The organism is Microcoleus sp. FACHB-672 (assembly GCF_014695725.1).
In the GTDB taxonomy this organism is placed as follows: Bacteria; Cyanobacteriota; Cyanobacteriia; order Cyanobacteriales; family Oscillatoriaceae; genus FACHB-68.
The window spans coordinates 115,343-230,685 of record NZ_JACJOU010000015.1 but is presented as its reverse complement, the minus strand read 5'-3'; the positions used below and the strand labels follow the sequence as shown (position 1 = coordinate 230,685).

Sequence of the window (115,343 nt, the reverse complement as noted above, 5' to 3'; positions counted from 1 at the left end):
CTAATGGGGCCGGGTTAAATTCCATTTTCCCCGCTTCTGTTCCCCCAATGATCAACAAATCATCTATTAACTCGTTCATGTATCTTGCAGTTCTTTCAAGATTCGCCAGATACATTAATATTTTATCTTCCGTTAATTGCGTTCTATATTTCCCCAGCAATTGACTATAACAGATAATTACTGTTAGCGGATTTCGGAACTCGTGACTGACCATCGAAGTAAATCGAGATTTTAACTCATTCAGTTCTTTTTCTTTATCCAGTGCTTTCTTTAGTTCTTTTTCGACGCGATGACGCTCTAAAATTTCCTTTTGCAATTGCTGATTTGCTTGCTTTAATTTTACGGTACGATCTTCTACTGACTGGTGCAAAACTTCGATCACGCTATACATTTCTATCGGATCAAAGACTCGTAACAAAGTTGTTTGAGTGACTAGTCCGACAAGATACCCTTGCTGACTTGTCACAACCAGTCGCCGTACTGATCTTTGCTGCATTGCCTGATGAGCAACCCACAAAGAATCGTCTGGATTTAAGTTAAACAGGGGTCTACTCATTACAGTAACAGCCTGAGTTTTTGTTAAATCCAAATCAAGCGCTTGAAATTGCACAATATCGCGTTCTGTAACAATCCCAATAGGAATTTTATGAGGTTCACTTCTTAACGAATCGCAAATAACAACACAACTCACCTTATGGTTGGACATAATTTCAGCAAGCTGGAGTAAAGATGCGCTAGGCAGCGCAGTGAAGACTTCGTGGCTCATCACTTCCTGAATTGATCGCATCTTTAAAAGATTAAAAGGGTGCAGCACTTTGCGAATACTTGCCGATGTTATCACTCCTAAGACTGCGCCGTTATCCTCCACCACTGGCAAATGACGAATTTGATGCTCTCGCATCAAAGAAAGCGCGGAAAAAATATCTTGAAACTTGGATTTTTCTAAGGTTATAACTTCTGACGTCATAACTTCGGCAATGGTTGTATTGTTTAAATTGCCGCCCCCAGCACTCAAGCGCACAACATCTCGCTCGGTAAACATTCCCAATAATTGCGATTCTTTCATGACTAAAACGCAATTATCTTGAGCTTTATTAATAAAATTAAAATCAATTAAAGTAGGCTTATCTACCGGACAGCTCTCTCGAATTTTACCCATTAATGTAATAACATCAACTAAGGAAGTATCCGGAGTCACAATGAGCGGAGAGCGGTCGATAACATCGTTAAAGTTGGGAGAATAAATCGAAAAGTTGCTAAATTGCATCATTGTTAATTGATATTAAATTTTTACGCTTAAGTTTATTATTTATAATATAACTAATTAATTATATGAATTTTTATAATTTGCAAATTCCCATAAAACTCTTTAATTTAATGTATCACAAGTTACATAATAATAATTACTAATAAACTTAAAATTTAAGAGAGAGTAACTCTAATCGGCCTCAATAAAAGTGAGTTTAAAAAGGGGCGAATCAAAGCAAAAGCGAAGAATGCCGGCTGGCCCAGACCTTCCCTTTCATCTCCATCAAATTAATTTAAACCGCAAGGTTTACCAACTTGGATCACTATAAAGATTAATGGTTAACTTTTCTCGACCCGGTGGAACGCCGGTGATACAAGAACAAATCGTTGGCCCATCCTCAATTTCCACTTCGCAGGCGTGACAGGAACCCATCAGGCAGCCGGTGGGAATAGAAACACCGGCACGCTCAGCAACATCCAAAATCGGTTCTCCAACCTCGGCTTCTACTGTCACATTATCCGGTAAAAATCGAATTGAAACGCTCATAATTTAACGATTAGCTATTCTCTCTGGAATAAAGAAAAGTTTAATCAAGGGGGAAAAGAAAATTTTCCCCTAACTTTTTATGCTTACTGAGACAATATTGGTGTTAAATCTAAATGCTCTCCCACAACATCTGCCAGAGAGTCCAATAAAGCTTCCCGTTGTTCACGGTAGTTGGGGATGCCGGTGGCCAAGGATTTTAAACCCCTTTGTTGCCGCAAGCCATTTAACCAAGCCCGACGCCAAGGACCATTGTCAAATAAACCGTGGAGATAAGTGCCCCAAACCGAATGATCAGCATCAACAACCCCTAAATTCACATCATCAAACAGCGGGGTGATAATTTTATCATCGATAATTTGAGTGCGACCTTGATGAATTTCATACCCAATTACGGGTAGCCCAACTTGAGGCAAATTAGAAGTTACCTGCCGCTGACGAGCAATTTTTTGTGAAGTAATCATAGTTTTTAAGGGTAACAATCCCAGACCTTCATACCGGCCCTCCTGACCTTCTATTCCCTCTGGATCAGCTAACATTTGTCCAAGCATTTGATAGCCTCCGCAAATGCCCAGGACTGTGCCGCCGGCTGCCACATAATTTTTAATTTCTTGGGCGATTCCCGTTTGTTGCAGGACCAGCAAATCAGCAATAGTTGTTTTAGAACCTGGAATAATTACGGCATCTGGATGGCCCAAAGATTGTTTAGGGCCAATATATTTCACGGTGACACTCGATTCGGCTTCCAGTGGGTCAAAATCCGTAAAATTAGAAATGCGAGGCAAGCGAATCACTGCAATTGTCAGTTCGCTATTGAGTTTACGAGGTTGACGTTCTAATAAAGATAGAGAATCTTCGGCTGGGAAGAATTGGTCAATCCAGGGAATAACACCCAAAACCGGAATGCCGGTGCGCTTTTCTAACCAGGTAATACCCGGATCGAGGATTGATCGCTGTCCCCGAAACTTATTGATCACCACTCCGCGAATTAAGGCGCGTTCCTCTGGTTCAAGTAACTCTAACGTGCCAACAACATGGGCGAAAGCACCGCCTCTATCAATATCAACAACAAGCAGCGTTGGGGCATTTAAATATCGAGCCACACGCATATTTGTTAAGTCGCGGTGCTTGAGATTAATCTCAGCCGGACTACCGGCTCCCTCACAGATAATTAGATCAAATTCGCCGGCTAACTGTTGTAAAGATTCCTCAATTGCCTGCCAACCTCTATCAAAATACTGCTCGTAATAATCAGTCGCACTAACTTTACCGACTGATTTCCCTTTAATAATTACCTGGGAAGTCATGTCGCCTTGAGGCTTCAACAAAATTGGGTTCATTTCCACCCAAGGCGTGACGCCGGCAGCCCAAGCTTGCACTGCTTGAGCGTAACCAATCTCGCCACCGCTCGTCGTCACATAAGCATTTAAAGCCATGTTTTGACCTTTAAACGGCGTTACCCGCCAACCCCGCCGCGACAGAATGCGACACAGGGCTGTTGTTATCGTAGATTTTCCAGCGTGGGATGTCGTGCCCACTACCATAATGGCTTTCATATAAACGTGAGGAGTGAAGAGTGAGGAGTGAGCAATGCAGAGGTTCCGAAGGAAAGAAGCAGGGAGAATTTTACTGTCGATCTTTCATGCTTTATTCTTTAAAAAAATCGGAACCATCGACTCATCGCATTATAAAGGCGATCACTGAATGTAGGAGCCGGCAGCTTGCCTCCAAAACCCTGCCATTTTTCTACTAACTGCCGTCCCAAGGGCGTTAAGCGAAAACCGTCGGTAATTCCTTGCCCATCCACTTCCCGCCGCAATAAACCCACTTGTATCAACCACAGCAGGGCATTTTCAGCAGCTAACTCGGACAGGGGTGAGTGCGTATACTCTCGCTTTATACCAGACTCACCGGCGATGGTATTGAGAACAACGCTTTGTGAACGCATCGCTGCAAATAACTGTAGTTGGAAAGGTGAGCAACGCAGTGCTCGTTCTGCCCGTTCGATTGTACGGCGGGGATATTGAATTGATTCGGTGTTTTTGGTTTCGACTGCAGTCATTGTGTATTTTTAGGATTTCTGTGAGTTGGAGAGATTAATCAGCGAATGAGCATTTAACTTGCCCTGATAGGCCGGCACCGACAGCGTTTTACAGAAAGCCTCGCTGCACGTTAAAGAAGTATCAGCTTAATAATATCTCTCAGTTTTAACATTTATTTTAAAAAAGCTTGGTTATTCAGGCAATTAATTCTTGCTGAGAAGGTCTTTTGATAGTTTATGTTTTTTACGTGATGACAAGAATTAAATGGCTGCTGCAAGTGCGGTTTAAATCAGAAGGGCTTAAATGTTTGCATTACCCTTAATTGAGCAGATCGCTACAAAAGTGCCGACACTGTCGAGTGAGTCTGACTCTCGCTCGCTGGTGTCGGCATGAAAACGACTCACCCAGTCAGGGTACGCTTGATCAACGGTTTAAAGGATGTCTTGCTCCTTAGATGGCTGAATCGTCACTTCCTCAGCTGGCTCAATGGCTGTCGGTTCCGACGGGTTGTGCCGGCGAGTTTGCACTTGGGCTTGCACCTCTTGTGCTCTTTCTTGGAGTTCCTCCGCCAGTTGTTGCGCGCCCCGCTTCACGCCTTCCGTGCCGGCTTGCGTCCGGCGCTTTAAATTTTCCCAGTGATCCACAGTTTTTTCATAATCTTCTTGCAAATACTCTGCTGCTTGACCTACTTTTTCGGTCAGTCCCGCCGCGTACTGATGGGGGTTCACCACAGCATCGTCTTTGACAATCACTCGTTTGCTGCCGGCGCTGGATACTGCTTCCGGGGGCAGTAGGTAAATTCCCTCCATCACCCCACGCCAGCCACTAGAACTAAACAGGTAATAGACGACAGTGCCGGTTTGGGGAACGAGCAAGTAATCGACGAGCTTGCCTACTTTATTACCACTTTCTGTCCAAACTTCATGACCGATCAAAGAAACGATTGCATCAGACTTTTCTGGATCGATGGCGTCAGCACTGGTGTTAACCATAATGCTATCAGCCCCAATGCTCTCAATTTGCGCCCAACTAAAGGCGCGTTTGTTTTTGCCCAAAAAGCCTGATTTGCAACTAAGCCCCATCACTAAATGGGATTGAGGGACGAGCCACAATTGCTCGACACGCCCGACTTCGTCTGCTGTCCGGCGATCAATCACCAGCCGGTTGAGCAGCTCGGTTTGCTTCGTCAACTTTTGTTCTGCACTCATGGATAAATTCCTCAGTGATTGTTCGTTGGTAGCGCTCAGCCGGTGGTTCACCCATACAGGGGTTAGTAAAATTTTGAAAGCGCGTTTGGAAAAAAAGCCCAAATGCAAGCTGGAACACTCCTGCTGCTTTCGCTTTAATTCAAAACTCTCCACCCTTTTTAACTGGGTTTGATACAAAACTTAAAATTCAGCGGACAAGTTGTCGGTACAGGTAAACTGCTGAACCTACCCTGGGTTGAAATTTTTGTCTCTACTTACTTATTGTGCCGAAAACTCGGAGCAACCTTCACTGCCACTACAGCAAGGATAAAAATAGAAAGGCTTTTGCCATTCCTACCCTCAAGGGAAAAGAACGCCGATTGAGAGAGGGCTGTTAACACCCCATTCTCAAGATCACGCTTCCTTAAGCCTAGCTGCAATACATTTAAGTTGCTTAAGGAAATTCGTCATCCCTGTTTATTTTGAGGGATTATTTATAACTAATTGGCTTTAATTTATCTTTTTTTAAGAATAAAACAAAGCGCCCTTTTAGAAAAGGGTTATATCAAGGTTGCTCAAATCAGCGCTCGTTTACTATCGCGCTAATTCAAGTGTGAAAATGTTTCAGTTTTAGGGGGCATCTCTTTTTGCTGCTGATGTGCTGGAACCAACGTTATTTCCTCAGGCACAGCTTCAGCCGGCACTGACGCATCCTTAACTTGCTGGGCCATCGTTTCTTCTGCGGAGATCGCTTTGAGTTCCTCAAGCGCCTTTTTACCGAGGCGAATTTGAATTTTAGGCCCAGAACGAGCGAGATGAATAATCACCCCATCCACAACAGGAACTTGGGTAATCGGTTTACCCTCCAGATAGGTGCCATTAGTGCCTAAATTCACAATTTCCCAGGTTGTACCCTGCCGGCGCAATTCGACATGGTAACGAGAGACAACCGCGCTATAGAGCACCACATGATTATCAGTTGAGCGCCCGATCCGAACAACTGATTCATTTTCAAAAGACCAGCTTTGAGCAGGGACATACTGAAATCGATGCAGCAAAATTAGTGTAATCACGAGAGAAACTCGGTTGATGTAAATACACCAGATATTAAGGCAGGCAGTGAGCCTGCCACAGATCCAGGGTTGTTCAGGGTGCCTTTCCCACTCTAAGGGGGCGTATTTCTACGCCTTTAAAAGGCACTCTGAAATCACCTGAAAAACACGACCTTTAAGCAGTGCCGGCTAAGAAATCTGGAACAGAAATGTCACCATATCTCCTTTACCAAGCGAGATCCGATCACCGGGGCGCAAGCGGTGCCGGTTGCCAGCCGGCAGCGGGAAGTTATTAACGTAGGTGCCATTTGCACTTCCGACATCTTCCAAGTAGAAACCATCTCCCTCAACCCGGATATCCGCATGAACGCGAGAAACCACTTCAGAATTGGGAAATCCTGAAACATCAATATCCGGCGGTATCCGCTCATTGGGTTTACCCAAATGAATTACCGATAACTGCTGGGGGAGTTCTAACTCAGTGTTGGTTTGGATGTGCAGCAGTTTAGCTGTCTGCTGCTGGAGTTGAGTTTTAGAACCGCCGCCAGCGGGTGTGGGTGCGGGGGCAGTCGGTATCGGGCTTGGTGCCGGTGGGGCGACAGGTTGGCTGCTAACGCTAGAAGCCGCCTCAGCAGAACTGGCACCCGAACTTGCTGTACTTGGAACGCTAGCACTGCTTCCCACAGGTTCAGGTTGAACCAATGGTTCAGGCGGATCAAGAGCCGGCATCGCTACGGTAGCGGGAATGTCCGGAAAGGATACCGCCGTGGGAGGAAGAGCCTGCTCGGATGCAGTTGCTTGCTCCTCTCCTGAAGCTGAAGCGCTTGAGCGCAGATCACAGCCACACTGTCCGCAGAAAGTCGCATCCGTTTGAACGGATGACCCACAGTTCGGGCAACTACTCATCGCAGGTAAGGGTGTGTAGCACGCCTCACACTGGTTCGCGCCATCGGGGTTTTGGTGGTTGCAATTTGGGCAGACAATCATCGCATTTTTTCCTCCCATCGAGATTATGCTAGAGGAGTTTTAAGCCTCAGCACCACATTCGTGGGCTGATTTTAATATTCCTGTTTTAATTCTCGCCCAGCCGGCTCATCAAGCAGCCACCAAAGCTCACCAGCCGGCTGAATCAGTCGAGCTGGATAGGTCATATCATCGGCTGTGGGAGCAAAAATTTGAGCCAGGGCCGGTTGTTTGCTGGCACCCGTGATTAGAAACATGATGCACCGGGCGTGGTTAATCAGGGGCACAGTGAAAGTAATTCGAGGTTGACCATCTTTGTTTCCTACTGTAACCATGCGGTCGCGTACTTGCAAAGCGTCTGTGTGCGGAAATAAAGATGCTGTGTGGGCATCATCCCCAATTCCCAGCAAAATCAAATCGAAGCTGGCAAATTCACCCGCCGGCAGCTCAAAGAACTCTTGCAACTCGGCGTCATGCTTTTGAGCGTCAGCAGCGGGATCAGCCGCAACCGTGGGCATCGCGTGGATATTGCCGGCAGGAATGGGCACTTTATCCAGCCAAGCTAATCTAGCCATTCGCTGATTGCTATCCGCGTCATCGGGCGGGACATAGCGCTCATCACCCCAAAAAACATGAATTTTTTCCCAAGGCAGGGGTTGAGCGGCAATCGCCTCATACAGCGGCTTAGGTGTGCCACCACCGGCAAGAGCAATGGTAAACCGATCCCGCTCTGAGATGGCAGCTTGCATCTTATCTAAAACGACCTCTAGCGCCCGCTGTATTAGTGCGCCCCAATCTGGTAAGACTTCAACTTTTTTCTGCATGGTTATGGGCAAGCCAAGGAGGATAAATTTTCTTGCTTCTAGGCTAGTATCAAGCCGGTGCTGTGTACAAACTCATCTTGCTAAAAGTTAACAGTCACAATTGATGCAACGAAAGCGCCACTCACTGAGCCTGGGCAATTGCTGACAGCAGTGCCGGTGGGAAATTAGGCTGTATAGTTCCCAGGAGCCGAAAAAAACCCCCCACCGGGTGGCGGGGGATTCATCAGCAACAAGCTAAAAGGTTAAGTTGAAAATCAACCGAACTTACCGGCAGTCGAAGCAATCAAGAACGCCGCATAAGTCAGGACATAACCCACCGTAAAGTGAGCCAAGCCGACCAGACGACCTTGAATGATACTCATAGCCACCGGCTTATCCTTCCAGCGAACCAAGTTCGCCAACGGTGTGCGTTCATGTGCCCACACCAAGGTTTCAATCAACTCTTGCCAATAACCGCGCCAGCTAATCAAGAACATAAAGCCGGTCGCCCACACTAAGTGGCCGAACAGGAACATCCAAGACCAGACCGACAGATTATTCATCCCATAAGGGGTGTAGCCGTTGATCGTCTGAGCTGAATACAGCCACAGATAGTCACGCAGCCAACCCATCAGGTACGTTGAGGACTCGTTAAACTGAGCCACATTTCCTTGCCAGATTCCTAGATGCTTCCAGTGGAAGTAAAAAGTTACCCAGCCAATGGTATTGAGCATCCAGAACGTTGCCAGGAAGAAAGCGTCCCAGGCTGAGGTGTCGCAGGTGCCGCCGCGTCCGGGTCCGTCGCAAGGGAAGGCGTAGCCGAAGTCTTTTTTGTCCGGCATCAGCTTGGTGCCTCGTGCATCCAATGCGCCCTTGACGAGAATCAAGGTCGTGGTGTGCAAACCGAGGGCGAAGGCGTGGTGGACGAGGAAGTCTCCAGGGCCAATCGTGAGGAACAGGGAGTTGGTGCCACTGTTAATCGCATCCAGCCAGCCGGGTAACCACACGTTGCCGTAGTTGGGCCAAGCGGTGGTGGCGAGGCTGTCTGGGTTGGAGAGCAGCACGTCGAAGCCGTAGAGGGCTTTGCCTTGGGCTGCTTGTACCCATTGGGCGAACACCGGCTCTATCAGGATTTGCTTTTCTGGGGTGCCGAAGGCAACAACAACGTCGTTATGGACGTATAAGCCTAGGGTATGGAAGCCCAGGAATAGCGAGACCCAGGATAGGTGGGAGATGATCGCTTCTTTGTGCCGCAGGACGCGGTCGAGGACGTTGTTTTTGTTGGCTGCTGGGTCGTAGTCCCGCACCCAGAAGATTCCGCCGTGGGCGAAGGCTCCTAGCATCAGGAAGCCGGCGATGTACTGGTGGTGGGTGTACAGGGCGGCTTGGGTGGTGAAGTCTTGGCCCATGAATGCGTAGGGCGGCAGACTGTACATGTGCTGCGCAACTAAGGAGGTGACGACGCCTAAGGCTCCGAGGTGGATGCCTAACTGGAAGTGCAACGATTCGTTGTAGGTGTCGTACAGCCCTTTGTGCCCGTCTCCTAACCGTCCACCGAAGGGGGTGCCTTCTGGGGGCCGGTGGGTGTTGAGGATGTCACGGATGCTGTGGCCAATCCCAAAGTTGGTGCGGTACATATGACCGGCAATGATGAATATCACTGCGATCGCCAGGTGGTGATGGGCGATGTCGGTCAGCCACAGGGATTGTGTTTGCGGGTGGAATCCGCCCAGGAATGTCAGGATGGCGCTGCCGGCTCCTTGGGAGGTTCCGAATAGGTGTCCTGCTGTGTCTGGGTTTTGGGCGTATACGCCCCAGTTGCCGCTAAAGAATGGCCCGAGTCCTGCTGGGTGGGGCAGGGTGGTCAGGAAGTTGTCCCAGCCTACGTGCTGTCCCCGAGCTTCGGGGATGGCGACGTGGACGAGGTGTCCTGTCCAGGCTAGGGATGAGACGCCAAACAATCCGGCTAGGTGGTGGTTCAGTCGCGATTCTGCGTTTTTGAACCAGGCTAGGGATGGTCTGTATTTGGGTTGCAGGTGCAGCCAGCCTGCGAACAGGAATACGGCTGACAGCAGCAGTAGGAATACTGCCCCTTGATACAGGTCGTTGTTGGTGCGCATCCCGATTGTGTACCACCAGTGGTATACGCCGCTATAGGCGATGTTCACTGGGTTTGATGCCCCGGCTTGGGTGAATGCTTCGACTGCCGGTGCTCCGAATTGTGGGTCCCAGATTGCGTGGGCGATTGGCCGCACGTTTAGGGGGTCTTTTATCCACTGGGGAAAGTTGCCTTGCCATGCTACGTGGAATAGCAGACTTGAAGTCCACAGGAAGATGATTGCCAGGTGACCGAAGTGTGAGGCGAATATCTTTTGGTAAAGATTCTCCTCTGTCATGCCGTCGTGGCTTTCAAAGTCGTGGGCTGTGGCGATTCCGTACCATAGCCTGCGTGTTGTTGGGTCTTGCGCCAGGTCTTGGCTAAATTTTGGAAATTTTGTTGCCATAAGTCCTTCTAACTCTCGCGGGGACTTGAGATTTTGGATTTTAGATTAGGGTTCAAGCGAACCCTAATCTAAAATCCGTACATCTACAATCGCTCTCATCCAACAGAAATGATTCGAGCTAGGAAGAATGCCCATGTTGTGACAATTCCTCCCAAGAGGTAGTGAGCTACCCCTACAGCGCGACCGTGAATGATGCTCAGAGCGCGGGGTTGAATTGTTGGGGCGACTTTGAGCTTGTTGTGTGCCCAAACGATCGACTCAATCAGTTCTTGCCAGTAGCCGCGACCGCTGAACAGGAACATTAGACTGAATGCCCAGACAAAGTGAGCGCCTAGGAACAACAAGCCGTATGCAGAGAGTGCCGTTCCGTAAGACTGAATCACTTGAGAAGCTTGCGCCCAAAGGAAGTCACGCAACCACCCATTAATGGTGATCGAACTCTGTGCAAAGTTGCCGCCTGTGATATGCGAGATGCTGCCATCTGGATCAACAGTGCCCCACACATCTGATTGCATCTTCCAGCTGAAGTGGAAAATCACGATAGAGATGGAGTTGTACATCCAGAACAGACCTAGGAAGACATGATCCCAACCAGAAACTTGGCAGGTACCACCCCGTCCGGGTCCATCACAAGGGAAGCGGAAGCCCAAATTCGCCTTGTCAGGAATCAGGCGGGAACTACGGGCAAACAGCACACCCTTCAGCAGAATCAGAACCGTAACGTGAATGGTGAACGCATGGATATGGTGCACCATGAAATCAGCGGTTCCCAGAGCAATGGGCATCATTGCAACCTTACCAGCAACTGCCATCACGCCCCCACCGAAAGCATAGCTAGCGGGTTCCAGTGCGTTCGGAGCGGTATTGCCAGGAGCCAAGGTGTGGATGTTTTGCACCCACTGGGCAAACACCGGCTGCAGTTGAATCGCGGTATCGGAGAACATATCTTGAGGACGACCGAAAGCCCGCATGGTGTCGTTATGAACGTACAACCCGAAGCTGTGGAAGCCTAAGAACATGCACACCCAGTTGAGGTGAGAGATGATTGCATCCCGGTGACGGATCACCCGATCAATCAAATTATTGACATTTTTGGCTGGGTCATAGTCACGCACCATAAAGATGGCACCGTGAGCTGCGCCCCCAACAATACAGAACCCACCAATCCACATATGATGTGTGAATATGGACAGCTGGGTCGCATAGTCAGTTGCTATGTAGGGGTAGGGCGGCATCGAATACATGTGATGCGCCACGATGATGCTTAGAGAACCCAACATTGCCAAGTTAATGGCTAGCTGAGCGTGCCAAGAGCTGGTCAGGACTTCATAGAGACCCTTGTGGCCTTCTCCAGTGAAGGGGCCTTTGTGGTTTTCCAGGATTTCCTTAATGCTGTGACCAATGCCCCAGTTAGTCCGGTACTGATGGCCAGCAATAATGAACAGCACTGCCAGCGCCAGGTGATGGTGCGCCGAATCCGACAGCCACAAACCGCCAGTGACCGGGTTTAAACCGCCCTTGAAGGTTAGGAAGTCTGTATATGCGCCCCAGTTTAGGGTAAAGAAGGGAATCACACCCTTGAAGATACCCCAATCCACGCTGGGATAAAGCTCTGTCATCAAGCTAGGGTTCAAGATGAACTCTTGAGGTAGGGGAATCTGTTTCGGATCGACCCCAGCATCAAGCAGCTTGTTGATTGGCAGAGCGACGTGAATCTGGTGGCCGGCCCAAGACAGGCAGCCCAGACCCAGCAAGCCGGCTAAGTGGTGATTCAACATCGACTCCACATTCTGGAACCATTCCAGTTTGGGAGCGCGTTTGTGATAGTGGAACCAACCGGCGAACAGCATCAGTGCAGCCATGACCAAACCGCCAATAGCGGTGCAGTACAGCTGGAATTCGTTCGTGATGCCAGAAGCGCGCCAAATTTGGAACAAGCCGGATGTAATTTGAATGCCGTGGAAGCCTCCTCCCACGTCAGCGTTCAAAATTTCTTGACCGACGATTGGCCAAACCACTTGGGCGCTGGGCCTAATGCCGGTCGGGTTAGTCAGCCAAGCTTCATAGTTGGAGAAACGAGCGCCGTGAAAATAAGCACCGCTTAACCAAATAAAGATGATAGCCAAGTGACCGAAGTGGGCACTAAATATCTTGCGGGATACGTCTTCTAAGTCACTGGTATGACTGTCGAAATCGTGGGCGAGGGCGTGTAGATTCCAAATCCAGGTTGTGGTTTTGGGTCCTCTAGCCAAGGTGCGATCAAAGTGACCGGGTTTTCCCCACCGCTCAAAGGATGTAGGAACTGGGTCTTTATCAACAACAACCTTGACTTTTTTTGCCTCTCGCTCCGGAGGACTGATTGTCATGGAGACTCTCCTCTCTGTAGACAGGGAACGAGCAATACACCACCAGAAGCGTTACCTACCGGCAACGGTTTCCCTCTCTGTTGAGCTGTCGGTGGCAGACATTTGGAAGACGATGCTCTTATGAAACTCATGTTGAGCTTCTGAACTTTTTATAGTTTAGTGCAACCTTCAAACGTCAGAGAGGGAACCCCCTTAGTAAACCAGCTTTTGGCTGGCTGCGTTTTTGAAACCGCATTGGTGGGGTACTGTTGGTGAATTATAGGTCTTGTAGCCGACTGTGTTTCAGAGTGCTTAACAATAATTCAAAAAGGCAAAGTGTTTGTGTACCTTGAGTTGCAACTCCTAAGTCCTTGAAAAAAGTCAAGGGGGTTTACAGCAAGTTCACAAAACTAAACATTTTGTTCAGTTAACCCCCTCAAACTAAATAAGTTCTTGTACTTAAGTATCTGCGCTTTCTACAGAGGTAGCACATTTTATAAAAAGCCAAAACCCCTGTCAGTTAAGCTTTTTGAGCTATCACCTCCGCAACATCAAAAGTCCTATTACCCCAGCTAACCCAGCTAGGAAGAACAAGCCTGCTCCCTAGGTGTGTACTTTGATAGATCTTTCCGCTATAATTGTCGGCCCGTAGCTTAATGGTCGGCTGTGGCTAACTTAACAAAACAAAATTGTCGAGTGAAAGTATCTGTCCCACAAGATGATCAGGTAACCCGGCAACCATTACAAAACTCTATGGAGAGACTCGATAGAGGCATATAGACTGGATAGAGACTGGAAGTTTATGATTTGAACTTCCTGGCAGATGGGCCGGCATTCCAACTGATGAGCGCTCGAACTTTCTAAACCTCTTCGCGGGAAAGATCATGCACTCACCGGCAACGCGATGAAAAGAAGTTTGCCTGGAACACAAACCAAGTGACGGATGCCGATGATATAAATCATGCTGCTAGCATCTAGACAAGAACCAGCCACAGTCCAGAATTCATGTAGAGTGCTCTGGAGAACTTTGACGTAGCCTTCAAGAGTGAAAATCTCTGGAGAATTTACCGCTATCCCGTAAGGGAACGGCGGAGAGCGTCAGTAAAATCTTCTATGGTAGTCATTAAATAACTGAATTGATCGCTTAGGAGTTAGCTTGCGTGTTAGGCATGAACTGGCGAGGAACTGCTGCAAAAGTGCTATTAACGTCACTAATGGCAGCCGCTTTGGTATTAAATTTAATGAGCTGTAGCGCTCGGATCGAGCAGCCAAAAGAATTGGGCGCTAAAACTGCGCCCATCCAACTGGCGCAGAATATCTCAGAAGTTTCCCCACCGGCAGTCATTCAAGAACTGCGTGACAGCTTAAAAATCTACCGACCTCAAGTGGCGATTTTAAGCCCCCAGCCAGATGAAGTGTTGCAAGACACAACTGTTAACGTGCGCTTCCAGGTGCAGGATCTGCCCATCTTCAAAAACCCAGACTTAGGGCTAGGGCCGCATTTGCACGTCATTTTAGACAATCAAGCCTATATCGCAGTTTATGACCTGAATGAGCCGCTAACATTCCAGGATTTAGCCCCCGGAACCCATACCCTGCGAGTCTTTGCCTCCCGCCCTTGGCACGAAAGCTTTAAAAATGAAGGTGCTTATACCCAAACCACCTTTCACCTGTTCACCAAAACTCAAGACAACAACCCCGATCCAGCCCTGCCACTGTTAACCTATAGCCGGCCTACCGGCACCTACGGGGCAGAACCCATCATGCTGGACTTCTACCTCACCAATGCCCCACTTCACCTTGTTGCCCAACAAAATTCAGAAGACGAGATTGCAGACTGGCGAATTCGCGTCACCATCGACGGCGAAAGCTTTGTCATTGATCGCTGGGAGCCAATTTATCTCAAAGGCTTCAAACCGGGCAAGAACTGGGTGCAGCTAGAATTTCTTGATGAACTGGGTAACCCGGTTAAAAACGCCTTCAATAATACAGTGCGCCTGATTACTTACGAACCCAAAGGAAAAGATACCCTTTCCAAGCTGATTCGCGGTGAACTGTCTGCTACCGTCGCTCATGGTATTGTCGAGCAAAACTACAGCGCCCAGAAGCCTGTAGCTTCACCCGAACCGGCAACAACCCCAGAAGTGCTACCCCCGGCATCTGAAGTTCTTCCAGAACCGGCAGCAACCCCAGAAGTGCTACCGCCGGCATCTGAAGTTCTTCCAGAACCGGCAGCGACTCCAGAAGTGCTACCACCGACATCTAAAGTTCCTTCAGAACTAGCAGCACCCTCAGACCCAGTCTCGCCCGTAGAACTGCTGTCGGCACCCTTAGACGAAACACTTGCACCGCAGCTTAACCAGGAAGACGCAGCCACCTTAGACCCAGAACGGGCCTAAAGGCTGGCATCAGTGGGAACCCCTCCAAATATTACCCCGTCAGCTTAAGTAGGCCGGATAAAGCGTTCTCGCATCGGCGAACTGTAGTTTAAGGGATGACTGCTCAAATGGAGGGGGGCCTGCGATGTTAGAAAAATTACGACAAGCTGCTATCCTCACACTTTTGCTCAATCTGCTGATGGCCTTATCTTCTCGTGACGCCACCCATACAGTTCCAGTGTCCAAATGGCACGATAATACAGTGCCTATCCTGAGTCAGCCAGCTTCAATTTCTCAGGGACAGGATTCTTAAAATTAAATCACTGCATTTGGAATCTTAGATTTTAGCTACAATGCAAAATCTTAAATCTAAAATTCTGAGCGTGTGTTACCGATATTTGCTGTTTTACAAACCCTACGGTGTTTTATGCCAGTTCACAGACGCCGAACCCTGTGATACTGACCGGCTGACACTTAAAAATTACGTGCCGGTGCCTTCGGTTTACCCTGCCGGTCGTCTGGATCTTGACAGCGAAGGATTGCTGTTGCTAACTAACGACGGGCAATTGCAACACCGGCTGCTTGAGCCTCAGTTTGGCCACCCACGCACCTACTGGGTGCAAGTAGAGCGTATTCCGGACGCTACAGCACTCACACAGCTGAGCCTAGGGGTGAAAATTCAGGATTACCGCACCCGACCGGCATCAGTCAAGTTATTGCCGGTTGAACCTTCTCTACCGCCTCGTGAGCCGCCGATTCGGTTCCGCAAAAATGTCCCGACGGCATGGTTAGAAATAACCCTTACAGAAGGTCGCAACCGTCAAGTAAGGCGGATGACAGCAGCCGTCGGGTTTCCGACATTGCGGCTAGTGCGGGCTGCCATTGGCCCTCTGCGCTTACAGGACTTAGAACCGGGCCAGTGGCGAGATTTAACTTCTGATGAACTGCTAGCATTACATCAGCTCAACAAAACTTCAAGCCGGCACTCTCTCAACTCAAACATTAAAAATCATAAGATAAGGCGTTAGGAAAAAACGAGAAATGAGTCTACCTCAGCAAATTCATTAACTGGAAACTGCTGAGAATCCACCCATTAAAGGTTGCAAATTTATATACAGCAGTTTTCCACTCCTGGCAATGTGCAAACTCCTATTAAAGAAACTGCCCGTATTATGAAAGCTACCGTGATTCTTTTGTAGAGAAAATACGAGTAAGCGATTTTAATATAGTTAAAGTAGTAAAATCTACTAAGAGACGATAACTCCTAAAATTCAGGGAATTATAAATAACTTTAGGTGCTCATTTTCAATCTTACATTTTGATCAACAGTCTACTTACATAAATTTATTAATTATAATCAAATTAATTAATTAAAGCTTTCAACAAAACCAAATTCAAGTATAAGGTGAAAATCCAAAAAACATTATTGTTTTAATTAATATATTTTTTATGTTTTTTTGATTTAATATATTTTTATGAAAAATATTTACATAGAACTAAACTAATTAAGTAACTACACAGCTCAGAGTAATAAGCATTAAATTAATATAAAAGGCTTTTACCTAAAAATTGAAAAATAATGCAATTTCAGTTATTTTGGAAATGTTAAAACTCTAAAAACACAATAAATAATATGCTTAAAATTAAACTTTTTGTTTAAATTTATATAAAAATATGATTTATTGGTTACATCAATTGTTAACAATGCGCGAACATATTGACTGCTAGGGGCACCGGATTGATCGATAATTCTTTCGCTGTAAACAAGATAAATAAAATAATTTATAATGATTGTTTAGTTAGTTTTAAGTCGTAAATTTATCAGGTTATTATCTACTTTTTTTACACTCTGACTCATCACTTTCAAGCACAAGCCATGATTCGCTCTACCCAGGGGCAACCGAGTCAACGTTCCCCTTAGTTAATCCTGAAAGTGATATCCTTTCAGGCTTACCAGCTAGGGGATGAAACCGCTCTCAGCAGTGTATTAAGCATTTATCTCAATGAATTTTTACTGAATTAGTTACATTTTGTGTGAAAATCGTAAATTTATTATTGAATTATGGAATCCTGAAATCTAGAAGCAATCGCTTGGGGCGTCTAGGCCGGCCAAGATAATCGCAGAGCCAAAGATGGGTGCACTCTTTGATGAATAACCCTAGAAACTAGCAAGCAATTGAATTCCTTACTTAACCACATACAAACTCATTGGAGGGTAGCAGTTGACCTATGACCCCCAACTTCCCATTTATTAAAGACTGCCACGCTCAAGATGAAGCGCCAGACGTAGCCTTTGAGCCGGCAAAAGAGAATGCAACTATTCGGCAAATGGAAGAAGCACTACGGAGCGCAAACATACAACTAGAGTGGTATCGCAGCCTGTACGAAAATAGTCCTGTCATCTACTTCACCTTAAACTCAGCCGATGCCAAGGTGCTGGCAGCCAATCATAATGGTGCCAGCCTTCTGGGTTATAGCGTTGAGGAATTAAAGTGTAACTCGCTTTTTGAGCTGGTTCACGCCCAAGACTTAGCAGGGCTGCAATCAGCCTTTGCCACTTGGGTGCAATTGCCTGTTGCTGAGGGTAAATGGGAATTTCGGCTAATGCGGCAAGATGGCAGCATCTTATGGGTTAGAACCTCAATTCAGCTAAATATTAACGATCAATTTCATGAAAACTACCATTGCTTAGAGCAGCTATGTGCTGACTGTAAGCTTGGGTTGCATCTGTCAAAACATCAACATCACAATGCTTTTGCTACAAACATCGGCTCATTGCGACAAGTAGAAAGTGACCCTCTCAGTTCGATCTCGAATTCGCAAATCAACCTCCCCACAGCCATCGTGTTAGTTTGTGAAGACATAACAGCAAGCAAGCAAGTAGAAGCAGGACTTGCAAAAGATCGCCAAGTCGAAGTTGCCGGCATCCCCATCACATACGAAAACCAACCGGCAACCCAAGTAGTGCTGCACGACATGACCGGACGCAAGTGTTCAGAAGCCAAAAAACGCACTTAATTGCCTCTTTACAAGAACACGCCCGCCAGCAAGCCGCTGTTGCTCAATTAGGTCAGTTCGCCTTACCCGGCATTCCTTTAGACAAGCTGCTAGACGAAGCGGTTGCCCTAGTGACCCAAATATTAGAAGTAGAGTCTTGCAAAATTTTAGAATTGCAACCCGATGGTAAAGCGCTGCTACTGAAAGCCGGTGCGGGTGGACAGGAAGAACCTGGAGAGTTGAGCGGCAGCCAGCTGTCAAGTGAGCCAATGATGGAAACCTTGTGTTTAGTGCACCCCCCCTGCTTCACCGCCATAGCACAGTCAGCGGTATTCGTGTAATTGCCGGCAGCAATCAGAATCAGGGGAAACAAATCAAGCTAGGTCAAGAAGATAAGAATTCTCACTTAATACCGGAACTCTCATAAAATTTACCAGGAGTTTTGGAAGCACAGACTATCCAACGGCGCACCTTCACTCAAGATGACACCTTGCAGGGAAGCAATCGAGATCACGCAGGTCTCGAACTCTTGCGGCGAGCGATGGCAGAACAACGAGAGTGCCACGCCATTCTGCAAAATTACTGTAAAGATGGCACATTATTTTGGAATGAATTATACGTTTCGCCTGTAAGGGATATTGCCGGTCAAGTAGTTAACTTTGTCGGCATCCAGAAGGACATAACCGAGCGCAAACGAGCCGAAGAAGAGCATGATCGCTTCTTCACCCTTTCCCTTGATATGCTGTGCGTCACCGGCTTCGATGGCTACTTCAAACGATTGAATCCCGCCTGGGAAAAAGTTTTATGGAGAGAAGAAGAATTGCAAGCCAAACCCTTTATAGAATTTGTCCATCCAGATGATCGCGCCGCAACCTTAGCAGAAATGTCAAAATTAGCCGGCGGAATAGATACCTTCGCCTTTGAGAATCGCTATCGCTGCGCGGATGGCTCCTATAAGTGGCTTTGGTGGAATTCCACCGCCTGTTTGGAGGAAAACATTATTTATGCAGTCGCTCACGATGTAACCGAGCGAAAACAAGCTGAACAAGAATTGCGACGCTCTCACCGGCAAACAATTAATATCCTTGAAAGCATCACCGACGCCTTTTTTGCGGTGGATCACCAGTTCCGCTTCACCTACCTCAATCAGGAGGCCGAAAAGTTGCTGCGTCAACAGCGCGAATCACTGATCGGTGAGCGGTTGTGGGATAAGTTTCCCGAAACAGCCGGCTCAACCTTTTATGTCGAATACCATAAAGCATTGAGCGAACAAGTCCCCGTAAAATTTGAAGAATTTTATCCACCTCTAGATGCCTGGTTTGCAGTTCACGCTTATCCCACTGCCGATGGACTTGCGGTTTACTTTACTGGAATTACAGAACGCAAGCGAACAGAAAATTTACTACGACATCGTTTAGGACTCCAAGAGGCGCTGGCACAGGTATCGAGATTGTTTGTCTCCACCGGCGACACCGATCTCAATCTAATTTTGCAAGTGTTAGGAAAAGCGGTGGCAGCCAATCGCGCCTATATTTTCCAATTTCAAGAAAACAGCACCAAAGTCGATAATAGCTGTGAGTGGTGTGACGAGGGGACACAACCGCAGATCGACAACCTTCAAAATCAGGATACCGCCTTGTTTCCCTGGCTGATGAGCCAGCTAGTGAGCAAGCAAACCATCCAGATATCCGATGTGGAGACTTTACCGACTCTCGCCGGCGTAGAAAAAGCAATTCTGCAAGCCCAAAGCATTCGCTCGCTGCTCATCGTTCCTATAAAATTCGATAACGGCGAACTGTTTGGATTTATTGGCTTTGACGATACAGAAAAATGCCGTCAGTGGTCTGCTGAGGACGCTCGCGTGCTGCGCGTCATTGCAGAAATGATTTCCAGCCACTTCGCCCGCCGGCAAGCCGAAAAAGCACTGCGGGAAAGTGAAGCGCGATATCGCCGGATCGTAGAAACCACCACCGAAGGCGTTTGGGTACTGGATGCCCAAGACAATACTAATTTTGTCAATCCTCAGATGGCTCAAATGCTGGGCTACACAGTTGGAGAAATGTTAGGGCAGCCATTCCTCTCATTTGTAGACGAGTCGAGTCGCGCCAGCGCCCAGCATTATTTAGAGAAGCGCCGGCAAGGAATCGAAGAACGGCATGATCTTAAACTGTGCCGCAAAGATCACTCCGAATTGTGGGCGCTGATCTCCGCCAACCCCATTTTCGATGCAGCAGGGCAATATGCCGGTGCCTTGAAGATGATTACGGATATTACAGAGCGTAAAGTCGCTGAAGTCGCGTTGCAATATCAAAGTGAGCGAGAGCGGCTGATGGGGCAGGTGCAAACGCGCATCCGCCAATCGCTGAACCTGAATGCAATTCTCAACACCACCGTTGCAGAAGTGCGGCAATTTTTGGCAACGGAACGAGTGCTAATTTACCGCTTTGAACCAAACTGGAGTGGGGTGGTTGAGGTAGAGTCCGTTGATGAGCGCTACACACAGCTACTGGGAACTGTTATTTCCGACCCCTGCTTAGCCACAACTTACGTGGAGCAATATAAACAAGGTCGCGTCCGCACGGTTGAGGATTTAGCCACTTCTAATTTGCAACAGTGTCACATCGATTTACTCAGTCAGTTTCAAGTAAAAGCCAACTTAGTTGTGCCAATTTTGCAGGGTGAAAACTTGTGGGGATTACTAATCGCCCACCACTGTTGTGCGCCACGCCGGTGGCAGCCGTTGGAAATCGATCTGCTCAAGTCTCTAGCCATACAGGTGGGAATTGCCATCCAGCAATCAGAACCGTACCAGCAGGTGCAGTTGCTTAACACTCAGCTTGAAGGTCAAATCGAGGAACGCACCAGCGAACTGCAAGAATCGCTAAACTTTGCCCAAGTGCTGAAGCGAATTACTGAACGAGTGCGTGAAAGTTTGGATGAGGGGCAGATTTTGCAAACCGCTGTCCAAGAAGTTGCAAGTGTGTTCAAAGTGGATTACTGTTTCGCGGCTTTGTACAACAGTGAGCGTACTACTGCCAGCATTAGTTATGAGTACACCCAAGCGTCTTTAGGTTCAGCTTTGGGACAGATCACCCCAATGGCAGATGCGCCGGCAGTCTATGAAAAGCTGTTAGCCGGACAGCACTTTGCCGTCTGTGAATCTGGACGTTATCAGTTGTTTTAAGGCATTGAGTTAGGCGATCTCGCTTGTCCCGTTCTGGCTCAGCCCCCATCAGCGAAACTGCTGTGTCCGATCTTTGATGATTGTGGCGTAATCGGTCACTTGGCTGTTTTAAACACAGCCAGCCGGGTTTTTAGCAACACAGAAATTATCTTGGTGCAGCAGGTGGCAAATCAATGTGCGATTGCACTGCGTCAAGCCCGACTTTATCAAGCAGCGCAAGCCCAAGTGGAGGAACTGCAAAAACTTAGCCAGCTCAAAGATGAGTTTCTCAGCACGGTTTCCCATGAATTGCGAACGCCCATGTCTAACATGAAAATGGCGATTCAGATGCTGGAGATTGCTGGAGGCTGCAAACTTTCAGCCTTCAAAACCGGCAACCCAGTCGTAAGCCCCTCACCTACAAATTTTTGCAATGAGAAAACCGCTCGTTACCTCCAAATCTTGCATGACGAGTGCGAACGAGAAATTAGTTTAATTAATGATTTGCTGGATTTGCAGCGACTTGATGCCGGTGTGCAGGCGCTGGCATTAGAAACGATTGATATTCAGGAGTGGATTCCTCAAATCGTGCGACCTTTTCTAGATCGAACTCGCAATCGGCACCAAGGGTTGGAGGTTCATGTAGAAGCCAACTTACCCCCCTTTATGTCTGATGCTTCCAGTCTGGAGCGCATTCTGGCAGAATTGTTAAACAATGCCTGCAAATATACTCCGCCCCACGAACAAATCACACTCAGTGCCGACGTGGAAAGCGGAAAAATGCGCTTAAGAGTTACCAATTCCGGGACAGAAATTCCTGCATCTGAACTGCCCCATATTTTTGAGAAGTTTTATCGAGTTCCGAGTGCAGATCCTTGGAAACAAGGCGGCACCGGCTTGGGCTTAGCGCTGGTGCGAAAACTGATCGATCATTTGGAGGGCAAGATTCACGTAGAAAGTGCTGCCGGTCAAACTTGCTTTACGGTAGAACTTCCCCTAACCTAAAATCCCTAGAAAATAGGCAAAGAAGGCTAGCGGGATCTTCATCCTTTGCTTTGGGCTTTCATGGAATCAGGGTTTATCTAGAAAATTGGGAGACTTTATTGTTTTTGACAGATATTTTCTCCTAAACCTTTAACTAACTTGCTGGATCAAAAGCAGTTTGGGCTTTCATTCAACCGGCCTGTATCTGGAACATCAGGAGACTATATCACTAGGGGGATTTTTTCTTGGGCCTCTCTCACCCACCCAAAACTTCTGTCTTCAATGTGTTTTTGGCTATTTTTTGAAAAATTTTGATAAATTTGAGCGTTAAAACTTGCAACTCATCCGTGCCTGAATTTTGAATTACACTCATAACTCAAAACTGATTACAGGCGGGTTTCACTAAAATGTCGGTGGAACCCTTGATACTGAACAGTAAATCCGCCCCTATCAACTCATAACTCACCATGCTTGTCTGTCCCCAATGTCAGTTTGAAAACCCCAATACGAACAAGTTTTGTCAAAAATGCGGCACTTCCCTGAGTCACAAGAATTGTTCTCAGTGCCAAAGTCAGGTTGCTTTAAATGCCCAAAACTGCCCGAATTGCGGTGCTGAGGCAGGAACGGTGTGGTTGGCTATTATCTCAACAGAGGGGGGTAAACCGGCAACGGCGACTTCTGCACCCATTGCAAGTCCCACCCCCAGTGGTGCCGAAACAAGTCCTCTAGCGGCAAGCCAAGCGCCCGGAAGTTTTGTCATCGGCAGCGATCCACAACCAATATTGGCAACTGATGCCGGTATTGATGAATGGGAAAGTGAAATACCGATAAACGACATCGAGGAAAATGAAATCTTTCCTCCTTCATCGTTTCCAGATCCAGCAACCGAGTCAACCTCCACACCCACCGTCCCAGAAGCAGTGCCTGAGCCGGTGAATTCAATCAATCCTACGCCCGAAACCGCCAGCGCTGAAACAGCAGAAGTGCCGCCACTTAACCCCCTGCAACAAGCCGCTGATCCAATGCCAGAAGATGACTCAGAGGCAAGCACGCTCGTTCTCTCCTCGGAATATTTAGATCCTCAACAACGCTACAAACTCCTAAAATCTCTCCCGCAAATTCAGGCCGGCACCGCTGAAACGGTGGTAAAAGTCCTAGACTGTCAGCCTTTCCAGATGTCGCCTTTGGCTGCCCTGGTTCGATCAGGTGATGCAGTTCAAACTAGCCTGCCGGCGGCCCCACCAGCGCCCACTAGCGACACTCTCCCGATTACCCCAACCCTGGCTGACTTAGCCGTTCCTGTGCCAGCTCAGCCTTATTTGGCCTTACAGACGCAGTTTGACCTTAACTTGCCAGCCATTCACGATGCTTGGCAGCAAAATGGCCAGACAGTGGTGCTACTGGAAGATCGTTCGGATTTACCTTTGCTGCTAGCGGAGTGGGGCAATGATGACATTCTTCCCCTCCAGTTATTGCATTGGCTATACGAAATGACGGAACTGTGGGCGGCATTGGAACCTTGGCACTGCCAGCGAAGCCTGCTAGAGGTGACAAATCTCCGGGTGAATGAGGATCGCAATCTCTGTTTGCAACGGTTGTATTGTGAAAAATCTGAGGTTTCCTTGCCGCTGTCAGATTTAGGGGACTTGTGGCAGATGTTATTTTCTCAATCCCAGCGCACTCAATTGGGATCGATCACCCAGTTGCTGGTAGATTGCAAGGAAGGTGTGATCCAGACGGTTGAAGAGTTGCGCGGTCGTTTAGTTGCGATTGCTGAGGAAATGGAAATATCATCTGCACCTGTGCCGGTGGATGCCGATGACGATGATGAAGATATGCCTACGGTGGTTTTACCTATGCAATTGGTCAATCTCCAAAGTGCCGGTGCTACAGATGTAGGCCGGCAACGCGCTCACAATGAAGACTGCTACGGGATTGTAACGAACATCTCTACGATAGAAAGCCCTTTAGGCCGCGCAGTTCGCGCCCGATGCCTTTATATTCTCTGTGATGGCATGGGGGGACACGCTGGCGGTGAGGTTGCTAGCGCCCAAGCGGTTGAAACTTTGCGGCAATATTTTCAAACTCACTGGCAAGACCAACTCCCCAACGAAGCAACTATCCGTGAGGCGGTATTGCTGGCAAACCAGGCTATTTTTGATGTCAATCAAAAAGAAGTCCGTTCTGGCAGTGGCCGGATGGGGACTACTTTAGTATTGGTGTTAGTACAAGATAACCAAGTTGCGGTCGCCCATGTGGGAGATAGCCGGCTTTACCGTCTCAGCCGCCGGCAGGGACTCAGGCAAGTTACCGTCGATCACGAAGTCGGTCAGCGGGAAATTAAACGGGGTATCGATCCTGAAACTGCTTACTCTCGCCCTGACGCTTATCAACTCACCCAAGCCCTAGGGCCACGAGATGAGGATTTTGTTCATCCTGATGTGCAGTTTTTGGAACTCAACGAAGACACGTTGCTGATCCTAGCATCAGACGGACTTACGGATAATGACTTGCTGGAAACCCACGGCTCCACTCATCTACAACCCTTGCTTAGTCATGAGGCTAGTTTGGAACAAGGAGTTAGTGAACTGATCAATCTTGCTAATCAGTACAATGGTCACGACAATATCACTGCTATCCTGATTCGGGCGCTGGTGCAGCCAAGCAAGCGGGAATTGTAAGTCACTCACAATAAGGGTGAAGGGTAAACTGAACACACTTCACTCTTCCCCTGTGTCAAACCCAGCCCAATGTTTCAGGTTTGCCGTTCTCCCTCAGGTTAAAGGAGATTTGCTATCTTTCAAATGGAAATTAGATGAATTGAGTCACAAATCAGGCCATACCGGCAAGTGTGACAGCGCTTACTTTTCTTATAGTTCAAGCAGTGAACGCCCCATCCAAAATTAAAAATTGAAAATCTAAAATGGTACAGGGCATCTATGAGAAGCCACTCATTCTCCTATGGGTCAAAAGAATTGACATCTGATAACCGGCTTCATCTAGGGGATGCAGTTATTCAGATATGAAAAAGATTGAGAAAGTTTATTGAGTCTAGGACTATAGCGTTGTTAACTCTCACCCTTTTACATCCCGAAAAACAGACTCCACTGCAACAGTGGCAGTTTGAAAACGAGACGGTTATCCGTATTGGTCGGTCTCCTGACAATCAGGTAATTCTGCACGATCTGCTGGTTTCCAGACTGCATTTGGAACTTCGTCTAGGTGCCGGTGGTAAGTGGGTACTGGTCAACAAGGGCACGAATGGCACCTTTGTTGATGGCACTTTAATGTCGCAAGGGCTGGTTTCAGATGGATCGCTGATCCAGCTGGCTACGGGCGGCCCTCGGCTGAAGTTGGAAGTTCAAAACGAAACGGTAGTGCAGGAGGGAACGCCCTCACCGGCAGCAGGTACGTCTGCAAAAAATTGTACTCATGCCGGTAATCCAGCCGCTAACTTGTTTTGTATCCACTGCGGTCAACCGATTAAAGTTGAACGGACGATCCACGAGTATCAGGTCTTGCGTACCCTCGGAAAAGGGGGGATGGGCACAACTTATTTAGCGTGCCAGGAAACGGTTAACTCCGCCCGCCCCCCTCAGCTTTTGGTACTCAAAGAAATGAATGCGGATATGGCAAAAGTTGCGAAAGCCCGCGAACTCTTTGAACGGGAAGCGCGTATTCTTCAAGGACTTAACCATCCAGGAATTCCGCAATTTTTTGATTTTTTTGTTGAAAGCAATAAAAAATACCTGGCAATGGAATTGGTCCACGGTCAGGATTTAGAGAAGCGCGTTTACCAGCGCGGCCCTGTGACGCCGGCACAAGCAGTTGATTGGATGATTCAAACCTGTGACATATTAGACTACATTCACAGCCAAAGTCCTCCCATTATTCACCGGGATATTAAACCAGCAAATTTGATGGTTCGCCATGTAGACAACCGCGTTGTGGTTTTAGACTTTGGTGCTGTTAAAGAAATCGGTACGCCTTTGGGTACTCGCATCGGTGCCCCAGATTACAGTGCCCCAGAACAAAACCGGGGTCAACCGCTAACCCAGTCAGACCTCTATGCAATTGGCCCGACTCTGATCTTTCTGCTAACGGGCGAAAGCCCTCACAGGTTTTTTAGCCGGCAAGGCAATGACTATCGATTTAATGTGGAAACTGTGCCCACCATCACGCCAAAATTACGGACGGTGATCGAGCGGGTAACAGAACCTAAACCGAGTCATCGCTACCAGAACGCTGAAGAACTTACTCAAGCGTTGGCCAGTTGTCTGTAAGAGCCGCCCGTTTACCCATAGAGCCAAAAATCGCTTTAGGCTTCTTCTTCCCAAGTTTCTACGGCTAGGAACTCGCTGACGGGATCTTGCATGGAAAACTCAAATTCCTGCAATTCCTTTTTCAAGTAAGGCCATTCGTCGCCATAAAGCAGGGAAATCTTCCAGAGGCTATCTGTTGGCTTGATAATCTTTGAGTCCACAAGAGAACGCACCTGACGCTGAAACTTCTCCATCGGGTGAATAACCTGCTGGTTCATACAACCTTTTACCATGATTGAATTTTGCAAATACTTGTTTAATGATGCTTGTCAGTACAGATTTATTCCCTGTGCGTAGATTTCAAGGGGGTCTGCAATGTACCTTCTAATCTTTTATCGTACCACATCTGGTTTTGGCAAGTCGTTTTTGGGTGGGTAACCCGTACTCGCATAAAAAATCGCACAATGCACCGATTGCTGAGCGATCGATAACCTTACCTTGCCTAGCCGATGATTACAGCTATCCTAACGCACAGAGAAGATTTTTGGGCAAAGCAGTATTCATCTGAATTTCGACCGACTGAGTGAACTCCTCAACAGTCTGCACCTGAGGCTGCTATGTTATTAGCGTACCAAAGCTGAGCAGTTGATCGTTGAATTTAGAGTTCAATTTCTAAAGATACCTTATGCTGGCAGTTAGTGTGTTCTACCCTTAGTATCATTCTGAACTGAGGTTCTCGGTTCGGTATGATCAGGAGGGTCTTAATATTGCGCCTCCGGAGTTGCCTATGGCTCGCTACACTGGTTTATTTATTGTTGCAGTTCCGATTGATCGTCTCCGGCAATTACTGATTGACGTTCTAGAATCCTGCAGTTGTGAAATTATCTACGACACTGGGGATTATATAATGGCCCGCGAAGTGCCGGGTCAAGTCTCCTATCCCAAATTAGTGAAAGTGGAAGTGCTCATTGATCGCCCGAATGACGAGAATGACGAAATTCGGATGAACTTTGTGATTAAAAATGAAGAACTGCCCCTCCACGCTGACAACCATTGCCGGCAAACGTTCAATCAGATCCAGCAAGCCATTGAACAAAACCGTCAGTGGCACGTTGTCGAAAGTACCATCAGCTAATGCTCTTGAGTTAACTAGAGCTATCCCCGGTCAAAAACTCTTTTTATAAGTTGGCTTTTCAAAGAGATCATTCACTCAAAATCAGCAGCTTATGAGGGTTGTCACAGAAATACTGAAAGGTAATAAAGAAGACGACTCTCCCGGATTTTGTTAAATTTCTTCATTCAGTCTCTTCGGCGGGTGCGCTTAGAAAAGAGAGAGAAATGCAAACCGAAAGCAGCTAGCTGGTTGCCCCCTGCATCTGTCAGGGGGCTGGAATTATCAGCAAAATAGAACGATGGGTGTGACGGCTGAATGTGGGCACCGGCAGCCGCATCAGCCATCCAACCGGGAGAAAGTATGCCGCAAAAGTAGAGAATTTCCGACCACGCTAACCGAACTAAACGCCATCAGCGCACCGGCAGCCGCAGGACTAAGCACAATGCCAAAGCCAGGTAGCAGGGCACCGGCTGCAACTGGAATACCGAGGGTGTTGTAAGCAAACGCCCAGAACAAATTCTGACGGATTTTGAGAAGGGTGCGCCGGCTTAGCTCAATTGATTTGACTGTATCCATCAAATGATTGTGCATCAGCACAATGCCAGCAGTTTCCACAGCCACATCCGTGCCTGAGTGCAAAGCAATCCCAACGTCTGCTTGCGCCAGGGCGGGTGCGTCATTAATCCCGTCTCCTACCATTGCCACCCGATGCCCCTGAGCCTGTAGGTGTTCGATGGCAGTGGCTTTGCCATCCGGACGAACGCCGGCGATCACATCTGCTGCTGTCAGCCCTAGTTGTTGGGCAATGGCGTCAGCCGCTTCTTGGCGATCACCAGTGAGCAGCATTACTCGCAGCCCCATCTGCCGCAAACGATCTAAGGTTGCTTTCGCATCAGATCGTAACGAGTCACGGCAGGCAATTAGCCCCACTAAAACCCCGGCAGCCGCCACGTAAACTACTGTTTTGCCGGCAGAGGCCAACTTCAAAACACGAGTTCGCTCGGCCTTAGGAATGGAAATTCCCTGCTGCATCAGCCACTCATCCGTGCCTAAAACCACCATCAAGCCATTGACTGAGGCGCGAACCCCCAGACCCGGTTCGGTGTAAAAATCCTGTGCACTCACCAACGGCAATTCAAGCCGGTGGGCTTCCTCGACAATGGCTACTGCGAGGGGATGGCTGGCCCCACTTTCCACCGTGGCGGCTAGCTGTAGAAGAAAATTTTCCGGTTGATGATTTGAATTTTTAATGAAATCTGAATTCAACATTAAAAATTTGGAATCATTGAAGATTGGTAGGCAATCAGTCACCGCAGGATGACCCGTTGTTAAAGTGCCGGTTTTATCAAATACGACGGTATCTAACTGGTGGACTTTTTCTAAAACGTCGCCGCCACGAATTAAAAGTCCACGTTCCGCGCCAATGCCGGTGCCGACGAGGATAGCAGTTGGGGTGGCGAGTCCCAAGGCGCAGGGACAGGCAATCACTAACACCGCGATAGTTAACTTCAAACTCAGCAGGAGGGCTGAAGGCTGAGTGCTGAGTGCCGGGTTAGGGGAAATGACCGGCATTTCATGATGTAGAGAGGCAATATGTTGCGCTTGTGGCAGCGTTTCTAAAGGCCACAGGTGCGTGCCGGCAAAATACCAGAAGATAAAGGTGAGCGCGGCAATTGTCATCACCCCATAAGTGAAGTAACCAGCAACCGTATCGGCTAGCTTTTGCACGGGTGCCTTGCGGGTTTGGGCATCTTCAACTAAGGTGACAATCTGAGCCAAGGTTGTGTCTTTGCCGGTGCGTGTTGCCCGCACAACGATTACGCCTGACTGATTCAGGGTGCCAGCAGCAACGAGTGAAGCGGATTGTTTAATTACCGGCACCGCTTCGCCTGTCAGCATTGATTCATCGACCGTTGTGGTGCCGGCTACCACTTCCCCATCGACGGGAATTTTCTCACCCGGAAGCACTTGTAACCATTCCCCAACTCGGACTTGAGCAACTGGGATTTCTACCCCTGTAGTGGTGCTGCTATTCTTCGCTGGATCAGCAACTAAACGAGCGGTGGCCGGCTGTAAGCTAATCAAAGCTTCGAGCGCATTGGCAGCGCGGCGTCTGGCTAGCTGTTCCAGCGTCCGCCCTAGTAGGATAAAGCCTAACAACATCACCGGCTCATCGAAGAAACACTCCCATCCCAGTTGAGGGAATAGGAGAGCCACGCAGCTAGCCAGGTAGGCGCTCATGGCTCCTAATCCGACAAGGGTGTTCATATTGGGGGCATTGCGCCGCAACCCGCGCCAGCCATCTATAAAAATCGATCTTCCCGGCCCTAGCAGGGCGACTGTCGCTAATCCCCAGTGGAACCAAATCGTGCTGAGGAAAGGAAGGTCTGCCCAACCCATTTGTCCTAAATGGCCAATTCCGGAGAGCAGAATCAGAATGCCGGCGAGGGCAACCCGCCACAATTGCTGCTGAAAGGACTGCTGGCGTCGTTCAGTGGTAGAGAGCGAGCCGGTTGTTTCCAGGTTGGTTGCCGTTTCACTGCTGCTGTTGCGCGGCTGAGTGGGAAAGCCGGCTAAAGTCAACTGATTTGCTAAGGCATCTGGGTCTACAGTGCCGGTTTCACAGGCCACACTTGCCACCTCAGTGGCTAAATTCACACAAGCTGAAATTACGCCCGGATGCTGGATCAGCTGCCGCTCCACAACCGTCACGCAGCCAGCACATTTCATCCCCCCTACATCCAAGGTAATCATTTCTTGGGCGGCGGCCATTTTCCCCGCCTTGCCTTCGTGATTGGCGTGCGCTGTGTCTGGAGAAACTTGCATAGAAAATCTCGGAATTGACGAGAACACCTCAACGCCTGAGAAACGCCAGCTTTTGCGTTTCTCCAGAGCGTCTCTACTTTGAGGGTAGGCGAAATTCCGAGATCCGGCTCAAGATTTACTAAGTTTTTTTAAGTTTTATTTTTTCATTACCATCAAATAATTTAAAGTGTGGAGTTTTTGGTGCTCAGTTAAAAACTTCTCTCAGAACTTAGAACTCCACACTTAGCACTGGGCACAAATCACTAATTTAGAGTGTGGAGTTTTTGGTGCTCAGTCAAAAATTTCACTCAGAACTCAGAACTCCACACTCAGTTTTCAGCGCCCAGCACTAGGCACTAAACTTTTGCAGCCATCTTGGTTTCGCCGGCTGTTAAGCGCTCGTAGGTTGCCCGCATTTTCAGGCCGGTTAGCACTTGGAACAAGCCGGTGCCATTGTTGGAACCGGGATATTCTTTGTGTTGAAGCAGTAGATGAGTCAGCTCACCGTAGTATTTAGTAGCGGTATTGCTGAGGTGGCCTTCAATATAGATCACCTCTTCGAGATTGTCGAATTGACCGTCTACTTCTAGTACGGAGACTTCGTGGCCGTAGTAGGTATCTGGGCCATAGAACATTCTGATGCCGGGATAAGAGCAGGTGAGCTTTCGGCCACAGGGAGTCCAATTAATCGTGGAGCCTTCATCAAACAGGTAGGCCGGCTCAAAGCCTTCTACGCCAAAGCGCTGGAGTAAGCGGACTCGCAGCACCTTGCGTTCTTTGTCCTCTTTGATTAATTCTGTCGGCAACACCTGGATCACGACATCCGCAAATTCTTTTTGCGGTTCGATGTAGGCGCTAAAGTCTGGCCGGCGAGCGTTGATGGCGGCAATGACATCTTCGTAGCGATGACCACGCTCTGCCATATCTCGCTGAATTTTCCAAGCAATTTTGACATCATCGCTGATGTCGAGGTAAACGCTGAAGTCCAGCAGTGAGCGCACCCGTTCGTCATATAGGGGGTGAAGCCCTTCTACCACAATGATGTGATTGGGATCAACCCTTTCGGGTGGGTCAATCATGCCGGTTTCGTGATTGTAGATAGGCTTATCGATGGCTTGACCGCTTTTGAGCGCTTTGATTTGCTCATACATCAGGTCAAAGTTGTTAGCCTTAGGGTTAAGCGCCGTAATTCCAGTTTCTTTACGCTGTTTGCGATCTAAGCTGTGGTAGTCGTCTAGACAGATTACGGTGACAAAATCTTCCCCGAACAAATCTGTCAAGCGGCGCAAAAATGTGGACTTACCGCATCCGGAGTCTCCGGCGACGCCAATTAAAACCACGCGATCCGGCTTACTGGTCATAGATTCCCTCTATCGATAAAGATTGTTTCCTAACTGAGTCCTAAGCAAATTCACTCCGCAGCCCAGAGGAGACCCCGGTGTTCTGGAGTTTAGCGATCTCTAACAGATGCTACGCGATTCGGCTGACGCATAAGCTATCGCTTTTCTCAATCGACTGCAAAGACAGAGTCAACACGTTTCACACAGCATTCTAATGTCTGCCGGTTCGCGAAGGCTCTAGCTTCCCTAAGCTGAGTATTTAATACTAAGTGTTGAGGTCGATCTTACCAGAACAGGCTTACCCCTACAAGGCTGAGGGTCAGTTGAATAATTGAGTTCAGTACCTATGCTAAGGTTAATTGCGTCTTAAAAAAAATTAAAATTGACTCAATAGTTACATTCTTTGAGTTAGTTACCCGGTAAGGTGAGGGAAGATTAAGCAATGTACAATCCAAGCGCAGCGGGGAGTCCTGCTAACACGGTGTCTGGTAACCGCCTCTTTGTTTATGAAGTGGTTGGTCTGAGTCAGAACGAAGTAACCGACCAAATGACTCCCCCCATTCGTCGCAGTGGCAGTGTGTTTATCACGGTGCCCTACAACCGCATGAATCAGGAAATGCGACGGATCACTCGCATGGGTGGCCAGATTGTCAGCATCCGGCCCCTGAGTGCTGACGGCGAAGCGAATGGCCAAAGCACGCAAGGCAATGGCTCGCAGGCTCCAAAGTCAGAAGAAAAAAGCAAGCCTATCGATGGCTCGCAGGCTCCAAAGTCAGAAGAAAAAAGCAAGCCTATGACTCAAGCCAAGCATAAAACTGACATTCCGGTTAATATTTACCGGCCCAACAATCCTTATGTTGGACAATGTCTGTCTAATGAAGAGTTAGTGCGCGAAGGTGGAGAAGGCACTGTCCGTCACCTGAAATTTGACATTTCTGGCGGGGATTTGCGCTACTTGGAAGGTCAGAGTATCGGGATGATTCCAGCCGGCACTGATAAAAACGGCAAACCTCACAAGCTGAGACTGTATTCAATTGCTTCGACTCGCCACGGGGACGATGTTGATGACAAAACTATCTCGCTGTGTGTCCGGCAATTGGTGTACAAGCATCCAGAAACCGGGGAAAAAGTTGAAGGTGTTTGCTCGACCTACCTGTGCAATCTTAATGTCGGGGATGAGGTGAAAATCACCGGCCCTGTCGGTAAGGAAATGCTGTTGCCAGAAGACCCGAATGCCACTGTAATTATGATGGCAACCGGCACCGGCATCGCACCGTTCCGCGCTTACCTGTGGCGGATGTTTAAGGAACAGCACGAAGACTACAAGTTCAACGGTTTGGCTTGGTTGTTCTTTGGTGTTGCTTACACTCCAAATATTCTCTATAAAGAAGAGTTGGAGGAGTTGCAACAAAAGTACCCAGATAATTTCCGCTTGACTTGTGCAATTAGCCGCGAACAGAAGAATGCTCAAGGCGGCAAAATGTACATCCAAAACCGGATTCAAGAAAACGCAGATGAACTGTGGGAGTTGGTTCAAAAGCCAAATACCCATGTGTATATTTGCGGCTTGAAGGGTATGGAAGGCGGCATTGATGAGGGAATGTCTGCTGCTGCCGGCAAGCATGGTGTGAATTGGGCGGAATACCAGAAGAAGATGAAGAAGGAAGAACGCTGGCACGTAGAAACCTACTAAGCTCAGTTAATCTGCATCTAATTTGCATGATGTGGGGTGGAAAAAATGCCCATCCCACAGGAAATGAGAAATCAAATATTGCAAATTAGATTATTTTTCATGGTTCTGGTAACTTTTTAATATCAAATGTGAGGGCGAGGTATCAATAGATGCCTCGCCTTTGCTGTTGGGGAGAATTCGGGATGCCGGTGTGATAATAATTTTAGAGATTAAAAGGAGCCGGTCAGATGGCAGATAAACAAGTCGCAGACTTAACCTTAGAAGAACTCAAAGGCTTGATCGCTCAGGTAGTCGATCAGCGGTTACGACACGAGCAGCAACTGCAACCTCCATCAAAAAAACGGTCTTTACAGGAGATTATGGACTCGGTTGACTGCCACAGGTGGACACCCCCAGCCGATTCACCCTCGGTTGTGGAAATGATCCGAGAGGATCGAGACAGATAATGGCAAGCTATGTAGTTGATACAAGTGTGATGATTCAGTATTTCATCACCCAAATTCACGCGCCAGTGGCGAGGGTTTTGGTGAGTCAGATAAATCAGGGCGATCTGTTATATGTCCCAGAGTTTTGCCTGTTAGAGTGCGTTAATGTTATGTGGAAGCAGGTACGCTTCCGAGGACTGCCACAAACAGACGCAGAGCAATTCATTGTTGATCTGTTAGATTTACCGTTGCAAGTTGTGCGAGTTAACACTTTGCTGCCTCGTGCGTTGCTGCAAATTGGTTTAACGCATCAATTAGCTGTTTACGACTCGCTTTATATTGCATTATCATTAAATCTAAATTGCCCTTTAATTACAGTAGATGATCGGCAATTAAATGCAGCAAGTGATGCGGGTGTCGTTATTAAGCCAATTACTGATTTTATGCCGGCATCTTGAAACGCAGATAGTCAGTTCCAAGAACCTATCTCTTCTAAAAATAGCCTCAAACACGACATGAGACCGAATATTATTTATTGCCATTGCTAATAAAAACCCCTGTCACCTTGATGCCGGCAAAATACTATCTTGACATCCGACATTTTTTTAAGCGTGTTCTGCCCTTCTACCGGATACCACAATCAGTCACCGGCAACAAAAACATCAGCCTCATCAGCAAAAAATAATTTCAATGCCAGCTTGATGTAAACAATCCAATTAAACTGTTTTGTGTTACTGGCCATTTGCTGACCGGCACTGTCTAGGTAGATAATGGGTTGCTCGGAAGTTTTTGGGGAGGTTACCATTGAGCGCCTCCACCCAATAGGTCGAATTGTTCTAAGCTTAACCTTTAGGCGCGGGTAACTGTCACAATAGTTTTGGCAAGAATTTAGTCAATACGGATTGAAATCGTGGCTTTCAAAGTAGGTTTGTTGGGATTAGGCACAGTTGGCACCGGCACGGCGGAGATTTTACTCTCCCCAGAGGGGCGTCACCCGCTGTTGCAAGAATTGGAAATCTATAAAATTGGAGTGCGTTCCCTTGATAAAGGTCGCACTTTACAAATAGACAAAAATGTGTTTACAACAGACCTCGAATCAATCGTCACTGATCCGGCTGTTGACATCGTAGTAGAAGTGATTGGGGGACTCGAACCGGCACGTACCCTAATTCTCAAAGCCATTGCCGGCGGCAAACACGTCGTCACCGCTAACAAAGCAGTCATCGCTCGCTACGGCGACGAAATCTTCACCGCAGCCAATGAAAAAGGCGTCTACGTCCTTCTAGAAGCCGCTGTTGGCGGTGGTATCCCCGTCATTCAACCTCTCAAACAATCCTTAGGTGCGAACCGCATTCAAAGCGTCACCGGCATCGTTAACGGCACCACCAACTACATCCTCACCCGGATGGCAACAGAAGGAGCAGATTTTGCCGATGTGCTCGCCGATGCTCAAAAACTCGGTTATGCAGAAGCCGATCCCACCGCAGATGTTGATGGTTTTGACGCTGCCGATAAAATTGCAATTCTGGCAAGTTTAGCTTTTAACGGACGCATCAAACTCGAACAAATTTACCGTGAAGGCATTCGGCAGATCAGTGCAGCGGATATCGCCTATGCCGAAAGATTAGATTTTGTAATTAAATTGCTGGCAATTGCTAAGCGTGAAGTGACAACCTCTGCAAATTCGCAACCTTCAACTCAAGACAACTTGCAACTGAGAGTGCATCCAACTTTAGTACCCAAAACGCATCCACTCGCTAATATTAACGGCGTTTACAATGCAATTTTAATAGAAGGAGAACCCTTGGGACAGGTGATGTTTTATGGACGGGGTGCCGGTGCCGGCCCGACTGCGAGTGCGGTTGTCGCAGATATTATGAATATTGCGGCGGTTCTAAAAACCGAAACTGAAACCCTACCTCATCCATTAATTAGTTGCTCTCACCAGCATTACTGCACCATCGCTCCAATGGAAGAAGTGGTGAGTCGGTTTTACGCCCGTTTCCTCACACGAGATCAACCCGGTGTGATTGGCAAATTAGGCACCAGTTTTGGCAACCACGGGGTTAGCTTAGAATCTATCGTACAAACAGGAATGCGCGATCATTTAGCAGAAATTGTTGTCGTTACGCACGATGTTCGTGAAGGGAATTTCCGACAGGCTTTAGAAGAAATTCGCACGCTAGATGCTGTTGATAGCATTCCCAGTATTCTGCGTGTGCTTTAACCGGCAATACTAGATTTTCAAGATGGGAGCATCCTATTTTTGTAAACTTGTCGTGCGGGCATCTTGCCCGCTTCTCGTCATCTGTGGAATTAAGATACTCCTACTTTAATATTTTGGCCAATCTGAGATGCACCCTTTAAGATAGACTGCCGGCAAAAACCTAAAAAGCCCACCATTAAGCGCTATCTACTCGTTAACCTTATTGGTGTTTATTTGCGGTTTTTCGCCCAAAAACTAAATATTTCTAAAGTCAGAATGGGAGAGAAACAACCCTCACATTTCCGAGTTTTGTTCCTCTCCCACTTTGGTAATTCCTAGCCGGTTATTTTTGCCGGCAATCGTTAACTTTCGCCAAGAATTTTCGGGACTTTGAAAAATTCACCCTCTTGATCGGGGGCACAGTTAAGGATTTCTTCGCGATAAGGATAGGGCTGAAGATCATCCGGTCGCGTTATATTGCTAACATCAATAACTCGCGTTGTTGGAGGCACATTCTCGGTATTGAGTTCGCTCAGTTGCTCAAAATAATCCAGAATGCTACCGAGTTGAGTTGTAAATTGCTCCTCTTCCTCGGCTGTGAGTTCTAATCTCGCCAGATGAGCGACTTTGCGGACTTGATCGCGATCAATCATGTGAATCTTAAAGGTTGAATTTTGACTTTTAATCAGCTAGATTGCACAGGAATGGGTCATGGGTAATAATCGGAACAATTTCCAATTCCCTAGAAATACACGTCCATCGTCGATCGCCCAGTCGTCTTCAGCCAGTTTTGAGCTTCGATGTAGTTATTGGGTGCAATGCGAATTGCCCGCTTCCAATACTCAGCAGCTTTCTGGTACATTTCCTCTGCTTCCTCATCTTGGCCTCCTTCCTTCGCTCTATCGCCGCGATAGTGATAAATCACAGCAATATTGTTCAGCGCTTGGGGCAAGCGGGGGTTGAGTTCAAGGGCTTCAAGATAGTATTCCATTGCTTTATCCTGTTCACCGTTGCTGGTATGGATCAGCCCGATGTTGTAGAGGATATAGCTGCGATCATTGGGATCTTCTTCTAGCTTCAGCGCTTCCAAGTAGTTTTCTAAAGCTTCTGCATATTCCCCATCCGCCTGGGCAGACATCCCATCACGGTAGTAGGCGAAAGCTTCTTTCGCTTTTTGGTTGGTAGGCAGGATCTTCAGGATGATATCTGCCATCACCGTGAAGCTTTTGTCGATGAAGTTGTCGTTCCGTTGAGTTCTGGGCATAGGTTTGGGGCTACTGGCTCACATTTGCCTGTTAGGTTGTGCCGGCAATCACGCCTTTTAATGTAGCTTAGCGCCGATCTGCGGTTCTGGAGCGTTTTTGTTACATTCCCAGACGGTTGCCGGCAGCCTCTCCCAGATGGCCATCGTGATCGGCATCACCCCGATGGCCGCTTGCTGTCACATAGTCTTTATCTTGAAATCACTTTTAGTTAAAAAAAGTATCACATTTTTTAAAGCCTTAAATCACTTAATCTAATAAGTCAATCGGTGATACTGATAGTTACGAGAAGGTACAAGACAAAATTGAGGAAACCCACCATGTTTTACACCCACACCCCAGAAAAAACCTCTTTCTTGAAAATTGTCTACTCTAAAGTCAAAGTCAACGGAAGAGAAGAATTAGTGCCAATGGAGTTATATACGGATGGTTCTGTCAGACGCTGCGAATCCTAGGACTGAATATCTAGAATATGCAACAAACACAAAGATTCGCCTCTTTGCATTGGAACAGAAAGATTAATCGCCCTTTAACTCTAAAATATATAAAAGAATCATCCTCCGATATAACTATCGGGGGATAATTTTTATGGTAAATAAAACTAATATACGACAGGCGTTATTTTAAAATAAACTAGACAGATGGTCTCTATAAGCTGGGAGTTAGCGGGATGCGAGGGAATCCTGTTTATGGAAAATTGCCTAGGTTCAAGCGCTTCTATCGGCACATGACAGCCACAGTTGCCGGCTGCGTTATCCTCACAGCACTTGTTTGGGTTTTTAGTACATATCAGGCATCGCTTTCTATGACAACTCATTCTCAACTGTTAACCGATCCTTTTTTACAAATGCCGGCTGAAAATTCGGTAAGAGTCGTTTGGTTTACTGAGTTTGCCGGTTCCCGTCATACGGTTATTTACGGCAAAGATTTGGATCATGAAGTGATCGCGACAACCACCCAGTTAAGCCGCACTCGTGAAGATAGCCGATCACAAGTTAAAGGTCAAACTAAAGATAATCCGATTTTTACGCAGCCAACAAGGCGAAATATCTGGCGTCATGAGGCAAAAATTGAGAATTTAATTCCAGGTGAAAAGCTGCCTTATTCTGTCGCAAGTGTGCGAGAAGATGGTGAAAAAATTGAGAGTGGTGTGTTTACCCTCGCACCGGCACCTTCTGGGAAGCAAGCTTTAAAAATCTTGTTGACTTCCGATCATCAATTGATGCCAATGACGGCGGCTAATCTTGAGAAAGTTATCGAAACCGTTGGTAAGGTAGACGCCGTTTTTCACGCAGGAGATTTAGTAAATATTCCTGATCGGGCTTCCGAGTGGTTTGATGATGATCGAGGTGGCGCGTTTTTTCCCTGTCTTCAAGGTCGCGCTCGCTACGAATTAGAAAAAAATAACGTTAAAACTTTTTATAAAGGCGGCGAATTAATTCAACACGCCCCACTATTTACGACGATTGGAAATCATGAAGTTATGGGACGCTTTTCGATGGAAAGCAGTCTCAATGAGCAGTTGTATGATGCTTATCCCCGTACAGCCGCTCAACAACTCGGCCAAAATGCAGATGAAACATTGCTGAAAAATAATTCTTTTAATACGGATACTTACGAAGAGATTTTTACATTACCTGAAAGTGCTGAAGGTGGAAAAAAATATTACGCTGTCACGTTTGGGGACGTGCGGTTAGTAGTTCCTTTCATTACAAATGTCTGGCGAGTTGAAAGTCTGAATGCTGATGCAAAGGGAAGATATCGTGAACGAGAGCAAGATTTCAATAATCCCGCTGCTTGGGGATACGGGCAGCATATTTTTGAGCCAATTATTAAGGGAAGTGTTCAATATAATTGGCTGGAAAAAGAGCTAAATAGTCCGGAGTTTAAACAGGCAAAATATAAAGTTGTGATGTTTCACCATCCACCGCATACGCTTGGGGGAAATATCGTGCCGGCATATACAGATCCAGTGCAGATGATTGAGCATAATTCGGAGGGCAATATTCAGGCAATTCGCTATGAATACCCGAAAGATGCTGATTATATTATTCGGGATATTGTACCTTTACTAGAGGCTGCCGGTGTGCAATTAGTATTCTATGGACATTCCCATTTATGGAATCGCTTTGTTGATTCTCAGGGAATCCACTTTTTAGAAACTTCAAATGTCGGGAATTCTTACGGCGCGGCTGTTGAAGAAAACCCGCGAAAAGTACCCGTCGGCTATCAGGAAGACTATGCAGCAACCGGCAATCCCAATGGGTTAGAGCCGGTGATGCCAACAATTGCGCCTATTTTAGATGAAAATGGGCAGCCGGTGCCTTATATTGCCAGTAACGATCTGACGGTTTTTAGCATTTTAGATACGGGTGCCAGCGTAGTGAGCAGTTATTACTTTGATACGCGCTTGCCGCAATCAAACGTAGTGAAATTTGATGAATTTAAACTTGGAGTGCCGGCTATAAATCAACAATAGGGAAAATAAAGGAATGAGGCGAAGCTTTTATAATGGCTTCGGGTTATCTGATAAAATATAAGTCTGAAAGCAGTGCCGGTTAAAATTGAAGAAATTCCAAGCTTATAATTCCACTGGGCAAATTTTACGAATTAATAAATTCTCCTTCAGAAAGCAAGTCTTCTAGATTGCTTAAATCTTCTTTTTCCCAAGTAGAATTTAATGTGGTATTAAAATATTCCCCCCCGTGATTTTGCTCGACTCGCGGGGCTGCTTTAGAATAAGTCTTAGCATCAGAAGTGCCTCGCTGAGCTTGGTAATAGGTATAAGCTTCAGCATTAATACACATGACGTGATAAAAATCTTTATTCGCCCCCGGTTCATCTCCCAATTTATAACGGGCTAACCCTCGATTCATATAAGCTTTCGCATAGGTTGGATCAATCACCACCGCCTGATTGTAATCTTCAATTGCTCCACCGTAATCTCCTAATTTAGCTCGAACACACCCTCGATTGTAGTAAGCATAAACGTTTTTTGGATCAATCATCAACGCTTGATTGTAATCGTCAATCGCTTTTTGATAATCTTTTAAATGATAATAAGAAAGACCGCGATTAATATAAGCTTTGGTATATTTTGCATTTAAGTGCAAAGTTCGCTCGAAATCTAAAATTGCAGCTTTTTTATCTCCCAAAAGATAGTAAGCTCGCCCACGATTGTAATAAAACTTGTAGTTATTGGGATTGATGGCTATTGATCGCTCGTAATCTTGAATAGCCGATTCGTATTCCCCTAAATGAGCAAAAGCTAGCCCTCGGTTGTTATAACCGGCCTCCAAATTATAATTGTTAGCAATGGCGCGATTAAAATCTTCAATAGCTTGTTGATGCTCTCCCAATTTCCGCCAAGCATTTCCCCGATAAAAATAAGTTTTAGACAGTTTTGCATTGAGATACAAGGCTTTATTAAAATCTTCAATCGCCTTTTCATAGTCTTGTAAATAATAATAAGCAAGACCGCGCTGATGGTACGCTCTAACTGCTCCCGGCTGCAGATCCAGCGTCTGGTTAAAGTCGTCAATGGCTCCCCAGTAGTTGCCCTGACGGGCTTTGTGCAAGCCTTGTTCATACAATTGTTTTGCTGGCATACGGATCTCCTGTAAGAAGTTTTATCGGTAATGAGATAAATTTTTTATGTTAAACTCTATAAACAATTTTAGCAAAATTTTTTATAGTTCGGAATGAAGCCTTCCTCAAGAAAATTTTAAAACCTTGAAAAACAAAGCGTTGAATGAAAAAGATTGAGAGCGAGGTTTTCCCGAAAAGAAACTGATGACTGACATTAAGCGAGTGTTCGGATTTACTAAAAGATGGCTTGGAAATTACCTAGCCGGCACAAGAAATTCCAACTTTACCATCCCACGCTTCATACGCCAGTTGCTCTCACTCCCCATCGGCACGCGAGAGACGCCCTATCCTCAGCCCTATGGCACAATCTTATAAAGAAACCCTGCCCTTTCTCCACTGATGACTCCAACCCTCCCCCCCCAATACGATCCAGCAACCACAGAAGCCAAGTGGCAAAAATTCTGGGAAGAAAATCAAGTATTCAAAGCTGATCCTAATCATCCGGGCGAACCCTACTGCATGGTTATCCCGCCGCCGAATGTCACCGGCAGCTTGCACATAGGCCACACCCTCGGCGATACCATTATGGATATCCTCGTGCGCTACCATCGCATGAAAGGACGCAACACCCTATGGGTTCCCGGAACCGATCACGCCAGTATTGCTGTACAAACGATTCTGGAAAAACAGCTCAAGGAAGAAGGTAAAACCCGCTACGATTTGGGGCGCGAACAATTCTTAGAACGGGCTTGGGCGTGGAAAGCAAAATCCAAGGGGACAATTGTTGGCCAACTTCGCCGGCTCGGTGTGTCAGTCGATTGGTCGCGGGAACGCTTCACGATGGATGAGGGCTTATCCCAAGCTGTTTCACAAGCGTTCGTCCACCTCTACGAACAAGGGCTAATCTATCGTGGCAATTATCTCGTGAATTGGTGCCCAGAGTCCCAGTCTGCCGTCTCTGACTTAGAAGTCGAAAATAAGGAAGTTAAAGGCAATCTGTGGCATTTCCGCTATCCCCTCAGCGACAATTCTGGCTATCTGGAAGTGGCAACAACGCGTCCAGAAACGATGCTGGGAGATACCGCCGTTGCCGTTAATCCTAACGATGATCGCTATAAACATTTAATCGGCAAAACCCTCACGCTGCCAATTATGGGGCGAGAAATTCCGATTATTGCAGATGAATTGGTTGATCCCGAATTCGGCACCGGCTGCGTCAAAGTCACGCCGGCACATGACCCCAATGACTTTGAAATGGGCCAGCGCCATCAACTGCCGTTCATCAATATTATGAACAAAGATGGCTCCTTGAACGAAAATGCCGGCCCATTCCAAGGACAACCCCGCTTTACCGCCCGCAAAAATGTTGTCAAGCGGCTAGAAGAAGACGGCGTGCTCGTAAAAATCGAGGATTACAACCACAGCGTCCCTTATAGCGATCGAGGAAAGGTGCCGGTGGAACCCCTCCTCTCCACCCAGTGGTTCGTCAAAATTCGCCCCCTCGCTGACAAGGCGCTAGACTCCCTAGACAGCCAAAACTCACCGGAATTTCTACCCCAGCGCTGGACGAAAGTTTACCGCGACTGGCTCGTAAAGATAAAAGATTGGTGCATTTCCCGGCAGTTGTGGTGGGGGCATCAAATCCCCGCCTGGTATGTCGTCAGTGAAACCGGCGGCGAAATTACCGACAGCACCCCCTTTGTCGTGGGACGAAATGAAGCCGAAGCGCGAGAAAAAGCAGTTTTACAATTTGGGGAAAATGTCAAGTTAGAGCAAGATCCCGATGTCCTCGATACCTGGTTTTCTTCTGGACTTTGGCCCTTCTCCGTCTTGGGCTGGCCAGAACAAACCACAGATTTCACCACTTATTATCCCACTGCCACCCTCGTCACCGGCTTTGATATCATCTTCTTCTGGGTTGCCCGGATGACCATGATGGCAGGGCATTTCACGGATCAAATGCCGTTTAAGGACGTTTATATTCACGGGTTAGTGCTCGATGAAAACGGCAAGAAAATGTCAAAATCTGCGAACAATGGCATCGATCCGCTGTTGCTAATGGATAAATATGGGACAGATGCTTTGCGCTATGCTCTGGTGCGAGAAGTTGCCGGTGCCGGCCAAGATATTCGGCTGGAATATAATCGCAAAAAGCAAGAATCGGCGACCGTAGAAGCCTCTCGCAACTTCACCAATAAGTTGTGGAATGCCGCCCGGTTTGTGATGATGAATTTAGATGGGCAAACACCTCAACAATTAGGCCAGCCGGCAGCAGATGCCCTAGAATTGTGTGATCGCTGGATTCTGTCTCGCTATCATCAAATGGTGCGGCAAACCGGCAATTCCATCGAAAATTACGGTATCGGAGAAGCTGCCAAAGCACTCTATGAATTCTTCTGGGGCGATTTCTGCGATTGGTATATTGAGCTAGTCAAGTCGCGTTTGCAAGGCGAGAATACAGCCTCGCGGCGAGTGGCGCAGCAAACCCTGGCGGTTGTTTTGGAAGGAATTTTAAAACTGCTGCATCCCTTTATGCCTCATATTACCGAGGAAGTTTGGCACACCTTAACGCAAGCCGGTGAAAATCAAACGCTAGCCTTACAAATCTATCCAGAGGTTGATGCAACTTTACTCAATCTAGAGTTAGAGTCAGATTTTTATCTGCTCATGGAGACAATCCGCACAGTTCGCAATCTTCGCGCTGAAGCGGATATCAAGCCGGCAGTGAAAGTGTCAGCGATTTTACAAAGTGAAAGTGAGCGCGAACGGCATATCCTCATATTAGGGCAATCTTACATTCAAGATTTAGCGAAGGTTGAAGGCTTAACCATCGCTGAAACAATTGATTCTGATTCTCTCCAAGCTCAAGAAGGGGAAGGCGGATCAATTGCGGGTGTGGTGGGAACAGTTCAAATTGTCATTCCTTTAGCCGGCGTTGTTGATGTCGCGGCACTGCGATCTAAGTTAGAGAAAAACTTGGCAAAGATAGAGGCTGAAGCCAAATCTTTAGCCGGTCGTTTGAGTAATGCCGCCTTCGTTGATAATGCTAAACCAGAAGTGGTGCAGGGAGCGCGGGATGCACTAGCAGAAGCCGAGAAACAGGTGGAAATTTTGCAGAGCCGGCTCAATAACCTCTAGCAATAGTATCTAGTAGTAGCTCCTGAGAGCCTAAGTGTTTTGTCAAGGTGCCTCCGCGCAAATCCTGTGCCGGTTGGCACCTTGAAACTTACCAATTTCCTCAAATATAAATGAGCGCTAAGCAAAAAGTTAAAAATATAACCGAGCGAGAGAATTAGGTAATGCTGTATTTAGCTCAGGTTCAAAGAAAAGGGTTCTTAGGTAAAGCCGGCATCCGACTTTTGGCTCGCCAAAAATCAGAAGACACTTGGGCACTTGTTCCCGGTGAAGACATTGTATTTTTAACAGAACCCAGCTCTTTAACCGATGGTTTTCTTGTTTTGATCGAGCTTTCTCCCACTCGCCAAATTGTGAAAATTCAAGAAGCCGTTCCTTGGATTTTGGATTTAGTCCAGCAATATTTAAGCAAAGGTTTTTCGCCGGCATTCTTACAGCAAGAAGCTGAGCGAGTTGAACACTGGCGGCAGTCCCTCACCTTACAAAGTCAGGATCTCGCCCGTCGCACCATAGAACTTGAAGCGCGTCGCGAACAAATTCAAGAGTTAGAAGAACAGCTTAAACAGCAAAAACGAACACTGGAATTGCTTGCTGCTCAGTTACAAGCGAGAGGAAATTCCGCATCGTGAGTGTGATCGAGCTGAAGCCGGCATTTGAAGATTAGAAATTATTTGTTTTTGCTCAGAAACTTTTATTAATTCATGTTACATATTTTTCCTGATTTCGCGGCATTCTTGAATTGTGCCCATGCTAAGATGGCAGCGATGCAGTTAGAATCGATGTCTCTGAGTTTAACTTAAATAGGATGGCAGGAAGTTAGCCGGTGAGAGAATAGTAGGTTGATTTTTTTTACCGCAGATAAACGCAGATGAAGTTAACCGGCTGATAACTTCATCTGTGGGATTTTTGGGTTATTTTGTTCTTTGAGCCGGCAGAGATAAGGCGCGTTGTTGACTGCCATTGTAACCGTTACTTTTAATCGGTTCTTCCCGTAGTAAAACATCACGAATCAACCGCGCTAAAGCACGCTGAGCTAAACCGCCAGCAATTTGCTTACCCATGCGCTGAGTTTCTGGCTTGAGGATAAGCTGGGGAAGCACTGAAGCCACCTTTACCGGATCGAAACCTTTTGTTTCTTGAAGAATTCCCAAAATGCGTTGGAAATGCTCCATATTTTTCTCTTCTGCAGGAGTCATCGCCGGCTTATTTACCCTTAAACCAAACCACTCTCCCACAACAGAAGTCGCGTTTTGAAAACTTTGACGCGAGAGAGTATCTAAAGTCTTAACAATCTCATCAATCAAATAATCTCGAATGAAATCGCCCCGTTCGGAGAACAAAAATTCTAATGCTTGATTCAGCGCTTGACTGATATCATAATCATCGCTGCTTTTCGCATTCTTTAATAAATTTTCCAGCCGGTTCCAGCGGAAACTACCTTCCTTAAACAGCAAATCCCGCAAAGAAGATCGCAATTCTGGAGACGTATCTGTTAACAGCCGTTTTGCCACATAAGGATAAGCTTTACTGAGTACCTTAAAGTTGGGATCGACATTAATTGCAATCCCTTCTAAGGTCACCAGCGACCGGATAATCAATGCGTAATAAGCCGGCACGCGGAAGGGATAGTCATACATCACCTGTGACAACTCGTCAGTAATGCTCTTGAAATTCAACTCAGCAACACTTGCTCCCAAAGCATTACCAAACACGCCGGCTAGTGCTGGAATAATTGGCGTCAGGTCAGTATCCGGTGTCAAAAACTCTAGCTTCACATAATCGTGAGCCAAACCTTCAAAGTCGCGGTTGACGAGGTGAACAATGGCTTGAATTAAACCGTAACGCTGATAAGGTTTCACCTCGCTCATCATGCCAAAGTCGAGATAAGCTAACTGCCCATCTCGCGTTGCCATCAAATTGCCCGGATGGGGATCGGCGTGGAAAAAGCCGTGCTCTAGCAGCTGGCGCAGGGAACACTGAACGCCTAATTCAATTAAGTATGAAGCGTCAATTCCTTGAGCGCTTAGCGATTCTAAATTGGTTAGTTTGGTGCCGTCGATCCACTCCATTGTCAGCACCCGCCGGCCCGTGTAAGGCCAGTAAATTTTAGGCACGTAAATGTCTTTCAAATGGCCGTATAACTCGGCGAACCGTTCGGCATTATGACCCTCGTGGGTGTAGTCCATTTCCTCAAACAAGCGGGCGGCAAACTCATCGGCAATTGCCACTAAGTCGCTGCGAACTTGTTTCATATTTCTTTGCGCCCAACCAGCCAACCGCCGCAAGATGTAAACATCTAAAGTGATGCTTTCAGCTAAACCGGGTCGTTGTACCTTCACCGCAACTGTTTCGCCGGTTTTCAGCTTGCCTTTGTAAACTTGCCCAAGGGACGCCGCCGCCACCGGCTCTAGTGAAAGTTCGGCATAAATTTCATTAGGGTGAGCACCGAGTTCTTCTTCAATAAATTGGTAGGCAATTTTGTTGGGGAAGGGAGGCAGTTGATCTTGCAATTTCGCCAACTCTTCCAAATAACCCGGTGGCACCAAGTCGGGGCGCGTTGATAAAGCTTGCCCAATTTTAATAAAGGCTGGGCCTAACTGAGTCAGCATTTTCCGCAACTGCTCAGCTCTAGCCGGCTGATTTTTAACCAATCTGCCGGTTTGGCGATCCCACCATAGATTCAGGCCAAAGCTAGCCAGTTTTGACACAATGCTTAGCCTGCGCCTCCACACCGGCAGCGGTCTGGAGCTGTAATATTCGTTAATCGCAACTGCATCGTACTGCAACGCATTTGCTGAAAAGTTATCTGTCGGCACCGGCACGACGATGTCTGTTAGCTCCACCACTCTAGGGATGCGCTCACTCTCAACCGTGATAGTGGCAACTGCCGAGCTTGCCTCCTGGGTTGTGGCTGCAGATATCGGCTGCTCGGTCATTGTCGCTGAATTCAACTGGGCTGAGGTAGGTGATACCGTCTTGACATCCATGAGTTAGGAACCGACTAGAGGTAACGATGTTAAACATTGTAACAATTTGCCGGTGGCGCACCATAATTCCCAAGGTAGAATCTCAGTTCAGGAGTGGCTGCCGGCGCAGTTGAGTGCCGGTGTGTCAAAAAACAGCAGCGTGCCAAGTTAAAGTGAAGGGGAAAATCGGCTTGCTCTCACTGGGATTTCTTCTGTAGAAGCGAACTCCCTCTCACCCAGGCCCAAAAGCAACAGCCTTCAGACTCGCTCTGGGTGCTGCCAGAACTCAAGAAAATAAAGCCAAAAAAATTTACTCAAAATCTCTGCTTTAACACAATTCAATCTCTATGTTTAAAATTCAAATCACGGAAATTTGAAAAATTAAAGCTTTACCTCCTAAACTTTTTAGACAAAATTAAGTTTACATTCAAGATTTTATTCTTTGTCAATACCTTGATTAATTCGCTTTTTTAAGCAAATTTGCTAGGATTCAAAGCGACTAAAAAAACCTTGGGTAAAACTTTTGTGTAATATCAAGGAATGCGTGAGCCTCACACCGGCAGATTGAAACAACCTTATTTGCGTGCGCCCCGGCATATTGCCTTTAAACTGAATTTTGACCCATGTTGATATCCTTACGGATTGAAAATTTTGCCCTGATAGATCGGCTGGAATTAGAATTTGGCACCAGCCTTAATGTCCTCACCGGCGAAACCGGCGCGGGGAAATCGATTATCCTAGACGCCCTTGATGCTGCCTTGGGTGGCAAAGTCACAAGTCGGGCCATTCGCACCGGCGCAGAACGGGCTTTGGTCGAAGCAACATTCGAGCTTGAGCCAACCGTAGCCGAGTGGGTGCGAGAGCAGGAAATAGACCTTTTCGATGGCACCTTACTCGTTGCCTGCCGGGAACTGGTTGCCGGTCAAACCAGCCTCCGCAGCCGTTCTCGCCTGAATGGGGTACTCGTCAACCGCCAGCTCATGGATCAGCTGCGGGAACGCCTGGTGGAAATTACCGCCCAAGGTCAAACGGTGCAACTTGGCCAACCGGCCCGCCAGCGGGACTGGCTAGACGCCTTTGGGGGAACCGCTATTTTGGATCGCCGGCAAAAAGTCGCAGCAGCCTTTGCCATTTCCCAGCAAGCATTACAAGCGCTTGAACAGCGGCGGCAGTCAGAACAGCAACGACTGCAACGACTCGATTTGATCGACTATCAAATTAAAGAACTTAGTGCTGCCGGTTTGGGCGATGCCGACGAATTAGAACAGCTAGAAGGTGAGCGCAGACGCCTCGGACACGTCGTTGAGCTGCAACAGCAAAGCTATCAAGTCTACCAAGCACTTTATCAAAACGACACCGGCGCAGAAGCCGCTGCCGATTTATTGGGGCAAGCGGAAGCAAGCCTAACAGATATGGTGCGCTACGACAGCGAGCTGCAATCAGTCCTCGATTTAGTGAGTAACGCCTTAGCCGATATAATGGAAGCAGGCCGGCAAATATCGACCTACGAGGCGAGTTTGGAGGCCGATCCCCAGCGGCTGCAAGACGTTGAGCAGCGGATCTTGGAACTTAAACAAATCTGTCGCAAATACGGACCGGGGTTGGGCGATGCCATCGCCTACCATGAGCGGATTCAAACCGAGCTAGAGGAACTCACTGGCGAAGGTCAGTCCTTAGAAGTTTTGGAAAAAGCTTATCAAGTCGCTCAAAGCCAGCTAACAGAAGCCTGTAGCGCGTTAAACGGGTTGCGCCAGACGGCTGCCGGTGAACTGGAATCTCGGCTAATTAAACAACTTAAGCCCCTGGCGATGGAGAAAGTGCAGTTTCAGGTCGAAATTGCCCCCTGTCCTCCCACCGCTGCCGGTGCAGACCGAATTACCTTTAAATTTAGCCCGAATGCCGGTGAACCCTTACAACCGCTTACAGAAATTGCTTCTGGTGGGGAAATGAGTCGTTTCCTCTTGGCCTTGAAAGCCTGTTTCGCTCAGGTCGATGATGCCGGCGTGCTGGTTTTTGATGAAATTGATGTGGGGGTTTCCGGACGAGTCGCCCAAGCCATCGCCCAAAAACTCTACCAACTCAGTCACCGGCACCAAGTCCTTTGTGTCACCCACCAGCCGCTCGTCGCGGCGATGGCGGATCATCATTACCGAGTGGACAAACAAACCATTGATTGTCCAGAAACAGAAACCCATAACAATCATCAAGAATTCTTGCTCGCAGACGTGCGAACCGTGGTTCGAGTCGCAAAGCTCAACTCACACCAACGCCGCGAAGAACTAGCCCAGCTAGCCGGGGGACAGTCCGCGCAACAATCGATCGCATTTGCAGATTCTCTCTTGGTTCAAGCGGCAAATCTCCGCGCTAACGAGAACCCGATGCCAGCCGGCACTCAATTGGGGAAAAATTCAACCGCAATGCCGGTAAAAACACCATCCCAATCTACTGCAAAAAATTCTTAAACTTACGGTGTGATAGATTTGACCAGTCATGGATCGCCGGCCTAAACGACCTAGTGTTGCCAATGCCCCGTTTAGATATTGCCAAAACTCTCATAAAGGAAATACTTGGTAGAAATTAACACACATAATTCCCTTTAGAATGCCAAAATCATGATTGAAAGTCTAATGCGAGTCAGCTTTAGTGTCGAAATCACACACTTTTATCTGGCAAAACGTGCTATCACTTTAACAACATCGTCATCTATCATCCAATTCTCAACGACCGAGTAAACTGGGGGAGTAGTCTTGGATCTGCTTGCTCGGTAAAACCTACCCGTCAGGCGGTATTGGCAGAATACTTACACAGTCAAAGTCGTTCTCTAACTCCAGGCATCTTTTTAAGAGTAAAGAGCTATGACAGCTGCATCTCCAAAATCAAATACTTGGGATCATCAAAACGGCGCAGTCATTGATGTCACAGCCCAAGTAGAGGGTAAAAAAAATCCTCCTAATAAATCCGCATCCCCCGTCAGTGCATCTACCAGTTCATCTAACACCGAGTCGCAAGGCGGTGCGCTCAGCCGATCGCAAGGAACTTTCACGTCTTACCTTTCCACCCTCAATCAGGAAAACTTTAAACAAGTTGTCACTGAAGTAGAGGACAAACTCAAGGTTGTCAATCAAACCCTGTCTATGTTGGACAGTATGCTTGACAGCCAAGGCTTTGATGCGATTCTAGATGAGATGCTGCGCTCGATTACGTTAAAAACGGGCGAACTTCTCGGTGCGGATCGAACGACTATTTTTTTACTAGATGAAGAAAAAAACGAACTTTGGTCGATCGTCGCGAAAGGTGAGGGGGGTGGAACCCTAGAAATCCGGATTCCAGCAGATAAGGGAATCGCCGGCGAATCGGCTACTTTTAAAAAAGTTGTTAATATTCCTTTCGATTTCTTTGACGATCCGCGCTCCGCTGAATCGAAGAAAACTTACAAAAAAACAGGATACCGCACCTACACGATGCTATGTCTACCCTTGTTAAGCGAACAAGGAGATATCGTCGCCGTTGTGCAATTGCTTAACAAGCTGAAAAAACTTCACGATCCCGGCGATCCTTTAGCTGACAGAATCGATACAAAAGGATTTACTGAGGTTGATGAAGAGGTATTTGCAGACTTTGCCCCTTCAATTCGATTGATTCTAGAGTCGTCCCGTTCGTTTTATAAAGCAACTCAAAAACAGCGTGCGGCTTCAGCGTTGATCAACGCCACACAATCTCTGAGCCAAAGCAGTTTGGATCTCGAAGATACCCTCACCAAAGTGATGGATGAGGCGAAGAAACTGATGAACGCTGATCGCAGCACATTGTGGCTGTTAGATAAAGAAAAAAACGAGCTGTGGACAAAAATCCCGATTAACGGCTCTTTAAAAGAAATGCGGATTCCGAGGACCGCAGGGTTTGCCGGCCAAGTTGCAGAATCGGGAGAACCCCTTTTAATTAGCTTTGACTTGTACGATCATGCCGGCGCTGAACAAGCTAAAAAAACAGACCAAACAACTCGATACCGCACTTGCAGTATGTTGTGTATGCCGGTGTACAACGCAGATCACGAGTTGATCGGAGTCACACAATTAATTAATAAGAAAAAACAAGGAGAGTATCCCCCCTACAATCCCGAAGACTGGCCAAATGCACCTGAATGCTGGAGGGCAAGTTTTAATCGCGGCGACATGGAATTCATGCACGCATTTAATATTCAAGCCGGCGTCGCCTTACAAAATGCCTCCCTCTTCGCCACAGTCAAGCAACAAGAACAAATGCAGCGAGATATTCTCCGCAGCATTTCTAATGGCATCATTTCCACCGACAGAAGCGGGCACATTATTGCAGCGAATGAAAGTGCCAAGAAACTGTTGGGCTTACAAGAAACTGATCGGATTGAAGGTCAATACGTTATTGATGTCATCAAAATTGAAGAGGCAGACTTCTCCAAGTGGTTCACAGCGGCGTTAGAAGCCAAGGATGAAAAATCCCGGCAGCAATATTACCCAGAGCAAACTTTACTTTCCCAAGGAAAAGAACAACACAGTATTAATCTGACAATCAGTACAATGGCAAGTGCAGTTGACGCCAACATCGTCAATGGTGCTTTGGTGGTCATGGACGACATTAGCGATGAAAAACGGCTCAAGAGTACCATGTATCGCTACATGACCCAAGAAGTGGCTGAACAGTTGCTCGCAAGTGGCGACACCGGACTCGGTGGCAAACGCAAAGAAGTTTCCGTTTTATTTTCAGATATTCGCAGCTACACCACCTTGACCGAAGGCATGGAAGCCGAACAAGTCGTGGCGATGCTCAACGAATATTTTGAATCGATGGTTGATGCCGTCTTTAAATACAAAGGCACCCTCGATAAATACATCGGTGACGCGATCATGGCAGTGTTTGGATCGCCCTTACCCCTGGCGGATCACGCCTGGTGTGCCGTGCAAACGGCAATTGAGATGCGCTCCCGGCTGATAAAATTCAATGAGGAACGCGTCGAAAATGGTAAGGCACCGATTAGCATTGGAATTGGCATTCACTCGGATGAAGTGGTGAGTGGCAATATCGGTTCGAGCAAGCGGATGGAACTCACCTCGATTGGAGATGGGGTGAACTTGGGATCTCGCTTGGAAGGAACTAGCAAAATGTACGGCACTGATATCGTCATCAGTGAAAAAACCTATCTGCCTTGTGCCGATCGGCTTTATGTCAGGGAACTGGACTATATTACAGTTAAAGGAAAAAACGAGCCGGTGAAAATCTATGAACTCGTGGGACTGCGCTGCGAGGACATTGAACCCAAAAAGCTGGCAATAATGGAACATTACGAACAAGGACGACAGTATTACCGCAGTCGCCGGTTTGCTCAAGCTTTGGCTGAGTTCGGTCAAGTTCTGGAAATCGATCCGAAAAACAAAGCCGCTGAATTACACATCGAACGTTGCAATCATTTTCTGATCGAACCACCCGCCGATAATTGGGATGGTGTCTGGAAACTTACAGAAAAATAGTATTCTGGTCGCAGAGATCGCAGTTGAGGAGCTGAAATCGATCAATCGAAAAATTTTGGCTCCAGAATTGTGACTTCTCAGTTTTAAGTAGGTTTACGTTTTTTTATGGAATATGGAATTAGGTAGTCCGTCTGCCAACTACTCTGACAAAACGGCTTCTCCCCAGGCGAATTTCGATCCAACCTTGGCAGGCGAAAATTCTATGCCGTTTGCACAGGTAACGCCGTCAGAAACCCTTGGCGAACACAAAGATGTTTCAATTTTATTCTCTGATATTAGCGGCTACTCCAACCTGGCCGGCAGCATAGAGCATGAAGAGATGAGCAGCTTGCTCAACAAATATTTTGAAGCAATGGGGGATGCAGTTTTTAAGTACAAGCAAGCCCTTAAGCAACAGATCAATTCAGCCTGCATTGGCAATCGCATTCTCGTTGTCTTTGGATCTCCCGAACCCTTAGACGATCATGCTTGGTGTGCTGTGCAAACCGCCCTGGATATGAATCAGTATTTGGCCGAATTCAATGCCGGTCGAGAAGCCGTCAACAAGCCTATCGTCAAAATTGGCATTGGCATTAATACTGACAAGGTCTTCAGCAGCAACCTTGTGGCCAACCGAGGCATGGATTTTATGGCCATTGGTGCCGGCGTCCATCTCGGTTATCGCTTGGAAGGCGTTTGTAAGCAATATGGCTGCAGTATTGTCATCAGTGAAAACACTTATCAACGCTGTACGGAGCGCGTTTGGGTTCGAGAACTTGACTCAATTCGCGTGCAAGGAAACCATCGTGCAGTTGCGGTGTATGAACTACTGGGGCTGCGCTCTCAATCCATTTCCGAACAGAAGCAAAAGGTACTGGATCACTACTATAAAGGGCGCGAGTATTACCTCAAGCGTAAGTTTGCCATTGCGATGGGCGAATTTGCCACCGTTATGGAAATTGACAGCAGCGACAAAGCGGCAGCTATCCAGCTAAAGCGCTGCCAGCACTGGATCAAATCACCGCCTCCAGAGGACTGGGACGGGGCTTGGACGCTCAGTTAAACCTTAAATCACTGACTTTGGCGCAAAAAAGGCAAACAGCGTCAAAAGCGGGTTTTTACCGTCTGTTAGCCCCTGCCAGAACACCGCAGCGCCGGCACTAAGGCCAGGATCACTCTCAACCAGCCATGCCATTACACCTGTGAAGATTTACTTGAGATTGTTGAGTAGAAGACAGTCCTTCTGCGGTAAATCGTTACAATAAAGCTTAGAGGGTACATCGATATCCTCTACGTGAATTTGCTGTAACTGGTTGATAACATTCTTTTGATCATGGACTCAGGTAGTGACCCTGCTAATAGTGCTGACCCGCCTCCTCATAAGCTGGCAGACTTCGTGGGAACCTTAATTGCTGTCTTAACCCTGACTTTACCCCTATTTATCATCGCCCATTATTCTTCGAGCAAAGCCGAAGTGCTGCAACCGGCCCCCTATCTGCTGCAAGTGTCTCAAGATTGAGCCTGATCCTGCCATCTGTCTCGTCCAGCAAGATATTTAAGCCGGTTAAGGAGTTTGCACACACCGTCTTCCCCTAAAATGCTATTCGGGGGACGGCTGAACGCTCTCGGTGCAACAAAGCGCCTGAGAATGAGCTTGGAACGGCACCCCTTAGCCGCTATTAGCTTGGAGAACCATTGTGGATTTATCGCGCATTCCTGCTCAACCAAAACCGGGCCTAATCAACGTTCTGGTTGAAATTCCCGCCGGCAGCAAAAACAAGTATGAGTTTGACAAGGACTTGCAAGCCTTTGCCCTAGACCGGGTACTCTATTCTTCCGTTCAGTATCCCTACGACTATGGTTTTGTGCCCAACACCCTAGCCGATGACGGCGATCCCCTCGATGGCATGGTATTAATCGATCAGCCAACCTTTCCGGGATGTGTCATTGCAGCGCGGCCCATTGGAATGCTGCTGATGATCGACGGCGGCGATCACGACGAAAAAATTCTCTGCGTTCCCGACAAAGATCCGCGCTACTCTCACATCAAAAGCCTTCAAGATGTGGCACCCCACCGCCTAGATGAAATTGCTGAATTTTTCAAAACCTACAAAAACTTGGAAAAGAAGGTAACAGAAATTCAGGGTTGGCAGGATGTCGATCAAGTCATGCCTCTCGTAGAGAAATGCATTAAAGCTGCGAGTAAATGAAGTTGAAGCGGGGTGAGCCAACCCTCGCCCCGGCAATTTAGCGCACTGGGCCAGACCAGTGCGACCATCGTAAAACATTTGGCTGTAGAAACTCGACCGAAAAAGTCGCCCTCGGCTGAATCCGTAGTAAAAATGGGTAAAAACATTGACTAATGCTGCTCAATGTGGCGGCTCTCTCCAATCGCATTTCTCTGCCTTTGCTGTAGATTTGCATTTTATTCAAAGTTCCACAAGCTTTAGAGGCAGTAAACTTGTCAATCAGAAACCTTGGATATATAATTTTAACTATTAGTAGCTTTCCCAAAATTTTTCCCTAAAAAAATAGAAAGGCTACGAGAATGTGGCTAGTATGTTGTAAATTTTGATAGAACCCATAAAGACTTCTAACAATCTTTGGGAAAAACCAATCGAATCTGCCAGTTTTAAAGACGTTGCCTAAAACGTCTTTAGGGGGTGCGGCAACAAAACCTGGAGATCAAGCGTGCTTTTGAAAACACAAGAGCCGGCAAACCCCACTTTCTAAACCGGCAGTTAGGGCGGGTTCTGGCAAAATCTAGCACTAGCCGCTGTAGATGGGTTATCTTAGAAAGGAAAGTTTGTGCTTGACAATAAATTTATTTTATGCGCGAACGGTAGGGTTGGTTTTTAGCCGAAGGTGACTACTTTGAGATCATCATGCAGCGAACGCTCCTTTTGGCCAAAATTCATCATTGCACACTCACATCTGCCAATCTAGACTACATCGGCAGTATCAGTATCGATCAAACTTTATTAGATGCAGCCGGCATTTTACCCTACGAGCAGGTGCAAGTGGTTAACGTGGCCAACGGGGAGCGGCTAATTACTTATGCAATTGCGGCACCGGCTGATTCAGGGGCAATCGAACTCAATGGGGCGGCGGCGCGTTTGGGGATGAAAGGCGATCGCCTGATTATAATGACCTACGCGCAATTCACCCCAGAACAACTCAAAGACCATTCGCCCACAGTGGTGCTAGTGGACGAGCGTAACCGATCTGTAAAAATTAGCCGTTACAATGAACTTCAAATCCAAGGCTAACCTAATCTTAAAGATGCCTGAAGATGCCTGATTTTCATCTGTATCCGCAGCCTTTTGATGGGAAAGCCAGTATGCAAACCAGCCCTTACTCCGATTTTGTTGTCCAGTTCTGGGGTGTGCGTGGCAGTATTGCCACACCCGGTAAAGAAACGGTTCGTTATGGTGGCAATACTTCCTGTGTGGAAATGCAGGTGGCGGGTAAACGTCTGATTTTTGATGGCGGCACCGGCTTGCGAGTGTTGGGAAAAACCTTGCTGCCGCAGATGCCGGTTGAAGCTTATATATTTTTTAGCCACTCTCACTGGGATCACATTCAAGGATTTCCCTTTTTTATCCCCGCCTTTGTTCCAGGCAATTGCTTCCATATTTACGGCGCAGTCGCCCCCAACGGCGCAACTTTAAAACAGCGTCTATCTGACCAAATGCTCCATCCCAACTTTCCCATTCCGCTTCAGGGAATGCGCTCAGAGATGAAGTTTTATGACCTTCATCCTGGGGATGTCGTCACCCTAGACGATATCACAATTGAGACAGTTCACCTCAACCACCCCAGCACTGCGATTGGGTATCGCGTGACTTGGCAGGGACACAGCGCCGTTTACTGCACCGATACAGAACATTTTCCAGATCGCTTAGATGAAAATGTTCTGCATTTAGCCCGTGAAGCCGATTATTTTATTTACGATGCCACCTATACAGACGAAGAGTACCATCACCCGAAAACACCGAAAGTTGGCTGGGGGCACTCAACATGGCAGGTAGGAGTAGAATTAGCGAAAGCTGCCGACGTTAAAAATTTAGTGATCTTTCATCATGATCCGGCTCATGATGATGATTTCTTAGATAATGTCGAAGCGGATGTTAAAGAGGCTTTTCCTAAAGGATTTCTGGCCCGTGAAGGGATGATTCTTCAGGTTATTTAAAAATTATTATCCCCGAGCGGTTGCCCTTTGTCCTTCACTTGGCCGAGGATAAAAGGCAACCGCATTTAAGAAAAAATACACTCAACTTAAACCTAGTTCGCGCTTGAGTAGGCTAATTGATTCTGCCCCAATGTAATTCTCACAGGGAACAACTTGAGGTGGACGAATTAGATCGTCTCTAGCCGCCGTAATTGCAGTTTTCACAGCACCGGCACTCGCCTGATCGCAAATAATCGTCCGTGCCGTGCGAACCAAAGCATTTAATTTGTAGGCGTCGCCGGTTTGAGCCGTCATCACCAGTAGATCGTCTCCTCGCAAGCTGTGAATAATCACTTCAGCCGCTCGCAAAATACCGGAACTAAGACTAACAATTCCAAAGCAGGTATCTTTGGGAAGACTTCTTACCAAGTGAATTTCTTTGGCATAGTTGTAGATATCAATGGGGATAACCCGAACCGATTTAGGAGCCGCCGTGGCTTCTGCTTCGCCAATAAAATAACGGCTTGTTACCACTGTACCTGAGTGAGCTTGATCCAACGCATCACTGAGTTGTTCCATTGGCACCAATTGCACAGGTATGCGAAGCGCCTGCTCCAATTCCTGGGTCATCAACTCTCCCACACCAATATCCTGACCGGGTGCCGTTACCAGTACCCGCGCACTACAGCGCAGCCGCCAGTCAATTTCCGCAAGAAATAGCTCTCTGGCTTGATTAAGTGAACAACCCTGGTTAAGCAGCTCGTCAAGACCTTTCTGCACAACTTTGTAAGCTTGGGGATGCTGTTCCAAGATGGGAGATCGCAGACGCGCACCGCTGAGTTCGCTACCTTGAGCGCGGACATAAATGCCAGAACCGGCTTGTGCGTCAACCAGGCCGATATCTTCTAATTGCCGATATACTTTGCTGATAGTGTTACGGTGCAGGCCGGTCTGCATGGCCAGCGCTCGCGTACTTGGCAGCCGGTGTCCAGGCGGAAATTGCCTAGAGGCAATGGCAAACCGGATCTGGTTAAATAGCTGAGTTGATGCGGGAATATCACTGTCTGGTTGAATGTGAAATTGAACCATCGCGGAACCTCCGAGGCGCTTAAGGGCAAAAAATTAAGGAAAGAAAACCGCACGTTTCTTTAGATTTTGTAACAAACAAAAACTGTCTAAATGTCTCAGTGGCGATGTTTTTTACTATAAACTTTGCCGGTGGACACTAAATGTGAAAACCTGGATTGTTGACAGTTCCACAACATTAAAGACAATCACGATGGCAAACTTTGAGATTTCTTGCGAACACGTTAAAGTTCCTAATGGAGATTTACAAATTTCCTCATATATAGCCTATCCTGTCGGCGAAGGGACTTTCCCAGCCATTGTCATTTTGCAAGAAATATTTGGGGTGAATGCCCATATTCGAGAAGTCACAGAACGGATTGCATCTGAAGGCTATGTGGCCATAGCACCGGCACTTTACCAGCGTCTTGCCCCAGATTTTGAAATCGGTTACACTGCCGAAGACGTAGAACTGGGCCGGCGCTATAAAGAACAAACCAAGGCATCAGAGCTTCTGAGTGATATCCAAGCTGCGATCGCCTACCTCAAAAGCCAATCTTCCGTGAAAGGGGATGCTATTGGCTGCATAGGCTTCTGCTTTGGTGGTCACGTTGCCTACCTCGCCGCCACTTTGCCAGAGATGAAGGCGACTGCTTCATTTTACGGTGCCGGCATCACGACTTGGACTCCGGGCAGCGGTCAACCTACCCTAGCACGAACTTCTGAGATTGCCGGCACCCTCTACGCCTTCTTTGGCAATCAGGATGCCAGTATTCCCGCCTCCGCCGTTGAGCAGATCGAGGCAGAACTCCAGAAACATCACATCTCTCATCGCGTCTTTATTTACGACGGCGCTGAACACGGTTTTTTCTGCGATCGCCGCGCTAGCTACAACCGTACTGCCGCTGCTGACGCCTGGATTCAGGTGAAGCAGCTCTTTAGTCAAGTTCTCCAAGCGGTTTAAATTTGGCTGCTAATCCTGCCGATGGCAGAACCCCACTTTAACTCGCTCGATTTGATTTTGCTTGCATTGATGAGTTTTTGGCCAGTCATTCTCTTTTTTAGGCCGGTTTTGATGCAAATGCTCGACATAACTGAGCAATTGGCTAAAAGCTTGACATTTTTGTCTGATTTGCCCTTTTCCCTTTCTTTCTCGTGCCGGCTTTAATGTTAATGGCGGGTAATCATTAGGATCTGATGTCACCCGGTTTCTGCTGTTTGCGGTAACTGATGATACAAATTGCTAGAATCTACCCGTATCAGTACCTCCCCACAGCCGGTTAAGCTCAGGAGGCTTTCTGTTCCGAAAGATGGCTCATTTCTAACACGATGCCTCCCGCTACTGTTGAGTATAAGGGAGGGTGCACCCCAGGAGATAATTCATGCCCACAGCTGTTCTGCAACCAGTTGAACCACAGATCACAATCAATATTTTTGATGCGGACTTCTACCGTGGTAACTATTCTGACCTCGCCGACTTTAGCGATGAAGCAGCAAGAGAACATTTTGAACAACACGGGTTGGAAGAAGGACGCAGGTTTTCTCCGTTTTTTGATGTCGAATTCTACGGCAGAACCAACCCAGATTTAGCTAATCTGAGCAACCGGGCATTGGTGGTTCATTTTCAAGATATTGGAATTAGAGAAGGACGCGATCCGTCTCCATTTTTTAGTTATGAAGACTATCGGCGTTTCAATCCCGATCTCGTCGAGGCAGATCTAGACGATCAGGCATTATTTGAACATTATCTAGAAAATGGCGTTAGGGAAGGACGCGTTGCTTCAACATTATTTGATCCGAATTACTATCGGCAAAATAGCCCGGATCTCGTAGCAGCCGGTTTAAACAATCAGGAACTGCTTTTCCACTATGCCAACTACGGGATAAATGAGGGACGCCGTGCCTCGCTGGTATTTGATCCCCAGTATTATTTAAATACCAACCAAGACTTGGCAACCCAAAATTTTAACTTCCGGCAGGCATTTGAACACTATGTAGAATACGGAGCAAATGAAAACCGGCAGCCCTCAATTTTTTACGATGAGGAGGCCATCAATGCATTAATTTTACCGAATAAAAGGTGGGACGTACCAAAGGGTGGCACGCTCACTTACAGTTTTGTGACAACTTCGAGCGCTTTCCAATATCCAGGCGAAGAAGGGGCTGTGGGAGAAGTCAATGATGCCATTAAAAATAATGTCCGCAAAATCATGCAAGAGTATGATAAAGTTCTTCCCTTCGATGTTGTTGAGGTGCCAGACAGACCACCCAATGAGGGTCAGATCCGGATCATGTTTTCTGATGGAAAGGGAACGCCTAATTTCTATGCCTATTCCTCTGGCCCAGCTGAAGGAATTGGGGGAGATTTGCACTTAAGCCGGGATTTTGAAACCAACCCTAATGCCTTTTCGGCTGGCCCTGGATCATTTGGTTACGAAACATTAGTTCACGAACTCGGTCATGCTTTCGGCTTAAAACATCCAAATAATTACCAGGAGTCTCCCCCTAACAATCCAGATGAGGCGGATGGGGTGGAAGAGGAAGAACAGGTGCAGGGAGAGGATCAGGAACCCTATCTTTCTTTCCCCAAAGATAACAACACCAACACGGCAATGAGTTCTAACTTTGCCGGCGCTGGCGCAAGTACACCGATGGCTTATGATAGCCGCGCTTTGCAGTTTATCTATGGGATCAGCGATTATAATTCCGGCAATACAACCTATCAATTTGATAGCAATAACTTTCTCGGTGTTAAACAAAGTATTTGGGATGCCGGCGGCAACGATACTTTTAATTTTTCTGCGCTGCCGGCAACGGAAAGCTATTTCATTGACATCAATCCGGGGGGGCACAATACGACAACCAGCGCCCTAAACGGCGCAACTTATGTTGCTTCTAGCGATCCTTCTAGAGCGAATTACCCGACTGATATATTTGCCACCACGATTGCCTATGCCGCCATCATTGAAAATGTGGTGGGTTCCCCAGGAAATGACTTGATTTTTGGTAACGAGGTGGGGAACACAATATCTGCAAATGAAGGCGCTGACAGGCTTACAGGTGCCAGTGGGGCTGATAACCTAACGGGGGGTGCCGGCACGGATGCTTTTGTGTTCGCCAGAGGTGACGGCGGTTTGACTGCCGGTGCGGCTGACACGATCACAGATTTTAAAGATGGGGAAGATTTATTGGGTTTAAGTTCCGGGCTGGCTTTTAACAACATTCTGATTGAAGGAGCCGGTGCTGATACATTTATCCGAGTGGCTCAAGATGGCGAATTTTTGGCAAAGCTGACAGGAATTTCGTTTGAAACAATAACCAGTGCTGATTTCACATTGATTTAACCGGCCAAAATTAATAATTAAACATTCGTGCGTTTAATTGTTAATTTATGTGCCGGTGTCGCCTCTATTAGCCCAAGCATTCCCTGTGGCGCGAGTTTTACATAGATCGCTGCCTATTTTGAATCAGTGGAGAATTGGCTATAGTGAGTAAGCCAAGGTTTGCTCCTAACGTCAGCCGCCGACTTTCCCTTCCCAAAGGCAACACAGCCGGCACAGTTGGGGTAAGCAACCTCACTTAATAATCTCTGTTTCCTTGCTTTGAACTGTCATGAATCCAGAATCGCTCCGTTCTCAAGCGGCAAACGCGTCCTTCTCGATGGACGATTTTGCCAAAGCCCTCGAACAACACGACTACGAGTTTCCAAAGGGAAAGGTGGTACGCGGCAAGGCGTTTGAATACGACCCGGAGGGCGCGTATGTTGATATCGGTGGTAAATCACCGGCATTTCTCCCCATCACAGAGGCTTCCTTGAGACGGGTTACGAATTTGCCTGAAGTGCTGCCGTTGCAGGAAGAACGTGACTTCCTGATCATCCGAGAGCAAAATTCTGATGGCCAAGTAACGCTTTCTCTGCGGCAACTTGAACTGCAAAAAGTTTGGGGAGAACTGCTTCAGGTGCAGGAAAGTGGCCAATCCGTGCAGGCGCGTGTCACCGGCACGAATAAGGGAGGCGTCACAGTGGATGTGCGAGGGTTGCGGGGGTTTATTCCGCGATCGCATTTAGTGGCGCGAGACAATTTAGAGGAATTGATTGGGCAACGCCTGACAGCCAACTTTTTAGAAATCAATCAAGACACGAATAAATTGGTGCTATCTCAGCGCTTAATAGCTCAAGCAAATCGCGTTAGCCAGTTGTCAGTTGGTGAGCTGGTAGAAGGTGAAATTGTTAGCATTAAGCCATTTGGGGTGTTTGTCAGTTTAGATGGCGTTACTGCCTTGCTGCATATCAAGCAGGTGAGCCAAACCTATATTTCCTCTCTTCCAGATGTGTTTAAGCTAGGTCAGCCGATCAAAGCTGTGATCATTGAGCTAGATGAATGGAAAGGCCGAATTTCCCTCTCTACCCGTGTTTTAGAAAATTATCCTGGGGAGATACTGGAGAAAATGTCCGAAGTGATGGCAGATGCTGAGCAGCGGGCAAAGAAAGTGGGCAAGAAAGACACTGAGCCGGCAAAGCCGGTGGCCAAAGCTCAAGAAAGCTAATATGCATTGCAATTGCATATTTCTGTAGCCTAAAAGCAAAAAAGGTAAAAGGTAGTGTTGCCTTTTACCTTTTTAGTTTTCTCTTTTATCTAAAAATTCCATCAATTGTATTCAAATAACAATCGTAAGCCAATTCCTCGAAGCAAACAAAAATAACTTTTTCTATGGAAGAATTGCTTTCAAGAAAACGCTTGACTTCGCAAATTGCAATTCTGGAAGCTAACAGCATCGGGAAGCCAAAAGTTCCCGTGCTAATCGCTGGAAACGCAATTGTTTTTATAGAATACTGTTCTGCCAAGACTAAACAGTTGCGATAACATTCAGCTAATCTCTGCTCCTCCTGATTGGCACCGCCTCCCCAGCTCGGCCCTACAGTATGAATAATCCACTGTGCAGGAAGGTTATAACCGGCAGTAATTTTAGCCTCCCCACAAGCGCAACCTTTTAACTGCCGACAAGCTTCTCGAAGATCAGCGCCGGCAGCACGGTGAATCGCATAATCTACCCCACCACTGCCAGAGAAATAATAGTCAGTAGCACAAACAATCGCATCGACTTGTTGTTCTGTAATATCACCGTTAATAACGGCGATCCGATTTCTCACAAACGAGTTATGCCGGCGTTGAGTGTCGTTAACTTGACGTTCTGGCTTGACATTTGGCCAAGTAACAGTAGAGGCTTGCAGCAGACAAGCTTCAATCCGAGACAGTAGACACACGCGCACTAACCCCCAAATCTTACGCCCATAGCCTCGTAGATCGCACATGGGCAGATGTCCAGCCGGCGCATTGAGGGAGAAGGTGGCATCGCTATAAAAAAGCCAGTTATCCTTAACAAACCATCCAATTTGAGTGCCAAACCGACGGCAAGTTGTCGCGTCAGCGTCAAGTTTTCCTCCACAACTTTGCCAAATACGCTGCTGTACACTAAAACCAAAATGTCCTTTGCTGTACCTGACCCATAGCTCATCAAGGATACTCAAAGCTTCACAAGAAAACTTCTCAATATCGTCTGCTGTCAGCAAGTCTTCTTTTTCTTTGAAACTTGCCTTTAGCATCACAGCCGAAGTTTCCGCATCGGCTTCTTTCCATTGGCCGACTGCTAGAAAATCGCGTAAGCGAGTGTAATTTATTTCTTGATCATTGGTAAGATTGTTAGTTAAAATATTTGGCTTAACTCTAGGAAAAACCAAGGTAAATTCCTGTAACTTACAAACCTTAATGCGAGAAAAGAAATCACCTAAACTCATTCTTGGAGCATCCATTGGCACGTTCCTGCGAAGACTCTTTATCTCTCCCAAATACAAACGAGGCAAGTATCCTTCAGGTGCAGAAACGTTAAAAATCAGGTGATGATAATCTAACCAATTTTCTTTTACACGCCATCCCAAGGAATCTGCAAATAAATTTTCCGTTTCATAATTAGCATTAGGATTTCCCCCAACTTTTTCCCAAAGGCGCTGTTGTATACTAAAACTAAAACATCCTTTGCTATACTTGAGCCAAAGTGTGTCAATTGTTTGCAAGTCTTGACAGGAAAGTTCAGCAATATCTTTAGCTCTCAAAAAGCCTTCTTGCTCTCTGCCGGCAGCCTTCAGCATCACAGCCGCCGTTTCTTGATCGGCTTCTTTCCATTCTTCGGCTGCTAGAAAATTTCGCAGCCTGCTGTAATCAATTCCACACGCAGAACTGAGATTATCGCTAATAATTAATTTGGTGGTTGATAAATCAAGTTGAGATTTTCCAGATATCACCGGGATAGTTTTAAGAGTAGATAAGCGTCTCGACTGGAAAAACTTAAAAATTTCCAGCACTTCCCTGGCTGATTGATAGCGTTCACGAAAGTCATAACGCACCATTTTGTCGATAACTTTAGCAAATTCTAAACTGACTTCCGCACGATCACGCCAAATAATTTCACAAGTATTAGGATCTTCTGGTAAGCCTCTTGGATGTAAGCCGGTGAGGGCTTGAATTCCAATCATTCCCACCGCATAGATATCACTGCTAAAGCGGGGCTTGCCGGCCATTTGTTCGCTGGGCATATAACCGGGTGAACCGATAGCAATCGTAAAACTTGTTTGTCCCTGAGAGTTAATGGCTGGAGTTCCTAGTTGTTTGACTGCCCCAAAGTCGATTAAAACAATCTTTTTATCCTGCCGACATCGAATTAAATTAGAAGGCTTAATATCCCGATGGATGACATCTTGCTGATGGACAAAAACTAAAACTTCTAGAATTTCTCGTAAAATACAAACAACCTGAGCTTCGCTTAACTGTTGGTTAACAGGTAATTCTTGACGCAGCTCATGTCCTTCAATTAATTCTTGAACTAAATAAAATTCTCGATCTTCTTCAAAGTGAGCAAAAAGCCGAGGTATCTGATTGTGACTTCCCAATTTGTACAACACGTCGGCTTCGCGCTCAAACAGACGCCTTGCCGCCTCTAAAGCGGTTGGGTTATCGACAGCCTTAGGCTTGAGTTGTTTTACGACGCATCGCGGGTTACCCGGTAAATGCCGGTCTTCAGCCACAAAGGTTGTGCCGAAGCCTCCACCTCCCAAGTGGCTAATAATTTGATAGCGCCCACCTACTATTTGTCTTAGCATTAGATATCAAGCAGCGTAGGGGATCTCGCTTGCTGAATTCTCAGTTGATAGCACATTTTAAAGCTTCTGGGAGGTTTGAGCAATAAAATGGGCAATTAAGCGACTGATGCTTTACTTCATGACCTCTCTCAGAAAGCTAACCCGACAGCATTCATTGGTAGCGCCCTTGCCGGCATTCGTTGCCTAAATAAAATTCAATGAGATGACTTTACTTATCCATTTTGATGTAAAGCATAGTTAGATTAAATTTTAGTAATTTACATTACAGCTCTCCATAATAACTTGACCTTCACTTAATTCTGGTCAATGGGAAGTTCTTGACGCAGCTCATGCCCTTCTGTAGATTTTTGAAATAAATAGAACTCTTACTCTTCTTAAAAGTGAGCAAAAAGGCGAGGAATTTGATTGTGACTTTCTAATAAGAATAAAACTTCGGCTTCTTGGTTAAACAGATGCCTTGCCGCCTGCAAAGCCACTGGATCATCCGCAGCATTCGGCTTGAGTTGCTTGACAACGCATACTGACTTGCTGGGTAGATGTTTATCTTCAGCTACAAAGGTCGTTCTAAACCCTCCCCAGCCTAAGTAATTAATAATTTTGTAACGTCTGCCTAATGTATTTCTTAGCGTTAAATTCACGCAGCGTAGTTGATTCCGCTTGTCGAATCGCGTGTTGATCTCAATCTTGGCATAAAATGTTGAGCCGGCTTGGCTCGTGAGAACAACTATATCTAGAGTAAAATTGCCTACTTCCTGTCTTCACCCAACTTTGTCAACCAAACCGGCACCTTCTGTGGCAACCTGATAAACAGAGAGGATCGCCGCAATTAACGATAGCTTTATGCAAACTCTGCCCACTTTAACAACTTCTAACGCCTCTACCAGTCAATTCTCTACCGATACCACCATCCACCGGCGCAAAACACGCCCTGTTAAGGTGGGCAATGTCACCATCGGCGGCGGCTACCCTGTGGTGGTGCAGTCAATGATTAATGAAGACACGCTTGATATTGACGGATCGGTTGCCGGCATTCGTCGCCTGCATGAAATTGGCTGTGAGATCGTGCGCGTTACCGTGCCGAGTATGGCACACGCCAAAGCCCTGGCGGAAATTAAGCAAAAACTGATTGAAACTTACCAGCAAGTCCCCCTGGTAGCCGACGTGCATCACAATGGCATGAAAATCGCCTTGGAAGTGGCGAAGCACGTGGATAAGGTGCGGATCAATCCGGGGCTATATGTGTTTGAAAAGCCCAAAGCTGACAGAACCGAATACAGCCAAACTGAATTTGATGAAATTGGGGAAAAAATACGCGAAACGCTAAAACCTTTAGTTGTTTCTCTTCGCGATCAAGGAAAAGCGATGAGAATCGGGGTCAATCACGGTTCTCTGGGTGAACGGATGCTGTTTACCTACGGTGATACCCCAGAAGGCATGGTGGAATCTGCTTTAGAATTTATCCGCATCTGTGAGTCGTTAGATTTCCGTAATATCGTGATTTCGATGAAGGCGTCGCGGGTGCCGGTAATGTTAGCCGCCTACCGGCTGATGGCACAGCGTATGGATGGGTTGGGAATGGATTACCCCCTACATTTAGGCGTTACAGAAGCCGGCGATGGGGAATATGGACGGATTAAGTCTACTGCCGGCATTGCCACCCTGTTAGCCGATGGCATTGGGGATACGATTCGCGTCTCCCTTACGGAAGCCCCAGAAAAAGAAATTCCTGTTTGCTACAGCATTCTGCAGGCACTGGGTTTGCGGAAAACGATGGTGGAGTATGTGGCCTGTCCTTCTTGTGGTCGCACTTTATTTAACTTAGAAGAAGTGCTGCACAAGGTGCGAGAAGCAACCAAACATCTCACCGGCCTGGATATTGCAGTCATGGGCTGTATTGTCAATGGCCCTGGAGAAATGGCGGATGCTGACTATGGCTATGTCGGAAAACAAGCCGGCTACATTTCTTTATATCGCGGGCGGGAAGAAATCAAAAAAGTCCCAGAAGATCGGGGAGTTGAGGAGTTAATTAATTTAATCAAAACCGATGGCCGGTGGGTTGATCCCTAAAAATTTATCCAAAATGACTTAACTGGCGAGGGTTGACAGATGTGTTGAACACGTCCTCCCATTGCCTGTGTTAGAGTGAGCGAAATGCCATTGCAATGTTTCCTTTCCGGCTCAGCAATCCTATGGAACTAACAAGACGTGGACTCGTTGTAGGCGCAACTGTCGTTATGGTTAGCGCGGTCGCAATTACAGGAGCTAGTATTCACCTCAAAGGTCAGGCTTTCTTTCAGGATAGCCCCAAAGAACTGGTTGATGAAGTTTGGCAGATAATTGACCGCAACTATGTGGATGCCACCTTCAACCAAGTAGATTGGCAGGCCATTCGTAGTGAGTATCTGGGCCGGCCTTATAACAGCAAAGAGGATGCTTACAAAGCAGTCCGAGAAATGCTGGAGAAGCTTAACGATCCCTACACCCGGTTTATGGACCCGCGAGAGTTCCAAAATATGCAGATTGATACGCAGGGGGAACTCACCGGCGTAGGGCTTCAGTTAGCTCAAGATGAGGAAACGAAAAAGCTGATCGTAATTTCGCCGATCGAAGAAACACCGGCATTCCGTGCAGGGATTTTGGCTAAAGATTTTATTGTCAAAATTGATGGCACAAGTACCGAAGGGATGGATGTGAATCAGGCGGTGAACCTGATCCGGGGGCAGGCCGGCACAGACGTGACCCTCACCATTTTACGCGGGAAGCAACAGTTAGATTTTCGGCTGACACGCGTGCGAATTGAGATTCATCCCGTTCGCCATTCTTTACGCAAAACTCCGACAGGAGACATTGGATATATTCGCCTGAATCAATTTAGTTCTAATGCCCCCAAGGAAATGCGGGATGCAATCCAAGATTTAGAAAAGCAGAACGTGACTGGCTATGTTTTGGATCTGCGTTCTAACCCCGGTGGATTGCTTAACGGCAGTATCGATATTGCCCGGATGTGGTTGCAAGATGGCACGATTGTTTCAACCGTAAATCGACGCGGTGAAATGGATCGTCAAAGTGCCAATAAACGCGCTTTAACGGATAAGCCTTTGGTGGTGCTGGTGGATGGGGGTTCTGCAAGCGCTAGCGAAATTCTCTCAGGGGCATTACAAGATAACAAACGGGCAGTTTTAATCGGGACTAAAACCTTTGGCAAAGGTTTGGTGCAATCTGTGCGCGGATTGGGCGATGGTTCTGGGCTAGCTGTGACGATTGCGAAGTATCTCACTCCCAGCGGGCGAGATATTAATAAGCATGGAATCGATCCAGATGTGGTGCTGGAACTGTCGGAAGAGCAGAAGCTCGTATTGCGTAAAGATATTACGAAAATCGGCTCTCCAGAAGATGCTCAATATGCGAAAGCGGTAGAAGTATTAAAGCAAGAAATTGCGGCAAAAGGAGGAAATCGCGCCGAAACAGCAGTGCCGGCGAAGACAACTAAACCGACTAAAACACCTGCTAAAGCTAAATAGTAAAAAGTCCTAAATTGAGGACTGAGGATTTTTACTGCGGCTGGCATTTGCCGGTTCTAATTAATCCCACGCGACGAGCAATCGCTTCGTCGGGTGATGTAAAAGGACCCCATCTTTCAACGATGTTGGGGTCTTCTTTTTGTTCAATTTGTTCGGCAGGAAGTATCTCACAGCTTCCCTGCGGACGTTTGACAATATACCAACTTTGTGAGGTTTCCATCGTTTTAATATCAGAGTTTAGAGGCAAAGCCTTTTTTTAGAATACCGCTTGAGAGCTTTTTATAATTATGGCGACCTACTTAGTGAAATTCCTATACAATTAAACACAAAAACAATCTCAACAAGTGAGAGGGCAAATGCTCTGGCAGATAGGGCAGTGGTTCATTCGGTTGTGGCGCAGATTTATCGGGTTATTCAGAAAACCCCAATCAGCAACACCCTCACAAATATCGGCAACTCAACCCCTGAGTGATGCAGAATACGAACGGCTGTTTTTACAGTTGTTGGTGGTTGTTGATTTTGGCATGGGTGAGGTGGAGGTATTGCGGGCTGTTGAGCGGTTGAAACAGCGCAGTTCCGAGGCAGAATGGGTGGCGTGGTTGCATCGGTTTGCGTCTCGGTTGCTGGAGTCTGCCGCACCTAACCGCGAATTAGCGGAACGGATGGTGAAGTTGGGGGAGATGGCCTGCGGGGAACTGGCAGAGGTGGCGGCAAACATTGGCCGGCAATTGCTGGAGAGGGAAGCAGAAAAAGCGGTGCCGGTGCAACCCCCGACAAATGTCAGTGAGGAAGCGGAAGCCTTGTTCAATCGAGCATTTGAGCAATATCAGGCCGGCAATCTTGATGCCGCCCTCGCTTCGTATAACCGCGCCCTGGAAATAGAGCCGACATACCATGATGCCTGGAGCAATAGGGGCAGTGTGCTGGGTGAGTTGGGACGCTTTGAGGAAGCGCTGCTATGCTATAACCGTGCCATTGAAATAGAGCCGGCCTCTCATATTGTCTGGATCAATAAGGGCACTGTGCTGAGGGAGTTGGGACGCCCTGAGGAAGCACTGCCATGCTATAACCGTGCCATTGAAATAGAGCCGGCACACCATGATGCCTGGAACGGTAAGGGCAATGTGCTGAAGAATTTGGGACGCCCTGAGGAAGCACTGCCATGCTATAACCGTGCCATTGAAATCAAGCCGGCATACCATCAACCCTGGAACGGTAAGGGCAATGTGCTGAAGAATTTGGGACGCCCTCAAGAGGCGATTCCTGCCTATGACCGTGCCTTAGAATTAACAAAGAATCAATTCTGGGAAGCTTGGGCAGGCCGGGGCTGGGCCATTTTGAAGATACAGGGGTACAATGCCGCCCTTCAGAACTGGGATGACGGGTTGCAGGCTATGCCCTCAAATGAACAGGAAGGTGGCGCTTTCTTGCATCAATTGAAAGCTGACTGCCACGACTTGCACGGACGCCGGCAACCCAATCCTTACCTGTACTGGCAACAGGCAAGAGACAGCTATATTGCCGCGCTCAAAACCCTCACGAACTGCCAAGCTTCCATCCTAGGAGATATCCTTGGCAAACCCTTAAACCCCCGTTTACGGCTGCGGTATCTAGAAATTTTGCAAAAATTGGCAAAAGTTTGTAAAGCCCTTGACTATCAAGAAGATTTTCAGCGCTGTTTGGATATAGGCGATATTGTTCTGGAGGATTTAATCAACGAGGCTCAATCAGACGAGTGGAAAATTCAGTTATCCAAACAATTCGCGGGTTTCAATCAGTTGCGGGTGTTGCTGCTGGCGCAGTCCCCAGAACCCGAAAAGCAACTGGAGGCGCTGACACTGGCTGAAAAACGCAAAAATCTCTCCCTGCGCTGGTTGCGCGATGGCTGGATTTTGGGAGAAACACCGGCATTCACTTTACCGGCTGGGGTGGCGGCGCTTGATTGGCATCTCAGTGAGGGTGGCATTGTCGTGTTTGTGCTGCGATCCGACCGGCCTTTATCGGTTCACACTCTGACATCCCCAACCTTTACAGAAGCCGGCAGCGTTAATACGCCAGAAAGTTTGGTGCTAGCGTTTGAAACCTGGATGAATCGCTGGAAAGAAAATTATCAAAAATACCGCAAAACTCAAAAAAACGAAGGGGAAGAAAGCCCTAAAGACGAAAACAACCAAGCAGAAGAAAGCGCGAAATGGCGCAATTCAATGGCCGATGAGTTGAAAACATTAGGCGAAATTCTCCAAATCGGGCAAATTTTGCCTCAGTTAGCCGGCATCCATCACTTAATTTTGATTCCCCACCGGGACTTACACCTGTTACCACTGGAATATTTCTTTTGTGAACAACCTTTCACAATCAGCCGGCTACCGAGTTTTCAAACCGGCCAAGATTTGCAAAAAGTCGAACCCGCCTCAAAAGAAGATTTGCTCAACGTTGAAAGCCCAGATCCCTTGCTCTATGCTGAAATAGAATCTCCAACCATCGCCCATTTTTATGCAAACTGCGAAACTGTACCCCATAGCCAAGCCACCGTAGAAAAACTTACCGAAGTCCTGCAAAAGACTGCCGGTGTTTTTCATTTTACGGGTCATGCCGGTCATAATATCGCCCAGCCATCCCAGTCAGCATTACAGCTAAAAAATAAAAAACTGCTAACTGTCCGTGAAATCTTCCAGCTAAACTTACCCAAATATTACCTCGTCTGCCTTTCTGCCTGCGAAACCGGCATGACGGGAAAAGAAGGGCTAATTGATGAATTTGTAGGTTTAGCCAGTTGCTTTTTAGCAATGGGTACTCACTGCGTCATTAGCACTCTCTGGAAAGTCGATGAAATTTCCTCAGCATTAATGATGATTCGCATTCATCAATGTATAAACGAGGAGAAAATGAACCCTATCGAAGCCCTCAAAACCGCACAAAACTGGCTTCGCACCGTCACCTACCGCGATCTCGAAACGTGGTATCGCAACCTTGCGGATCAAGTACAACAATCTAACCCTTCTTGCAGCCGCGACTTGCGAGATGAAGCCGCTAGTATCCAGGAAGACTGCGCTAAAATACAATCAAATCAACCTCCTTACGAACATCTTTATTATTGGGCCGGTTTCACGGTTCATGGCATCGTCAATCCTGAAGCTAAAACCTGATTATGAAAGTAACTGATATTATTGTCCTGCAAGCCATCGGCAACGCCCTAGCAAAATTAGACTCTTCTGTTGATTTGGGAGAATTGGAAGATGAAATCATCAAAGCGGTTGCCGGTTTGGAGACTCTCGCTGCAAAAAATGCCCAGATTAAACAACTTTATGAAACCGAACGCCGGGAATTAAAAAAGCTTTACCAAGCACAACCTAAAGACAAAGGTTTTGATCCTGAAAATGATGATTCCAGGGATACAGACGTGGGAAATGTAAACCCTCCCTCTGATAAATCAGAGAATACGAATAAGTCTGCCGATGAGGGCGAAAAATCTTAAAAAACTAATATCTAAATGACAAAAATATCCTAATTGTAAAAACAACTATCGGCTGTGTCTTTACAAAACTCCCACGTTACAAGAGGTCGAATGAGCGAATTAATTTATCCCACGCTTGATTTATTTGTTTATCAGCTTAGAAATGGCTGGGGAGACAGTGCTGAAGAAATTGCCGAAAATCACAGGATATTTTGGAAAAACTTACCAGAACCCATTAAGGTTGACTTGTCTAGAGAAAGCAATGCCGGCTCTCCAGAATATATCAAATTACTGGAATTATTAGAGCCTGAGCAAAAGAAAGAACTAGAAATCAACAAAAATCATAACTTTCGCTTTACTGAAAAAGTTGATAGCTACCCATTCTCAGGCTATTACTATCCTGTGCGGATTGGGGATACTTACAGCTTGCTATATGACTGTTCTGTAGATTACCTCAATGAGATAAAGTCTCCTGTCACTTGCTTCCAAACTCTTAAAAAACAAGCACAAGATAAAAAAGGCAACCTTGGCAAAACTTATATTCTTTCCGGTTATCTACCCGTCTCCTTCAAAGGCGATGATCAGCAAATAGCCAATCTAGCCTATGAAGCCGGGAAAGCTTTAATCGCGGATTTAATGCCTGGGGAGTGGCAAAAATTAGAAAACTCTGGTAAATTCCTCGGCGCTACCGTCTTTGAAATTTGGCAGCCGGCGCAAAAACCCGAAGATATCAAAACAGAAGAAAATAGCTATCACATTATTATTATTCTCTATCCCGATAGGCAAAATATGAAGCAAGCCGCTTCATTTTATGGGGATTGGCTGCGCTTATTTTGCTATCGGCACAAAATTATTTGGGGTTACTGGTACGCCTACAATAAAAAAGAATCTCTTCAGAAATATACCCAAAAAATTAGTCAAGAAGTTGCAAAGGTCAAAAATCTATATAGCATAACGCCCAAAACTGAATTAACTATAAATAACCTTGACGATTTGCAGAAAACTTTACAAGAATGCTTAGATATTTATTCTAACTATGTAGAGACAATTAGTAATATTGAGATTGTCAAGCTTGCCATTGAAACAAACCTGCAAAACTACAAACAACGACTAATCAAGCTAGTGAACAAAGCCCAACCTCATAAAAAAATGGGTGAAACTAATTTAAAAATTTTAAAAACTTTCAGCGAAACAGTTAAGAATAAATATCAGCTTCAAGTCGCCCAAGATCAGGCCGCCATGAGTGCAAATTTGAAAGTTTTAGAAAATTTGGTGAATACGGTTAGGGGAATCGTAGAAGTTAAACAAACAGCATTAAATCAGCATATCGAAACCCAAAATAGAGAATTTCAAAATTTTGTAGCCGTTGCCGGTGTTGGGGTGGGAACCGCCTCATTAACGGCGACTGCCTTAGCTCCATTAATTCAACAAATTACTACACCGCCAACAAATCAAAATACTAACACTCAATCTGTGCCGGCAGCTACACCCAAAAGTCCAGTTCCATCCACTTCTCCTATATTAATTTGGTTAGGATTTTTCGGGCTTTGTCTGCTTTTGGGAGGGGTTGTTAGTGGGATTACTTATTGGTGGCGTACCCACCATCAAAATTCAGTCCATACTCGCAAAAGTTCAAACTGATAAACTTCAATTAACCAACTCGCTCAACATCCTATGCTTACCGAAAAGCAATCTTCTATCTCAGAAGAGATCATCTACCCCGACAGCGACGGCGAATTAATGGCAGACAATACCAAACAATTTGAATTAATTGTATATATCAAAGAAAATTTAGAATCGCTGTTTGCCAATGAACCCAATGTATTCGTTGCCGGCGATCTTTTATGGTATCCCGTCCAAGGTGATAATAAACTCCGCCAAGCACCCGATGTTATGGTTGCTTTAGGCCGGCCAAAAGGACACCGGGGTTCCTATAAACAATGGGAAGAAAACAACATTTCTCCCCAAGTCGCCTTTGAAATTTGGTCGCCGGGAAACCGGCCCTCTCAAATGGCCAAAAAATTCGACTTTTACGAACGCTACGGGGTTGAAGAATACTATATCTATGACCCCGATACAGCAGACTTAACCGGCTGGCAGCGCCACAACGATAAATTAAAATTAATTGACGACATGAGCGATTGGGTCAGTCCCAGACTCGGTGTGCGCTTTGAGCTATCGCAAGATATCCTGGTAATCTATCGCCCAGATGGTCAGCCATTTCTCAACTTTATAGAACTTGACCGACAGCGACAAGAGGCAGAAAACCGCGCATACCAAGCAGAAAACCGCGCTCAACAGGCAGAAACCCAGCTAGAAGAAGAACGCCGGCGAGCACAAGCCTTAGAAGCACGACTGCAGGAAATGGGCGTTGATCCCAACCAATTGTAACCGGCAAAAAAAAGCCCGCTTGCCGGCACGGGCTTCATTTTTCATTGCTAAATTAACCGGCAGGCAAATTAGTAATTGTTCTTACCATTGCCATTGCCGTTACCGAGCACCCGCTTCGCCAAAGGTTCTGGCACCTCTTGCAAGTGATCGAACTGCCAGTGGAAGAAACCAACTCCCATCGTTAGGGAACGCAACTCCACGATTAAATCTTGCATTTCTGCCTGCGGCAAATAAGCCGAAACCTTATCCCACCCCTTCCAATCAGATACCGCCTCATAGCCTAAAATTTGGCCACGACGCCCGCTAATTAGCTGCATCATCTTAGAAGTAAACTCATTCGGCGCACAAATCTCAACCGAAGCTATAGGTTCCAGCAGCGTTGGCTCACATTTGGCCATCCCCTCTTGCATCGCCAGACGTGCCGCTTGCTTAAACGCCTGTTCTGAACTGTCCACCGTGTGGTAAGACCCATTCGTGAGGGTCACCGCAATATCCACTACCGGAAATCCTAGTGGGCCATGTTCCAAAAATTCCCGCACGCCGGTTTCTACGCCGGGGATATACTGCCTCGGCACCGAACCACCCACAATTGTCTCACTGAAATTAAAGCCCTCTCCACGTGACACCGGCTTAATATCCAGATAAACATCCCCAAACTGGCCATGTCCGCCGCTTTGGTGCTTGTAGCGCCCATGTACTGAGGAAACCGGCTTGCGAATTGTTTCCTTATAAGGAACGTGGGGCAGATGCGTCACCATTGGCAAATTATATTTACGCCGCAGCCGATCTAGGGCAACCTTCAGGTGAATCTCGCCTTGTCCCCAGAGAATAATTTCGTGGGTGTCCCCATGTTGCTCCCAAGCCAGGGCGGGATCTTCGTCTAGCAACTTGGACAGTGCGCCGGTCAGTTTCACTTCATCGTTGCGCCTTTCGGGGGCAATAGCCAAAGCAAACACCGGCTTCAACTGTTCCGCCTTGGGCAATTCACTTGCTGCTTGCCCACTAATGGTTAACGTATCGCCGGTTTTGATCCCCTCCATCCGCGCCAGCGCCACAACCTCGCCGGCACCGGCTGTCTGCAAACCTTGCGTTTGCTGGCCCATCATCCGGTAAAGGCCGCCAGCACGCACGCCATTAAGTACGATTCCATCCGTAAGCTGACCCTGCCAAACCCGCACCAGCGACATTTTACCGCCTTGAGGGGTGTAATACGTTTTCAGCACTTGGGCCAGAGGTTCGGTAGCGTGGAGCATAATACCTCGGCGTTCTGCCGTTGTTTCCGGTGCCGGTGCTTCCCGCAACAGCGCCTCTAATAGTGGCCGCACTCCATAATCTTGCTCAGCTACGCCAATAAACACCGGCACAATTAAATCTGCCCCCAATTCCATTTTCAGGTCTTGGATAATTTCTTCTTGGGACGGGTTAATTTCCTCTAGCAGTTTTTCCAGCAGGTGATCGTCAAAATTGGCCAACTCTTCTAACATTTGAGTTCGCGCCGCGTGTTCCTGCTCTTTTAAAGACTCTGGCATCGGCACCGGATCTGCCGGCGCACCAGGATGGTAATGATAAGCCTGTTCACTGACCAAATCGATAAAACCGACCACCCGATCCCCTTGGCCAATGGGGTATTGATGCGGCACGATGGGACGAGAAGAAACAGACTTAAGGGCATTCAGCACTTCTATAAAGTTGGTCGTGCAGCGAACCTCGTCTGTACAGACCCGATCCATTTTATTAATGAATACTAGGTGGGGGATCTGCCAATCATCGAGGAATTTAAACAAAGGCGCTAAAGTCAGCACCCGTGCCGGATCGAGTTCACAGACAACAACCGCCGCGCCGGCACCGATTAAAGCATTATAAGTTTCTTGAGCAAATTCTACTGATCCCGGACAGTCGAGAAACGTGAAGCGAATATCACCGTATTCTGTACTCGCGGCAGTTACTTCCACACTCATCTGCCGGTCACGCGCCTCAGTTGAACTGTCTCCAACCGTGTTTCCTTCTTTGGCACTGCCTTTACGAGAAATCGTGCCGGTGACGAACAATAAACTTTCGAGTAATGTCGTTTTTCCACTTAAATACGGGCCAACAATTGCGACGTTACGCAAGCCCGAAACAACTTTTTGGTTCATACTTCCTCCCGAAAATCCACACGCTGCAAGTGTTTAATAAATTAAGCAACTGGCTGAATGTTCTCCAAGAATTTTCTGATAACAATCAGTCGAAAAATCTGATCCCTAATTTTCTCAATCCGCTAGGTTTCCTCGCAACAGATGAGTTTGCTGCTGGCATTAGATATCAGGAAGCCGGTGTTGTTTTTTTGCAAATCTCATCGCTGCAGCCCCTACAGTTAGCGATCCCAGCAGTTCCTGATGAAGTTCTTTAACGTTTGCTCTATGTTTTTGAGATTACCTTATTCTTACGCCTTTGAAATAAAAACTGTAGGTTATCTTAAACTTATTTTTTATAAAAGTTAAAATATATAAATTATTGCAAATAATTGCTAATTTTTGTAATTCAAACCCAATGCAACCCCAAAAAATATCAACAAGATGCTATCAAAAAAAGTTTAAACAAGTCAGTTAACAATTCTGCCCGCACCTGTACTAACAAGTTTTCTCCCATTCCCCCGGATCACATTATCACTCTCTTACTCGCTCCTACTCTCTATATTCTTTCCCACTCCGCCACTCAAGACTCTAGGAAGCCTTAACATTTAGGCAAATAACAGTTAAAAAAATTAATAGAACTGTATGACAACGAAAGCAGGAGGCAGAAAGCTGGATGCAATTACTATTTAAACCCAAGCGCAGAGGTTGGCTGGCTATAATGCTGTGCGTCGGGTTCGGCACACCGGCAGCCTTAATGCCGGTGTTTGCCGCGCCAATCGCTCAAGCTCAGCAAAATGGCAGAACAGCCGATGAATTGGTTAACCAAGGGCTACAGTTAATTCAGCGTGGCCAAGTTCCGCAAGCAACAGCCGCTTTCCGGCAGGCTACCGAATTAGAGCCAAACTTGGCACCGGCACATTACAATTTAGGACTTGCTTTGCGGCAGCAGGGACAGCTACAAGCCGCTGCCGATGCCTTTCACAGAGCAACGCAAGCCGATCCCCGCTTTGCCCTCGCCTACGCAAATTTAGGGGCAGCGCTTTTAGAAGGCAACAACCTTACCCAAGCGCGAGAATACTTGCAACGCGCAGTTGAACTTGATCCCCAACTCGGTTTAGCCCGCTATAACCTCGGTTTGGTGCTAGCGCAGCAAGGCTTAGTAGAAGAAGCCATTGCCTCCCATACACAGGCGCTCCAGTACAGCCCCAAAGCACCAGAGCCGGCTTACCATTTGGGCTTAGCTTATCTGCAACAAGGCAACCTCGATAAAGCCAAAGACGCTTTTCGCCAAGCGATTAAAATCACCCCTAATTACCCAGAAGCCCACTACAATCTCGGCTCCATCCAATTCACCCAAGGTGATTTAGAAGAAGCCCTCAAATCCTTCCGCCGCGCCTCGGAAGCCAACCCTAACTATGGCAATGCCTATTATGGTGCTGGGCTGGTGTTTCTGCGCCAGGGTCGCTACAGCGAGGCGCAACAAGTTCTGCAATATGCCAAAAGTCTCTATACCGCTCAAGGTAACGCTGAGTGGGCTGCCAGCGCTGAGGAGCAGTTGCAACGCGCCCGCAACCCGAATGCCCCGCTTCGCTGAGTCCGCTCGTCTATAAATTTACGAACACTTGAAACTCTTGATTTCTCAGGGTTGTAAGCGCTATAAAGGAAGAGGGAAGCCTATTTTTTTCAGGTTATAGGCCAAACCCTCTAGTTTTTTCAGAGCATTTCTGTACAATAAAAGAGGAAGGTAGTTAGTGATTCAGGTCACAAGCATGGTGTGGTTTATGTGGAGATTAAAAATACCTTGACGCGAACCAAGCCTGCTGATGAGAACTACCAACAACCAAAGCGTTGCATCCAGCTAACGACTCACCCCGGCAGAGCCGGCCTGAAGGCTGAATCCTTTAGGTAACTGCCCGCTTTATGAACTAAACATTCTGCTTCACCGGCAGCCTAGCATTTTCTAAATTTGAATTGTAAATATTGGAACCCAGCTTGTGAAATCTGGTGAGCGCAACGAGTTGTTGACTGACTCAAGGCAGGAGTGCAACATGACCGTTCAGTGATTTTCAGGGGCATTGCACAGCCAAATTAAGTCTATCCACGTTTAAGCTGCGGGGTTTTACTTGTGATTGCTATCTCAATTCGTCCCCAGGAACGTACCTTGGGAACCATTAGCTTTGCCTCCACACTTTATCTTTGCCCAATTCTAGAATTACTGCTTGCAGAGATTCCCGAACAATGGCAGGCGGAACTCCGCTTAGGTCTTCAAGAAGCATTAATAAACGCTGCGAAGCATGGGAACAAGCTTGATCCCAGTAAAACGGTTGCCGTCCGTTTCTCTGCGATCGCGGATCAATACTGGTGGACAATCACTGATCAAGGCGATGGCTTTACGCCTCCGTCATGCAATTGCCCAACAGAGTACAACGACCAGCTACCCTGCGAAGAGGGAGAGTGTGGGCGCGGATTGTTTATCTTATATCAAATTTTTGATCAAGTTCATTGGAACTCCGAAGGCACAGAGCTAAGAGTGTGCAAAAAAGTGGGTAGTCGTTCGCGGCTACCCCTTGTTTCTTAAAATTGCCGGCGCTTAACAACCGGCTAAAGACAAACCTTATTGTTCCCGCTTGTGGCCATGAGTCGGGCAAGGCGGTGCCGATATCGAGCGATCTAACCAGCCAACGGCTTGCTGAAGCCTCACGATCGCTTCCTCCGGGTTGTCTTTAAGCAGAAATACAAGAGCGGCGGCGACTTGCTCACGTGCCCGCGCGAGGCGGTTAGACTTTAATCGGTGCCAATCTTTTTCAGTGATGGCCAGCCGCTCTGCCAGTGTTTGGGCTAATTCCAAAGTGCTAAATTCTTGTAAGTTTCCGGTGCGAGGACTCTCTAAACCGGCAGAAACGATGGCGCGAGTGGGCGTAGAGTCAGGCATACTAAAAGCAGCATCCAGGGTTGACATTTACCTATACTCTACAATGCCGGCATGAACTCCACTCCTGAACCCTCCTCCAGTGATCCCGCGCACTCCGCCTCAAACAACCCAGAGGAGCAAGACTTTGAGCAAGCGCTGTTAGAAACTGAAAGCTATCTTCAAGCGCTCAAAGAACGTTATCAGCAAATTCAGCAAGATCGCAGCCGGCAGGCAGAACTTCAGCAACAGCAAAAGCAAATTAAGAAAGAAATGCGGCAAGATCGCAGCCGGCAACTACAAGCCGACTTGCGGCGAATTCAAGAAGAACTCGAAACCATAGAACTTAACCTAGAAAGTAGCCTATTTACTTGGGGCACCCTCAAAGAACCCTTTTGGCAAGCCGTGCGCTTCGGAGGACTCGGCATTGTTGTAGGCTGGATATTAAAATCTTGTACGGGATAGACGCTGAAAAATTATCCCTTGTCTGCCGGCAAAAGGCAGGCAAATCAGCCATCAATCAAAATTTTAAATTTTTTATGGTAACTCGACGCATTGCAGAAATATTGCGAAATGGCCAACCTGATGAGCCGGCAACCATTCAAGGTTGGGTACGCACCAAACGAGAATTGAAAGAATTTACCTTTGTCGAGGTCAATGATGGGTCATCAATGGCCAACCTGCAAGTCGTACTCAATCCAGATTTGCCGGCTTATGAAGAATACCTCAAAAAGCTCAACACCGGCGCATCCGTAGAAGTCATCGGCAGCTTAGTCGCCTCCCCCGCCAAAGGGCAGCGAATTGAGCTAACAGCCTCAGAGATCAAGGTTTATGGCGAAGCCGATCCCGAAACCTATCCTCTCCAGAAAAAACGCCACTCCTTTGAATTTCTGCGTACAATTGGCCATTTACGCGCACGCACTAACACTCTAGGCGCAGTTTTCCGAGTCCGCAACGCCTGTGCCACCGCCATTCACGAGTTTTTTCAAGAACGGGGTTTCCTGTGGGTACACACGCCCATTATCACCGGCAGTGACTGCGAAGGTGCCGGTGAAATGTTTAGCGTCACAGGCTTAAACCTCAAGCAGATCCCCCGCACCGATCAACAAGAAGTAGACTATTCCCAAGACTTTTTTGGCAAGCCGGCTTATTTAACCGTCAGCGGACAACTAGAAGCCGAAGTGATGGCAATGGCTTTTAGCGATGTCTACACCTTTGGTCCAACTTTCCGCGCGGAAAACTCCAACACCTCGCGGCACTTAGCAGAATTTTGGATGGTTGAGCCAGAAATGGCCTTCTGCGATCTCGAAGGAAATATGGATTTAGCTGAGGCGTTCCTGAAGCACATCTTCAAATCCGTGTTGGAAAACTGCCCTGAAGATATGGAGTTTTTCAACCAGCGGATTGACAATTCAGTTCTCGCCACTGCTGACAATATTATCAATAATCAGTTTGAGCGCATCACCTATACAGATGCGATCGCATTGCTAGAAAAAGCAGACCGGCAATTTGAGTATCCCGCCACCTGGGGTGTAGATTTGCAGTCAGAACACGAGCGCTATCTCGCTGAAGAATTATTCAAAAAACCGACAATTGTTACAGATTATCCAGTAGGGATCAAAGCATTCTATATGCGTTTGAACGATGATGAGAAAACCGTTCGGGCAATGGATGTCCTCGCTCCCAAAATAGGAGAAATTATTGGCGGATCACAGCGGGAAGAACGGCTAGACATTTTAGAACGACGGATTCAAGCTCAAGGGATGAATCCAGAGGAATTATGGTGGTATCTCGATCTGCGCCGGTATGGGACAGTGCCTCACGCCGGCTTTGGATTGGGCTTTGAACGCTTGGTGCAATTTATGACCGGCATGGGCAATATCCGCGATGTGATTCCCTTCCCCAGAGCACCCTTAAGTATCGAGTTTTAAATTCTATTACTCGTGCGTCAAATCATGGGGTGGACGATGTCCATCCCACTCCGCTTTGGCAAAATTAAAGCGGGAGGAAAGGAAGAAGCAATCACAAATATTGCAAAGGTAATTCTACAAAGAAAGTACAGGTCATTCAAACGCAAGCTAGCTTCTTAATCTCGCTACAGCTGGCTTGCATCCAGTTGAGATGCAAATATAATTTTTATGCCAATGTACTGCAAATAGATTCTCCCGCCAAAGCTTCGTGGCGGCAATCTGTGACGTGCAAATGTTTAAATTTCTTTAACATCGAGTTTGCAACAATAACTCTCATTCATTTCTCTCCCCTTCTTTGCCTCAATACTCATTCTCCGTTTCCGTTACCTTGCCGGCATTGAGGTTTCTAAATTTTTTACCTAAGGTTGATGAACAAATTTCCTGTTAGTCCGTCAGGAGTCAGGTGCGCTGCTGTTAGGATGATCGCATTTTATCTCAGAGCTGCCGGCAAGATGCGAAAGCAGTGGCAGCCTAAAGTTCTTAGCTTTCTTACAGATACGAAGTTCATCGCTCATTTAAAATAAAAGCTAGTAATTATATCAAAGCAAGAGCTTTATTTCTGTTTTTAACTATTACTTTTCAATATTTACAACAGACGCATATTGTAGGAAAAATTGCCTCAGCGAATTCACTAAATAACGAAACTTTATCGTCGTAAATTTACTGAGGCGATTGAGGTATCTGGCAAGTTAGCCATAGAAGGAAGACAGCTTCTTGCCGGCTGCAAACTTCACGCTTCTGGATGTACTTAAGCCCACCCTAATATTTAAGTTGCACGCCGTTTTGCACTTTGGCACCGGCTTGTTTACTTTGCAGCTTAAGCTTTGGTCATTACCCATATTCCTATCTCTTGCCCAGACACCCAAATAATTGGGTTTTGATGAGCGTGAGAATTTCTGATGGCTTCTGTTCCTTGAGTGTGGTTCGTAAAGGGAAATCTATGTAAGAAGTAATTTTTTAAAATTTGAACTGAGGAGATTTAAGCCTAGAGGTTTTTTTCTTTGTCTATGCTATTTTGATTTACGACGGTAAAATTCAGCGGTGAATAAGAGCGAAATGTTCAGCAGTTTCAACTTTTACGGAATTACACCAGCTCAATCCTCAGAGGGCATAGATCGGCGCAGTCTCAGGCACATAGCGCAATTACAACGACTTATCAGTATGGCAAAAGTACCGCATTCTCTGTCGTTTTTATTACTTTGGAAAAAGAAAAATAAAATTTCTTTAGAGAAAGCAAAATTATGTCAGAACTGAATGGGATTCGAGCTGGGTTGCAGTTTCCCTAACACCGCTCAAGAGCGTCAAAGCCCTGTAAGCAGAGGCTGGAATATTTTGCTCTGACAAGAGTAATAAAAAACAGCGGCTTACCTTTCTCTGCTGTATTTTCTGTGTGCTTTACTACAAAGTTTTCTGATCGGGGTTTTGGGGGTTCATGGCAATATTAAAGTTCACAGCAGTAATTAAGTGTTTGAATACTTGTCAGATGGGAGATTCAAGAGGAGAAGCCGATGAAAATTGAGGACATTTATCAATTTTTTCGAGATCCTCCTCCCGTCTATTTGAATAAGGAACTGGCGGTGTGTTATGTCTTGTCCATTTTGTTGCAGGGAGACTCCTGCGGTACACTACTAATTCAAAAGCTAGAGACGAAGTACCCAAATTACCGGCTGTCTGACACAGTGCTGTACAGCGCTCTTAAATTCCTCGAAGACGAAGGGGCGGTATCGAGTTATTGGAAAAAAGTTGAAGGACGGGGACGCCCTAGACGGATGTACTTAGTTTCGCCGCAGTGGCAGTCTCAGGCGAAGGAATTAGCCAGTCTTTGGCAGAAATACGCGGATGGGCAGATATATCGCCCTGATATTTAACCCGAGAAATTCGTAGCCGGTGTTGTCGGCGTGGGGTTCATCCCTCTTTTTTACGGCAGGGATGCTGCCAAATGCCCACACCGACCTTTTTTCTCGTGCAGTTTATCTCCGTAACTTATAAACTTATGTAAAGTACGACACTGTAAATGAGTTTATGAATCCTCCGATTCTTTCATCGACATTCCTGCTGACATTGCTGTTGGCAGTTGGTTTGTTTTTCTTTATTCGAGCCTCTGTCAAAGACAGAACCGAGGAAGTCAAACTCTTTTCTGAGCAAGCAGAAGATTCTCTTTTAAGTGAGTTGCGCCAGTATTTCTCCCAACGCGCCTACCGAGTTGCGGCAGTGGATGCGGCACAGAACCAAGTCACGTTTGAAGGATATGTCCGTCCGAGTTGGTTTTTGGCAATCTTTTTAACGCTGCTGGCGGCAGTTGGCATTCTCTGTCTAGCACTGATTTTGTCGGTGGTGTTTCCCCAGATCGGGCGCGTTTTTCTAGGATTGCTGCTTCTGGCACCGGCATCTGGATATTTTTACTGGCAAAAAGCTGGGCGCACAGAGAAAGTGTCTGTGAAAGTTGAAACGGCTGCCGGTGTTGAACCGGGGATGCAAAGTGCGATCGCAATTAAAGCCCATCGAGATGAAATTGCTGAAATGCAACGGGCTTTGCCTTTAAAAATCGGTCGGGATTAACAGCCCACTTTCCCTCTTTAGTCCCTAAAAAAGCTCCTCACATTATGCGAATAATTCACACCGCTGACTGGCATCTCGGACGTCGGCTTAGAGGCATTGATCGCACGCCAGAAATTGCCGCCGCATTGCAACAACTTTTAAAACAGGCGATTGCGGAAGAGGTCGATGCTGTGCTAATTGCGGGAGATATTTTTGATGTCCCGAACCCGCCGGCGTATGCTGAACGAATTGCTTATCGATTTTTTTGTGATTTGCAAGAAGCCGGCATTCCTGCCATTGCGATTGCCGGTAATCATGACAGTCACGCCCGGATTGATAGTATTGCTCAACTGCTTTCGCTTGCCGGTGTTCGGGCTTTAGGCAAGCCTCGCACGGCTGCTGATGGCGGCAGTATGACACTTAACACAAAGAGCGGTAAACTTTGTGTCGGAGCCATGCCGTTTGCTTCAGAACAAAGGCTGCTGGATGCGGATGCTTTATGGCACGCTGATGATGTGGAGCGGCGCCAAAGTTATCGAGAAGTTGTGGCTTATCTCCTCGAAGATTTAGCGAGTGATTTTAGGGATAATACCGTTAATGTTCTGATGGGACACATGAGCGTTGACGGTGCCAGAATTGCCCATTCAGAAGTTCCTTATTACACCCGAGATAAATATCTTCTTTCATCACAAGCCTTGCCGGCAGCCGCTCAATACATGGCACTTGGTCACATTCACATCCATCAGCGCATTGCTGCAAATTCACCAGCTTATTATTCGGGTTCTCTGATTCAATTAGATTTTGGAGAAGCTGAGCAGCAAAAAGGATTTTGTTTGATTTCAGTTGAGCCTGGATCTAAGCCAGCAGTCGAGTTTAAACCGCTATTAGCGCACAAGCCTTTAAAGGTGATTCAATGTCACATTGATACGCTAGATGAGACCTTAGAAGCGCATCAATATCATCCAGGATATTTAAAGGTCATTGTGCAGATGGAGAGTCCTAGTATGGGACTGGCGGATCGAGTACGCCAAATCTGTCCGCAAGCGCTGTTAGTTGAACCGCGCTATTCAGAAGTGCCGCAAGAACGCCAGAAAAGGGCGGTTAATATTGACCCGAATCACTTTGAGCCGGCAGAGGAATTTTTCAACTATTATCAGAGTCGGCTGGGTTTAACACCTAAATCTTCAGTTTTGGAGGAATTTAGTAATTTATATAACAAACAAAAAGAAACTAACCTGTCTAATTAATTTCTTGTTTTATATAGGGAATTACACTTGTGTGCAGTAGTCCCTATACTTTTCAGCTTTTTCCATGCCCAATGCCCAATGCCCCATCCCCAACCACACCTTTCCCAGCGCGACTTGATATAAAAGCTAAACCTTTATGCGTCCCCTAGAACTTTTACTTGAAGGATTTACCAGCTTTCGCCGTGAACAACGTCTAGATTTTTCAGAACTAGATTTATTCGCAATCACCGGCGCAACAGGTGCCGGTAAATCTTCCTTGCTGGATGCGATGACTTTCGCGCTTTATGGCACAACCGCCCGTACCGGCAAACAAGTCAGCGATTTAGTTAGTCAGGGAGCAACTAACTTAAAAGTTCAACTGCGGTTTGCAGTGGGTGGATCGCAATATCGAGTGACGCGCCGGTGGCGATATCGCGCTAGTTCACCGGAAAATAAGGTGCTATTAGAAGGGTGGCAAAATAGCGAATGGGAAACGCTAGGAACTAGCACGGTTGCTGTTCAAAAAACGCTAGAACAAATTTTGGGGATGGATTTTGACACTTTCACACGGGTGATTGTGTTGCCGCAAGGCAAGTTTGATGAATTTTTAAAGGGTGACACAGCAAAACGCCGAGAAATCTTGCGATCTTTAGCAGGATTTGAAATCTTTGAACGGATGCGAAAGGAGGCGGCTGAGCTAGCAAAGTTGCTCAAACAAGAGCGGGAAATGCTCGAACGCCGACTTGCTGAATTGGATGCACCGGCTTTCGCGGAAGTGGATGAAAAGCAAGCGCAACTCACGCTTCTAGAGCAAGAGATGCCGACATTCAATCAAGCGGTTTTAAACGCTCAGAAAGCCCTTGATGAATTTGAGCGGATATTCACGCAAATCACGCGATTGAAAACATTACAACAGCAACTTGCTAATCTAAATATTAAATCCTCTGAAATAGAAGCCTTGCAAGTGCGCTTAGATCGAGCGCAAGCTGCCAGTCACTTAGAGAAAGATTGGGCTTTAGTGCAAGAAGCTCGTGCCTCGTTTACAAATTCTGAAGATACTGTTCGTACTACATCCGCCGGCTTAACCCAAGTGCAATCTAAACTCAGCGATCAACAGCACCAACTAGAAAAAGTTCGAGCGCACAATAATGCGGTACTTCCTCAACTTAAAGCCCGTGAAGACGCCCTTGCTGCCGCGAAAGCTTATGAAGAACAGCGCACTTTGCTAGCGAAAGAAGTGGCGATGGCACAAGCAACGCTACAGGAAAAAACTCGATTTTTACAAGCTGCACAAAAACAGGCAAAAGCGGCTGATGCTCAAGTTCAAAATACTAACCGACAAAGGACAGAAGCCAGGGCATTACTTGCTCAGCATTCACCTGGAGGCGAACGGTTAGAACAGCTCAACAAAATTGCTCCCTTACTAATAGAATATCAAGTAATAGAGAAACAGGTAAACACGCAGCAAAAGCAGTTAGCAAAAGCCACTCAAGATCAGGAAACTGTTGAACGAACTTACGAAGCAGCCGGCTTGAATCTGACAGAAACTCAAGGGTATTTACAACAGATTCGTGCGACGTTAGAAGCGGCTGAGCAGACAAATGCTGAAGCGGCACTTCTAGATCGCGCTGCTGGCTTACGGATGCTGTTAAAACCTGGAGATCCTTGCCCAGTATGCGGAAGCGAACATCCGGAAGTGGAGAATTTACCTCCGGTGCCGGCAGTCACGGTTGTCGATATCGCCCCATTGCGAGGACGTGAAGCCGGCGCTCAACGGGCGTTACAAGAGGCTCAGATGGCTGCAACGAAGGCAGAAGCAGCACTGGAGGCGCACAAGCAAAAAGCGCTGGATTTGGCTCAGACGCTGGCGGAGACGCAGCAGAGATCAAGTGCACTGCAGGAACAAATCAGTGCTGTGATTGGGGTTGAGGAGTGGCAAGCCAAACAGCTAGTGCAGGAACAGGAGGCGCTTCAAACCGGCGATGTCAAATATCGGCAGGCAGAGCAACAGTTGCAAAAAGCGTGTGCTGAAGTGGAATCGGCACAACAAGCGCTACAGTTTGCCCAACAGACTGAGATAACAACACAAACAGAATATCAAACCGCAACGGCAGAAGTTGATCGCCGGCAGCAACAGTTACAATCCATTGCTGCCAAACTTTATGAACTAACAGACAATCAGCCTTATGAAACTTTGGCAAGCAATTTAGCACAGCAGCAACAAGAATTGGCAAGCCGATTGAAAGTTGCAGAAGCTTCCTATCAAACTGCCTATAATAATTTTATTCAATTAGAAGAAAGAGCCAAGCAAGCAAACATTGCCTTTGAGCGAGCCGGTGAAAAACAACAACAGTTAAATGCTGAGTGGCAAGAAAAACTCTCACGGGCTAGTTTTACAGAAGAGACATTTTTAGCTGCCGATGCCGGCACGAAAGAACAATCTCAATGGGAGCTTGCCATCCGCGAACATAGGGAATCTAAGCTTCAGCTAGAAACGCGAATTAAAGATTTAACTGAAGTCATTGGAAATCGGATGACAGATGAAGGGGAAATTGCTGAGCTTTCTAAGATGATTTCGCAGTATCGAAGCGCTAAACTTGCTGCTGAAGATAACGTTAAACAAGCACAAAACCGGCGAGCAGAACTTTCAGCTTGGATTCAAGTCGCCGAACAAAAACTAGAAGAAACAGAAAGACTACTTACCCAGCAATCAAATTTAGCAGAACACGAAGAAACTTATCACACGCTCGCCCAAAATCTTAAATCTAATGAATTTCAAGCATATATTTTGGAGCATTTAGAAGATGAGTTAGTGACTCGCGCTACACTTTTGCTGCGGGAACTCACAGAAAACCGTTACGCCCTAACAATTCAAGATGGGGAATATTGGGTTGAAGATAACTGGAATGGCGGCGAACTTAGGCGCGTGCGAACCCTTTCTGGCGGTGAAACATTTGCCACTTCTTTATCAATGGCGCTGGCTTTATCAGAAAAGCTATCCCAAGGGGCGCAACTAGGCAGTCTATTTCTGGATGAGGGATTTGGCACTTTGGATGGAGAAACCTTGGAAACTGTCACGCAAATTTTAGAATCTTTGCGGCAGCAATCACGGTTAATTGGAGTGATTACCCATGTTCGAGCGTTAGCAGAAAGATTACCCACTCAAATTAAGGTTTACAAGTCCCCGCAAGGCTCTCGAATTGAAGTTGAGACACAATAATATTGCCTGCCGGCATTTATCTTTGACATCTTTTCAACATCAAATTCTGCCTGCTACTCCTATAGCTGGGCTAATAGCTAAAGCCCACTTAAGGGGGCTAAAAGTATCTTTTTGTACGTTATGAAAAGTACGGCTTCAAATTTTTAAAAGGCACTTGTTAAAAGCGCTGCCCAGTGGTCAATTCAATCCGGCTTTCTCCGCGCTCGTTAATTCCATAATCAAGCCGGAGCAATCCCAACGGGGATTTTACCCGCAAGCCAAAGCCGTATCCAAAACCGCTTCCAGGCTTGTTACGCAATACACCTGGCTCGCCCAAGACTGTATCACCCGAACCTAAATCTGAGGCAAAATCAGCAAACAAAACTCCTCCCACCGGCGAAATAATCGGGAAGCGATACTCCATAACGCCTAGCACAAAACTGCGACCGCTGCCGATATCACCAAACTCATAACCCCGCACTGAATTGAAACCGCCCAGATTAAACGCCTCGGCAGGAGGCAAATCTCCAATTACCGTACCGGCTTGCAAATTAAATGCAAACATTTCTTGTAACTCGTCTGGCAAATCTGCCGGCGCACCGCCGCTAACCAACTGCATCGGCACATACTGAAGATAATTCGCCTTGAGCCGATTGAGAAAAATATTCCCCAATCCAATTGGCAGCGACTGCTCCATACTCAAACTGAGCAGAGAGCCTTCACTCGGATAAGATCGCCGGTTTCGCTCGTCTCGCACTAGCCCCAAAGACACTGTCACCAGATCATCAATGCCGGTGCCACTAAAACTCAGCGGAGTGCCAAATTCATCCACCGGCGCAAGATTCCAGTTTTTATCGCGAATACTGATGCGAGTGTAATTTAATCCTAGCGCCGCATCCCATTCATTAAAAGACTTCAGCAGCGCCACGCCGCCACCAAAACGTCCCTCTCGAACGGAGTTACCATTCGGCAAGTCAATGCCTTCATTAAAGGTGTTAGAAAAGCCCCGTTGCCGAAACCCTTCAATTCTGTAACCTAAACGATTGGGCGTTATGGCGCGGTAAGGATCGATAAAGCGCAAACTATACTGCAAGTCTTGGTTGCTCGCTTGCAGCCTCGCCCGAAACGCCTGGTTAATCCCATCGATATTTCTATCTTGATAGCTGAGCGCTCCGTAAGTTCCAATATCCTCATCAGTTCCGAAACTCGGTGTAACGGAACGGGAACGGCTCTCTTTGAGTTCATAGACAAGCTCAACACCGGCAGCACTCTGGGAACGAGAAACTCTCACCTCGTTAAATAAATCCATACGCCTGAGCCGGCGCAAGTCTGCCTCCAGCACATCTTCACGAAACACCTCACCCGGCTGGAGTTCTAACTCAGCAAGAATAAAATCCGCTCGTGTGCGACCGGCAACTAACTGACCATTCTCATCAATCGTCTCACCCTTTTTATTCAAAAAACGGATCTTGATATCTGTAACAATCGGCTCATTCATCCCAACGGCTTTTTTGGGCAGCCAAGGAGAACGGGAGACAACGTCACCGGCAGCGAGGGAGAAGGAACTATCGTTAACTACCGGCGGCTTGAGTAACTCAGCACCTGAGAGGGGTTTGACACAAGAGGGGGGGATCTGATTCTGTGCCGGTGTATCCCGAAGCGGGATCGCCAGCTTCTTGGCTAGACAGTTAAGCCTGGGATTGTCTAAATCAAAGCCCCAGACATCAGCTTTTTGAGTTAGCTCACCGGCAGCTAGCGTCACCAAAGTCAAAATGGCAACCGAACGAAGACTCATATCAGTAAAGTTTGACAACACCCAATCACTCGAAAAAAGTTGGCAGACGTTTGAAAGCGGGGTAGTCTTTTGTTAGATCAGGCAAATAATACTTGGGAATAGAGCGTGGGTCACGCTTAATTTGGAATTTTTGCTTGCCCTCCCCCATGCTTCAGAAGTTTATACTGAGTTGCGTTCAAACTTGTAGCGGGATTGGCGTATCTCCTGTCTATGAAGGAACACTACTTCGCGAATAGAGAAGCTGCGCCTACCGTCAGGTATGCGTTTGCCCCTACTCTGAACAGAACCGATCAACTTAGATAAGCAAAAAAAAATCAGAGCTAGAAAGCTCCGATTGTCCCACAACACACTTGCTGAAATATTGTAAATATTCTTATTAAAACAATTTAAAGAGGCTGGCGAGAAACCAACTTTTCAAAATTAGCCTGGGTTTGCTGTAAGAGCAACTCTCGGCTATCCACAGCCTGAGTAAGAGTCGGAACCAAGTTCCGGGCCTGTAAAGTCATGTGAAGCTGCAGGTGAGCCACATACTCACCGATATCTTCCCGAAGTAAACAGCTGGGGTATTGAGGCAGATGCGAATTCAAAGTGTTTTCCTCTCTATATCCTGCGCCAGTTCCAACACTGATAAAAGTTATCATGCCGGTTTCGCTTTGTTTTAATTTCGCAATGAAGCTTAACGATTTTTGGAAAGAAATATTAAAAAATGTAAAAGAACTGGAGCGGTCGGTTTATCGGGCAAGTGGCCTGCCGGTGCTCAGAGGAGAACAATGACTCAACCCGTCACCGGCTCCTTTATACTGGAGCGCATGCGACCTGAAGACGCCGTTGATACAGTGGAGAAAGACATCCACCGACTGCAACTGCCGGCAGATGGTGATAAAAGGCGAACCGTGGCACAGCCGAAACAACACCAGAGAAATTGCCGGTTATCAACTAGCGATTCTCCCAAGTGCCAGTTTCGAGCTGCTCCAAAGCGATAGTTGCTTGCCCCGCCCAGCCAATCTTAACTTTTAGCTGTCAAATCCAGAAGCAGCTAAGACAATTAAGAAGTAAGACATTAACAACCCCCACGAAACCAACGGGATAGCGGGGGCTTGAGAAGGCCAGTTCTCAGGCGCAAGTTGTCGGCCACACAAGTCTGTGAGCGGTACATACTGCCGAATCATTCCCTGATTCGGGCTATCTAAATGCTTACTGGTTATGAGCAGTTGCAGAAAGGACATCTTAGCAGGGATGCGGTAAGGAACTTAGCACTCACTCGTGAGGATGATATCTATGGAACGAGTATCAGTTTTATTGCCCGATTGTTCTTCTTGGGTGCCGGCGGGGACATCAAAGGCAAGAGGCATAGAAAGAAAAGGGGCAATTCAGTCCCAACCCAGTCAAACGCCTTAAGCACACTACCGACATCTTTATTAGTATGTAAGTCCCGACCTATTTTTCAAGCAAGGGACTCCTGCCACAAAGATGTTGAAAATTCACTCCAATCTTCACTCTTCATTGAACTGACCCATGTACGCCCCAGACAATCCAGAGGTCTTCCAGCGGTTTTTGGAACACGCCCCTGCGGCGGTAGCAATGCTTGATTGCCAGATGCGCTACCTGCTGACTTCTCGCAGGTGGCTGACGGATTGCGGCCAGGGCGACCAAAATATTATTGGTCGCTCTCATTATGAATTTCTGCCCCTATTTCAAAAACAGGATTTGTCTCGGTGGCAGGACATTTACGCTTCGTGTTTAGCAGGATCAGGAGAACACCGAGAACGAGAGTATTTCACCCGATCAGATGGTGTGCCGGTTTGGATCGAGTGGGAAATCCGGGCTTGGAAGACAGCAGCCGGTGAAATTGGTGGCCTGATCCTGAGCCGGTCTGACATTACAGAACACAAACAAACCGAAGCCGAACTCAGACAAATCAATGAAGAGTTAGAAATGAGAGCTGAGGCGTGCGCCACCCATTTAAGACATACCACCATCGCTTTGCAAGCAGAGCGGGTAGAGCGGCAGCGGATCGCAGAGGTTCACAAAGTCCTACAATTCTCCATCAATCGGGCTGGGGATGCTGTATTTTGGGTAACACCTGAGGCGCAGTTATTTTACGTTAACGATGCCGCTTGCTTGTCCCTGGGCTACTCCCGCGAGGAGTTGCTCTCACGCTCGTTGCAGCACATCAACCCAGATTTTCCCCCTTATATCTGGTCGGAATACTGGGAAGAAATCAAGCAACTTGGCTCTATTCGGCTAGAATCTCAGCACTGTACTAAAGATGGCCACATTTTCCCAGTAGAGTTAACCATCAATTATTTTAAAGTCAATGGTCATGAGTACAATTGCATCTTTGCGCGGGACATCACCGAGCGCAAGGAAGCCGAGGCAGAATTGTACCAGGCCAAGAGTGCAGCAGAAGCGGCCAATCGAGCCAGAAGTTCGTTTCTGGCAAATATGAGTCATGAACTCCGCACACCCTTAACCGCCATTATTGGTTATAGCGAACTGCTGCAAGAAGATGCTCAGGAGTTAGGCTTAGGCCAGATGGATTTTATTGCTGACCTCCAGACTATCAATACAGCCGGTAAGCAGTTACTGGGAGTGCTCAGCGAAATTCTCGATTTCTCGAAGATTGAATCGGGTCAGATGGAACTCGATCTCAATACGTTCGATGTGGCAGCCTTAATTAAGGAAGTCCAGACCCGAGTTCAACCGTTGCTCGTTGCTAACAGCAACACGTTGATCGTAAATTGCCCAAATGATATGGGCACAATGCACGCTGATTGGATCAAGGTGCGGCAGATACTCTTAAACTTGCTGGACAACGCCACCAAATTTACAGAGCATGGCTCGATTATCCTTGATGTTTCCCGTGAAGAAGATCCTGAGTTGCAACTGCTAACTTCTAGGGCAAATGCGGAACCGGCTTCTGACACCGGCACTGGGGGTTGGATCAGGTTTCAAGTCCGCGACACCGGCATTGGGATGACACAAGAACAGCTGCCGACGATTTTCCAGGCATTCACTCAGGCAGATGAGTCTACAACGCGCCGCTACGGAGGCACCGGCATGGGACTGGCCATCAGTCGCAGTTTTTGTCAAATGATGGGCGGTGAAATTATTGTGGAAAGCGAGTTGGGGGCCGGTTCTACGTTCAGCGTTTATCTGCCGCTTTACGTGAGGGAGGAGGAAGCAGGGAGTCAAGGCTAGAGATTCCTCACGACATGAGGTGATTAACAAGCCCCTGAGCCGAATTCATGGCTGCTGGCTGCCTTAAAAAGTCTAGATATTAACAACGTTTTGTCTCGCTATATCTACCCCTTAGCTCCTAGCCCCTCGTTAAAAATTCTCCCCTCCGGCCCACCCCTGGCTCAAACCCGCAGTATTAAGGTATTTGAAGTTTTGCAGCCTTTTGTAGGACGGTGGATCGACCCTACGATAAACTAAGCCTTGATTCAGAACTAGGCCGCAGATTCCAAACGCGGCTTGGAGGTTGAAGTCGAAGCATTTTGGATCTTTTCCTCTGGCCCGAGGGTCAGATAGTGTTTCGATGTTGACCTCCAACAGCGGCGAAGCTAGTCGTTAAATTTGCTAGCCGCACACATAGTACAAAAGTGTTGAGAAATCGTTTGGAGCCTTAATTCCATGTCTCATACAGTCAAAATCTACGATACCTGCATTGGCTGCACTCAGTGCGTCCGCGCTTGCCCTACAGACGTTTTGGAAATGGTGCCCTGGGATGGCTGCAAAGCCGGCCAGATCGCTTCATCTCCTCGGACTGAAGATTGTGTCGGTTGCAAACGTTGTGAAACGGCTTGCCCCACCGACTTTCTGAGCATCCGGGTCTACCTGGGGGCGGAAACAACTCGCAGCATGGGCTTGGCGTACTAAGACCGGCCAAAACACTCGTTCCCTGGGAGGAAATTGGCGGTCATCAAACAAGACCTTTCAGGGTAAAGTGACAGAGGGAGCCACTCGCCCCCTCTTTTTTTGGCGGCAAGGTCGTCTTGAGGCTTCTTAGCCTCTAGATTCTTGACGTTTTCCTGATAGCCCTTTAGTTTGTAGCAAGTAGATTCTGATCATCATGTGCGGAGCAGGAGTTAGATTCTAGATGTGCGGAATCGTTGGCTATATTGGCACCCAAAACGCAAGCGAAATTTTGCTGGCAGGCTTAGAGAAACTCGAATACCGGGGTTACGATTCTGCCGGCCTTGCGACTGTCTGGGAAGGTGAAATTCACTGCGTCAGGGCGAAAGGTAAACTCCAAAACCTGCGAGAAAAGCTTGCCGGTGTGGAAACGCCAGCCCAGATTGGCATCGGACATACCCGCTGGGCAACTCACGGCAGACCAGAAGAGTACAACGCCCACCCGCATACGGATACGGCAAGACGAGTGGCAGTTGTGCAAAATGGGATTATTGAAAACTACCGCGAGTTGCGCGACGCTCTAAAATCTAGGGGCCACGAATTCCGCTCGGATACCGATACTGAGGTGATCCCCCACTTAATCGCTGAGTATCTGGCAGAACCTCTGGTGGAGGCACCGGCATTTGTCCCCTTGCTGTCTCCATTTCTAGAAGCGGTACGGAAAGCAGTCAATCACCTAAAAGGGGCGTTTGCAATCGCCGTTGTCTGTGCCGAGTATCCCGACGAAATGGTTGTCGCCAGACAGCAGGCTCCGCTCGTGATCGGTTTTGGGCAAGGTGAGTTTTTCTGTGCTTCAGATACGCCGGCACTGGTGGCTCATACTCGTGCAGTGTTACCTCTGGAAAATGGCGAACTGGCGCGACTGACCCCGTTAGGGGTTGAAGTTTACAATTTTTCGGGTGATCGCTTAAAGAAAACTCCCCGCACCCTGAGCTGGAACCCCGTGCTTGTGGAAAAGCAGGGCTTCCGGCACTTCATGGCTAAGGAAATTTATGAGCAACCGGGAGTTGTGCGCTCTTGTTTGGACGCATATTTTCACGGAGATTGGCACCCAGAAGCGGGCTATTCACCCGTAAAATTGGGTTTGCCAGATGAACTGCTGGCAGATTTGGAACACGTTCAAATTCTTGCTTGTGGCACGAGTTGGCACGCCGGGTTGGTGGGTAAATATCTGTTAGAGCAGCTGGCAGAAATTCCGACAATGGTGCAGTATGCCTCGGAATTTCGTTACGCACCGGCACCACTGACACCCAACACACTAACCGTTGGCATCAGTCAGTCTGGGGAAACGGCAGATACTCTGGCGGCTTTGGCAATGGAACAGCAGCGCCGTCTCGCTAAATCGGAAAAGTTTCACGCTAGACTTTTGGGAATTACGAATCGGCCTGAGTCGTCGCTGGGCCACTTAGTCCCTAATATTATTGATACTTGTGCCGGTATCGAAATTGGGGTGGCTGCAACGAAAACGTTTGTTACTCAGCTAATGGCGTTTTATGGGTTAGCTTTAGATTTGGCGTATCGGCGCAAAACGTTGCCACTAACCAGAATAGAGGAAATTATTCAAGGGTTGCGCCAACTGCCGGCGCAAATTGAGTTGATTTTGGAGAGTCAGGAACGCTATATCGAAGAGTTAGCTCACGAGTTTGCCGACACGAAAGATTTTATCTTTTTAGGGCGCGGAATTAATTTTCCGATCGCTTTAGAAGGGGCACTGAAACTGAAGGAAATCAGTTATATTCACGCCGAAGGCTATCCCGCTGGGGAAATGAAGCACGGACCGATCGCGCTACTAGATGCGAAGGTGCCGGTGGTTGCGATCGCGATGCCGGGGAGCGTATTTGAAAAAGTGCTTTCTAATGCCCAGGAAGCCAAGGCGCGAGACTCACAATTAATTGGGGTAACACCCATGAATGATCGTGAGGCGGCTGAGACCTTTGACAAGCTGCTGCCGGTGCCGGTGGTTGATGAGTTGCTGTCTCCAATTTTGACAGTTATTCCATTACAATTACTGGCTTATCATATTGCTGCACGTCGCGGTTTGGATGTGGATCAACCAAGAAATTTAGCCAAGTCTGTAACCGTTGAGTAACTTTGAAGTTCTTGAGGGTAATTTTTCAAAGGAAAACAGTTAATTTAACTGAAAAATCATTAACTGAACACAACAATCGTTACCTAAGTTAGGCATAATCATGCGCTCCTTGTGGGCGCTTTTCTTTTGCCAGTGGGGTAGCGTATTGTTATATCGTATTAGGGAACTTCTCCTAAATTAAACTCGTCCGAGATGATTGGTTCTGTCAAAAATATATTAGGCTTGTTCAAGCCGATATGATATTAGGTTTTAGGTAATGACAATAGTTAATCTACTCTAATTTTTGTGTTTAGCATATAAAATTTGACGATTAAAAATAATAATTAGTAATTATTATCATTAAATTAATTTAAAAATAACTACCTGTTAAAATTTAGGATTTGTATAATTTTAATTAAGTAATTGAACTTATTTTAAAATTATACAAATATCAAATCAAGCTTATTTTATTTTAATTGATAAATATTGCTTGAAAATACAGAAAAACTTTCAACTGCCATAAATTAGCCCCAAAAACCAGGTTTTTCTATCCCTCAGTAAATTGCAAAATGCTTATAACTTTTAAATTTAAGTGAAGTTATAAATTAACTCCTAATCTAATTTGCCGATTATAATTATTTTAGAATAAACTCAAGTTTTATACTTTTTCAAAGCAGGCACAAAAGTGATATGTGGGAAAAAATCAGACATATCCTAGTTAGAGAATCACCGAGTGTCTTGCTTAGAGCTTCTGGTGTTGCCGGCCTGTTAATAGCCCTGCGCTTAACCGGCTTACTACAACTTCTGGAATGGGCAGCACTCGATCAATTTTTTCGCCTGCGTCCCCAAGAGCCGGTAGATTCTCGCATCGTTATTGTTGGAATTTCTGAGTCAGATATCCAAAAAGCTGGTCAATGGCCTATCCCTGATTCTACGATTGCCCAGTTAATTGAAAAACTGAAACAACAGCAGCCAAGTGCCATTGGACTAGATATTTATCGAGACTTACCTGTAGGAGCCGGTCATCAAAATTTAATCAAAGTTTTGAAAACTACGCCTAATCTAATTGGAGTTAAAAGAGTCAGTCGAGATGGCACCGGCTTTGCAGTCAATCCCTCACCAATCTTGACTAAACTTGATCAAGTAGGAGCAAATAATCTCGTATTAGATCCAGACGGCAAAATCCGTCGCGGCTTGCTATTTTTGGAAACAAAAAATGGTGAAAGTATAATGAGCTTTGGGCTGAAGTTGGCTTTCATTTATCTTGAAAGTAAGGGAATTAAACCTGAAAACGCAGCTGTCAATTCCGACTATTTACAATTAGCTCAAGCAGTCTTTGTGCGTTTAAGAGCAAATGATGGCAGTTATATCCGCACAAATTACAAAGGCTACCAAATATTAATGAACTTTAGGGGGCCGCAAAAGACGTTCAAAATTGTATCAATGACCGATGTATTGGAAAATCGAGTTGCACCAGATTTCGCACGCAATCGAGTGGTTTTAATCGGCTCAACGGCTCTTAGTTTGCAAGATTACTTCCATACTCCTTATGATAGCGGGCTGAATACAGCGCCTAACCCAACCTCTGGTGTAGAAATTCATGCTAACTTAATCAGCCAAATTATTAGTGCGGCACTGGATAACCGGCCTCTTATTAAAGTTTGGTCTGAACCCTTAGAAATGTTATGGATTTTTGGTTGGTCAGTGATTGGGGCAACCTCAGTTTGGATGGGGCGATATGCTGCCGGCAAAAAGACTTATTACTCAGTTTCTTGGACAGGGGTCACGATTTTAATTGCCGGCAGCCTTCTGATAGGGGGTTCTTTCATCGCTTTTCTAGGCGGTTGGTGGATTCCGCTTGTTCCCTCAGTCCTTGCTTTAGCCGGCTCTGTAAGCGCAATTACAGCTTATATTGCTAATATTGAACGTGCAGAACGCCAAACAGTGATGAATTTATTTGGCCGGCACGTTACTCCTAAAATAGCCGAAGCAATCTGGGAAGATCGGGATAAAATTCTCGAAGAAGGACAGTTACAGGGACAAGAAATGATTGCAACTGTTCTGTTTACAGATTTAAAAGGTTTCAGCAGTATTGCTGAAGGAATGGAACCTAAAGTCTTGATGTCTTGGCTGAACGAATATATGAGTGCAATGGCTCAAATTGTTCTTGATTGTGATGGTGCAATTGATAAATTTATTGGCGATGCAGTTATGGCAGTTTTCGGCGTTCCCATTGCCGCCACCACGCCTGAAGAAATTGCTTTAGATGCTCAAAAAGCGGTGAAGTGTGCCTTGGGAATGGCAGAGGCTTTGAAATCGCTAAACCGGCAGTGGCGAATGCAAGGGAAGCCGACTGTTGCCATGCGAGTTGGAATCGCCACCGGCACAGTGGTTGTTGGCAGCTTGGGATCTAATCAGAGACAAGATTACACCATTATTGGCGATACGGTTAATATCGCCTCCCGCTTGGAAAGTTTTGATAAGTCGATTGATGGCGGGATTTGCCGGATTTTAATTGCTGAAGAAACTTGCCAATACACCCAGGACAAATTTGCCACAGAACTGATTGGGACTGTTTTATTGAAAGGCCGCGAACAGCCGGTTAAGGTTTATCAAGTGCCGGTTGAGTGATCTTTCCAGGTACATATCTGATATTGTAAACTTTTATTGCAAATAACAGTTACTTCTCTTCCCACTCGGTTAAAAATTAACAGATTGGGGATGCTTTAATCTGCAATTTTCTTAAAAGAAGGAGACTTTAGAATGACTGAACTAAACTCACGCCTGCGTCCTGCATTTTTTTTGCTTGTAATTTTTAATACATTAACGATTAACTTTATACCGAGCCACGCCCTAGCTCTGCTCTCGCTCAGCCAAGGGAAAGCATTGCCTAGTAAAACCATTGAGGTCGCGGATTATAAACCGCCAAAAGGGATAGGAACACCGGAAACCGTAGGCGGGGGAACTCGTGGAGGAAAATGCGAACAGGACGAAAAAAGTGCCGTGCCGCTGTTAACTGCACTGATGCCAGATTTGATACCAGACACGGCTGAATTTGGAGTGACGGTGTCAGAGTCTCCTCAATTTTTTGTTTATCTCCCTGAAACTTCTGCTCGAAAGGCAGAATTTGTTTTGAAGGATGAAAACGAAAAGGATCTCTATAGATCAGAAGATATTCCAATTTCTGGGCAATCGTCTATCGTCAGTGTCAGCTTACCGAAGGAGCAAATAAAATTAGAACCTGGCAAGAATTATCACTGGTATTTTTCAGTGATTTGTAACCCAGATAACCGCCGAAAAGATATTTTTGTAGAGGGGTGGACTCAGCACACTGAAATGAGTTTAGAGGTGGCGAGTCAGATCCAGAAAGCAGCGCCCCAAGAACGCGCAAAATTATATGCGGAAGCGGGAATTTGGCATGAAGCTGTGGCAACTTTAGCTGAATTACGCCGCGAAACCCCTGACGATCCAGCATTAGCGCAAGAGTGGCAAACACTTTTAGAATCAGCCGGCTTGAAACAAATGGCTGAGTTGTCGGTTGATCTTCCCTTTACCATGACTGTGCTAGAAAGTTCACCTTGAATAAAGGAAAAGTTTAGGCTGAACAGTTTTTTTAGCCAGTTTTTGATAGTTTAATTGGCATTTCCTAAATCGGCGCTTATGAACCAACAGAAACCGGAAACATCTGTTACAGCTAATCGCCGACGGTTTGCCACTGTCACCCATAGCCGACCAACTATCAAGGAAGATAACAATTTAAAAACTTTAAGCCAAAAAGTGTTTTTATCTTCTGGGCTTTTACTGTTAAGTCTTTCTTCCTTTCTTCCCAAAGCTGGGGCACAAATTGTCCCGGATGCAACGTTGCCGGGGAATTCTACCGTTACCCCACAGGGCAATACGAGTGTGATTGAGGGCGGAACGAGTGCCGGCACAAATTTATTCCACAGCTTTCGAGAATTTTCTATCCCAACAAACGGTACTGCTTTCTTTAATAATGCTGCCGATATTCAAAATATCCTGACAAGGGTAACGGGGGGTTCGCTATCTAATATTGATGGGTTAATTCAAGCCAATGGCACAGCCAATTTATTTTTAATTAATCCGAATGGCATTATCTTTGGCCCCAATGCTGCACTAAATATTGGTGGCTCATTTTTAGCCAGTACAGCCAATCAAATTAACTTTGCTGATGGGACACAATTTAGTGCGACATCACCTCAAACCACGCCTTTATTAACCGTGAGTGTGCCGGTGGGGTTACAAATGGGGCCAAATCCGGGAAATATTGTGGTCCAGGGTTCTTATAACAATCTGAGTGTCGATCCAGAGACTTTTGCCACCATCAGGGATAATCCGCCTGTGGGACTTCAGGTGGCAGCCGGTCAAACCTTAGCGCTGCTGGGCGGTAATTTAGCTCTAGAAGGCGGCAAGCTAACCGCAGAAGGCGGACGAGTAGAATTGGGCAGTGTCGGGGGAGAAACACTGGTGACGCTAACCCCCATGAATCAAGGTATGGCGTTGAGCTACCCTGGCATTGAGAATTTTCAGGATATCAGTCTTTCAATGGGGGCATCGGTTGATGCCAGTAGTGCAGCGGGACGCGATGTTTTTGTAACAGGACGACGGGTGACGGTGACTGATGGTTCAAGTATTGTGGCTCTCACCGAAAGTTCCGCACCTTCGGGAACCCTGAGCGTTCGTGCATCGGAGGTGGTGGAAGTGATTGGCACTTCAACTGATGGTGAGTCTTCCAGCTTATTTGCTTCAGTCAATGAAGGAGCCACCGGAGAGGGGGGCAATTTGACCATTGAAGCCCCTCGCTTACAAATCATCGATGGGGCATATGTAGGAACCAGTACCTCTGGTGGCAAGACGGGAAACCTGACGATCCAGGCCAGCGATACGGTGGAAGTGATTGGCACTTCAACCGATGGTGAGTCTTCCAGCTTGGGTGCTTCAGTCAGTGAAGGAGCCACCGGAGAGGGGGGCAATTTGACCATTGAAACCCCTCGCTTACGAATTATTGATGGGGCATATGTAGGAACCAGTACCTCTGGTGGCAAGACGGGAAACCTGACGATCCAGGCCAGCGATACGGTGGAAGTGATTGGCACTTCAACCGATGGTGAGTCTTCCAGCTTGGGTGCTTCAGTCGATGAAGGAGCCACCGGAGAGGGGGGCAATTTGACCATTGAAACCCCTCGCTTACGAATCATTGATGGGGCATATGTAGGAACAAGTACCTCTGGCCCTAGGGCGGGAAACTTGAGCGTCCAGGCCAGCGATACGGTGGAAGTGATTGGCACTTCAACTAATGGTAAATCTTCCACCTTGGGTGCTTCAGTCAATGAAGAAGCCAGGGGAGAGGGGGGCAATTTGACCATTGAAACCCCTCGCTTACGAATCGTCGATGGGGCTTATGTAGGAACAAATACCTCTGGCCCTGGCAAGGCGGGAAACTTGACGGTCAAGGCCAGCGATACAGTGGAAGTGATTGGCACCTCAACTGATGGTGAGTCTTCCAACTTGGAGACCTCAGGCAATGAAGGAGCCGCCGGAGAGGGGGGCAATTTGACCATTGAAACCCCTCGCTTACGAATCATCAATGGGGCATATGTAGGAACCAGTACCTCTGGCCCTGACAAGGCAGGAAACTTGAGCGTCAAGGCCAGCGATACGGTGGAAGTGATTGGCACTTCAGCCGACGGTCACTCTTCCAGCGTCTTGGATGCTTCAGCCAATAAAGGAGCCACCGGAGAGGGGGGCAATTTGACCATTGAAACCGCTCGCTTGCGAATCATCAATGGGGCATATGTAGGAACAAGTACCTCTGGCCCTGGCAAGGCGGGAAACTTGAACATCCAGGCCAGCGATACGGTGGAAGTAATTGGCACTTCAGCCGATGGTGACTCTTCCAGCGCCTTAAGTGCTTCAGCCAATGAAGGAGCCACCGGAGAGGGGGGCAATTTGACCATTGAAACCCCTCGCTTACGAATCGTCGATGGGGCATATGTAGGAACAAATACCTCTGGCCCTGGCAAGGCGGGAAACTTGAGCGTCCAGGCCAGCGATACGGTGGAAGTGATTGGCACTTCAGCCGATGGTCAGCGTCGCAGCGGCTTGGATACTGAAACTGAAGTTGGAGCCATCGGAGAAGGGGGCAACTTGACCATTGAAACCGCTCGCTTACGAGTAGTCGATGGGGGATATGTCGCAACAGGTACCTCTGGTCCTGGCAAGGCGGGAAATTTGAGCGTCCAAGCCAGCGATACGGTGGAAGTGATTGGCACCTCAGCTGATGGTTCGCGTCCCAGCGGCTTGGATGCTTCAGTCAAACCCGAAGCCACCGGAGAGGGGGGCAATTTGACCATTGAAACCGCTCGCTTACGAGTAGCCGATGGAGCGATAGCTACCGTCAGCAGTCGTGGAGAAGGAAAAGCAGGCAACCTCATCGTGGATGCTGGTTCTATCGGGCTGTCAAACACTAGCAGTTTGACAGCGGAAACCTCAGCAGGAGGGGGAACTATCGAGTTAGACTCTGACACCATCACCTTGGGCGGTGGCAGCAGTATCACTACCAACGCGCAAGGCGGAGAAAGTGGGGGAAATATTGATGTGCGCTCTTCTGCCTTAATCCTGCGCCAAGGTAGTCGGATCACGACAAATGCCACCGGCTCTCAAGTCACAGGCGGGAATTTGACTGTCAATACTAATGTGATTGCGGCAATAGAAAATAGCGACATCAGCGCCAATTCTGAAGATGCCCGTGGCGGTAACATTACCATCAATGCTCAAGCCATTTTTGGTTCTGTTTTTCGCACCCCGGAAGATCTTGAACGTTTGCTCAACACCAGTGATCCGCTTTTATTAGATCCTGCCCGACTTCCGAGTAGTGACATTACCGCCACAGGTGCAGATTTATCCTTAAGTGGAACAGTGAGTGTCAACACCCCTAATGTTGACCCCGCTCAAGGATTATTAAACTTACCCGAAATCCCGGTTGATGCCACCCAATTAGTGGCTTCTACCTGCCGGCGGGGTAAGAATCAAAGCGAATTTACTGTCACCGGCAGAGGGGGTTTACCTCCGAACCCTTATGAAGCCATTGCGGATGAAGCCACTTGGATTGATTTAAGACCAATTGCCAGGGAACGAGCAAATTCTGGAACAGAGGAACAGACAACAATTGCCGGCAACAGGCAAGATTCAACAACTAGCCCTGTCCAACTGATTGAAGCGCAAGGATGGGTGATTAATTCCAAAGGGCAAGTGGAACTCGTCACACAAGTGCCGGGAGTAGCGCCTCAAACTTCCCAATTTATTCCACAGCAATGCCATGAATAAACGACGAATATATTGTGGCAGATTAACTCACTTTCTCAGATATTCTAGTTATTTTTTCTTATTGACTTTTATCAGCTTATCTGGTCAAGCAAAAGCACAAATTGTCCCGGATGCAACGTTGCCGGTGAATTCTACCGTTACCCCACAGGGCAATACAAGTGTTATTGAGGGCGGAACGAGTGCCGGCACAAATTTATTCCACAGCTTTCAACAATTTTCTATCCCAACTAACGGTACGGCTTTTTTTAATAATGCTGCCGAGATTCAAAACATCCTGACAAGAGTGACGGGTGGCTCAATTTCTAATATTGATGGGTTAATTCAAGCCAACGGTACAGCCAATTTATTTTTAATTAATCCGAATGGCATTATCTTTGGCCCCAATGCTGCATTAAATATTGGTGGCTCATTTTTAGCCAGTACCGCAAGTTATGTAAATTTTGCAGATAAAACACAATTTAGTGCAACCCCTACTCAAACTGGGTTACTAACGGTGAGTGTGCCGGTAGGCTTGCAGATGGGGCCAAATCCGGGACATATTGTGGTGCAGGGTTCTGCTCACAATCTCAGTTTCGATCCGGAGACTGGAGCCACCATCAGGGATAACCGGCCTGTTGGACTTCAGGTGGCAGCCGGCCAAACCTTAGCGTTGCTGGGCGGTAATCTAGCGCTAGAAGGCGGCAACCTCACCGCAGAAGGCGGACGAATAGAATTGGGCAGCGTCGCCGCAGAAACACTGGTGACGCTAACCCCCACGAATCAAGGTATGGCATTGAGCTACCCTGGCATTAACAATTTTCAGGATATTAGTCTTTCAAGAGCGGCATCGGTTGATGCCAGTGGTGCAGGGGGAGGCAATGTTTTTGTAGCAGGACGGCGGGTAACGCTGAGTGATGGCTCAGCCATTTTGGCTCTCACCGAAGGTGCGGAACCTTCGGGAACCCTGAGCGTCCGCGCATCGGAGGTGGTGGAAGTGATTGGCACTTCAACTGATGGTCAGTATCCCAGTTCCTTGTTAGCTGAAATCCAACCCCAAGCCACCGGAGAGGGGGGCAATTTGACCATTGAAACCGCTCGCTTACGAGTATCCAATGGGGCACAGGTATCAACAGCTACTTTTAGCTCTGGTAAGGCGGGAAACTTGACCGTCAAGGCCAGCGATACGGTGGAAGTGATTGGCCGCTCAGTCGAGGGTCAGTCTTCCAGGGCCTTACTTGCTACAGCCCAACCCGGAGCCACCGGAGAGGGGGGCAATTTGACCATTGAAACCACTCGCTTACGAGTATCCGATGGGGCACAGGTATCAACAAGTACCAATGGCCCTGGTAAGGCGGGAAACTTGACCGTCAAGGCCAGCGATACGGTGGAAGTGATTGGCCGCTCAGCCGATGGTTCCTCTTCCAGCGCTTTACTTGCTAGATCCCAACCCCAAGCCACCGGAGAGGGGGGCAATTTGACCATTGAAACCGCTCGCTTACGAGTATCCAATGGGGCAGTAGTATCAACAGCTACCAATGGCCCTGGTAAGGCGGGAAACTTGACGGTCAAGGCCAGCGATATGGTAGAAGTGATTGGCACTTCAGCCGATGGTCAGTCTTCCAGCGCCTTACTTGCTACAGCCCAACCTGGAGCGACTGGAGAGGGGGGCAATTTGACCATTGAAACCGCTCGCTTACGAGTATCCGATGGGGCACTGGTATCAACAAGTACCAATGGCTCTGGTAGGGGGGGGAACTTGACGGTCAAGGCCACCGATACGGTGGAACTGATTGGTACTTCAGCCAATGGTCAGTCTTCCAGCGGCTTGTTTGCTACAGCCGCAACTGGAGCGACTGGAGAGGGGGGCAATTTAACCATTGAAATCGCTCGCTTACGAGTATCCGATGGGGCAGTAGTATCAACAGCTACCTTTGGCCCTGGCAAGGCGGGAAACTTAACGGTCAAGGCCAGCGATACGGTAGAAGTGACTAGCATTACAGCCAATGGTCAGTCTTCCAGCGCCTTGCTTGCTACAGCCCAACCCGGAGCGACTGGAGAGGGGGGCAATTTGACCATTGAAACCGCTCGCTTACGAGTATCCAATGGGGCAGCGCTATCAACAGCTACCTTTGGCTCCAGTAAGGGGGGAAACTTGACGGTCAAGGCCACCGATACGGTGGAACTGATTGGTACTTCAGTCAATGGTTCCTCTTCCAGCGGCTTGTTTGCTACAGCCGCAACTGGAGCCACTGCAGAGGGGGGCAATTTAACCATTGAAATCGCTCGCTTACGAGTAGTCGATGGGGCAGTGGTATCAACAGCTACCTTTGGCCCTGGCAAGGCGGGAAACTTGACCGTCAAGGCCAGCGATACGGTGGAAGTGATTGGCCGCTCAGCCGATGGTTCCTCTTCCAGCGCCTTACTGGCTACAGCCGCAACCGGAGCCACCGGAGAGGGGGGCAATTTGACCATTGAAACCCCTCGCTTACGACTAGCGGATGGGGCGATAGCTAGCGTGAGCAGTCGTGGAGAAGGAAAAGCAGGCAACCTCAGAGTGGATGCTGCTTCTATCGGGCTGTCAAACACTAGCAGCTTGACAGCGGAAACCCCAGCAGGGGGAGGAACTATCGAGTTACGCTCTCCCACCATCACCTTGCGTGATGGCAGCAGCATTTCTACCAACGCCCAAGGTGGAGAAAGTGGGGGAAATATTGATGTGCGCTCTTCTGCCTTAATCCTGCGCCAAGGCAGTCGGATCACCACAAATGCCACCGGCTCTCAAGTCACAGGCGGGAATTTGACTGTCAATACTAATGTGATTGCCGCAATAGAAAATAGCGACATCAGCGCCAATTCTGAAAATGCCCGTGGCGGCAACATTATCATCAATGCTCAAGCCATTTTTGGTTCTGTGTTTCGCAGTCGCGAAGATCTTGAACGTTTGCTCAACACCAGTGATCCGCTTTTATTAGATCCTGCCCGACTTCCGAGTAGTGACATCACGGCAACCGGAGCAAATTCTTCCTTAAGTGGAACCGTCAGTGTCACCACCCCTAATGTTGACCCCGCTCAAGGATTATTAAACTTACCCCAAACTCCTGTGGATGCCACCCAATTAGTAGCTTCTACCTGCCGTCGGGGTAAGAATCAAAGCGAATTTACAGTCACAGGCAGAGGCGGTTTACCCCCGAACCCGTATGAGGCCATTGCGGATGAAGCCACTTGGATTGATTTAAGACCGGCTCTAGGGCAGTTCTCAAGCCGGGGGGAATCAGACAATTCATCGCTCACTGCTGCGCCCAACAAGGTTGCCTCAACTCTTAATCCTCAACTTACTGAAGCACAAGGATGGATAATTAATTCCAAAGGGCTAGTGGAACTCGTCGCACAGGTGCCGGCAGTAACTCCTCAAACTCCCCAATTTATTCGACAGCAATGCCATGAACAATAAACTCATATGTTGTCACAAATTAATTCATTTTCTCAAATATTTTAGTTCTTATTTTCTGTTTACTTATTTGAGTTTATCTGCTCAAGTAAAAGCGCAAATTGTCCCGGATGCAACGTTGCCGATTAATTCTAGGGTTACCCCACAGGGCAATACCAGTATTATTGAAGGCGGAACAAGTGCCGGCACAAATTTATTCCACAGCTTTCGAGAATTTTCAATTCCAACTGGGAACACCGCTAACTTTAATAATGCTTTAGATATTCAGAATATTTTTACTCGAATAACTGGCTCATCAATTTCTAACATTGATGGCAGTATTCAAGCGAACGGCACAGCCAATTTATTTTTAATCAATCCAAATGGAATTATCTTTGGCCCGAATGCCCAGCTCAATATTGGGGGATCATTTCTAGCAAGTACAGCCAGTCAGATGAATTTTGCAGATGGCACACAATTTAGTGCGGTTAATCCTCAAACGCCATTACTAACTGTGAGTGTGCCGGTGGGTTTGGAGGTGGGAACTAAACAATCATTTTCTCCCAACGGGCAGATTCCAGGTGCAATTGTTGTGCAGGGATCAAATCTGTCAGTGCAAACTGAAAAAACGCTAGCCTTGGTCGGTGGGGATGTAACCATCTCTGGCAGTAATAATCCCGTCGTACAAGGTCTTGTTGCCGGCGGAATTCCCATCGCTATGGTCAATGGAAATTTAGTACCGACAACACCCGGAGGACGGATTGAACTTGGAAGTGTGACTGACGGGAATGTAACGCTGACACCTGTAGAGAAAGGGTTTTCCTTGGGCTATTCTGGCGTCGAAAAATTTGGAGATATTCAACTCAAGAATAACGCAATAGTCAATACCAGTGGCATCGGTGGTGGCGAAATCCAAATTCAAGCACGTAACTTCCAACTCGGTTCTGGGTCGCGCATTGTCTCTTTTACCTTGGGATCGCTTTCTGGGGGAGATATTATCATCAATGCGTCCGACTCAGTGGAATTAATAGGAACTGGAAGATTTGTGGAAACTTTGCAACAGATTGCTAGCGGTAAAACAGGCCCTTCAGATTTTCGCAATGGCTTGTTTACTATTAGTTTTGGAGAAGGAAATGCGGGAAATATAGATATTAACACTTCTAGATTTACGGCACACAATGGAGCTTTCACCGTTGCTTCCACAACTGGAGCCGGTCGAGGTGGCGCTGTGAGAGTGAATGCAACAGGCTCTACAGAGGTTGATAACTCTGGTTTAATTACGGGTAATAGACCTGGAAGCACTGGAGCAGCCGGCGACATCACAATTAATACCCGTTCTCTACTTTTTGAGAATTTGGGGCTAGCTATTGCCGGCACTGCTGGTGAAGGAGCCGGTGGAGCGATTACTGTAAATGCTGCTGTTTCAGCAGAATTCATTGGAGCTAACAATTTTGAACTTCTGGGTGTACCAGCTAATACTGGCTTGTTTACTTCCACGCTCAGTGCCGCAGTTGCCGGCAACATCAAGATTAAAACTCGGAGGTTGATTATCCAAAACTGGGCAGTGATAGGAGCATCTATATCGAGGCAAGGCAAGGGAGGAACTATCGATATAGATGCTTCTGAGTCTGTGGACATAATAGGAAGAACCGGCTTACCCTTTGCAGTGCTTGCAATTAGTGCTATTACCATTCCAGAATCAACCGGAGTAGCGGGAGACTTGAACATCAACACGAATACTTTACACTTGCGGGATGGAGTCATCATCGCTATGAGCAGCTATGGCGAAGGGAATGCCGGCAACATTAATATCAATGCTCGCTCTATCTATTTGGACAACTTAGCTTTCCTGAACGCTGATACCCGCAGTGCCAACACTAGCTCCAACGAGGTGCAAGCAACCATTAACTTGCGTTCCCACAGTTTGATATTGCGGCGAGGCAGCGCAATTAATACGAATGCACAAGGCCAGAATGTCATCGGTGGCAATATCAACATAGACAGCAATGTCTTAGCTGCTTTAGAAAATAGTGATATTACAGCCAATTCCCAAGAATCTCAAGGAGGAACTGTCACGATCAATACGCAAGGTATCTTTGGCCCACAATTCCGACAACAACTCACACCCGCTTCTGATATTACCGCCACTGGTGGAAGCCCAGAATTAATCGGCACTGTTATTCTGAACACTCCCGATCTCGACCCCAGTCAGGGATTATTAAAATTACCAGAAAATCCTGTGGATGCTACGCGCTTAATTACCTCTACCTGCCGGCGGGGTAGGGATCAAAGCAAATTCAGTGTCACCGGCAGAGGCGGTTTGCCGCCTAACCCTTATGAAGCAATTGCAGATGAAGCAACTTGGATTGATTTAAGACCAATCGCCGGTGAACGAGCGAATTCTGGAACAGAGGAACAGACAAGAATTGTCGGCAATAGGCAAGACTCGACAACTAGGACTGTGCAACTAACTGAAGCACAAGGATGGATAATTAATTCCAAAGGGCAAGTGGAACTCGTCGCACAAGTGCCGGGAGCCTCCCCCCACAATCCTGGTTTCACGCAACAGCAATGTCCTTTAAACTGAGATTCTACAACCATGCCTCTAAGACAATTTTGTAAAAATATACTTCTTCGCTTTCGCTCCTATTTGGATCGGGATGGCGGCAAAAAGTGGTTGCTTCAATTTTACTTAGGAATTTTAATTTTTTCCCTATTCAATATTATAACAATTACTGAATTTCCCCTTTTTAAGGGGAGCTTTGCTAAATTTAAAAACCTACCTGCTGTTGCCCAATCTTCCCCCAGTTCCCAACAGCTCATGCAACAAGGTCGGGAATTCTTTCAAGCAGAACAATTTTCACAAGCCGCAACTGTGTGGCAACAAGCGGCTTCTGTCCTCAAAACTTCGGAAGACAGATTAAATGAAGCACTAGCACTCAACTATTTATCCCTTGCTTATCAACAACTAGAACAATGGCAAGAAGCAACCGAAGCGATCTCTTCCAGTCTTGCTATACTGCAAACAAATGAAAATCGCGACACCGGCACAGAAGAATTATCGATTCTCGCTCAAGCTTTAAATACTCAAGGGCATCTGCAACTTGCTTTAGGAAAACCCGAAGAAGCCTTAGCCGCTTGGCAAGAAGCTGCTGCTACATACTCCCAAATTAGCGACACAGAAGGGGCAATCGGCAGCCAAATCAATCAAGCTCAAGCGATGCAAGCTTTGGGACTCTACCGCCGAGCTAGGAAGACATTAGAGCAGGTAGAAGTCTCTTTACAAAATCAACCCAATTCTTTAATAAAGGCAACAGGATTGCGAAGTCTAGGAAATGCCTTGCGAGTGAGCGGTGACTTAGAAAAATCTCGCAACTTATTGCAACAAAGCTTAAAAGTTTCACAACAACTAGACTCGAATTTAGCCATCAGCGCCGCTCAATTAAGTTTGGGAAATACTGCTAGGGCGATAGCCCAAAGAGCAATTGTTTTAAAAAATACAGAAGCAGAAAAAACAGAAATACAAGCCGCTCTTGATGCCTATCAAACGGCTGCTGAAATTTCCACATCATCAAAACTGCGGTTGCAAGCACAGCTCAACCAGTTTAGCTTGCTTGCCGGCAGCCAGCGATTTAGTGAGGCTGAATCTTTACTGCCGGCAATACAGTTGCAAATTGAGCAATTACCCGCCAGTCGTCGCTCAGTCTATGCTCGAATTAACCTAGCTTACAGTTTATTATCATTCGTTAATAATCGAGAAAAATTAACCAATAACAATCAAACGCAAATAACTGATGTTGCAAACGTTTTAGCAATAGCAGTTCAACAAAGCAAAACTTTAAAAGATAACAGAGCAGAGTCTTACGCGCTTGGCAGTTTAGGGGAATTATACGAGCTAAGCAAGCAATCTCAGGAAGCCCAGAACCTTACCCAGCAAGCCCTCGTTTTGGCTCAAGCCATGAATGCCTCAGATATTGCTTATCGCTGGCAATGGCAATTAGGACGACTGTTAAAGGAACGCGGAGAAAAGAAAGAGGCGATCGCGGCTTATTCAGTCGCAGTTGAAACCCTCCAATCTCTCCGCAGCGATTTAGTGGCGATTAATCGTGATAATCCAGACGTGCAATTTTCTTTTCGAGAAAGTGTAGAACCTGTTTATCGAGAATTAGTAGATTTATTAGTTACGGCAGAAGACGAAAGTAGTCAAGAAAATTTGCGTCAAGCACGTCAGGTTATTGAGTCCCTTCAGCTTGCTGAATTGGATAACTTCTTTCAAGAAGCTTGCTTAGATGCGAAGCCGGTGCAAATTGATCAAGTAGATGCCGGCGCTGCAGTTATTTATCCGATTATTTTGAAAGATAGATTAGCGGTCATTTTAGCACTACCACAATCTTCATTGCGCCTTTATAGCACACTGAAACCTCAGCAAGAAATTGAAAGCATTGTTAATGAACTGCAACAAGATATAGGACGGCTGGCTGCTAACAATCAGCAAGTTTTGCAATCTTCACAACAAGTATATGATTGGTTGATCCGACCTGTAGAGGCAGAACTCAAGCAAAGCAACGCGCAAACTTTGGTGTTTGTGCTGGATGGTTTGTTGCGGAATGTCCCAATGGGTGCGCTGCACGATGGACAGCAGTATTTAATTGAAAAATACAGCATAGCTGTAACTCCTGGGTTACAGCTACTCCCGCCTCAACCTTTGGCACGAGAAGAACTTGAAGTGCTAACAGCCGGCATCTCTGAAGAACGTCAAGGGTTTTCCAAACTTCCAAATGTGGAGCGGGAATTGCAGCAAATTAACGATAAAGTTCCGAGCCGAATCTTGTTAAATCAGGAATTTACGAATAGTAATCTGCAAAAAGAAATCAAATTATCTCCTTTTCCGGTCGTGCATATTGCCACTCACGGTCAATTTAGCTCTCAATCCGAGCAAACATTTGTCTTAAGTTGGGATGGGGTGATTAATGTTAAGGATTTAGACAGCTTACTTCGAGGAAAAGAAGAAGATTTATCTCGTCCTATTGAATTACTTGTTTTCAGTGCGTGTGAAACTGCAGAAGGCGACAGTCGCGCTGCCTTGGGATTAGCCGGCATCGCTGTAAGAGCGGGGGCACGCAGCACTTTAGCGACTTTGTGGAGAGTGAGTGATAATTCTACTGCGACTTTGATGGTTCGCTTTTATGAGGAGTTAGCGAAAGAAAGCAGTATCACTAAAGCTGAAGCACTCAGACGCGCTCAATTAAGTCTTTTGCAAGAGCGCCGGTATAGAATACCCTATTTTTGGGCACCCTATGTTTTGGTAGGCAATTGGCGCTGAAAACTCTCATCATTTTTTGTCCGTGTTCGCAGCGTTCTATGTTGCGAGTTATACAAAGAGTGCCCTAGGTTTAAAAGATTTGACCTATAAAATCAGAGATTTTATGATAAAAAGTTAAAGGTTTACATGAATTAAGTCACAGAGAAGCTGATTTTTGTTACGTTTGCCCATAGGTTTTATAATAGCTGGTTGAAGAGGTTCAACCTATACCACTACAGCTCTAACTGATGACAGTCAATTTTCGACATAGTGTGGTTTCGCACAATCATTGGGCGTGTAAAAAGTTGCTTTCGGGAAACCGACAACTCCAATGGGGGATCTTTTGGATCGCCGGCTTCTGGCTATTGGGAGGAACTGAGTTACGAGCTGAAACTGAACACTCTATTTCTTCCTCAATCCTGGAGAATTGGAACTTATCATCCAGTTTGAGGGAACGAACAAACTCTGCTATAGCTCGGAAAAATCTTGACCCGAATTTCTCCGAACCCGTGACACCGGCTTCTGAGTTAGAAAACGTTCATCCAGCACTTTACAAAAAAGCCAAATCCGTTGTCGATCAGAAAACGCTTCAACTAGATCGTAATAAAGGAACCGGGCAAGCTGTTGAGCTGGAAAGCTTTCAATTAGAGCCTCAAAGCAGCCTTGAAAAGCGTGATGTTGCCCTCGATTATCCTTTAAATTCACTGCCGATTTTAATTGCCGGCCCTGAGAATTTCAATCCAAAACTGCGGCTGCCACCGCCACCGCCACCCGAACCCCCCAAACCGCCTCCAGAAGCTAAACCGGCCTCAACAGAACCAAAAACAGAATCAGAACCGGCTAACCCATTTGCTGTTTTAGAAAATCTGCAAATTGACTTCCGAGATGATAAAGATAACTACGGTCAGCATAACCAAATTATTGAACCAACGTTTCAGTTTGGCTTACAAAACGGTCAAAAAATCCGATTTAGAACCGGCTGGAATACATTCGACCAATCTTACAAAGACGATATTACAAATATTCCCCTGCAAATAGGCTGGGAAGGAAAAATTGGTACATACAACCTCCGCGTTGCTGGTGGAGTTGATTTATTTAGCCGGCTTCCAACTGCTCTCAACTTTAACGCGCAAGTAGACAAGCCAATTTTTACCAATTTAAGTCCAGCCGGTAACTTAGATTCGGGTCTATTTCTCACAGGAATGGTCGAACAAGGGCCATACAAGTTCAATGCTCAAACTCTAGAAAATTTAATTACCGCTTGGAGATTTGGGCCAAATATCTACTGGCAAATTGACCGCTATACCAGTTTCTTCTCTCTCTATCGCTTTGGTTTTTATAATGATGGTAACTACGAGCAGCAATCTTTTAGCCGGCTAGAGCGAAAAATCGAACAATTTTTTCTAGCTGCTAACTTATTTACTTGGAGCTATGAGAATGATCCACAAAAGGGATATTTTTCTCCTCCAGATTTTCTCGTTTATAACGGTGAAGTTGGATGGGAAGGAAATATTTTTAAATTTCTAAAATGCCGACTGTTCGCTAACCTAGGAAAACAACGTTTGAATGGAAAAATTGATGATGCCAGTACCTATCAAGCTCGCTGTACAACCAAGATTTCCCCGAATGTGGAAGCAGATTTCGGTTATGGCTACAGTAATGTCCGCAATGCAATTACAGGAGAAAGTGCTTATAATAATCGATCACTGACAGGTCAGTTGCGTGTTAAATTCTAAAAATTTTGGGAATACTAAACACAAGTAATGGAAAAATTGCTATATTGACTTTCAGAGTTAGCGGGCAACATCAGTAATTGATAGTTAAAGCTCACTTGCCAAAACAATTGCTAAACTAGATAATTCAAAAAGTACATGGGAGACGGATAAATTCAATAAAAAAATCAACCTTAAAACGAACAATTAGTCAAAAAGACACTAACTTCAGAGGCAATATACCGTATGACAGAAACTTTTGAACCCCCGCCCAAAAAGTTATCGATTCTCGCAACAGTTGGAGGTGTCTTGACAGCAATTGCCGCGATTGCCGGCTTAGAATATTGGTCAAATCATCTATCTAAATCCAATCCTCAAGTATCCTCCCGCTCACCGGCAACTTCTGAAATATCTGCCGCTAAACTTGATGCCAAATCAATGGTAATTCCAGGTCAACCCGTATCTGCCGGCGAACTAACCGTAAAAGTGCCTTATGTTGCGCCTGAAGCGGAAAAATTGACGCCGCAAGAACTGGCAATGGCACGTCAGGCTTGGGGGTATTTCCAGCGTAATTGGAATGAAAGCACCGGCTTGGTTAATTCTGTCGATGGTTTTGCCTCAGTTACCCTGTGGGATCAGGCAGCAGCAATCGCCGGCTTAGTCAGTGCACGAGAATTGGGGATTGTGCCGGCAGCAGAATTTGACAAGAAAATGAGCCAAACTTTAAAAACTTTGGCAAAAATTCCCCTCTATAAAGGTGAACTCCCCAACAAAGTTTACAACCCTAAAACCTTAATTCCCGTTAACTACGGTCAGCTTGACAAACGGGAAGAAATCGGCTGGTCAGCGATTGATTTAGGCCGGCTGGCTATCTGGCTTAAAATTGTCGGTTCAAAGTATCCGCAATTTAAAGATGAAAGCGAAGCAATTTGGAAAAGCTGGAAAGTTGCTCGTTTGACTAAAAATGGTCAAATGTACGGAACTTCCGTCGTCAACAAAAAAGAACAATACAACCAAGAAGGGCGCTTAGGCTACGAAAATTATGCAGCCTACGGCTTAAAACTGTGGGGTTTAGATGTCAGCAAAGCTTTAGATTTCAAATCCAATGCAGCCTTTGTCAATCTTTACGAGCAAGGCGTTCCTTACGATAAACGCGATGCTAAAAACTCTGGAGCGAATAACTACGTTCTCAGCGAACCTTTTATTTTAGATGGCATTGAAACCGGCTTTAAAGGATTACCTAAAGCCTATGCCGACCGCATTTTAGCCGCTCAAGAAGCTCGCTATAAAGCCACAAACCACTTAACGGCGGTCACTGAAGATAACCTGGATCGCGAACCCTACTTTGTTTACAACACGCTGTTTGTCAATGGAGAGCCTTGGGCCACAATCTCAGATACTGGAACCAAGTACAACAACTTAAATTTCCTCAGCGCCAAAGCTGCCGTTGGCTGGGATGTGCTTTATGGCACAGATTACACGCAAAAGCTGTTTGATTTTGTTCAAAACAACCTGAAATCAGAAAAAGGTTGGTACAACGGCTTTTATGAAGTGCTGAAGGAACCGAATAAGGCCCTGACTGCTAATAATAATGGTGTA

The 115,343-nt window shown here is 46.8% G+C and carries 86 protein-coding genes and 1 pseudogene (2 of these 87 running past the window's edge); 58 read left to right on the top strand and 29 right to left on the bottom strand.

All coding sequences use genetic code 11. The features are described 5' to 3' along the window. From H6F56_RS10790 to psaA, 10 genes are all read right to left on the bottom strand, one after another. On the bottom strand, nt 1-1,270 hold the 5' portion of the coding sequence (locus H6F56_RS10790) for a CBS domain-containing protein (protein WP_190667682.1). 494 nt of this gene lie to the left of the window's left edge; the window shows 1,270 of its 1,764 coding nt (coding positions 1-1,270); the start codon lies at nt 1,268-1,270; the stop codon falls past the left edge of the window. A 285-nt stretch (nt 1,271-1,555) separates the two neighbouring features. After that, nucleotides 1,556-1,795 (bottom strand): 2Fe-2S iron-sulfur cluster-binding protein, encoded by a 240-nt coding sequence (locus H6F56_RS10785; RefSeq protein ID WP_190667680.1) that lies wholly within the window; start codon nt 1,793-1,795, stop codon nt 1,556-1,558. A gap of 83 nt (nt 1,796-1,878) precedes the next feature. After that, a complete protein-coding gene (gene cobQ / locus H6F56_RS10780; RefSeq protein ID WP_190667678.1) occupies nt 1,879-3,348 on the bottom strand; it encodes a cobyric acid synthase CobQ in 1,470 nt (489 codons plus the stop codon). 98 nt (nt 3,349-3,446) lie between these two features. Continuing rightward, complete coding sequence (locus H6F56_RS10775) at nt 3,447-3,854, bottom strand: Npun_F0494 family protein (protein ID WP_190667676.1); 408 nt, start codon at nt 3,852-3,854, stop codon at nt 3,447-3,449. A gap of 411 nt (nt 3,855-4,265) precedes the next feature. After that, entirely contained in the window at nt 4,266-5,042 is a 777-nt protein-coding gene (locus H6F56_RS10770; RefSeq protein WP_190667674.1) for a PRC-barrel domain-containing protein, read from the bottom strand. A gap of 581 nt (nt 5,043-5,623) precedes the next feature. Next, nucleotides 5,624-6,094 carry an FHA domain-containing protein gene (locus tag H6F56_RS10765; protein WP_190667672.1) on the bottom strand — a complete coding sequence of 157 codons (471 nt, stop codon included), beginning with the start codon at nt 6,092-6,094 and terminating at the stop codon, nt 5,624-5,626. Nucleotides 6,095-6,262: 168 nt separating this feature from the next. Next, complete coding sequence (locus H6F56_RS10760; RefSeq protein ID WP_190667670.1) at nt 6,263-7,060, bottom strand: FHA domain-containing protein; 798 nt, start codon at nt 7,058-7,060, stop codon at nt 6,263-6,265. Between the two features lie 71 nt (nt 7,061-7,131). After that, a complete protein-coding gene (pgl, locus tag H6F56_RS10755) occupies nt 7,132-7,860 on the bottom strand; it encodes a 6-phosphogluconolactonase (protein ID WP_190667668.1) in 729 nt (242 codons plus the stop codon). A gap of 254 nt (nt 7,861-8,114) precedes the next feature. Further along, nucleotides 8,115-10,343: a photosystem I core protein PsaB gene (gene psaB / locus H6F56_RS10750; protein ID WP_190667666.1), complete on the bottom strand. Its 2,229-nt coding sequence runs from the start codon at nt 10,341-10,343 to the stop codon at nt 8,115-8,117. A gap of 95 nt (nt 10,344-10,438) precedes the next feature. Beyond that, nucleotides 10,439-12,709, bottom strand: a complete 2,271-nt coding sequence (gene psaA, locus H6F56_RS10745; protein WP_190667664.1) for a photosystem I core protein PsaA — start codon at nt 12,707-12,709, stop codon at nt 10,439-10,441. Between psaA and H6F56_RS26835 the strand changes: the two genes are divergently transcribed. The 10 genes from H6F56_RS26835 to H6F56_RS10700 all read left to right on the top strand — a co-directional run bounded on the left by H6F56_RS26835 (nt 12,708) and on the right by H6F56_RS10700 (nt 26,493). Beyond that, complete coding sequence (locus H6F56_RS26835) at nt 12,708-12,833, top strand: hypothetical protein (RefSeq protein WP_255513706.1); 126 nt, start codon at nt 12,708-12,710, stop codon at nt 12,831-12,833. The two genes, psaA and H6F56_RS26835, sit on opposite strands and share 2 nt — an antisense overlap. Nucleotides 12,834-13,857: 1,024 nt before the next feature. Continuing rightward, a complete protein-coding gene (locus H6F56_RS10740) occupies nt 13,858-15,087 on the top strand; it encodes a hypothetical protein (RefSeq protein ID WP_309236501.1) in 1,230 nt (409 codons plus the stop codon). A 124-nt stretch (nt 15,088-15,211) separates the two neighbouring features. Continuing rightward, nucleotides 15,212-15,379 (top strand): hypothetical protein, encoded by a 168-nt coding sequence (locus H6F56_RS10735; RefSeq protein WP_190667660.1) that lies wholly within the window; start codon nt 15,212-15,214, stop codon nt 15,377-15,379. Between the two features lie 40 nt (nt 15,380-15,419). Further along, nucleotides 15,420-16,094, top strand: coding sequence for a pseudouridine synthase (locus tag H6F56_RS10730; protein ID WP_199312726.1), 675 nt, complete (start codon nt 15,420-15,422; stop codon nt 16,092-16,094). Nucleotides 16,095-17,295: 1,201 nt separating this feature from the next. Continuing rightward, nucleotides 17,296-18,084, top strand: coding sequence for a PAS domain-containing protein (locus H6F56_RS10725; protein ID WP_190667658.1), 789 nt, complete (start codon nt 17,296-17,298; stop codon nt 18,082-18,084). Beyond that, complete coding sequence (locus tag H6F56_RS10720) at nt 18,057-18,404, top strand: hypothetical protein (RefSeq protein WP_190667656.1); 348 nt, start codon at nt 18,057-18,059, stop codon at nt 18,402-18,404. The genes H6F56_RS10725 and H6F56_RS10720 overlap by 28 nt, the downstream gene beginning before the upstream one ends. 101 nt (nt 18,405-18,505) lie before the next feature. After that, complete coding sequence (locus H6F56_RS10715) at nt 18,506-21,247, top strand: PAS domain S-box protein (protein WP_190667654.1); 2,742 nt, start codon at nt 18,506-18,508, stop codon at nt 21,245-21,247. 99 nt (nt 21,248-21,346) lie between these two features. Beyond that, the gene (locus tag H6F56_RS10710; RefSeq protein WP_190667652.1) at nt 21,347-22,231 is read left to right on the top strand and encodes a GAF domain-containing sensor histidine kinase; all 885 of its coding nucleotides are present in this window, start codon (nt 21,347-21,349) and stop codon (nt 22,229-22,231) included. Between the two features lie 446 nt (nt 22,232-22,677). Then, nucleotides 22,678-24,891, top strand: coding sequence for a serine/threonine phosphatase (locus H6F56_RS10705; RefSeq protein WP_190667651.1), 2,214 nt, complete (start codon nt 22,678-22,680; stop codon nt 24,889-24,891). 384 nt (nt 24,892-25,275) lie between these two features. Next, on the top strand, nt 25,276-26,493 hold the full coding sequence (locus H6F56_RS10700; protein ID WP_190667649.1) for a protein kinase domain-containing protein: 1,218 nt from the start codon (nt 25,276-25,278) through the stop codon (nt 26,491-26,493). A gap of 35 nt (nt 26,494-26,528) precedes the next feature. On the opposite strand, the gene H6F56_RS10695 is transcribed toward H6F56_RS10700, so the two are convergent. Next, nucleotides 26,529-26,750, bottom strand: coding sequence for a DUF4327 family protein (locus H6F56_RS10695; protein ID WP_190668176.1), 222 nt, complete (start codon nt 26,748-26,750; stop codon nt 26,529-26,531). Nucleotides 26,751-27,259: 509 nt separating this feature from the next. Between H6F56_RS10695 and H6F56_RS10690 the strand changes: the two genes are divergently transcribed. Continuing rightward, nucleotides 27,260-27,607, top strand: coding sequence for a hypothetical protein (locus H6F56_RS10690; protein WP_190667647.1), 348 nt, complete (start codon nt 27,260-27,262; stop codon nt 27,605-27,607). A gap of 315 nt (nt 27,608-27,922) precedes the next feature. On the opposite strand, the gene H6F56_RS10685 is transcribed toward H6F56_RS10690, so the two are convergent. Then, on the bottom strand, nt 27,923-30,412 hold the full coding sequence (locus tag H6F56_RS10685) for a heavy metal translocating P-type ATPase (RefSeq protein WP_190667645.1): 2,490 nt from the start codon (nt 30,410-30,412) through the stop codon (nt 27,923-27,925). Nucleotides 30,413-30,747: 335 nt separating this feature from the next. Continuing rightward, the gene (locus H6F56_RS10680) at nt 30,748-31,752 is read right to left on the bottom strand and encodes a phosphoribulokinase (protein ID WP_190667643.1); all 1,005 of its coding nucleotides are present in this window, start codon (nt 31,750-31,752) and stop codon (nt 30,748-30,750) included. Between the two features lie 421 nt (nt 31,753-32,173). Between H6F56_RS10680 and petH the strand changes: the two genes are divergently transcribed. The 3 genes from petH to H6F56_RS10665 all read left to right on the top strand — a co-directional run bounded on the left by petH (nt 32,174) and on the right by H6F56_RS10665 (nt 34,307). Continuing rightward, nucleotides 32,174-33,424 carry a ferredoxin--NADP reductase gene (gene petH / locus H6F56_RS10675; RefSeq protein ID WP_190667642.1) on the top strand — a complete coding sequence of 417 codons (1,251 nt, stop codon included), beginning with the start codon at nt 32,174-32,176 and terminating at the stop codon, nt 33,422-33,424. A gap of 227 nt (nt 33,425-33,651) precedes the next feature. After that, a complete protein-coding gene (locus H6F56_RS10670) occupies nt 33,652-33,870 on the top strand; it encodes a hypothetical protein (protein WP_190667640.1) in 219 nt (72 codons plus the stop codon). Further along, complete coding sequence (locus H6F56_RS10665) at nt 33,870-34,307, top strand: type II toxin-antitoxin system VapC family toxin (RefSeq protein WP_190667638.1); 438 nt, start codon at nt 33,870-33,872, stop codon at nt 34,305-34,307. The genes H6F56_RS10670 and H6F56_RS10665 overlap by 1 nt, the downstream gene beginning before the upstream one ends. Before the next feature lie 182 nt (nt 34,308-34,489). On the opposite strand, the gene H6F56_RS10660 is transcribed toward H6F56_RS10665, so the two are convergent. Further along, nucleotides 34,490-34,654, bottom strand: coding sequence for a hypothetical protein (locus tag H6F56_RS10660; protein ID WP_190667636.1), 165 nt, complete (start codon nt 34,652-34,654; stop codon nt 34,490-34,492). Between the two features lie 105 nt (nt 34,655-34,759). Between H6F56_RS10660 and H6F56_RS10655 the strand changes: the two genes are divergently transcribed. After that, the gene (locus H6F56_RS10655; protein WP_190667634.1) at nt 34,760-36,076 is read left to right on the top strand and encodes a homoserine dehydrogenase; all 1,317 of its coding nucleotides are present in this window, start codon (nt 34,760-34,762) and stop codon (nt 36,074-36,076) included. Nucleotides 36,077-36,417: 341 nt separating this feature from the next. On the opposite strand, the gene gatC is transcribed toward H6F56_RS10655, so the two are convergent. Then, nucleotides 36,418-36,708 (bottom strand): Asp-tRNA(Asn)/Glu-tRNA(Gln) amidotransferase subunit GatC, encoded by a 291-nt coding sequence (gene gatC, locus H6F56_RS10650; RefSeq protein ID WP_190667632.1) that lies wholly within the window; start codon nt 36,706-36,708, stop codon nt 36,418-36,420. 89 nt (nt 36,709-36,797) lie between these two features. After that, a complete protein-coding gene (locus tag H6F56_RS10645) occupies nt 36,798-37,319 on the bottom strand; it encodes a photosystem I assembly protein Ycf3 (protein ID WP_190667630.1) in 522 nt (173 codons plus the stop codon). A gap of 318 nt (nt 37,320-37,637) precedes the next feature. Here H6F56_RS10645 and H6F56_RS26830 point away from each other — a divergent pair, with 318 nt between their 5' ends. Continuing rightward, on the top strand, nt 37,638-37,772 hold the full coding sequence (locus tag H6F56_RS26830) for a hypothetical protein (RefSeq protein ID WP_255513705.1): 135 nt from the start codon (nt 37,638-37,640) through the stop codon (nt 37,770-37,772). A 350-nt stretch (nt 37,773-38,122) separates the two neighbouring features. Continuing rightward, on the top strand, nt 38,123-39,796 hold the full coding sequence (locus tag H6F56_RS10640) for a metallophosphoesterase family protein (RefSeq protein ID WP_190668174.1): 1,674 nt from the start codon (nt 38,123-38,125) through the stop codon (nt 39,794-39,796). 124 nt (nt 39,797-39,920) lie between these two features. Here H6F56_RS10640 and H6F56_RS10635 read toward each other — a convergent pair whose 3' ends face one another. Then, nucleotides 39,921-40,925: a tetratricopeptide repeat protein gene (locus H6F56_RS10635; protein WP_190667628.1), complete on the bottom strand. Its 1,005-nt coding sequence runs from the start codon at nt 40,923-40,925 to the stop codon at nt 39,921-39,923. 184 nt (nt 40,926-41,109) lie between these two features. Here H6F56_RS10635 and H6F56_RS10630 point away from each other — a divergent pair, with 184 nt between their 5' ends. The 3 genes from H6F56_RS10630 to H6F56_RS10620 all read left to right on the top strand — a co-directional run bounded on the left by H6F56_RS10630 (nt 41,110) and on the right by H6F56_RS10620 (nt 44,669). Further along, nucleotides 41,110-41,280 carry a hypothetical protein gene (locus H6F56_RS10630; protein ID WP_190667627.1) on the top strand — a complete coding sequence of 57 codons (171 nt, stop codon included), beginning with the start codon at nt 41,110-41,112 and terminating at the stop codon, nt 41,278-41,280. Nucleotides 41,281-41,304: 24 nt separating this feature from the next. Then, entirely contained in the window at nt 41,305-44,043 is a 2,739-nt protein-coding gene (locus H6F56_RS10625) for a valine--tRNA ligase (protein ID WP_190667625.1), read from the top strand. Between the two features lie 161 nt (nt 44,044-44,204). Then, nucleotides 44,205-44,669, top strand: coding sequence for a hypothetical protein (locus H6F56_RS10620; protein ID WP_190667617.1), 465 nt, complete (start codon nt 44,205-44,207; stop codon nt 44,667-44,669). 282 nt (nt 44,670-44,951) lie between these two features. Here the strand turns inward: H6F56_RS10620 and H6F56_RS10615 are convergent, their stop codons facing one another. Then, nucleotides 44,952-47,027, bottom strand: coding sequence for an ABC1 kinase family protein (locus tag H6F56_RS10615; RefSeq protein ID WP_190667614.1), 2,076 nt, complete (start codon nt 47,025-47,027; stop codon nt 44,952-44,954). Between the two features lie 602 nt (nt 47,028-47,629). Here H6F56_RS10615 and recN point away from each other — a divergent pair. From recN to H6F56_RS10600, 3 genes are all read left to right on the top strand, one after another. Beyond that, nucleotides 47,630-49,468 carry a DNA repair protein RecN gene (gene recN / locus H6F56_RS10610; RefSeq protein ID WP_190667613.1) on the top strand — a complete coding sequence of 613 codons (1,839 nt, stop codon included), beginning with the start codon at nt 47,630-47,632 and terminating at the stop codon, nt 49,466-49,468. 393 nt (nt 49,469-49,861) lie between these two features. Further along, nucleotides 49,862-52,507, top strand: a complete 2,646-nt coding sequence (locus H6F56_RS10605; protein WP_190667611.1) for a GAF domain-containing protein — start codon at nt 49,862-49,864, stop codon at nt 52,505-52,507. Nucleotides 52,508-52,619: 112 nt separating this feature from the next. Next, nucleotides 52,620-53,549 (top strand): adenylate/guanylate cyclase domain-containing protein, encoded by a 930-nt coding sequence (locus tag H6F56_RS10600; RefSeq protein WP_242031949.1) that lies wholly within the window; start codon nt 52,620-52,622, stop codon nt 53,547-53,549. A 3-nt stretch (nt 53,550-53,552) separates the two neighbouring features. Here the strand turns inward: H6F56_RS10600 and H6F56_RS26825 are convergent, their stop codons facing one another. Then, on the bottom strand, nt 53,553-53,681 hold the full coding sequence (locus H6F56_RS26825; RefSeq protein WP_255513704.1) for a hypothetical protein: 129 nt from the start codon (nt 53,679-53,681) through the stop codon (nt 53,553-53,555). Nucleotides 53,682-53,819: 138 nt separating this feature from the next. Between H6F56_RS26825 and H6F56_RS10595 the strand changes: the two genes are divergently transcribed. The 4 genes from H6F56_RS10595 (at nt 53,820) to H6F56_RS10580 (ending at nt 56,678) form a co-directional block, all read left to right on the top strand. Beyond that, the gene (locus H6F56_RS10595; RefSeq protein ID WP_190667610.1) at nt 53,820-54,005 is read left to right on the top strand and encodes a hypothetical protein; all 186 of its coding nucleotides are present in this window, start codon (nt 53,820-53,822) and stop codon (nt 54,003-54,005) included. A gap of 178 nt (nt 54,006-54,183) precedes the next feature. Then, nucleotides 54,184-54,696, top strand: a complete 513-nt coding sequence (locus tag H6F56_RS10590; RefSeq protein WP_190667608.1) for an inorganic diphosphatase — start codon at nt 54,184-54,186, stop codon at nt 54,694-54,696. A gap of 675 nt (nt 54,697-55,371) precedes the next feature. Then, nucleotides 55,372-55,755: an aspartate 1-decarboxylase gene (gene panD, locus H6F56_RS10585; RefSeq protein ID WP_190667606.1), complete on the top strand. Its 384-nt coding sequence runs from the start codon at nt 55,372-55,374 to the stop codon at nt 55,753-55,755. A 71-nt stretch (nt 55,756-55,826) separates the two neighbouring features. Next, complete coding sequence (locus H6F56_RS10580; RefSeq protein WP_190668169.1) at nt 55,827-56,678, top strand: MBL fold metallo-hydrolase; 852 nt, start codon at nt 55,827-55,829, stop codon at nt 56,676-56,678. Nucleotides 56,679-56,759: 81 nt separating this feature from the next. Here the strand turns inward: H6F56_RS10580 and H6F56_RS10575 are convergent, their stop codons facing one another. Continuing rightward, complete coding sequence (locus tag H6F56_RS10575) at nt 56,760-57,746, bottom strand: GntR family transcriptional regulator (protein WP_190667604.1); 987 nt, start codon at nt 57,744-57,746, stop codon at nt 56,760-56,762. A gap of 190 nt (nt 57,747-57,936) precedes the next feature. Between H6F56_RS10575 and H6F56_RS10570 the strand changes: the two genes are divergently transcribed. Then, the gene (locus H6F56_RS10570) at nt 57,937-58,686 is read left to right on the top strand and encodes a dienelactone hydrolase family protein (protein WP_190667602.1); all 750 of its coding nucleotides are present in this window, start codon (nt 57,937-57,939) and stop codon (nt 58,684-58,686) included. Nucleotides 58,687-58,695: 9 nt separating this feature from the next. On the opposite strand, the gene H6F56_RS10565 is transcribed toward H6F56_RS10570, so the two are convergent. After that, complete coding sequence (locus tag H6F56_RS10565; RefSeq protein ID WP_190667599.1) at nt 58,696-58,926, bottom strand: hypothetical protein; 231 nt, start codon at nt 58,924-58,926, stop codon at nt 58,696-58,698. Between the two features lie 178 nt (nt 58,927-59,104). On the opposite strand from H6F56_RS10565, the gene H6F56_RS27030 reads away from it, so the two are divergent. Both H6F56_RS27030 and H6F56_RS10555 read left to right on the top strand, forming a co-directional pair. Beyond that, nucleotides 59,105-61,066 carry a M10 family metallopeptidase gene (locus H6F56_RS27030; protein WP_305076123.1) on the top strand — a complete coding sequence of 654 codons (1,962 nt, stop codon included), beginning with the start codon at nt 59,105-59,107 and terminating at the stop codon, nt 61,064-61,066. A gap of 268 nt (nt 61,067-61,334) precedes the next feature. Beyond that, nucleotides 61,335-62,270, top strand: coding sequence for a S1 RNA-binding domain-containing protein (locus tag H6F56_RS10555; RefSeq protein ID WP_190667598.1), 936 nt, complete (start codon nt 61,335-61,337; stop codon nt 62,268-62,270). Between the two features lie 85 nt (nt 62,271-62,355). On the opposite strand, the gene H6F56_RS10550 is transcribed toward H6F56_RS10555, so the two are convergent. Beyond that, on the bottom strand, nt 62,356-64,878 hold the full coding sequence (locus tag H6F56_RS10550) for a GUN4 domain-containing protein (protein WP_190667596.1): 2,523 nt from the start codon (nt 64,876-64,878) through the stop codon (nt 62,356-62,358). Between the two features lie 374 nt (nt 64,879-65,252). Further along, nucleotides 65,253-65,516: a hypothetical protein gene (locus H6F56_RS10545; protein ID WP_190667594.1), complete on the bottom strand. Its 264-nt coding sequence runs from the start codon at nt 65,514-65,516 to the stop codon at nt 65,253-65,255. A gap of 202 nt (nt 65,517-65,718) precedes the next feature. Here H6F56_RS10545 and ispG point away from each other — a divergent pair, with 202 nt between their 5' ends. Continuing rightward, a complete protein-coding gene (ispG, locus tag H6F56_RS10540; RefSeq protein ID WP_190667592.1) occupies nt 65,719-66,945 on the top strand; it encodes a (E)-4-hydroxy-3-methylbut-2-enyl-diphosphate synthase in 1,227 nt (408 codons plus the stop codon). 122 nt (nt 66,946-67,067) lie between these two features. Further along, nucleotides 67,068-68,399, top strand: a complete 1,332-nt coding sequence (gene ctpC / locus H6F56_RS10535; RefSeq protein ID WP_190667590.1) for a carboxyl-terminal processing protease CtpC — start codon at nt 67,068-67,070, stop codon at nt 68,397-68,399. Nucleotides 68,400-68,430: 31 nt separating this feature from the next. On the opposite strand, the gene H6F56_RS10530 is transcribed toward ctpC, so the two are convergent. Continuing rightward, nucleotides 68,431-68,619: a DDE transposase family protein gene (locus tag H6F56_RS10530; protein WP_190667588.1), complete on the bottom strand. Its 189-nt coding sequence runs from the start codon at nt 68,617-68,619 to the stop codon at nt 68,431-68,433. A 136-nt stretch (nt 68,620-68,755) separates the two neighbouring features. Between H6F56_RS10530 and H6F56_RS10525 the strand changes: the two genes are divergently transcribed. The 4 genes from H6F56_RS10525 to H6F56_RS10510 all read left to right on the top strand — a co-directional run bounded on the left by H6F56_RS10525 (nt 68,756) and on the right by H6F56_RS10510 (nt 74,244). Continuing rightward, entirely contained in the window at nt 68,756-71,545 is a 2,790-nt protein-coding gene (locus tag H6F56_RS10525) for a CHAT domain-containing protein (protein WP_190667586.1), read from the top strand. A gap of 2 nt (nt 71,546-71,547) precedes the next feature. Continuing rightward, nucleotides 71,548-71,874 carry a hypothetical protein gene (locus H6F56_RS10520; protein ID WP_190667584.1) on the top strand — a complete coding sequence of 109 codons (327 nt, stop codon included), beginning with the start codon at nt 71,548-71,550 and terminating at the stop codon, nt 71,872-71,874. Nucleotides 71,875-71,964: 90 nt separating this feature from the next. Next, a complete protein-coding gene (locus H6F56_RS10515) occupies nt 71,965-73,494 on the top strand; it encodes a hypothetical protein (protein WP_190667583.1) in 1,530 nt (509 codons plus the stop codon). Nucleotides 73,495-73,527: 33 nt separating this feature from the next. Next, the gene (locus H6F56_RS10510) at nt 73,528-74,244 is read left to right on the top strand and encodes a Uma2 family endonuclease (RefSeq protein ID WP_190667582.1); all 717 of its coding nucleotides are present in this window, start codon (nt 73,528-73,530) and stop codon (nt 74,242-74,244) included. 68 nt (nt 74,245-74,312) lie between these two features. Here the strand turns inward: H6F56_RS10510 and H6F56_RS10505 are convergent, their stop codons facing one another. Continuing rightward, complete coding sequence (locus H6F56_RS10505) at nt 74,313-76,379, bottom strand: elongation factor G (protein ID WP_190667581.1); 2,067 nt, start codon at nt 76,377-76,379, stop codon at nt 74,313-74,315. Between the two features lie 29 nt (nt 76,380-76,408). On the opposite strand from H6F56_RS10505, the gene H6F56_RS10500 reads away from it, so the two are divergent. The 3 genes from H6F56_RS10500 (at nt 76,409) to H6F56_RS10490 (ending at nt 78,936) form a co-directional block, all read left to right on the top strand. Further along, on the top strand, nt 76,409-76,633 hold the full coding sequence (locus H6F56_RS10500; protein ID WP_190667580.1) for a hypothetical protein: 225 nt from the start codon (nt 76,409-76,411) through the stop codon (nt 76,631-76,633). A gap of 398 nt (nt 76,634-77,031) precedes the next feature. After that, the gene (locus H6F56_RS10495) at nt 77,032-77,952 is read left to right on the top strand and encodes a tetratricopeptide repeat protein (protein ID WP_190667579.1); all 921 of its coding nucleotides are present in this window, start codon (nt 77,032-77,034) and stop codon (nt 77,950-77,952) included. Between the two features lie 531 nt (nt 77,953-78,483). Further along, the gene (locus H6F56_RS10490) at nt 78,484-78,936 is read left to right on the top strand and encodes an ATP-binding protein (protein WP_190667578.1); all 453 of its coding nucleotides are present in this window, start codon (nt 78,484-78,486) and stop codon (nt 78,934-78,936) included. 36 nt (nt 78,937-78,972) lie between these two features. On the opposite strand, the gene H6F56_RS10485 is transcribed toward H6F56_RS10490, so the two are convergent. Beyond that, a complete protein-coding gene (locus H6F56_RS10485; RefSeq protein ID WP_190668164.1) occupies nt 78,973-79,290 on the bottom strand; it encodes a DUF6439 family protein in 318 nt (105 codons plus the stop codon). 51 nt (nt 79,291-79,341) lie between these two features. On the opposite strand from H6F56_RS10485, the gene H6F56_RS10480 reads away from it, so the two are divergent. The 6 genes from H6F56_RS10480 (at nt 79,342) to H6F56_RS10455 (ending at nt 88,220) form a co-directional block, all read left to right on the top strand. Continuing rightward, nucleotides 79,342-79,731, top strand: a complete 390-nt coding sequence (locus tag H6F56_RS10480; RefSeq protein ID WP_190667576.1) for a DUF2203 domain-containing protein — start codon at nt 79,342-79,344, stop codon at nt 79,729-79,731. A gap of 74 nt (nt 79,732-79,805) precedes the next feature. Further along, complete coding sequence (asnS, locus tag H6F56_RS10475) at nt 79,806-81,197, top strand: asparagine--tRNA ligase (protein ID WP_190667574.1); 1,392 nt, start codon at nt 79,806-79,808, stop codon at nt 81,195-81,197. Nucleotides 81,198-82,744: 1,547 nt separating this feature from the next. Next, entirely contained in the window at nt 82,745-83,104 is a 360-nt protein-coding gene (locus H6F56_RS10470) for a PadR family transcriptional regulator (RefSeq protein ID WP_190667572.1), read from the top strand. Between the two features lie 154 nt (nt 83,105-83,258). After that, complete coding sequence (locus H6F56_RS10465; protein WP_190667570.1) at nt 83,259-83,795, top strand: cofactor assembly of complex C subunit B; 537 nt, start codon at nt 83,259-83,261, stop codon at nt 83,793-83,795. A 44-nt stretch (nt 83,796-83,839) separates the two neighbouring features. Beyond that, a complete protein-coding gene (locus tag H6F56_RS10460) occupies nt 83,840-85,021 on the top strand; it encodes a metallophosphoesterase family protein (RefSeq protein ID WP_190667568.1) in 1,182 nt (393 codons plus the stop codon). A gap of 136 nt (nt 85,022-85,157) precedes the next feature. After that, complete coding sequence (locus H6F56_RS10455; RefSeq protein WP_190667566.1) at nt 85,158-88,220, top strand: AAA family ATPase; 3,063 nt, start codon at nt 85,158-85,160, stop codon at nt 88,218-88,220. A 157-nt stretch (nt 88,221-88,377) separates the two neighbouring features. On the opposite strand, the gene H6F56_RS10450 is transcribed toward H6F56_RS10455, so the two are convergent. After that, complete coding sequence (locus H6F56_RS10450) at nt 88,378-89,994, bottom strand: BamA/TamA family outer membrane protein (RefSeq protein WP_190667564.1); 1,617 nt, start codon at nt 89,992-89,994, stop codon at nt 88,378-88,380. A gap of 386 nt (nt 89,995-90,380) precedes the next feature. Continuing rightward, nucleotides 90,381-90,581, bottom strand: a complete 201-nt coding sequence (locus H6F56_RS26280) for a hypothetical protein (protein WP_242031948.1) — start codon at nt 90,579-90,581, stop codon at nt 90,381-90,383. 183 nt (nt 90,582-90,764) lie between these two features. Between H6F56_RS26280 and H6F56_RS10445 the strand changes: the two genes are divergently transcribed. After that, complete coding sequence (locus H6F56_RS10445; RefSeq protein ID WP_190667562.1) at nt 90,765-90,977, top strand: hypothetical protein; 213 nt, start codon at nt 90,765-90,767, stop codon at nt 90,975-90,977. Between the two features lie 30 nt (nt 90,978-91,007). On the opposite strand, the gene H6F56_RS10440 is transcribed toward H6F56_RS10445, so the two are convergent. Next, nucleotides 91,008-91,220: a hypothetical protein gene (locus H6F56_RS10440; RefSeq protein ID WP_190667561.1), complete on the bottom strand. Its 213-nt coding sequence runs from the start codon at nt 91,218-91,220 to the stop codon at nt 91,008-91,010. Between the two features lie 289 nt (nt 91,221-91,509). On the opposite strand from H6F56_RS10440, the gene H6F56_RS10435 reads away from it, so the two are divergent. The 12 genes and pseudogenes from H6F56_RS10435 to H6F56_RS10385 all read left to right on the top strand — a co-directional run. Next, nucleotides 91,510-93,195 carry a PAS domain-containing sensor histidine kinase gene (locus H6F56_RS10435; protein WP_190667559.1) on the top strand — a complete coding sequence of 562 codons (1,686 nt, stop codon included), beginning with the start codon at nt 91,510-91,512 and terminating at the stop codon, nt 93,193-93,195. Nucleotides 93,196-93,630: 435 nt separating this feature from the next. Beyond that, the gene (psaC, locus tag H6F56_RS10430; protein WP_009556083.1) at nt 93,631-93,876 is read left to right on the top strand and encodes a photosystem I iron-sulfur center protein PsaC; all 246 of its coding nucleotides are present in this window, start codon (nt 93,631-93,633) and stop codon (nt 93,874-93,876) included. Nucleotides 93,877-94,096: 220 nt separating this feature from the next. Further along, nucleotides 94,097-96,001, top strand: coding sequence for a glutamine--fructose-6-phosphate transaminase (isomerizing) (glmS, locus tag H6F56_RS10425; RefSeq protein ID WP_190667557.1), 1,905 nt, complete (start codon nt 94,097-94,099; stop codon nt 95,999-96,001). Between the two features lie 669 nt (nt 96,002-96,670). Then, entirely contained in the window at nt 96,671-98,611 is a 1,941-nt protein-coding gene (locus H6F56_RS10420) for a CHASE2 domain-containing protein (protein ID WP_190667555.1), read from the top strand. Between the two features lie 132 nt (nt 98,612-98,743). Beyond that, on the top strand, nt 98,744-99,562 hold the full coding sequence (locus H6F56_RS10415) for a DUF928 domain-containing protein (RefSeq protein WP_190667553.1): 819 nt from the start codon (nt 98,744-98,746) through the stop codon (nt 99,560-99,562). Nucleotides 99,563-99,640: 78 nt separating this feature from the next. Continuing rightward, nucleotides 99,641-103,324, top strand: a complete 3,684-nt coding sequence (locus tag H6F56_RS10410; RefSeq protein WP_190667551.1) for a filamentous hemagglutinin N-terminal domain-containing protein — start codon at nt 99,641-99,643, stop codon at nt 103,322-103,324. Nucleotides 103,325-103,384: 60 nt separating this feature from the next. Further along, nucleotides 103,385-103,444: pseudogene (locus H6F56_RS27305) on the top strand (hypothetical protein); the annotation flags it as partial. Next, nucleotides 103,425-106,754 (top strand): filamentous hemagglutinin N-terminal domain-containing protein, encoded by a 3,330-nt coding sequence (locus H6F56_RS10405; protein WP_416360990.1) that lies wholly within the window; start codon nt 103,425-103,427, stop codon nt 106,752-106,754. The pseudogene H6F56_RS27305 and the gene H6F56_RS10405, both read left to right, overlap by 20 nt. Nucleotides 106,755-106,821: 67 nt before the next feature. After that, on the top strand, nt 106,822-109,317 hold the full coding sequence (locus tag H6F56_RS10400) for a filamentous hemagglutinin N-terminal domain-containing protein (protein ID WP_199312722.1): 2,496 nt from the start codon (nt 106,822-106,824) through the stop codon (nt 109,315-109,317). 12 nt (nt 109,318-109,329) lie between these two features. Further along, nucleotides 109,330-112,053 (top strand): CHAT domain-containing protein, encoded by a 2,724-nt coding sequence (locus tag H6F56_RS10395; protein ID WP_190667545.1) that lies wholly within the window; start codon nt 109,330-109,332, stop codon nt 112,051-112,053. A 227-nt stretch (nt 112,054-112,280) separates the two neighbouring features. Next, on the top strand, nt 112,281-113,768 hold the full coding sequence (locus tag H6F56_RS10390) for a hypothetical protein (protein WP_190667543.1): 1,488 nt from the start codon (nt 112,281-112,283) through the stop codon (nt 113,766-113,768). Between the two features lie 222 nt (nt 113,769-113,990). Next, a protein-coding gene (locus tag H6F56_RS10385) for a DUF3131 domain-containing protein (protein ID WP_190667541.1) crosses the window boundary here: on the top strand, nt 113,991-115,343 show its 5' portion. The gene runs 66 nt beyond the window's last position; the window shows 1,353 of its 1,419 coding nt (coding positions 1-1,353); its start codon is at nt 113,991-113,993; its stop codon lies beyond the right edge, outside the window.

What these genes read in the sequence shown, in the direction of transcription:
- H6F56_RS10680 (WP_190667643.1), bottom strand. Translation starts at nt 31,752, where the DNA reads ATGACCAGTAAGCCGGATCGCGTGGTTTTAATTGGCGTCGCCGGAGAC.
- H6F56_RS10435 (WP_190667559.1), top strand. Translation starts at nt 91,510, where the DNA reads ATGTACGCCCCAGACAATCCAGAGGTCTTCCAGCGGTTTTTGGAACAC.
- H6F56_RS26835 (WP_255513706.1), top strand. Translation starts at nt 12,708, where the DNA reads ATGGAGACTCTCCTCTCTGTAGACAGGGAACGAGCAATACACCACCAG.
- H6F56_RS10740 (WP_309236501.1), top strand. Translation starts at nt 13,858, where the DNA reads ATGAACTGGCGAGGAACTGCTGCAAAAGTGCTATTAACGTCACTAATG.
- psaB (WP_190667666.1), bottom strand. Translation starts at nt 10,343, where the DNA reads ATGGCAACAAAATTTCCAAAATTTAGCCAAGACCTGGCGCAAGACCCA.
- H6F56_RS10485 (WP_190668164.1), bottom strand. Translation starts at nt 79,290, where the DNA reads ATGCCTGACTCTACGCCCACTCGCGCCATCGTTTCTGCCGGTTTAGAG.
- H6F56_RS10725 (WP_190667658.1), top strand. Translation starts at nt 17,296, where the DNA reads ATGACCCCCAACTTCCCATTTATTAAAGACTGCCACGCTCAAGATGAA.
- recN (WP_190667613.1), top strand. Translation starts at nt 47,630, where the DNA reads ATGTTGATATCCTTACGGATTGAAAATTTTGCCCTGATAGATCGGCTG.
- H6F56_RS10730 (WP_199312726.1), top strand. Translation starts at nt 15,420, where the DNA reads ATGCAAAATCTTAAATCTAAAATTCTGAGCGTGTGTTACCGATATTTG.
- H6F56_RS10600 (WP_242031949.1), top strand. Translation starts at nt 52,620, where the DNA reads ATGGAATTAGGTAGTCCGTCTGCCAACTACTCTGACAAAACGGCTTCT.
- H6F56_RS10480 (WP_190667576.1), top strand. Translation starts at nt 79,342, where the DNA reads ATGAACTCCACTCCTGAACCCTCCTCCAGTGATCCCGCGCACTCCGCC.
- ispG (WP_190667592.1), top strand. Translation starts at nt 65,719, where the DNA reads ATGCAAACTCTGCCCACTTTAACAACTTCTAACGCCTCTACCAGTCAA.
- H6F56_RS10455 (WP_190667566.1), top strand. Translation starts at nt 85,158, where the DNA reads ATGCGTCCCCTAGAACTTTTACTTGAAGGATTTACCAGCTTTCGCCGT.
- H6F56_RS10450 (WP_190667564.1), bottom strand. Translation starts at nt 89,994, where the DNA reads ATGAGTCTTCGTTCGGTTGCCATTTTGACTTTGGTGACGCTAGCTGCC.
- H6F56_RS10555 (WP_190667598.1), top strand. Translation starts at nt 61,335, where the DNA reads ATGAATCCAGAATCGCTCCGTTCTCAAGCGGCAAACGCGTCCTTCTCG.
- H6F56_RS26825 (WP_255513704.1), bottom strand. Translation starts at nt 53,681, where the DNA reads ATGGCATGGCTGGTTGAGAGTGATCCTGGCCTTAGTGCCGGCGCTGCG.
- H6F56_RS10570 (WP_190667602.1), top strand. Translation starts at nt 57,937, where the DNA reads ATGGCAAACTTTGAGATTTCTTGCGAACACGTTAAAGTTCCTAATGGA.
- H6F56_RS10785 (WP_190667680.1), bottom strand. Translation starts at nt 1,795, where the DNA reads ATGAGCGTTTCAATTCGATTTTTACCGGATAATGTGACAGTAGAAGCC.
- asnS (WP_190667574.1), top strand. Translation starts at nt 79,806, where the DNA reads ATGGTAACTCGACGCATTGCAGAAATATTGCGAAATGGCCAACCTGAT.
- H6F56_RS10465 (WP_190667570.1), top strand. Translation starts at nt 83,259, where the DNA reads ATGAATCCTCCGATTCTTTCATCGACATTCCTGCTGACATTGCTGTTG.
- H6F56_RS10735 (WP_190667660.1), top strand. Translation starts at nt 15,212, where the DNA reads ATGTTAGAAAAATTACGACAAGCTGCTATCCTCACACTTTTGCTCAAT.
- glmS (WP_190667557.1), top strand. Translation starts at nt 94,097, where the DNA reads ATGTGCGGAATCGTTGGCTATATTGGCACCCAAAACGCAAGCGAAATT.
- panD (WP_190667606.1), top strand. Translation starts at nt 55,372, where the DNA reads ATGCAGCGAACGCTCCTTTTGGCCAAAATTCATCATTGCACACTCACA.
- H6F56_RS10625 (WP_190667625.1), top strand. Translation starts at nt 41,305, where the DNA reads ATGACTCCAACCCTCCCCCCCCAATACGATCCAGCAACCACAGAAGCC.
- H6F56_RS10420 (WP_190667555.1), top strand. Translation starts at nt 96,671, where the DNA reads ATGTGGGAAAAAATCAGACATATCCTAGTTAGAGAATCACCGAGTGTC.
- H6F56_RS10630 (WP_190667627.1), top strand. Translation starts at nt 41,110, where the DNA reads ATGACTGACATTAAGCGAGTGTTCGGATTTACTAAAAGATGGCTTGGA.
- H6F56_RS10520 (WP_190667584.1), top strand. Translation starts at nt 71,548, where the DNA reads ATGAAAGTAACTGATATTATTGTCCTGCAAGCCATCGGCAACGCCCTA.
- H6F56_RS10460 (WP_190667568.1), top strand. Translation starts at nt 83,840, where the DNA reads ATGCGAATAATTCACACCGCTGACTGGCATCTCGGACGTCGGCTTAGA.
- H6F56_RS10530 (WP_190667588.1), bottom strand. Translation starts at nt 68,619, where the DNA reads ATGGAAACCTCACAAAGTTGGTATATTGTCAAACGTCCGCAGGGAAGC.
- H6F56_RS10615 (WP_190667614.1), bottom strand. Translation starts at nt 47,027, where the DNA reads ATGGATGTCAAGACGGTATCACCTACCTCAGCCCAGTTGAATTCAGCG.
- petH (WP_190667642.1), top strand. Translation starts at nt 32,174, where the DNA reads ATGTACAATCCAAGCGCAGCGGGGAGTCCTGCTAACACGGTGTCTGGT.
- H6F56_RS10645 (WP_190667630.1), bottom strand. Translation starts at nt 37,319, where the DNA reads ATGCCCAGAACTCAACGGAACGACAACTTCATCGACAAAAGCTTCACG.
- H6F56_RS10760 (WP_190667670.1), bottom strand. Translation starts at nt 7,060, where the DNA reads ATGATTGTCTGCCCAAATTGCAACCACCAAAACCCCGATGGCGCGAAC.
- H6F56_RS10575 (WP_190667604.1), bottom strand. Translation starts at nt 57,746, where the DNA reads ATGGTTCAATTTCACATTCAACCAGACAGTGATATTCCCGCATCAACT.
- H6F56_RS27030 (WP_305076123.1), top strand. Translation starts at nt 59,105, where the DNA reads ATGCCCACAGCTGTTCTGCAACCAGTTGAACCACAGATCACAATCAAT.
- psaC (WP_009556083.1), top strand. Translation starts at nt 93,631, where the DNA reads ATGTCTCATACAGTCAAAATCTACGATACCTGCATTGGCTGCACTCAG.
- H6F56_RS10445 (WP_190667562.1), top strand. Translation starts at nt 90,765, where the DNA reads ATGACTCAACCCGTCACCGGCTCCTTTATACTGGAGCGCATGCGACCT.
- H6F56_RS10525 (WP_190667586.1), top strand. Translation starts at nt 68,756, where the DNA reads ATGCTCTGGCAGATAGGGCAGTGGTTCATTCGGTTGTGGCGCAGATTT.
- H6F56_RS10410 (WP_190667551.1), top strand. Translation starts at nt 99,641, where the DNA reads ATGAACCAACAGAAACCGGAAACATCTGTTACAGCTAATCGCCGACGG.
- H6F56_RS10670 (WP_190667640.1), top strand. Translation starts at nt 33,652, where the DNA reads ATGGCAGATAAACAAGTCGCAGACTTAACCTTAGAAGAACTCAAAGGC.
- H6F56_RS10640 (WP_190668174.1), top strand. Translation starts at nt 38,123, where the DNA reads ATGACAACTCATTCTCAACTGTTAACCGATCCTTTTTTACAAATGCCG.
- H6F56_RS10510 (WP_190667582.1), top strand. Translation starts at nt 73,528, where the DNA reads ATGCTTACCGAAAAGCAATCTTCTATCTCAGAAGAGATCATCTACCCC.
- H6F56_RS10620 (WP_190667617.1), top strand. Translation starts at nt 44,205, where the DNA reads ATGCTGTATTTAGCTCAGGTTCAAAGAAAAGGGTTCTTAGGTAAAGCC.
- H6F56_RS10515 (WP_190667583.1), top strand. Translation starts at nt 71,965, where the DNA reads ATGAGCGAATTAATTTATCCCACGCTTGATTTATTTGTTTATCAGCTT.
- H6F56_RS10695 (WP_190668176.1), bottom strand. Translation starts at nt 26,750, where the DNA reads ATGAACCAGCAGGTTATTCACCCGATGGAGAAGTTTCAGCGTCAGGTG.
- H6F56_RS10690 (WP_190667647.1), top strand. Translation starts at nt 27,260, where the DNA reads ATGGCTCGCTACACTGGTTTATTTATTGTTGCAGTTCCGATTGATCGT.
- H6F56_RS10595 (WP_190667610.1), top strand. Translation starts at nt 53,820, where the DNA reads ATGGACTCAGGTAGTGACCCTGCTAATAGTGCTGACCCGCCTCCTCAT.
- H6F56_RS10440 (WP_190667561.1), bottom strand. Translation starts at nt 91,220, where the DNA reads ATGTCCTTTCTGCAACTGCTCATAACCAGTAAGCATTTAGATAGCCCG.
- H6F56_RS10660 (WP_190667636.1), bottom strand. Translation starts at nt 34,654, where the DNA reads ATGGTAACCTCCCCAAAAACTTCCGAGCAACCCATTATCTACCTAGAC.
- H6F56_RS10770 (WP_190667674.1), bottom strand. Translation starts at nt 5,042, where the DNA reads ATGAGTGCAGAACAAAAGTTGACGAAGCAAACCGAGCTGCTCAACCGG.
- ctpC (WP_190667590.1), top strand. Translation starts at nt 67,068, where the DNA reads ATGGAACTAACAAGACGTGGACTCGTTGTAGGCGCAACTGTCGTTATG.
- cobQ (WP_190667678.1), bottom strand. Translation starts at nt 3,348, where the DNA reads ATGAAAGCCATTATGGTAGTGGGCACGACATCCCACGCTGGAAAATCT.
- H6F56_RS10505 (WP_190667581.1), bottom strand. Translation starts at nt 76,379, where the DNA reads ATGAACCAAAAAGTTGTTTCGGGCTTGCGTAACGTCGCAATTGTTGGC.
- H6F56_RS10550 (WP_190667596.1), bottom strand. Translation starts at nt 64,878, where the DNA reads ATGCTAAGACAAATAGTAGGTGGGCGCTATCAAATTATTAGCCACTTG.
- H6F56_RS10775 (WP_190667676.1), bottom strand. Translation starts at nt 3,854, where the DNA reads ATGACTGCAGTCGAAACCAAAAACACCGAATCAATTCAATATCCCCGC.
- pgl (WP_190667668.1), bottom strand. Translation starts at nt 7,860, where the DNA reads ATGCAGAAAAAAGTTGAAGTCTTACCAGATTGGGGCGCACTAATACAG.
- psaA (WP_190667664.1), bottom strand. Translation starts at nt 12,709, where the DNA reads ATGACAATCAGTCCTCCGGAGCGAGAGGCAAAAAAAGTCAAGGTTGTT.
- H6F56_RS26830 (WP_255513705.1), top strand. Translation starts at nt 37,638, where the DNA reads ATGTTTTACACCCACACCCCAGAAAAAACCTCTTTCTTGAAAATTGTC.
- H6F56_RS10390 (WP_190667543.1), top strand. Translation starts at nt 112,281, where the DNA reads ATGACAGTCAATTTTCGACATAGTGTGGTTTCGCACAATCATTGGGCG.
- H6F56_RS10635 (WP_190667628.1), bottom strand. Translation starts at nt 40,925, where the DNA reads ATGCCAGCAAAACAATTGTATGAACAAGGCTTGCACAAAGCCCGTCAG.
- H6F56_RS10580 (WP_190668169.1), top strand. Translation starts at nt 55,827, where the DNA reads ATGCAAACCAGCCCTTACTCCGATTTTGTTGTCCAGTTCTGGGGTGTG.
- H6F56_RS10605 (WP_190667611.1), top strand. Translation starts at nt 49,862, where the DNA reads ATGACAGCTGCATCTCCAAAATCAAATACTTGGGATCATCAAAACGGC.
- H6F56_RS10705 (WP_190667651.1), top strand. Translation starts at nt 22,678, where the DNA reads ATGCTTGTCTGTCCCCAATGTCAGTTTGAAAACCCCAATACGAACAAG.
- gatC (WP_190667632.1), bottom strand. Translation starts at nt 36,708, where the DNA reads ATGATTGATCGCGATCAAGTCCGCAAAGTCGCTCATCTGGCGAGATTA.
- H6F56_RS10665 (WP_190667638.1), top strand. Translation starts at nt 33,870, where the DNA reads ATGGCAAGCTATGTAGTTGATACAAGTGTGATGATTCAGTATTTCATC.
- H6F56_RS10395 (WP_190667545.1), top strand. Translation starts at nt 109,330, where the DNA reads ATGCCTCTAAGACAATTTTGTAAAAATATACTTCTTCGCTTTCGCTCC.
- H6F56_RS10415 (WP_190667553.1), top strand. Translation starts at nt 98,744, where the DNA reads ATGACTGAACTAAACTCACGCCTGCGTCCTGCATTTTTTTTGCTTGTA.
- H6F56_RS10685 (WP_190667645.1), bottom strand. Translation starts at nt 30,412, where the DNA reads ATGCAAGTTTCTCCAGACACAGCGCACGCCAATCACGAAGGCAAGGCG.
- H6F56_RS10470 (WP_190667572.1), top strand. Translation starts at nt 82,745, where the DNA reads ATGAAAATTGAGGACATTTATCAATTTTTTCGAGATCCTCCTCCCGTC.
- H6F56_RS10495 (WP_190667579.1), top strand. Translation starts at nt 77,032, where the DNA reads ATGCAATTACTATTTAAACCCAAGCGCAGAGGTTGGCTGGCTATAATG.